Source organism: Bifidobacterium sp. W8114 (genome assembly GCF_016101165.1).
Classification (GTDB): Bacteria; Actinomycetota; Actinomycetes; order Actinomycetales; family Bifidobacteriaceae; genus Bombiscardovia; species Bombiscardovia asteroides.
The window spans coordinates 1-115,343 of record NZ_JACFRA010000001.1 but is presented as its reverse complement, the minus strand read 5'-3'; the positions used below and the strand labels follow the sequence as shown (position 1 = coordinate 115,343).

The following is a 115,343-nucleotide window of genomic DNA, read 5'->3' as shown; positions in this document are numbered from 1 at the left end:
GTAGAGAGAATAGATGAAGCAAACGATTGGCACCAGGGCGAAAGCCACCATGATGCCCATTTTGGCCGAACCGCTCTGCACCGAGGCATGCTGGTTGAATCCGCTCAAAGTGAGAATCCAACCGATCAAGGCGGAGCCCAAAGCGCCTGTGACCTTGCGGGTAAAGGTCTGAACAGCAGCGAAGGCTCCAGCCCGCAGCTTCCCGGACACCATGGTGTCCACGTCCGGCACCAAAGGAATCACGTTCCAAACGGTGTACTCAGCCGTCTGCCTGCCTATCTGCCAAATTGCGGAAAGCAGGAAGACAAGGACGAACATGAATGTTGGGTTGAGCCTTATTCCCGAGAAGTAGACGATCGCATACGTCGCCAGGACGAATAGCTGCAGGCCAAAGGCCGTCGTCCACAATGGCTTGGGGCCCTTCCTCTGCATGAAGAAGGTGGCCACGGGGACGACCAGCATGCCAAGAATGGACAGACTGGATGCTGCCTGTGCATTGGCCTGGCTCATGCCGATCAGGAAGATGGCATAGTAGAAGAAGGCGGTATTGAAGCAATCCTTGCCGAAGTAGGAGACAAAGTAAATAACCACAGTCCTGCGACAAGCCTTGGTTTTGAGTACCTGCAGGTAATCGTTGGCGACTTCGCCCAGGCCCTTGTGCTTGTCCTGCTTATGGTTTGCTTCAAACTCCTGAACATGTTCAGGGGAGAACTCCCAGGTGGAGAAATAGGTGACCAAGGTCCCGGCTGCCAAGGCTATGCCAAAGATAATACCGGAAATCGTATAGGCGCTGCCGCTGTTCTCGCCCAGCGCCTTGAGCAGGACGGCAGGCAGACCGGTCACGGCAAAGGTGCCGAAGGCCGAGATGAACATACGGACGGAGGAAAGCTTGACTCGCTCATCAGCATTGTCGGTCATTTCCGTAGCCAGGGTTTCATAGGCGATGTTATCGAAATCCTGCGCTGTTTCAAGAAGGAGAAGAACGACGAAATACCAGATGTAGGAACCCGGATGAATCGTGAAAAGCAGGGGGAAGCATATGGCCGTCAGGATTGCGCCGAACAGGAACAGCGTGTGTCGCCTTCCCAGCTTCCTGCCCACCCATGTAGAGAACAGGTGGTCACTGATGCCGCCCAGGATGCCGCAAATAGCCATATCCAAGAGCTTGAGGACGAGCAACATGGTGCCCACCAACCCGGCATTCAGGTTCGCGTAGGTGGTCAGAAACACCATCAGATAGGATCCGACAAGCGTCCCCCAGGCAGAGCCATTGAGATCATTTAAGCCATAACCCAGGCTGCGCAGGAAGGTGATCTTCTTCGGCGTGTATACCCAGCGCTTCGAAGACTTCGAAGCTGATTTTGTCTCGTTTGTCATCTGTTACCTTTGCTCTCCATTGATGTAAAGGTTGCGAACATTTATGGTTTTCAGCCCTCGATCTGCATCATGGAACAGGCCTTTGGTCGGTTCTGTATGCCAGGTCTCCATCAGCTCCTCCTCAGGGGCCAGATGCCATTCGAACTGATCGATGCTGACGTTTTCGATGGGACTCTCGGGGAGCCCTACGATGAAGGCGGCGGTTGAACGGACGTTGTCGGCCCGTACGTCTTCAATCCTGATATTGCGAATATGAGGGGTGGTCGCTTCCACCGGTTGCGCCGACTTGCTGAGGACGTAATCCTCCTCCTGGGGGAGAACCCCAGGTGCAAAATACATGCCCAGGACGATCGGGCACCAGCAGTGATCCATTTCAAGATGACGCAAGGTGATCCCCTCTATGGTGCCGCCGCGCCCCCGCCTGCTTTTCAGGCGTATGCCACGTTGAGTGCCTGAGAAGGTACATTTTTCAACATTCACGTCATTGATGCCTCCAGCGGTTTCGCTGCCAATGGCTATACCGCCGTGACTGGCCAGGATCGTGCAGTCTTTTACGTTGACATGTGCCGTCGGCTTGTTGACGCGCAGTCCGTCGGGGCCACTGCCCGATTTGAGGGTGATGGCATCATCACCCACATCGAACAAAGAGTTCGACACAGCAACGTTCGTTGAAGAATCAATATCCAAAGCATCCGTATTAATGGCGTTCGCCGGGTTCCTGACAGTCACGCCATCAATGGTCACCTGCGTGCAATAGACAAAATGAATAGTCCAGAATGGCGAATTTTGAACAGTGATCCCCTTTAGTTTGACCGCCGTGCACTTCCAGAACTGTATAAGCGGAGGTCTCAGGAATTGCGTCGAAGGACGCGCCCCGCCACCTGCGCGTTCCTTGTAATCAGGGTTGAGCCTGGCAAGTTCCAGCTCGTAGTCTTCCTGCGGCTGCGTTCTGTCGGTGCGTTCGATCTGCGCAAAGGTGCGCCACCACCATGCTCCATTACCATCGATAATCCCCTCTCCGTCGATGGTTATATTGTGGCAGTCAGCCGCATAGAGAAGAGGATGCATGGCATGGCATTCAATCCCCTCCCATCGTGTCCAAATGGGCTTATACAGGTGCGGATCATCCTTGAATTTCAGAACCGCACCTTTTTCGAGAATGATGGTGAGATCGGAAATGAGCTCGAGCGGCCCTGTTTCCGTGGTCCCCTTGGGTATGGTCAGTACCCTCGCCCCATCGCATTTCGCCAAGTGATCTATAGCCTCTTGAATGCTGGAGAAATCACCGGCACTCACCGTCGTGGTATCTTTATTCATATAGTCAAGGACTCCTTTGTTTCCTCGTTTAACAAAATGATATGTAGGGCGACGATGTCCCCGTTCCAGAACTCGTGTAACAAAACCACAGGTCTGTTAGCGTTCCATAGAGGATGGTGGTCAAAGAAGATGGATATCGACAAGATACTGTTCTCAATGAGCCAGGACGAGCTGAAAAACGTCCGAGAGCACAGGAAGATGACAGAAATCAAAAACAGTTCATTCACCCTGAAGAACGGCCGGGTCATTATCAGAGACTCATATTTTCTGAATGACAGAAAGGTCTATATCAGCAAGTGCTCCAGATTCGCCGACTATCCGGAACACGGTCACAGCTTTCTGGAGATGAACTACGTCTACTCCGGAAGCTCCAGTCAGACAGTGAACGGTCAGCAGCAACACCTCAATATGGGCGATCTGCTCCTCATGTCAAAAAACACCGTTCACGCAATTGCTGCGCCCAGCCGGGAGGACATCATAATCAACCTCATGTTTCCGGTCGAGAACTTTGATGCCAGCAGTCTGGGAAGCATCATGCACTACAATGCATATGTTTTTGACTTCCTCATGCACAATATGACCAGCCAGGACGAGAGCACATACATGATATTCAGGAGCTCAAAATACCCGACGATACAACAGCTGCTGAGGCAAATCATGGAAAAATACTATTCGGACAGCTATCTGACCGGCGAGATTATCCGACTGGAGGTCACAATCCTATTCATGGAACTGATCGAAAACGTACCCGTAGAGACATATCGAGAGGATCAGCAGCAGGTCATTCATGATCCGGTACTGAAAGTCCTGCAGATGCTTCGGGAGAATGCCGCCGATCTGACTCTGGAAGAAACCGCACGGGAGCTAGGTTATAACCGCAATTACCTGGGAAGCCTGATCAAGAAGCGCACAGGAAGAACGTTTAAGGAAATTCAGACTGACGAACGTCTCAACCGAGCGCATTTCCTGGCTGAGAATACACAGCTGCCGATGGACAAGATCATTGCCATGGTCGGCTGGAGCAATAAAACCTATTTTTACAAAAAATACCGAACCAGATACGGTTGTTTGCCACGCGGCAACAACGGAAGCCAATAGGACTTGCATCCGGGCCCCCAGAAATATCCTCACAACCACACACATATCCATAAAAGGCGAAGAGAACATTTTTCTACATGGACGGCTACCGGCCTGCACACGTTCATGAAACCTGCAGGATGCCGTGGGCGCCCTTCTCGGCCAGGCTCATGACGTGGTTGACTATGGAATAGTCGCCCGGCTGATCGACCCTGAGCTCGACAAAGCCGCCTTGGGCCGGCAACAAGGGCAGTACCTGCGCTCCGGCCGATGAGACAGAGGAATTCCCTCCTGAACCTCCACCTATCAGATAACGGCCCTCGGTCCAGACCGTATCGAACTGGGTTCCCACGATATGGAAGGACAGCGGCTGGTTGGGCCCGGCGTCCAGAACCCAGATGCGGACCCTTTGCCCCTTCCCCAGCTTGAGGGGATGGGCGTCGTATTGAAAGGCCCGTCCGTTGAAGGTCATGATATCCGGGCTCATGGCCGCCACCCTTCCAGCATCGGCAGCCCCTCCATTGGACCCCAGATAGATCTCGGACTGGACCAGAACATATTCAGCAGCCACTGGCGGAAGGGCGCCGCCATCCACGACCACAGCCCCATACATGCCGTTGGCTATATGGTTTGACATGGGGTCGCTGCTGCAGTGGTACATCCAAATGCCAGCCCGATCAGCGGTGAAGGTGTACAGGAGCTCCTTGCCTGGCTCGATGTTGCGCATCATGGTCTGGGGGACGGCCGGACCAGCATGAAAGTCAATGGAATGGCTCATGCTTCCCCTGTTTCTGATGGTGACTTCAAAGGTGTCTCCCACCCGGCCTCTGAGCACCGGACCCTGGGCCAAGGGCCTCGACCCCTCATCCCGCGGATCGCCCTCATCATCAAAGCTCCATACCGTGCGCGTAAGCCCTGCTGCCACCTGCTCCTTACGTTCCTTGACATCCAGGGTGTACTTTCTGGTACCAGCCCTCCCCTGGTCATCCAGGGGCGGAAGAGTGGCCTTGGCAGGGTCGCTCTTCTCGGCCTGCGACTTGAGCTTGGATGCCGAAGGGACCTGGCTCATGGTCATCTTCCGAGCGGAGGACTGGACTTGCTCGGTAGTTGTTCCACCCCTGGCCTTGACCTTGAGCTCCATGCCCATCTGACGGTGTCCTGCCAGCGAGCACCATCCCAATGTGTCGCCGCTCAGGACGCCCACGTCGACCGAGACGCTCTGGCCTACAGGAACGGACCCCGTGCTCTTGCCATTGGCGAAAACCAAGTCGTGCCGCTGATCTCCGGTGTTCTCAAATTCTACAACCAACCGGTCGCCTGCATTGATGGTGATGGTATCCGGCACAAAGGCCATCCCCTTTACCCTGATTGATGCTCTGCTGGTGTGACCAGTCGGCTGGACGCTCTTTGACGATGCCTCCTGGACGCCTCCAGTATTGGGCGCAGCCCCGACCGAGACAGCCAGAGTCGGCCGGAAGGCCATCAAGACCACGGCGGCCACCAGGACCAGCACGGTAACCGATGTGGCAACCAGATCCGTCCTCAGGGCCAGGGTCCCGACATGTTCGGCTTGCGAGTCCTCGGGCTGGCGCCGACGGTAGCGTTTGGATGCCAGAACCTGCTTGCCGCGAGCAGCCAGGTAAACCACGGTCATCATCATGGAGAGGATTCCCAGGACGTTCAGCAGGTTTCCCGCCTTCCATAAGGGCGTGTAGAGCCGGATGGCTCCAAGAAGCCTGATCAGCAAGCCAACCTGCATAAGCGCCCAGGCACCCCAGAGGAGGGGATGAAAAGGCAGGGGCCTGCGAATGACCGAGGGGACGATCATGCAGACATGGGCGATGACCATGGTCATGATGAATCCCACAGCCAAGGCATGCAGCGCCATATCGCCCCAGTAGGCGCTGGAATCCAAGGGCGCCACCATCCAGATGAGCGCAGCCAGAAGCCCCCAGGCGTAGGCCGACAGCATGCAGGTGCCCATGAATCCTGGCAGACCGCCATGCCGGAAGGTGCCTTTGGCCACATCGTGACTGGCCATGACCAGGAGAAGCAGGGCCAAAGCCAATCCCAGAAGCGGATAACCGACCGAAGGCACCATGGCTTGAACAGGCAGCATCAGGACAGTCAGGAGGCCCAAAACCAGAATTCCCGATTCAAGTCGGATATCCGAGAAGACCGCCCTGGCCAGCTCCACCCGCTCCCCGACGATGGTCAGAATCAGAAAGAAGAGCCAGGTTGGAGCCAGAACCGAGGCGTCCAATCCTGCAACCCATCCAAAAGCTCCGACCAGACCCACCAGGGATCCGAGAACCTGTATGAGAACCTCTGCAGAAGGCTGACGATGCCAGATGGCCAGATACATGGCCGTCAGGACTAACATGGACAAAGTCCACGGAATGCCGCCAAAAAGCTCCACCCTGACCCATGATGGGGCGGCAGCGCGGCTCGAAACTATGAGCGAGATCAGGCAAAGCAGGGACCCTAGCAAGCCCAAGGCAGGAGCAAGAAAGCCCCAGGAGGGTTTCTTGGATCCGCCGCTGCGATAAGCCACCGCCCTCTCCAGACCAATGGCGGCGCCCAAAAACCCATAGACCATGAGCCCGCCGTGCAGGTCAGCCAGGGGAACCCTGTCTGAAGGGTGAATCAGGTCCGCACGAATCAGCGCCGCTACAAGGCCAAGCAGCGCAGCCAGACCTGCGCCTACGAGAAGGGCCATCCTGGATCTGGGCAAAGCGGTTCTGCCGCCGGACTTGCGCATCTTCTGGTCGTTCTGCATGGGTCTGTCCGCCTTGTCCTGGGTTGATAATTGATTTGATAGCTATACAATTTAATCGATGAGTCAGGAAATTCAAGCCCGCGAGCAATGGGTTCAAGCCCCCGGCAGGCGCAGAAGCGGAGAAGAGATCCGCTCCGCAATCTTGGATTACCTGCATACGGCAGTCGAACAGACCGGCACAGGTCTTACCACACAGCAAATCGGGGCAACCTTCGGCATCCATCCGACGACCGCCCGTTTCCATCTTGAACGTCTGGTCGAACAAGGTGAGGCAGTCCGCCAGAGAAAGGACAGTGATGGTCAATCAGCCGGTCGAGGCAGACCGGCTGTCATCTACTCCCCCACATCCATGAACCGAGCCCGGGAGGATATGATCTCCTCGCTCTGCATGGCTCTGGAAACCGCCTGCCCCGATACCCGAAGCAGAAACAGAGCCGCGCTGAAAGCGGGTATGGCCTGGGGCCGAACCCTGGCCAGGCAGAGCAGGGAAAATACAGAGAAGGACCTTCCATCGAGCGTCACTCAGACATTGTTGAATGCTCTGACCACCCTGGGTTTTGCACCGGTGAGATCGCAGCCGAATACAGCAAGCCTGTATCTGACCTCATGCCCCTTCTTGGACAGCGTCAGCAGCCATCCCATTATCTGCACAATCCATCTGGGCATGATCCAAGGGCTCGTGGATGGCAGAAACAAGAAGGCCGGCGACAAACAAGCCAGCGTATCCTTGAAACCCTTGTCCTCACCAAAAGGCTGCTTTCTGAAAGTAGTGAAAGCGGATAGTCGATCAAAAGGGAGAGTAAAGCAATGACCTACGTGATTGCCCAGCCCTGCGTGGACGTCAAAGACAAGGCCTGCGTGGATGAATGCCCGGTGGATTGCATCTACGAGGGCCCCAGAAATCTGTACATCAACCCCAACGAATGCATCGACTGCGGTGCCTGCGAGCCTGTCTGCCCTGTGGAGGCAATCTTCTACGAGGAGGACCTGCCAGAGGAATGGACCTGGTTCAAGGATGCCTCCGAGGACTTCTTCGCCCAGGTCGGTGATGCCGGCGGCGCCCAGGCCCAGGGACCCTACGATCACGACCATCCACAGGTCGCCGCCCTGCCCCACCAGGATAATTTCGTCTGCATTCAGCCGGAATCACGCGGCCAGCGCGCGGTCTGGGTCCGTAAGGACCAGACGGAATGAAGACCGTTTCAAGCCAGGACAATCACCTGGTCTTCCCTGACTTTCTGGATCGCCCTGTGGATCAGGCAGCTCGGATGCTTCTGGGCTGCCTGATCATCCGGGACTATGAGTCGGAGGGGGAACAGGCCTGGGTTCGGATCGTGGAAACCGAGGCCTACGATCAGAATGATCCGGCCAGCCATGCCTACCATGGACGATCGGCGCGCAACGCTGCCCTCTTCGGCCCCAGCGGACACATGTATGTCTACTTCACTTATGGAATGCACTACTGCATGAACATCTCCTGCCAGGAGGACGGATTCGGTGTCGGCGTGCTGATTCGAGCCTGCCAGCCGGTGCAGGGTCTGGACCTTCTGCGCAGCCACAGGCACGGCCATCACCCGGACCGTGAACTGACCAACGGTCCCGCCAAGCTCTGTCAGGCCTTGGACATCGACAAGCGCAACTACGGCCATGACCTCAGAAAACCGCCCATCCGCCTGGCAGCCGCCAGTCTGGACCAGGAAGAGACCATCACGGCAACCCCCCGAATTGGCATATCCCACGCCAAGGAGACCCTACGGAGGTTCATCATCACCGGCAACCCCTACCTGTCGCGATGATTAGGCGAAAAACCGGCGCTCCTGGCTTGTACAGCTTAAGGGGTGACTTATTGCTCAATGAAGCGGGATTCGACACAGCTCTGGAAGCGAACAAGCGAGAGAATGACAGCGGCCAGCAGAGCAATGATCAGCATGCCTATGAAACTGCCGGTTACCGGATTCAGTCCAAACGCTGTTGAAAAAGCCTTGAAAGCCCAGGTGGATGCCGTAAAACCAAGGCTGGTGGTGGCCGAGAAGACCCCCATGACCAAGGGATAGCGTCTGTGCGGGGTCAGGTTGGATAGGAGGAAGGGGCAGGTGGCCATGTTGATGGCACTGCCCGAACCAACCAAGAAGGCCGATAGGCAGACCAGCGGGAAGGAGCGGGTGGTCAGGAAGAGCAGGGCGCCCAAGGCCATCAAAAGGAAAGCGACCGGAATCGTCCATTGCCGGCAGACCCGCTTGATGCCGTTGATACTAAGCCCGATCACGACCGAGGAACCCGTGTTGAACATCAAGGCCACCCCTGCTGCACTGGTGCCGCCCAAACCGTACTTGGCTATGTAGACTGCGAGCTTGTTGTACAGAACCGCGACCAGGAAAATGCTCAGAAAACCGATGAGAATGCAAGAAATGGTAGCCCACCAGCATTGTCTGCCCTTCTGCGAGGGGGAGACTTGAGACTCTGTGGCCTTTTCCGACTCCTCCTCGACGGCACCGACTCCGGGGACCATGAAGATGACCAAGACCAGGGCAGGCAAGGCCAGGAAATAGAGCCAATAGTTGTGCAGCCACCCTCCCTTGGCCAGGACACCGCCCAGGGCAAGGACCAGCATGGAAGAGCCATCCTGAACAGCCAGGACCAGCCCCATCAGCGCCGCCAACTGCTTCCCGCGGAAGAACCTTGCCGACAGGCTGGGGAGAACTGTGGTGGCGATGCCCACGCCGAATCCGACAACCAAGGCAAACAAGAGCAGCTGGCTTACACTGCTATGCACCAAAAGGGGCATCAAGCCGCCCAGTGCGACACACAGACAGCTGATGCAGGCAGCTGTTTTGAACCTCATCCTGGTCAGGAGTTGACCAAATAAAAGAGCTGAAACTATAGCTGCCGAAGAACCGATGGAAACCACCGATTCAACGGTGGAGGGATCAGCATGAGGAAAGGATGCCTGGATGGCGGCAACGGAGGGAGAGATGATGGAGTCAAACCGCGACATGATGGCCAAGGCCATGATTCCGACCAGAACCCCAAGGTTCTGTCTGGTCAATATCCCTGTGTCCTTGGGCTTAGACGCGCACGGGTCCGGTTCCACCGTTGCTGCCTCCCTCTCAATGTCAGCGGCACCATTCCTGGTTGATGGTGGGTAGTCTACTCCAGCAGCAGGGCCATGCCAACCAACACGACGAGGAAGAGCAGATTAAAAGCAGTATAGATTTTCAGATACTCACCTTTCTTGCTCGGATACTGCTTGACTACAGCCTTGTAGGAGATCAGCGAGGCCATTGAAGCGACCAATGTTCCGAGCCCGCCCAGGTTGGTGCCCAGAATGATTGAGCGCCAGGCTGTCGAAAAACCTGAGACCAGGAGTGCTGTGGGCACATTGCTGATGACCTGGCTGCACAGGACCGAGGTAATCAAAGGATGGATGTTGACCAGGCCGCTGACCAGGTTATAAAACTGGGGAATCCTCCTGGCATTGCCTATGAAAATGAAGAAGGCCACGAAGGTCAGCAGCAGACCCCAGTCGACATGCAGAAAGACCCGCCTGTCGCATATCAGAAAGGTCACAACCACCACCAGGACCATGGTCCACTGGGGAATCAGCTTGGCCACACCAAGCAGGCAGACAAGAAAAAGAAGAAGGTAGATGGCGATGCGCCATCCGCTGGACCGTTGCATCTCCTTGACCTGAGGCTGTATCCCCTCCTCCCTGGGCGCTAGAATGCTGTGACGAATCTCTTGTGCATACATGCCCTCGAACTTGTCCAAATGCTGATCCCTGAAAGCGAACCAGCAGCACACGAAGAGCATCAGGGCCGCCACCAGAGCGTAGGGCGCCATAAGGAGGAGAAACTCCCCAGTAGGCATCTCGGAGCGGGCCTTGAGGTATAAGTTGTGAGCATTGCCAATCGGGGTCAGCATGCTGCCCACATTGGCGCCCAGGGTCATCAGGGTGACGATCAGCAGGGCATGGCTTTCCAGACCGGCCATGATGAGCACAGCAACGGCGAAGGGCACGAAAGTAACCAGGGCTACATCGTTCGTGATGAACATACTGGAGAAGAAAGGCAGGGAAACCAGGACCAAGGCCAGGCCCCGCACCGAGCGGACGCGACTCAGCAGGCCGGCACCAATGGCATGGAAGACCCCAATCCGCTGAAATCCGCAGACCACCATCATCAGGGAACCCAGCTGGGTAAGGGTATTGACGTGGATGTAGCCCAGATACTGTCGGTCGGGAGGAATGAGAATGCAGGATACGAGAGCGATGACTGCCGCGACGACCAGGACGGTCTCGTTTTTCAGCAGTCCGATCACCCGATGTTGCATGGTCACCTCCGGCGAACGAATTCCTCACTTAGTTTACGCGCCCGCCCATGGCTTACAGGGCCTCTGTTGACGCTATTTTCCGCTCCTGAACCCGGGGTCGGAACACTCGGCGCTACTGACGGCTAGTCTGTCTGGCCCCGACTTTTGACCCTTGTCGGACAGTCACAGAGTCGGATGCCCATTAAACATGAATAGGGGTCCTGCGGATAGGTTGCATTCGCAGGACCCCCGTCAGATGGCAATATTACTTGTCATCCATTCGTTCCGGATCGGGAATCAGGTAGGACAGGACCAGGGCAATCAGCACCAGCACTCCGCCTCCGATCATGGCGGCAACATATCCAGCGCGGGCTCCCCTGGACGCCGCCAGGCCGCTCATGAATGCGTAGAGGACCGCATAGCTCAGGCCTGAGCCCAGGTTGAAGGCTCCGGCGTTGAGTCCCGGCAGGTACCCGGTATTGTCCGCAGGAGACAGGACCACGCCCAGCCCGTTGAGCATGATGTTGGCCGTCCCCGCGTAGGAGACACCCAGGATCAGGGAGAGGAGCACCAGACTCCAGATGCTGGGAACCAGGCAGACGTAGATGCCGAAGACCAATCCCAGCACGCTGACCAGCTGACCCACCCTCAGAACCTTGAGGTAGCCGAAACGCGAGGCCAGCATCCCGGCAACCGGGCCAAAGACCAGACCGACCAGGGCATAGGGCGTCAGCGTGGCAAAGGAGACGATGCTGGCCTTCAAGCCGACACCGACCTCGCCATCCTGGGCAAGGGCCGGAACGATTCCGTTCATGATGGCGAAGACACCGACCATGGTGGTGAGAGTCGTCAGCAGAAGTCCCCAGGTGCGCCGCTGTCTGAGATAGGTGGTGGTGACCATGGGTGCCGACGTGGTGCTCTCGACTTTCCAGAAGATCATGAAGAAGACCGCAGCCACCAGGATCTCGACAACCACCAGTAGCCAGCGCGCCTGGGCAAGCTTCTCGACCTCATTGATAGCCAGGTATGCGGCCAGGAAGGCGATGCAGAGGAAGACCACACCGGCCCAGTCCATGCGGGGGCGATCGTCTGCATAGCTCTCGCGGGCGAAGAGGGCCACCAGGAGTACGGCAATCACAGCAATGGCCACCATGAACCAGAAGACCGAGCGGAAACCGAAAGTGCCAGCCAGCCACCCGCCTAGGATGGCATCCACGCCGCCGATGCCGCCGTTGACCGCCGTCAAAACGGCCATGAGCCTGGCGTATCGGGCCTCATCGGTCACCTCGGCATGCAGCATGATCAGGGTCATGGGCACGACCGGACCAGCCACCCCCTGGATGACGCGACCAATCATGAGCACCGTCACATTGGGAGCCAGGGCGGAAACCACACATCCCAGGGCCGTCAGGCTCAACATGCCCAGCAACACCTTCTTCCGGCCAGCCAGATCGCCCAGCCGAGGCAGGAATAGGGAGAAGACCGCACAGGAGGTGAAGAACACCGTCTGGGTCAGTCCGATGCTGGAGCTGCTGGCATTAAGCTCGGTCCCCATGGTCGTCAGAGCCGGCGAGAGCATGGATGCGTTGAGCTGGAAGGCGAAGACGGCGGCCATAAGGGCTGTCATCAGAGCCACGATTGAAGAGCCTGAGCCGCCAGCGGTTGTGTTGATAGACTTGCCAGTCTTGGGTGCGGCTGTGTTCGAAGTCTTCATTAATCTCATCCAATCGCGGTGATGGCCTTGACCACCAGGTCCCAGAATCCCTGGAAGTCCAGTTTGACGGCCACCTGGGTGTGGCAGTCCTCGGCAGAGGGCTCAGGGCCGCGCAGATCGGCCACGGTCATCCCGCAGGTCAGATCCCCGCGCAGTTCCACATCCACCGGGCAACGACGGGTGCTCACAATGGAGGGGTCAATCAGATAGGCCACAGTGCAGGGATCATGCACGGGCGGGTCCACGAAGTCCTGGTTGTCCTGGTAGGACTTGCGGAAGAAGTCCATCAGCCCGCTGACGAAGTGGGCCAGATCGGTGCCGATGCCCTCGATTCGCTGCTGAACCTCTGGTGTGCACAGGGCCTGATGAGTCAGGTCCAGCCCCACCATGGTGACCGGCCAAGACTCATTGAAGACGATATGAGCAGCCTCGGGATCCACCTTGATGTTGAATTCAGCGACAGCACTCCAATTGCCTACATGGTAGCCACCACCCATGAGCACAACCTCACGGACGCGGTCGACAATGCGGGGTTCCTTACGAACGGCCATGGCGATGTTGGTCAGGGGTCCGGTGGGGACCAGGGTCACTGTGCCCGGCTCCTCGCGCATAATGGTCTCGATGATCCAATCGACGGCGTGGCCGGGATCCAGGGGCCGGGTAGGTTCAGGCAGCTCGACACCGTCCAGGCCGGTCTGGCCATGAATTGAAGCAGCTACCTCCTGAGGACGCACCAATGGCCTATCGCATCCGGCATGGACCGGCACCTGGCGCGCATGTGCCTTTTCCAGCACAGCCCTCGCATTGTAGGTAACCTTGTCCAGACTCTGGTTGCCGCCAACCGTAGTCACTCCGATCAGGTCGATCCGCGGATCGCCTACTGCCAGAAGGATAGCCACCGCATCGTCATGACCTGGATCGCAGTCCAGGATGATCTTGCGCGTCGTCATATACTCGCCTACACCTTTCTCATGAACATGTCCTGGGCCATGGACCATGGCCCAGGACATGATACCCCTGATTGGCATTCAATCGATGTAGGCGCGTTAGGCCGGTCAGTCCCGAACTTGGGCGAACCCACCCACAGCCCAGGCCAGTCGACTCCGAAGCTCAGGGTCCACCGCAAATAGCCCCAATCCGTGTACCCCTCGTTTGAGCAGCACATTAAACTCGTGCCGAAGATTGTCTACGGGATCCATCTCCGGCTCAGACCGCTGGTTGGTCGCCAATGTGTTGCAACTGAGCTTCGGTTCGAATTCGATCTTCCCATTCCTGTAGGTGACCGAGGGCCCGATGATGACTCCCGCGTAGTTGAGGTCAAAACCTTGGATGGTGAAGATGGAGCCCACTTCATCAATGGTGAAAGGCAGCTCGGCCCAGGCGATCCGGTGATTTGCAGCAGAGTTTCCCTGGGCTTCATATAGTTCGTAATTCCAGGGCATGGCAAATTCACCTTCGCCGTCCTGACCCTCTTCGGCCCACACCCACTGGCCTGAATCCTCTTGGTGCAGTACAACCTGCCAATGTCGGGAGGGATCATGTGAATCCGGATGATTCTTGCTGCTGTAAGGCCAGTCATAGGTGGCCAGGAGTCGGCAAAGGCCCAAGGACCCCTTGCTTTTTTGCTCCTGATCCTTTTGCCGAATGAACTTCCTTAAATACTTAGGTGAGTCAAAAACTCTTATCTCATATGGATGCTCCCAGGGATCCGGATGCAGTTGGCCGATGACGCCATCCTTGGCTGTCATCCGATCCAGCCAGGCGCATGTCGCAGGATCAGCCTGAATGCGCATCTGTTGATCCAAACGAACATGACTGACCTGGAAAGTATCCTCGCGTATATGCTGACCGTCCCGCGACTTTTCGCGGATGAGCATGGATTGCGAGAAAGTCTTGTCATGTTCAGAACCCGTCAATCCCAGGAGCCGACTTTCCTGGGCATCCACGAACTGGGATCCACGCAGGACCTGTTCCGGGTCGAAAACCACGATCGCCACTTTTGCCCGCCGCAATATGTCATAGAGCTGATTGCTTCCGGAGTAGCTCTGCGACCCTTGTGTCAGAAGCAGATGCGCCTCGTCAATCAGCACAACATCCGCCTGAGCGTCGACGCTATTCATAGGATCCGCTGCCCTGCCTGTGGACCGGCCATTTCGATTGGTCTGCTTGCTGAAACGATTGATGAACTGGACAGCGCCAACCACGCACTGTCCGCGTTTCTTTTGCAATCCCAGCTTCAGAGCCATCTGGTTGTATACATTAGCCTGCTCGGTCTGGTTGACAATGATGTAGGAACGCTGCCTGACCTTCGCCGAACGGTTATCGTCCTTGCCGTTCAAGTTTCCATAGATGCCGTACCTGGCACATATCTGATAGAAGAGATGGCTGAGCAAAACGGTCTTGCCAGTCCCCGACATGCCCTGAACGACAATGACCTGGGTATGCGCTTTATCCTTGATCCGAACCGGGCCTATCGGTTCCGTCATCGAGTGGAAACCCTCGCCTGGGTTTTGAATAATGACCGACTCCAGCACATGCAGAACAGTTTCTTCGGCTCGCCGTTGTTCGTCGGTGAGTTTGCGGAAGGGCGAGGCCTTGAACAGGGCGGAGTCCAGAATCGCCTTCTCCTCCGGGAACAGATCGGGCTCCATTTTGTGCAGGGTCTGCCAAGCCATGGAAAAGATGCCGTCGAATTCATCACTGGTGTAATACATGTCCTGAGCATTGGTTCTACGGTTCATAACCAGCTTGACTGCATCGACGCTCTGCATATACCCCATCAACCGATTTTCCATATCCAGGGTCAGGGACTTGTTGAAGTGGCGATCACCGATGATGTACTGGCAGACCCTGTCTCGGTGATTGCGCATGAATCGCACCAGGCGTTCCCAATCCGTGCGGGTTCGTGGATCCAGCTCGATGTGCTGCCTGGTCCGAGAACGAATGTCATTGGTTTCCCCGACGTAAACCACGTAAGGGGACCCACCGCCGTGTTCTTTGCCGCTGTCCCCTACGTCGGCAGAAACAATATATACAGTGGGATAGCGCAGGAACAGCTCCTCCAGCAGTCTCTCCTCGAAATTGCTGTCCGGGCTGCCAACAGCTTCCTCCTGCTTGTACTCGGCAATTGCCTTGGAGAAATCCTCATCTCTGAAGCTGCCATAGGGCAGAGTCATCACCACAGGCTGCGGTGCGCTTGATGAATCCATGATTTTCACTATGCCACAAACCCATACCAATCTGATACAAGGAGGGCCGGCTGATAGGCTCGAAATCATGATCAGCAAGGAAACGGAAACAGCGGTGATGGATTTTGTGCACGAGCGCGACTGGGACCAATTCCACACGCCCGCCAACCTGGCCAAATCAATCTGCATCGAAGCGGCCGAACTCCTGGAATGCTATCAGTGGGGAGACGATCCCAGGGACGGAGACGAAGGCCATGTAACCGACGAACTGGCTGACGTGCTCACCTATTGCATCCAGCTGGCGGATCGGCTGGATCTGGACATGGATCGAATCATCATGGACAAACTGCAAAGGACGGCCGACAGGTACCCGGTGGCTACTTCGCGCGGCTCCAGCCGAAAATACCGGCCGCTACAGTAGTCCTAACGATTCAGCAAGTCTGCGCAGCCGGCGACCCCAATCGTCCAAGTCGCCTGGCAACCAGTGCAGAAAAATCATCCAAGTTGACTCCAACATAGCTATTTATGGAAGCGAACTGAGGGCCTGATGAGGTGTCGACCGGGTTGGTGCCGGTATAGGCAACTGTGGTGGCTCCCGAGGCTACAGCCGAAGTGATGCCGGTCAAAGTATCCTCGAAAGCCAAACAGGATGCCATCAAATCAGGGCTGTTGATGCCCACCAGACTGGCCGCATGCAGATATGGGGCAGGATCGGGTTTCTGCGCCAGCCCATCGTCCCCGCAAACATAGTCGGCAAAAGCCCCCTCGGGTGCCTTGGCGACCACTGCCTGAGCCATGCGGCGTGGCGAAGTAGTGACCAGAATCGAGGGAATGCCAGCCTCAACAAGGTCCGCCAGGATGTCACGGACCCCTTCAATCCAGGGCATGTGACGCTCCTCCATGGCAATCACTCCATCGATCAACAGGTCAGGAATCTGATTCTCAGGAACGTTAAGACCCCGCTCACGCATCACCTTTGCCACTCTGGTCAAAGGTTTGCCGGAGACCTGCCAACCCATGTCGGCATTCCAGTCTCCTCCATGCTCGCGTGCTAAATCGACCTCCGCCTGATGCCAGTAGGGCTCTGAGTCGATCAGGGTTCCGTCCATGTCCCAGAAGACTGCAAGCGGTTGGCGACCCACAGCAGACCGGACTTTGTCAGTCGACCCGGCACGACTTTCTTTCTTTTGATGCTCCATGTTCATGCATTCACCCTATCGGCAGGGCTTGTCTTGAAAATGGCGTCACCCACACTACTTTGCGTGAAGGTCCGGCCAGGGCGCAGGCAGCAACTCATCCAGGCCCACATCGAGCACTTGAGCAACTGCCATTACGTTAATCAAACTGGGGTTGGCCGGACTCCCGGGTCGTGACTGCCCATGCTCCAACTGTTGATATGCGAATCGGGAAAGATTCGCATTATAGGCGACGAACTCTTGGCTGTAATGCAAAGCCGTCCTTCGGCGTTGTATGTTCATGCCTAATACCAGGGCGTACTCCGCTCATCCGTTCGGTACTTGAGAATGTGCCACAGTGCCAAGGTAAATACAAGAAACAAGTTGTCATGCCTTACCAGTAATACTATATCCGTAAGGCATTACAAGTTCACAAGCGAGGAACGATTCCCTAGCTCTGCCTTGCATCAACAATGGATTTGTCGCAGTTCAAGCTACAGCACCGACTACAGCACTGGCTGGATATGGATATTCCTTCGTCACTGGAGTCAACGGTCTTTTTGAGAGCAACACGCAGATACCCGACTGGAAGCTGACACCCTTAACCCGCTGGCCATCAGGCCTCTCGTGATTCGTACAATCTACACTCACACCAGAAATCCCTATCTGGGTGGCATCATTACCGCGGTCATTGTCACTGTGATGACCTGCATCAACTCCCGGATCTCCTTCCCCGCCTAGCGGGAAACCAGACCCAGCACAAGCCCCAGTCCACCCCCTCCTTGTCTGGAAGCAAGCGTCGAGAAGGACAGGAATAGCCAACTTATCTGACCACCAGTTCATTCGGCGTTGCCGAAGACCTGGTTGCGCAACTCATTGCGTTGGGTCTCGTATTGGGTGATCTGGCCAAGAAGACCGAACTTCTCCTGCCCGTCTGGCAACTGGTTCATCCGGTGTTTGGCCGAGGCGATCAGTCGCATGTAAGTGGCATCCAGCAGCCTTGCCAGCAGTTCGGAGGCGTACTGACGCTCCTCCGGGCTAGGCTGCTTCAGCTGAACATCCGCTTCATCGGAGCCTGCGCCCTGATCGCCCTCCTCATTGCCTTTCTTGGAGCCCGGTCCTGAGCCCCTCTGCCTATCCTCCTGCTTATCCAAATTCAGCGGCAAGGGCATAACAGCCAGCTCGTTGATGGCCGACTCCAGCATGGGCCCGCCCGCCTTGGTCAAATTATGCATCCACAGTCCCTGGGGCGTCTTCCTGTCAGGCAGCCCTCCGGCAGCCTGCACAGCCCGATAGAGCGAGCGGAAAATCGGAACTTCGAAACTGTCCGGACTCAGCTGGCCGAAGGCATCCGAACCGACCGCTCTGGGAATCTGAATCAGTACACCCATGAACTGCTGCTCGCAGATGAAGACGGAATCATCGATGTGATGATAGCCCTGTCGGAGGGCATCCTCACGCTGTATCCTGCGGCGTTGCATGGCATCGTCACTGCCATGGCCCGCGCGACCCTCCGATTCACCCGCACCGCGGTGAGGAGTGCGGACCGCATAGGCATCCTGGTCCTTCACATGCAGCTTGCGGCGGGCCCTGTTGACCTCCTGGCGCAGCAGATCCAGATCCACACCGATTTTTCTGGCGGTCTTGCGGGTATAGGCCCCGACCAGGGAGCGATCCCTGATCTGGGCCAGGATGGGCGCCACAGCCTTGACAGCCCCCATCTGTCCGGTGGTGTACTGGGTGTCGAACATGGCCACGGCGGTGTCGATGACGAAGTCGTACAGCGGCCGGGCATGCTCCACCAGGGATCGAACGGCCTCATCGCCATAGCGGATGCGCAGATCGCATGGATCCAGATTCTCCCGGGCCACCGCCACGAAGGTCTGCGTCAGAAAACTCCCGTCAAGGCCGAAGGCATGCAGGGCGGCCTTCTGCCCGGCAGCATCACCGTCGAAGGTGAAGACCACCCGGGAGCCCTGGACCGGCCCCACCAGCTGGATGGCCCCTAATGCGTCGTCGGAGATGAGCCGGCGAACGATCTTGGCATGGTCCTCGCCGAATGCAGTGCCACAGGTGGCTACAGCGGTATCGACGCCGGCAAGGTGGCAGGCCATGACGTCGGTATAGCCCTCCACGATGACCACCTGCCGCTTTTTGACGATGGCATCCTTGGCCAGGTCGATGCCGTAGAGCACCTGGTTCTTGCGGTAGAGCTGGGTGTCGGGCGTGTTGATGTACTTGGCGTTGATGCCGTCGTCCTCGTAGAGCTTGCGAGCGCCGAAGCCCAGGGTGCGGCCCGTGGAATCCCTGATAGGCCAGGTGACCCTGCCCCGGAAGTAGTCGTAGACTCCCCGCTGCCCCTGCCTGGCCAGTCCGGCATCCAGCATCTCCTGCTGGGTGAAACCCTTGGTGGACAGGTGGCGAACCAGGTTGTCCCATCCGCGTGGGGCGTATCCGCAGCCGAAATGCGCGCTGTCAGCCTGGGAGAAGGTCCTGCCCGCCAAGAGCTTGCGCGCCGCCAGCGCCTCCTTGCTCATGATCTGCGAAACGAAGAAACGCTGTGCCTCCTCGTTGGCCTCCAGCAGTCGGGAACGTTTGGACCCGCGACGCTTGTCCTGGCGGGAGTTCTCGTAATGCAGCTCGATCTGGTATTTGTCTGCCAGAATCTCGACGGCATCGCCGAACTCGACGTTCTCCTCCTGCTCCACGTAGGTGAAGACGTCGCCACCCAGTCCGCAGCCGAAGCAGTGCCAGACCCCCATGGAGGGACGCACTGAAAAAGAAGGAGACTTCTCGTCGTGGAAGGGGCACAGACCCATGTAAGTGCCGGAACCTGAAGGCTTCAGAGTCACGCTTTCAGAGACGATCTCATACAGATCGGCCTTGGCTCTGACCTTCTCGATGTCTTCCTTCTTGATCATTCCGGACATGACACCCAGCCTACCGGCCCAGGGGGATGTGTTGCGCCCGGCATAAATACGGCAGGCCTATGGGCAGACCAAGGAATGCAGGGCCAGCGCCGAACCGTCGGTCAGGGAGGCCACCTGGTCGATAGCCACCCGTAGGCGCTCCCCATCCGAACCCGCCTGGTGCCAATCCTCCAGGAAGACGTCCTCCAAGGCATCAGAGGGGGCTGGCGAGTCGGCCATCATGACCTCAACCAGGTCGGTCACGATTTTCAGCTGCTCTGCATGGAAGGGCTCCTTCTCACGGGGAGCCATGACGAAGTAGACCGCAATCCCCTTCAAGGCCACAATCTCATAGGAGGTCCGAGGAGGAATGACCAACCCAGCCGAGTACCTGGTCAGCGGACCTTGGCCGTGGCGGCTTCGGGTGGCCGCCTCCACGGAGTCGGCAAAGCGGCCGATCAGGTAACTGGTGGTGTTCTTCAAAGTAGCCAAGGCCCGGCGTGAACCATCAAAGCCCGTCGGCAACATGCCACGGACGGTCTCCAAGGCTCGGATCAGCTGGTCAGCATCCCAGCGGTCCCCATACCAGGATCGGGCGGCCCGAACCACGCCATCGATGATCCGGGGCTCGGCCAGTCGCTCAGGCACGAAAGAACCGACCACGATGGCGTCCTCCACGTCGTGGACGCTGTAGGCGATGTCATCAGCCAGGTCCATGACCTGGCACTCCATAGGCGTGCTGGCCTGCGGCGCTCCCTGCTTAAGCCAGTGGAAGACCTCCTGGTCATCGGGATAGACGCAGAACTTGGCGGTCCTCTCCCCCTTGGGATGAGCCGAGGCCTCGGCCAGGGTCCAGGGATATTTGACCGCAGCGTCCAAGGCGGCCCTGGTCAGGTTGACCCCTGCTGAACGTCCGTCCGGCTGGAAGACCTTGGGCTCAAGCCTGGTCAGCAGTCGAAGGGTTTGTGCATTGCCCTCGAATCCCCCTATGTCGGAGGCCAGCGAGGACAAGGCACGTTCGCCGTTGTGGCCAAAGGGCGGATGGCCCAGGTCGTGGGCCAGACAGGCACAGTCCACCACGTCTGGGTCGCAACCCAGCATGGTGCCGATCTGCCGTCCGATCTGGGCCACTTCCAGAGTGTGGGTCAGCCGCGTACGCGCGAAGTCGTCGGTGCCGGCGACCAGAATCTGCGTCTTGGCCCCCAACCGACGCAGCGCCGAAGAATGGACCAGGCGCGCCCGATCACGCTCAAAGGCGGTCCTGCTGCTGGTCTTCGGGGGCTCCGGTGCCCACCGTTCCTGATCCTGGGCGGAGTAGCCCTCAGCCAGCAGGCGAGATCCGCCTTCCTCGTCAGTGCCCATCAGGCGCGCGCTCCGTTCAGTCCAGACTGTCTACAACCACCACTTCAGTGGGGACGTTGCCCGCCGTAGCCTTGGAATAGGGGCAAAGCTCCTGGGTGCGCTCCACCAGGCGGGTGGCCAAATCACGATCGACACCGGGCAGACAGACTTCAATCAGAGCCTTGATGCCGAAGGACTCGCCCTGGTCACCAAGGGAGATATGAGTGCGCACCTTGCTCTGGGCCAGCTTGGTGGCCGGCACGCGCAGCTCCTTGCCGGCCAGTCCCATGGCTCCCTGGAAGCAGGCGCCCCAGCCGATGGCGAAGAGTTGCTCGGGGTTGGTTCCCTGACCCTTGCCCCCCATGGCCTTGGGTGTATCCAGGTCCAGGGAGAGATCGGGCTCATGGCTGTCAGCATGGCCCTCGCGGCCTCCGGTGATGTCAGCTACAGCTGTGTATGAGATATTGCTTGGTTCATTTCCTGTATATGTAGTCATAACCTCATCTCACCACTTATATTGCCCCTTGACAAGGCCCCAAGCCCAGGTTCTACCTGTGATAGTGGTCTCAAAGAATGGATCCAGGGGCAATCAGGTGCAGGTCGGAAGGGTCGACCACCTCATGCACGCCCAGGTAGAGCCGTGGAATCCTGCCACGCAGGCAGGTGAAGATCTCATAGCTGATGGTGTCGGCGGCCCGGGCCCAGTCATCAGCGGTTGGCTCAGCCTGAGCCTCCCCCCTGCCCGGCCCGAAGAGCACAACGGTATCGCCCTCGCTCACCCCTAAGTCAGATGCCATGCCCGCTAGATCCAGTACGCACTGGTCCATGCAGACCCTTCCAGCGACGCGAACCAACTTGGGCCCTTGGCGAGTCATCAGACGGACGGGACCTCCCAGGTGCTCCCGACCCATAGCGCCCTGGCGGTCGAAGCCCGAGGCCGACCGATGGATCCCATCGGCGTAACCCAGGGGCAAGATGGCTGTGCTCGTCGGCTTCTCCGTCAGATAGGTTCGGCCATAGGAAATGCCGTGACCGGCCGGCATATCCTTGACCGTGCCCAGCTGGGCCTGAAGGGTCATGGCCGGGCGCAGACCATAATCGGCCGAAACCCCCATTGAAGGATCAGGCTCGTATCCGTACAGGCCGATGCCGGGACGGGTCAGATCATAACGTATCCCAGGACGGCTGAGCGTGGCGGCTGTGTTAGCCAGATGCCGGATTGCGGGCTTCATGCCGGCGGCCGTCATCCTGTCAGAGAACTCCTCGAAGAGGGCGATTTGCTCGTCAGTGGACGACACGAACTCGTCTACACCGGGCATGTCGGCTACCGCCAGGTGGCTGAAGAGCCCCACAGGCTCCAACAGGCCGCGGGCGGCCAGGCTGGAGAGCTCACGCAGGGCATCCCCGAAGGTTCCAGGGGTGAAGCCGTTGCGTCCAAAGCCGGTGTCCACCTTGATGTGGACGCGGGCAGGCCTGCCGACCCGATCTGCCGCCTGGGCCGCCATGTTCATGGCCTTCAGAGAACCGACACCCAGGTCGATGTCAGCCTGAATCAGCTGGTCAAAGGGGGCGCGGTCCCCATTGAACATCCAGGACAGGATCCGGCAACGGTCGGGGCCGATGCCTGCCCGGCGCAGACGCAGGGCTTCGCTGGACTGGGCCGTGCCCAGCCAAGTTGCTCCGCCCGCCAGCGCCGCCAGAGAGGCAGGAATGAGCCCATGTCCGTAAGCATCGGCCTTGACCACACCCATGACCGCAGCACCAGGATTCGTGGAATGAACCAGATTCACCAGGGTGGCCATATTGGCCTTCAAGGTCCGCAAGTCCACGATAATCTGCCCAGGATAGGCCCGAAGAGCCTGCTCGTAATGCCGCTGGCCCTCGGGCCCGGAGAACCGCCATGCCGGTGCTGCGCTCAATGTCATGGCTCCATTGTGCGACGGCGCTGCGACGGTCGGTCCCGCTCTCAGACGGCGACCAAGCGCTTGGCCTCCCTTTCGCGCTCAGCCAGGTCAAGGGGACGATTGTGCAGCTGATAAGCCACCCGCACGTTCTCGATCTCCTTGTTTTCAGGCATGATGATGTTGCCGCAGCGGGTGAAGCCATGGGTCTCCAGGATGTGCTGCATGGCGTAGTTCTTCAGTCCCGTATCGGCGCGGATGTTCTCGTACCGGCGCATGCTCCAATCGAGCAGGTCCCCGGCCGCGTGACGCCCCAGTCCCGAGGCGGCCACCCGATGGATGGTGGTATAGGGCTGATCGTCCAGCCAGCTGCCATCAATGACCCTATAATCCGGTTCCGGGTCATGGAAGAGGGCGAAAACGCCGATGATGCGCTCATGGCTGCCCTTGTGCTCGTCCAACTCCGGTTCAGGGTAGACGGGATCCTCAGGAATTTGATCCATACCGGCCGCATCGTCAACCAATAGCATGGTGTGGCCACCGGCGATGTCCTCGCGGATGCGTTCGGGCAGGGGGTACTTGTCCCCCCACTGACGTGGGTTGCCGGTCTGCGCCATCCGCTTTCTGGCGTAGGCGTAGACAGGCATGATCGCCTCAAAGTCGTCCATGGTGGCATGACGGATCCAACGTGCTGTTTCCATCGCGTACCTGCTCACTGTGGCTACCTCTTTCTCGACCGGTGCGGCAGGGACGAAACCCGCCCCTGCGATTGCCGAAGTACGAGTGTATCCATCAGCAGGCAGTCACGCGGTGAGTACGCATTGAGCGAATCAGGGAATAGTGTGGGCTATTCTGCAGCCTCACGAACCAGGTTTTCCGAGAGGAAATGACGAGCACAGGTCAGGTTGACCACGCTTGGTCAGCTGACCAGACGGTTTGGCATGACCACATGCCGCAGGAACTCCTGGCCCAAAGGAATACCAAGGATCAGGCACGAGTGGCCAATTCGTACCAAATGCTTTAGGCGGGGACACTTCAAAAAGAAAAACTGGGCAGGGTTCTGCCCTTGCCCAGTTTCCACGTTTGTGAAACTCAGACCAGCTTGCGCTCGTAAGGATCGGAGCTGATGCCGGCAGCGACAATATCACGGCTCCACTGCTTCGCCGAGAAGAGCGAATGATCGCGGTAGTTGCCGCAGGAGGTGATCTCGGTGCCCGGCACGTCGTCCCAGGTGGCCTTTTCGGCGATGAACTCCAGGGACTCCTTCAGGGCCTTGGCCACGTCCTCGGTCGAATGACGACCCCAGGCAAGCAGGTGGAAACCCGTCCGGCAGCCAAAAGGCGAGCAGTCGATATAGCCAGGGATGCGCTCGCGCAGGAGCACGGCAATCGTGTGCTCTATGGTGTGCAGCCCGGCAGTTGGAATGGCGTTCTGATTGGGCTGAACCAGGCGTAGATCATAGTTGGAGATGATGTCTCCCTGAGGGCCCTTCTCCTCGTCGATCAGACGAACGTAGGGCGCCTTGACCTTAGTGTGATCCAGCTGGAAGCTCTCCACGATTGGTTTGTCAGCCATTGCTCTTTCCTTTCTTGTCGGGTGCCCAATATGAAAGGCAGCCGCGATGAAGTCATGTATATCCAATGGTAGGCCGACCCGCCTATCAGGCTCTGCCGCGCCCGCCGGCTACCTTCGCTTCTCTACCGGACGAGAACTCGGAGATGACCCCCATGAACTGGGGTCCATATTGCTCCAGCTTGTGCTGTCCCACCCCGTTGACGGCCAGGAAGGTTGCATCATCGACGGGCCGTAGGCGACACATATCGCGCAGGGCCTTGTCCGAGAAGACGATATAGGGAGGCTTGCCGATTTTGTGGGCTATGCTGGTCCGCAGATCGCGCAGCTTCTGGAAAAGCTTCTCATCCTCTGGAATGACATCACTTGCACCGGCCGAGTCGAGACCGCCATCGTCGAGCGTCGAAGAAGATCCACCGCCGAAGACCTTGCCTGAAGCACTCGGGCGTTCCGTCCGCTTGATTTCGTAGTGAAAGTCCGGACTGACCGTCTGCGCGGCCTTGGGTCCGAAATGGACCATGGGCAGCCGCCCTTCGGTGATATACAGATACCCGTCCGAGGCCATCTGGTTGAGCACGTCGCGAATTCGCGCCTCTGGTACCTGGGCCAGAGCGCCATAGCTGGGACACCGATCCAGCCCTCGCCGAAGAAGATCCTGCGAGCGCGAACCCCGGAGGATCTGGGCGATTTTCCCTGAACCGAACCCCTGGTTCACATCATGCACGCATCTGCTGATGGCACGGGCCACATCGCTGACATCGATGGTCTTGAAGGTGCTCAGACAGTTGGAACAGTTCCGGCAGCCGCCGCTGTCCGTGTCGGTATGTTCTACCGGGGCGAATTTGCCCTTGTCGGCCTCGGCGGGCGAAAGACCTGCGGCAGCCTGATCCACCTCCTCACCGAAGTACCGCAGCATGTACTGGTGAAGGCAACCGGTGGTCCGACAGTAGCCAATCATGACGTTGAGCAGACGCCGGTGTTCGGCCCTGACCGCTTCAGCCTGCTCACCGGTCAGTCTGTCGTTGCCGTTGTCCATGTCCAGCAAACGTCTGCGGGTGACGATGTCGCTCTCGTTCCACAGCAGCGAGCATCGGGCGGGCTCACCGTCACGTCCCGCCCTGCCGGCCTCCTGGTAGTAGGCCTCGATGCTCTCAGGCATGTTGTGATGGATGACATATCGCACATTGGACTTATCGATGCCCATGCCGAAGGCATTGGTGGCCACGACCACCTGCACCTTGTCGTTGACGAAGTCCCGCTGCGCCTGTTCCCTGTCCTGGGTATCCATGCCGGCGTGGTAGCTGACAGCGCTGACACCTGCCTTGCTCAGATCATCTGCCAGGGCTTCGGTCTCCTTACGGGTGGCGCAGTAGACAATGCCTGAGTCATTTCCATGCTTCAGGGCGTACTGGACCACCCAGCGATTCTTGTATTTGCTCTCCAGTTTGATCACGTCAAAGAAGAGGTTGGGTCTGTCGAATCCAGTCACCGCCACATAGGGGTCGTCCAAGCCCAACATGTATACGATGTCGCGCCGAACCTTCTCGGTCGCCGTAGCGGTGAAGGCTGCCACCGTGGGCCGATTGGGCAGGGATCTGATGAAATCGCCGATGCCCAGGTAGGCAGGGCGGAAGTCCTGACCCCACTGCGATACGCAGTGGGCTTCGTCCACAGCCAGCAGGGAGATCCTCGTATGCTGGGCGAATTCCCTGAATCTGGGGGCATCCAGCCGCTCGGGAGCCACGTAGAGGATCTTGCTGCGCCCTTGTGCAGCCTGAGCCAGGGCCAGGGACTGCTCATCCATATCCTGGGTGGAATTGACGAACGAAGCCGGGATTCCCGCATCCTCCAGCCCGTCAACCTGGTCCTTCATCAGGGAAACCAAGGGAGAGATGACGATGGTCAGACCGTCCAGAAGGGTGGCAGGAATCTGATAGCAGATTGACTTGCCAGCTCCGGTCGGCATAACACCCAGGCAGTCTCGCCCATTCAGGATGGTCCTGACCAGATCCTCCTGACCCGGGCGAAAGGACTCATATCCGAAATACCGCTTCAGCGCCTGCCCTGCATCCTGGATGTCCACCATGATTCCCCAGTCTATTGCCCCGGCAGGAGTCAAGCAGCGGGCGAACGACCATGTGGTCAATCGTCGCCGAGATGCATAGCTATTTGCCACTAACCCAGAATGCTCAACCCTTGGATGGCTGGTAGCTGCCGACGGCTGGTGAGCCAGTAGCTGAACATGATGCATATGGCCGAGAAGACAAGGGTGAAGACCACCTGGGGCCAAAGCAAATACACAGTGAAGTATCCCCATAGGTCAGAATTCATGAAGGGACTCAAGGTCTTGTACATCCAATGGCCGCGCGTCAGATTGAGCATCCGAACCGCCGTTTGCGGCCAACCCCAGAAATTCCAGCCGGAAATCGAATGCCAGAAACCAACACAGATCAACAACCCTACCAGCAGCAGGCATCCGCCTTTTCGATCAAGACGGGCGGCGAGGTCACCCAGCACCTGCCCAAGCAGAACGACGGCCACCTGCACCATGAAGACATGCAAGGCCAGAGCCAGCCAACGGGACGGCTGCTGGTCATACGACCGGTTAAAGCATGATGCACTCCAGGGATCAAGAGTGAGTCTCCAAGGTGAGCAGCCCTGCACGAGAAACCTTTGGTAACTTTCCGTAAAGGGCATCCATCCAATTTGGCCCAGGTTGCTGATAATGGCGATCCCAATCATGAAAGTAGCTGTCGCTAGGGCCATGACCACATTGGAGATGATCTGGGTCCAAGCGATTGTGGACCGGGTCACGGCGTTGGAGATTAGGGGCCGGAAAGTCGTCAGTGAGCAGGCAAGGGCGGTGGCCATGAACACCATCTCGGTGAACAGACCAGTGAAGCCAGAGCTTAGGGGAATAAACCCCACAACTCCCAGAGCGAGGACGAGAGCCCAAATCAAAAAGACGATCAGCCTCGGCATCACCTGTACACGCAGGGCCATCCGGGTCTGCACCGCAGGCGACAGGAAGCGTTTGATTTGGGCCCATCCTTCAGCCGGTCCCGCACCGACGTCGGGCCTGTCTGACCCTGGCTTGGTCTTCGTCCGCACTGCCTCTGCAACTTGCATGTTATTCATTGTGTCGCACCTTCCGTAATCTGGACGAAGTAGGTCTGCAGATCCATGGGGGCGACAATAAGACCCTTGGGCTGCTCGTCAGGCACCGGCCCCTCGAAGCTGACGCGCAGCAGGTCGCCGATGCGCTGCCTGCTCAGCAGCTGCGGGTCGCCCTGGGCAAGGTAGCCCTCTACATCACGCGGACGTCCAGTGACAGTGGTCCCCAGGACTGACAGATCATCCACGCTGAAAGATCGCAGGACCCGCCCCTGGTCGATGATCGTAGCGCGGGAGATGAGCTGGCTGACCTCGTTGATGATATGGGTAGCGATGATCATGGTCGGTCCGCGTCGCTGATAGGACTCCAGAACGAAGGCGTAGATTCTCTCCCTGGCCGCCGCATCCAATCCTGTCGTCGGTTCATCCAGAATGAGGTATTCCACAGGCAGACAGAGTCCGATGGTGTCCTTGACCACCTGACGCTGCCCCATGGAAAGGGAGGCAAAAGTGTCAGTCAGCCTCAATGCGAAGCTCTTAAGAATGCTCTCGGCCAAGTGCCAGTCGAAATCACCGTAAAACCCCTCGGCCATGGCAAATGCCTGCCTAATGTGCCGTCGGGATGGATAGGGCCAGGTTTCGTTGACCAAGGCCACGCGGCGAATGATTCTCGAATCGTTGACCAGCCCGCTTCCGTCCAAGTGGACCAGCCCATGGTCAGGAAGTATCCTGCCCGTCATCAGATTGCACAGGGTGGACTTGCCGGCCCCGTTCCGCCCGAAGAGTCCGTATATATTACCGGGCTCAAAGCAGAGCGAGATCTCATCCAGGGCCTTCAGCTTTCCGTACGATTTGTCCACCTTGGAAACTGTCAGACTCATTGGTAGACCCTTTCTATGATGGCGTCCAGGTCCTCACGGGATACGTCCAGAGACTTGGCTTCCTCGACCAGATCCTGGAACCTTCCGTTCAGGAGTTCACTCCTGCGACGCTCACGAACGCTTCGGCCCGCACCGGCAGTGACAAACATGCCCAGCCCCCGCCGTTTCTCCAGAAGACCCCGGTCGACCAGCAGGTTCATCCCCTTGAGGACGGTTGCCGGGTTGATCTGGTAAGCGGTCGAGATTTCCGTGGTGCTGGGAATCCTTTCACCATCGGCGACCAAACCATCGGCTATGGCTTCGGCCAACCTGTCCGCCACCTTCACGAAAACTGGCCGGCCATCCGGTATTTCGATCGCCATCGTTTGACCGCCTTGTCTGCCTTGATTCAGGGCGTCGAGTCAGGACCCTTACTACTGTTTATTACTTAGTTACTTGAGTAACTAACCAATAGTCTACAATTTACTTTCCCAACCGTCAATTCAGGTGCTGTTTTAATCTGCCCGCTTGCTCCGCACATATGCCCCCGCCGCCCTCTCTTATCCGGCAGGGACGGGCATGCCCTCATGTAATTCTGCTTGCCCGGATGCCGGACAAGTCCCGGTACCTATAGGGTTGCAGCTGCCAGTAGCTGACGAGTATATGACTGACTGGGGTGATTGAGGATGGTCCTCACAGGCCCCTCCTCCACCACCTTCCCCTGGCTAAGCACCATGACCCTGTCCGCGATGTGCTGGACCACCCCCAAATCATGGGAAATGATGATCAAGGACATGCCCTTGGACGGATCGCTCTGCTGCCTGGACTGGGCCATGATGGATTGAAGGGTATGGAGAATTCCGACGCGTGCCGAGACGTCGATGGCGCTCATTGGCTCATCGGCCAAGAGTATCCGGGGCTTGACGATCAGGGCCCGGGCTATGGCCGCCCGCTGGGCCTGGCCGCCAGACAGATCTGAAGGATAAGCCGTCATGATTCTGCCTGGGTCAAGCTGAACCTCTGACAAGACCTTGGCCACCCGATCAGCGAGCTCTCGCTCCCTCTGATATCGATGCCAGCCGTATCTGCTCGCCTTGAGCCTGGCAGCCAGAAGAGGTTCGGCGACCGATCGGCCGATTGTCCATCGCGGATCGAGAGAGGCAAAGGGGTTCTGAAAGACCAGAGCAGAGTCCCGCACAAGTGCCTTGGCGGCCTGGGAACCATGCAGAACGGGTCCACCCTCATATGCCACCTGCCCGGCATCAGGCCTCAACTGGCCCAGGAGCAGACGTGAAAGCGTGGTTTTTCCTGAACCAGACTCCCCTATGATCGCCAGGCACTCCCCTGGCAGAAGGGAGACATCGATGCCGTCAACCGCAGCCTTTCGAGCCGTTCCACTTCCTGTGGAGGCATAGACCTTGGTCAGGCCCCTCCCTGTCAGGATCGGATCGGTATGTGCACCGTCAGTCGGCCTCATGCTTGCCTCCATCTGCACTCAGCGTCAACTCTCTTGCCGCCCTCACCAAGGTCCTGCCCTGTGGACTGCAGGGACTGTGCAGAATGCTCTGAGTCTGCCCGCTTTCCACCACTCGACCAGCGTCAAGGATGTAGCAGTAATCAGCAACCCGAGCCAGTACGGAGAAGTCGTGGGTGATGAACAGGAGGGAGGCCCCGCTCTGATCGACCAGGGAAACCAGCAGATCCACAATCTGCCGCTGGGTGATGGCATCCAGGGCCGTGGTCGGCTCGTCTGCCAGTATCAGTCTGGGCTTGGTGACCAAGGCCGTGGCTATGGCCGCCCGCTGCTGCTGGCCCCCGGACAGCTCATGCGGATAAGAGCCGGCCAGATCCGCATCCAACCCGACCTGGTCCAATATTTCCATGACCCGTCTGTGCCGTTCCTGGACGCTCAGCCGATAGTGGCGACGAAGAGGAAGCTCGACCTGGTTGTATATCTTCTTTACCGGGTTCAGGGCAGTGGAGGGATTCTGAAAGATCATGCCGATCCGGGAGCCGCGCAAATCCGCCAGGGACCGGTCATCGGAACCGAGAATCTGAAGCCCATCCACGAGAATGGATCCCGATAGAGAGGCCGTCAGTGGTGCGGTGCCCAAAACGCTGCGGGCGATCATCGACTTTCCGGAGCCGGAGGACCCGATCAGGCCGACCCGTTGGCCGTCTGCAACTCTGAGGTCCACCTGGTCAAGAATGGTGCGGCCATTGATGGACAGGTTCAGGCCGTCAATACTCAGCGACATCATTGTCTCCCTCGCCTGCATGGATCGTATTTTCGACATGACGACCGGAGTCATCCAATTGTGCAGAAGTCTCCCGGTGCACGAAGTGAAGAGCGGACCGCCCGGCGACAGCCACGGCGGCCCTGAGCCTTGGATTGGTAACCGGATCGATGGCATCACGCAGGGCATCACCGAACAGGTTCAAAGCCACCACCACCATGGTGACCACCAGACCGGGCCAGAGCACGTTCAGTGGGAAGACGTTGATGAACTTGACCGAGGTGGTCAGCGAGTGCCCCCAGGAGGGCAGACCGGAGGGAACGCCCACCCCCAAGTAAGTCAACCCAGCTTCAGCCAGGACGGAAGTCCCCGCCGACATGGAGAGCTGCACGGACAGAACCGGAATGACATTGGGCACCAGGTGGGTGCAGAAGATTCTGAAGGACCCGACCCCACTGTGCCGTGCGGATCGCACATAGTCCGACTCCGCCGCCAGGAGCGCCTGGGGCCGTACAATCCGGGCCAGGTTGAGTCCGTAGCCGAATCCGCAAGCCACGACGACCACGGCGATACTGGGCCCCAGAGGGACAGCCAGGATCAGGGCCAACAGAACTGTGGGCAGGGAAATCAGGGCGTCGACCAGGACCACGACCGTCTGCGATACTCCTGAACGGCGCGAGACCATGGCCATGACCAGGAGGAGTCCCAATACGCCTGACAGGATGACAGCCAGAAGGCTGATGGCCAGGTTGGTGGCCGACCCCGCCATCAGCCAGGAAAGGATGTCCGCTCCGGTACCGTCCGTTCCCAGAAGGTGGGCGCGGCTGGGGGCCTGCCAGATCCGATAACCGTCGGTATTCCAAATAGGGACCGGGGTCCAGAACCTGGAGACCAGGGAGACCAGAATCCAAATGGCCAGAACGATCAGGGAGTATCGCCCCGAGGCCTTGCGCCACATGCTGGCCAGCACCACCCGCACCCGCACGAAGAATCCTAGTTGCCCGGGGAATGCAACCCTCGATCCCAAGCGCGATCTGCCTGTATGCTCCCAACTCATCAGTCAGCCACCTCCTGCCTGACCGCACCTCGGAAACGCGGATCGATCAGTCTATGGATAACGTCCACCAGCAGTCCCAGAAAGAGGAAGAAGGCCGCCAGAAGAAGCAGCTCGGACTGAACAGCCGGAAGATCCCGGTTGCCCACATCGGTGATCAGCATGGAGCCCAGTCCCGGTAGGGCGAACAGGTTCTCGCTGACCATGACCCCGGTGATCATCTCAGCCATGGTCAACCCGACCACCGAGACCAACTGGGGGGAGGACAGCCGCAGACCGATGTGCAGGGCGGCCTGGGTTCGGGTCATCCCGCAGGCCATGCCCATGTCCACATACCCCGATGAAAGCATGTCGCCCAACAAAGAGCGGGTGTATCGCATGATTCCGGCGCCTACAATGATACCGGTGGACAGAGCAGGCAGGATCAAGGACGCCAGGGCCTGCCCAGGCCGAGCCCAGCCGAGAGCAGGAAAGCCCTGGGATGGCAGCAGGCCAACCAGACCACTCCCCTTGGCGAAGAGCATGATCAGAAGCAGTCCTGACCAGAGGGCCGGCACGGATCCACCCACGATGGCTGCCATATGGCTGAAGGACTGCATTCTTGGCGAGCGTGCCAGAGCTGCCGCACAGCCCAGGGGAATACCAAGCAGCAGAGCCACAGCCAGTCCCAAAAGAATGAGTGGGAAGGTGATCTGGGCCCGGATGCCCACCTGGGAGGCGATGGAACGGTTGGTCAGAATGGACCTACCCAGGTCTCCTTCCAGAAAGTCGCTGATCCAATCCAGATACTGTCTTGGGTAGGAGCGATCCAGACCCATCTGCCGACGCAGCCGGTCGACGCGTTCGGGCGGGGCATCCAGTCCGGCCATGACGGCGGCCACATCACCGGGCAGTATGCGCAGTGCCAGGAAGATCAGCAGGGAGATGCCTATCAACGCCAAAAGGAAGAGCACCAAGCGCCGCATCAGGAATCTGGCCATGGTCATCCCCGCCTATAAATCACGTCGGACAGAGGCATGAGGGACTGGTTCAGATCGACCGGGAAGCCCTCCAACCCCGTCCGCCAGGCCGTGGTCACCCGATAGTTGAAGAGCCAATCCGCCGCCGCATCGCTGCTGACAATTTGGGCGGCCCAGGCCAGGAGCCTGTCGGAGTCATCGGCGGAGGTCGTGGCCATGGCCTTCTGATAGAGCTCCTGGACCTGACGATTGTCATAGTTGTAGTAGTAGCCCGGGTTGGCCCACTGATGGAAGTCGTGGCTCTCGCCATGATCCACCAGAGACAGGTCATAGTCCTTGTTGGCATGTACGTCCTGCAGCCATACCGAAAACTCCACCACCCTCACATCCAGGTCAATGCCCACCTGGCGCAGCTGCGAGCGCAGCTGATCACCCAACTCGCTGCCGTAGGTGTTGGCGTAGGTCAACCGCAGCCTGAGACGGTGGTCGGGACCATACCCAGCCTGGGCCAGGAGCCTCCGTGCCTGCTCCGGATCGTGGGGGTAGAGCCCGGTCAGATCCTGATAGCCGGGATCCAGAGAGGGTATGGGTCCGCCCAGGGCCCTGTCCGATCCGCCTCGGGAAGCGATCAGCTGCCGATGATCGATGGCATGGCGGATGGCCTGTCGCACCCGCGGATCGGATGTGGCGGCACCCTTGCCGTTCATGGCCAGGACGTACTTGTCGGTGTCGTCGCCCGCCTTGACCTGGAAGTCGGGGCTGTTGCGGAAGGGACCGGCCAGGTTCTCGGTAACAGGTGCCAGCACCTGCACATCCCCGCTACGCAGGGCATTGACGGCGGCATTGTCGTCATTGAGGTAGCGGATGACGATGGTCGGCGTCTTAGGCTTATCACTGCCCCAGTAGTGCGGGTCGGCCTTGAGTGTGACCGAGTCGTTTGGACGGAAGCTTTCCAGCAGGTATGGGCCGGATCCCACGGCCTGGGTCTTCATGTCGTAATGAGCCCGCCGGTCAAAAACCAGGCCAGCCCGGCCGCTCAGCTGCCAGAGCAGATCCTGGTAGGGTCTGGACAGCGTTAGGCGCACCGTCAGTGGATCCGAGGCCTGAACGTCCTGGAAGCCCTCCAGCATCTCGCTGCCCTGATAGTGGCCAGCCATAAGCCCGCGAATGGAGTCGACCACGTCCTGGGCCCGAAGAGCATGACCGTTGGAGAAGCGGATGCCCTCATGCAGGTGGAAGGTGTAGACCAGGCCGTCCTCTGAGACATTCCAGGTTTTTGCCAGGCCCGGGCGCACCCGGTTCCGGGAATCCCGCGATACCAGGCCCTGATAGACGTTGCCTATCAGAAGCTGATCCAGCGCCGTGCCTGACTGGTTGCGGATGTCCAGATTGGTGGGAGCCAGCTTGAGCCCCACCGTGACCGTATCCGCCACGGTTCCGCTCTCGGCCTGACCAGCGACTCCACGATGGCCGGTCCACAGGGAGAGGGCCAAGGCCAAGGCCAGCAGGAGACTGAGGAGCTTCCAAGGCAGGGTGCTGCCACCTGACCTCATGGGCCTAATCCTGGCATTAAGTTCGGGGTCAGTGCTGGGGCCTGGCTCCTGGGCCGTATCCGTATCTGTGGCGGTCACGCTGCCATGGGCATGCGTGCCGTGTCGATCTGCATTCATTGACGAATCCTTATGCTGCGGTTGACCGCCATTCTGGTCGATCACCGCCCACCAGCATACTCCCCGAAGCCATCACTCAGGCTTATGCGCTTAGGATGGATTCGGAAAGCGCCACGCGCCCGGACGACGGCAGGGAGGAAGAGACATGCTGCTGGCCATCGACATCGGCAACACCAACATCGAGGTCGGATTCATGGAGGGCGACCGGGTCGCCGCCTCCTACAGGCTGACCACAAGAATCGACCACACGGCCGATGAGTTCGGACTTCTGCTGGGGCAGCTCATGGCCCTGGCCGGCTACAAGACTGTGGACGTGCAGGACGCCATCATCTCTTCAGTGGCTCCCGCGGTCATGCACGCCGTCAGGGCTTGCCTTGTCCGTTTCTTTTCCATCGACCCCATTATGGTGGGCCCCGGCGTGAAGACAGGTATGAACATACGTTTGGACGACCCGCGTTCCCTAGGCGCCGACTGCTTGGCCGACTGCGTGGGCGCATTCAACCGCTACGGAGGACCGGTCCTGGTCATCGATTTCGGCACAGCCACAACATTCAACTATGTGGATGACAAGGGCGCCATTCGCTCAGGCCTGATCGTGCCTGGCATCCGCTCGGGGGCCCAGGCCCTTGCCGGTCAGACCGCCCAGCTGCCCCAGGTGGAGATCACCCGCCCTCAGACCATCATGGCGACGGGCACCAGGACCGCCATGCAGGCCGGACTCTACTACAACTTCCTCGGCGGCTTGGAGCGAATCATCCGCCAATACCGTAGCGAGATAGAGCGGGACTTTCACGTGGTGGCCACGGGCGGCATGGGCCGTACATTCTCACAGGACACTGACCTGATCGAGGTCTACGATCCCGAGCTGATATTCGCCGGCATGTACAGGATTCACCAGCTCAATGCCGATGGCCGACCACACGCTGCACCAGGGCGCCATTGACCTGCAGACTGGCCTGCTGGCCATCCCCGTCGATGCTGGCCAGTGAGCCCACCAGAACCTGGCCCTCCAGCTGAACCTGCACCGGATGCCTGGTCCGGTTGAACAGAAAGACGAAGCGCGTCCGATCATCCTGGCTGACTCGCTCGACTCTCAACAGATCGGAATCGCCCTGGGCCGACCTCATTTCGGCGACATCCAGGGCCTCCAGCAGGGCAGGAATAACCTTGGCCAGACCTTGGGCATCCATACGGCAACCCAGGTAGGCGGCCTTGCCATGACCCCAGTCATGAACGGTCATGGCCGGCATGCCATCCATCCCCGTCCAGGGATCCGCCCGGTAGCTTGCCAGGACCTTGGCGCCCTTGTCCAGGTGCCCGATGACATCGGCCCAGTCGTGGGCCGTGACCCCGTTGGTCAGGTCCAGATGGTCCAGCAGACCGGGCGTGCCGGGAGCCATGGGTGCGAACTCCTCGACCGACAACCCCAACAGGTCCCGAAGCGGCCCCGGATACCCGCCGGTCCAGACCCGGTCCTGCTCGTCGGCGATACCGCTGCCCCAGGTGACGATCAGCCGCCCTCCACTATGTACATACTTGTGCAGTCGCTTGGAGAGATCGGCGTCAATCAGGTATAGGGCCGGCAGAACCACCAGCGGGTACTCCTCCCAGGTAGCCCTGACCGGCAGGACATCAGGCCGGATGGCGTTGTCCAGAAAGGCCCGGTACCAGACCGGCGGCTCCTGGCCATGTTCGACCCGGTCGCTGGGCGAGGACGCGTGGGAGCTGGCCCACTGGCTTGCGTAGTCGAAGACCAGGGCCAGCGGGGCCTTGGCCAGCGTACTACCCGCCAGACCGGCCTGCGAGAGCCCCTGCAAGTCCACTCCCAGCTGGCAGACGTCACGGAAGACGGCCGTGTCCTCGCCGGCATGAGGGAGCATGGCCGAGTGGAACTTTTCCGCGCCAGCCCGGGACTGCCTCCACTGGAAGTAGCAGATGGCATCAGCACCCAGGGCCAGATGAGCCAGGGAATCGCGCTCCAGCTGTCCGGGCTCCTTGCGGGGGTTGACCGGCCGCCAGTTGACCGCCGACGTGGACTGCTCCATGAGCCACCAGGGGCGCCTACGGGCGATGGCATCCACCAGGCTGGAGGAATAGGCCAGCTCCTCCAGATGATTCCTGCCCGGCGTCGCATAGTGGTCATTGGCCACAAAGTCCACCTGGTCGCCCCAGTCGTCGTAGTCCAGGGCGAATCCGCCGGCGCTGACCATGAAGTTGGTGGTCAAAGGTATATCCGGGGTGATCTCAGCCAAGGTGTCACGCTCGGCCATATAGAAATCCTTGAGGGCATCGGAGCTGAACCGCTCGAAGTCCAGCATGCGGCCCGGATTCTGGAAATTCCCCTGGCCGATAAAACGCGGCGGCAGAATCTGCGAGAAGTCGCTCAGCCTCTGCGACCAAAAATTCGTGCCCCAGGCGCGGTTGACGGCCTCGATGTCCTTATAGCGGCGGCGGCACCAGCGCTGGAAGGCCCTCATCGCATCGTCGGAATAGTCGAAGCGATTGTGACAGCCATACTCGTTGCCCACATGCCAGGCCACCAGATAGGGGTTGTCCCGGTAGTGCTCGGCCATGGCCCGGCACAGCTTCAAGGCGTAGGAGCGGAAGACCGGCGAGGTGGGTCGCCAGTGCTGACGAGCCCCGGGCCAGACCGTGTCGCCACGCTCGTCCCTGAGCAGAACCTCAGGATGGGCCTGGGTCAGCCACAGCGGCGGCGAGGCTGTGGCCGAGGCCAGATTGACCCCGATGCCGGCCCGACCAAGCTTGTCAATGACCCGGTCCAGCCAGTCGAAGTCGAAAACACCCTGGCTGGGCTCGATGCGCGACCAGGAGAAGACCGCCAGGGCCACCACGTTGACTCTGGCCTGGTTCATAAGACGGATGTCCTCGTCCCAGACCTCCTCCGGCCACTGATCCGGGTTGTAGTCACAGCCGTACCAGAGTTGGGATGTCTGCTTCTTCAAGTGACTAGGCCAACGGTAGGGACGAAGTTCAGATTTTCTCATGAAACGAATCCTCCCGGATGCTATTCAGTACTGTTTTGCATAGGCCTCTGGCAGCCAACCCACCACCCCATCTTCGAGGCCCAGCTTGGTCACTACCCAGTATCGGATACAATCACTCCATTATGGCCTTAGTTGATGACAGAGTCGAAGGATGTTCGGGAGGAGAATTCCCGTTCCCCTCCCGAATAGGAGTCGCTAAAGGTCAAGGAACGAGCGACCAGGCAAAAAACGGAACTGATCTTCAAACGCACAGCCCTTATCCACAACTTTAATGCCGATGGCTACCTTGGCATTAGTTCATCCTATTCAAAAAAGCCCGCCTGCCCCTGGGAAATAACAGCATTGATAGCCTCAGACCAAAAATAGTAGACTACATATGGTGACCGAGCACTTGCATCTTGTTCTGAGCTGTTTGCCGTCAATTCCCTGAAGGACAGCCGAGCTTACTTAACCGAGATTGAAGTCACTTCACTTTGAAGCCTTGCCGGTCTGCATAGGTTGTCAAATCCTTTTGATAATTAGCCATCTCCTTACTAAAAGGTGAACCATTGGAATATACCTTACTGATGTAATCCTTGAACTTCCCACGCGCGTATTCCTCAAACGGGAGGAATTGCCAATCTGTTGAAACGTTCTTGGCGCTTTCCGCAAACACCTTGTTTATTTGTTGACCACCAAAGTAGTCAACTTCTTCACCCTTGGAATTCTTTATTTTGGTGGATTCCAGGAACTTTTGGGACTCCAATGTAGCCTCATCCGATGGGAAAGCACCGCCGTCCACCCTGGACTTGATTCCTTCCTTATCGTGATTTATGAACTCGATGTACTTGTATGCAGCATCGACCTTCTTGCTTGAAGAAAGTATCGCCAAAGACGAACCACCATATTCGGAACTTCTCTTCGACCCATCAGGTGTGGGTAGTGTTGCCACACGCCACTTTCCAGCTCCAGCCGGGGCTGAATTGACCATATTGGTCGGCATCCAGGCACCGATCAGCAAAGACGCAATCGAATCATCCGTCATGCTCCTGAACCACTCATCGCTCCAGTTCGGAGTCTTGGTGTCAACCAAGTCCTCGCTGACCATCTTTTGCCAGAAATCAACATAGGTCTTCACTCCAGGATCAGCCGTCAGATTGACCTTGATCTCGGAGCCATCCTGTGAGGTCTTATAGGGCTTGCCGCCTGCAGCCCACGACATAGCTTCAAAGAAACCGCCATCACCCTCTTCGCTTGTAATGTACGATCCAGTCGCCCTAATCTTCTTGGCTGCCTGGTAGTAATCGTCCCACGTCTTGATTGACGTAGGGTCCACACCACTCTTGTCGAATACATCCTTATTGTAGAAGAAGGCCATAGGCCCTGAATCCATGGGCAAGCCGTAGGTCTTGCCACCCCATTGCACCGCATTCCAAGTACCTGGTGTGTAGAATTTATCGAATCCGCTTGTCCGGTCTGTAATGTCTACCAAGTGTTTGTTGATGGCATACTGGGCCAATGCAAGATACTCCATCTGTGTAACATCGGGCGCCCCGGATCCAGCCTGAATTGCATTGTCCAGAGCAATATAGTGCTTATTGCCCGAACCGACATTACGCAACTTCACTTTGATATTCGGATACTTGGCTTCAAACTTCTTCGTTGCATCAGTCAATGTGGCTTCCCAAGCCCAAACATTCAATTCAACATTGCCTTGGCTGTCGGTTTCTCCCTTGGAGTCACCTGACGAGCCGCACGCCGCGAAGCCAACCATGGAAGGAATAACACAGACGGCCGCTATTGCTTTCATCAATCTACTATTACTTTTCATTACTGCTCCATATCCAGGCCGGCAATCGAGTCGACCTTTCGATTGATTGACGTCATCATCGCCAACGCCGTTATTTAGGGATTTTGGGTATCATCCCCCTTTCGCTTTTCGCCTTTGACAACATCAGTTCTTTGTGAAACATATAAAAACTGACGATAAGCACGCTAAGTACCGATGTCATTCTTCATGATCCTTGTCGGAGGTAGGGATCGTTATTGGGTAAATTACCGTCTCAGCGGTGACAGCACATGCCAACTGGTTGATAACGATAACATTCCCATATAAACGAGGCGCCTTCAAAGTCACTTTTTCTACCCTTTTTCAGATTCAAACAACTGAATCACAATCATTAAAGCTTCGTCACTGCAACACCATTGGGATGAAGAAGGATGTCACCATCCGTCCCCTGAGCTACTGCACAAGAAAGTACAACAGGTTTGCCCTCACACCGGATGGTGACATCCTGGTTTTCCCTATTGAAATAGAAAATGAATCGAACTCCGTCCTTCGACCCTGAGCGTTCAAGGCGGAGAACCTTGCCACTGCAATCTTGATTGGTTCGATTAATTCCCATAAGGTTCAATAATTCCGGCAAAGTGAGAGCAAGCCCCTCCCTACCCAAATGACAACCTATATATGCAGACTGTCCCTTGCCGTAAGTATTCAATGTCACCGCAGGCACACCATTCATTCCAGTATGATCCTCTGCCCTATATGAACTGATTACCCTAGTGGTATCCGCAATGGAAGTGATGCAATCAGCAATATCATGCGCAATCGCGCCATTGTCCAGTTGCAGCTCTCTGATGTTGGTATCACCTTCTTCAATCATGGGTACAAGTTCTTCCGAACGAACTCCCACAACGTCACCTATAAGCCCCGGATAGCCATCAAGCCAAGCTCTATTCTCTTCATCACAAATACCCGTATAGTAAGTAACAAAAAGTCGGCCACCCTTTTTGACATAACCACGGATCCTGTCAGCGTTCTTCTCACTCAGCAGGAAAACACCTGGCAGCACAATGGCTTTGTAGGTTTCCCATTGCTTGCTCAGGGGGACTACATCCGCAGCCAGACCTTCATCTTCTAAGGCTTGGAACCAATCCAATGCCTCGGCCCAATGGTGAATCTTTTGAGACGGCATGGCAATATACTGGTCAGCCCATTCGCTCTGATAGTCAAATACAATGGCAATCTGTGACTGCACTGGCCTGGTTCCAAGCATCCCTTCGTCAGTTAGACAAGACAAGTGAGACCCAAGTTCACAGACCTCATGGAAAATTCGGCTATTCTTACCGGCGTGAGGCAACATGGCCGAGTGAAACATCTCCGCTCCTGCTCTTGACTGCCTCCACTGGAAAAAGCAGATACCGTCGGCCCCTTGGGCAAGATGCGCAAGGGCGTCGCGCGATATCTGACCAGGCTCTTTCCGTTCATTCACCGGTCTCCAATTGACTGCGCCAGTGGAATGTTCCATCAACAACCAAGGATTCTTGCTTGCAATATTGTTCACCAATGAAGAGGAATATGCCAGCTCGTCAAGATGCTGTTTCCCTGGCGTGAAGTAATGATCATTTGAGACAAAGTCCACTTCGGAGCCCCAATCATCATTGTCAAGAATGGAGTTGCTCGCGGTCACCATGAAGTTCGTGGTCAAGGGTATATATGGGGTAATCTTAGAAAGGACATCACGTTCTGCAATAAAGAACTGCTTGAGAGCATCGGAACTGAACCGCCTGAAGTCCAAAACCTTCCCCGGATTCATGAAGTTGCCTTTACCAACAAAACGAGGCGGTAGAATCTGAGAAAAGTCAGTGATGGTCTGAGACCAGAAGGCAGTTCCCCACGCATCATTGACAGCTTCGACACTGCCATATTTCTTTTTGCACCACCGCTGGAATGCCGTCATGGCATCATCAGAATAATCGAATCGATTATGGCATCCGTATTCATTGCTCACATGCCATGCCACCACGTATGGATTATCCTTGAAATGCTTCGCCATCTGTTCGCATAGGCGTAAAGCATACTTACGAAAAACGGGACTGGTAGGTCTCCAATGCTGACGGGCACCAGGCCAACATACGTCTCCCCGCTCATCCCTCCAGAGCACTTCAGGGTGCGCCTGGGTGAGCCACAGGGGTGGTGATGCTGTTGCGGATGCGAGGTCTACGGCAATCCCGGCCTTGCCGAGCATCTCAATAACCTCATCCAACCAGGAAAAATCATATACCCCATCCCGCGGCTCTATCTTCGACCATGCGAATACACCGACAGACAGGATGTTCACCCCTGCTTCCTTCATTAAATCGATGTCTTCACACCATACTTTTTTTGGCCACTGTTCAGGATTGTAATCACCGCCATACCAAATCCGGTTGTCTTGCCCTCTCAAAGGAGATGGCCAACGAAAATTGCTCTTGTTGCTCATTACCGAGTTCACTCCTGTTCATATGCATAGATGGTTTCAAGGCTTTGACCTAAATAGGTTGTCTCAAACTTCGTTGGGATAGCCCGCTGAGGGGAAACTGAACCTCTCACTCTTTGACCGCGCCTGCAGCCAGCCCGGATTGCCAATATTTTTGGAGAGTAAGAAAAGCTATGACAAGTGGGATGATGGTGATCATACTTCCGGTAATGACTAGGTTCTGAATTGCCTGGCCTCCTGTCGTGCTTGCCTGATCCTTCCACTGATTCAAGCCGATGGTCAAGGGATACCAATCCGAATCCTTGAGCATAATCAGGGGCAGAAAATAGTTGTTCCAAGTAGCCACAATGGCGAACAAGGATGTTGTGACGATTCCAGGTGCCAGCAAGGGCAGACTTACACTCCAGAACGTTCTGAACTCGCCGGCACCGTCAACACGGGCCGCCTCTAGCAATTCAGTGGGAACCGCCTGTTCGGTGAATATCCACATCAGATACAGGCCAAATGGACTGATAAGGCTGGGAATGATCATGGCCCAAGGAGTATCGGTCAGCCCCAATTTCGCAAAGAGCAGGAATTGGGGTACAGCAAGAGCTATTCCGGGAACGCTGATTGAACCTATAATGACCGCGAAAACCGCTTTGCGGCCGGGGAACCTAAACTTAGCCAAGGCATATCCTCCCATGATTGCCAGCAAGGTGGCACCCCCAGCCCCGACTACTACGTAAATCAGAGTATTTACAAACCAACGGAGGAAGATACCGTTCTGATAAATACCAAGTAGTTTCAGATTTTCACCAAGTGCAAAGGTATGCCCAAACCCCAAACCAAACGTACTGGTGAAGTCTTCTTGTGTCTTTGTGGAATTTATCACCAGATAGACAAACGGGAAGAGGCAATATATCGCAAAGACCCCCGTAATGAACGTCAAAGACCAACTGCGACGTGGATTTGTTGGATTCGAGAATCCGCTTGCAGCCGACCTCTTACGTTCAGCAGCTTCTTCTTTCGCCAATCTTTTCTTCCTATTCCTCCTTTCCTGGGTAGAAGAAAGGCGGGAAACGGAATCTGTTTTTACATGTTCGGCAGACATACTCATTTCATCTGCTCCTTCATCGTATTAAGCTGAACCGCATATGCGATGGACATAGTTATTACGGCCATTACAATCGCCAGCGCTGCCGCGTAATTGGACTGGTTCCCAGAGAAGCTTAGATTGTAGGCATACATGTTGGGTGTGTAGAAAGTGGTAATCGCATTCCTGGGCACCATATTCTGCATGATGCTGGGTTCGTTGAACAGCTGGAAACTGCCAATGATGCTGAATATGACGGTAATCGCCAAAGATCCCCTCAACTCCGGCATCTTGATCCTTCGGACAATCTGCCACTCCGAAGCACCATCAATTGCGGCTGCCTCATACAGGGAATGAGGAATAGTTGATAAGGACGAATAGAAAATCAGCATATTGTAACCGGTGAACTCCCAAGTAACAATGTTGCCAATTGAAGCCAACAGGACATTCGGGGACAGAACATCAAGATGAATTCCCAGCCATGTATTCAGAGAACCGACCAACCCATATTTCGCTCCATACATAAATGCCCAAATCAAAGTGGATACGACAGCCGGAACCGCATAGGGAAGAAAAGTCGATATACGGAAAAACTTCGTTCCATGAAGTTTCATAGAGTCAATCGCCAAGGCCAACAAAGCCGCAATACAGAGCATGACGGGAACCTGAATGATCGTGAAGAGAGAAACCCTCCCGACTGCACTCCAGAACAGGCCGTCGGCAAACAGGCGCTTATAATTATCAAACCCTACGAATACGGTTCCACCGACCATCCGACTTTCAAAGAACGAAATATAAATCGCATAGAGGATGGGAATGATGAACACAAAAAGGAAAACCAAAACAAACGGTCCCATGAACTTCCATCCGCGCCAATCTAATCGATGCTTGTGGGCGTATTTGGAAGTTAAACCCTCAGATTGCCCCGGCGACTGATCCGCCTGACCAGATACGGTCGAACCTTCTTTGATAGCCATTGCGACCTTCTCCTTTGATAGTCAACATCCGATATTAAGAACAACTGCAGCGCTGCATTACTACATCAAATGTTTACGTTACCATAATAACTCTCCTTCTTGAATACTGCAAACATAGATTGGGAATTCCTACTAAGGTCTATGATTTAGACATAGCGGAACATGTCAAGGCAGGACTTATGAAACATACTCAATCACCGTCAATGCATGACGTTGCCAAGGCAGCTGGCGTGTCTACTCAGACAGTCTCACGTGTGGCGAATGACAGCACCTCGGTTCGTCCCGAAACACGACAACGGGTCTTATTCGCCATGAATAAGCTGGGCTACAGACCAAACTATGCAGCACGTGCGTTGAAACGCGGACGTTTCAGGGACATCGGCGTGGTCGTATCCAACATAGAAACCTACGGCAATACAAAAATTCTCAAAAGTATTGCGAGAACAGCAAATGATGCGGGTTATGCAGTTACGCTTTTAACCATGCGACGAGGCACAAATCGCGATATTCAGGCATCAATGGAAAGGATGAAACAACTCCCAGTCGATGGGGTTATCTTTATCCTCGATGAGAAAATCAGCGATTTCGCTCCGCTGCTTCCCTCCCCTGATCTACCTCTTGTTCTTTATTCCGAGATTCCCTCCGAGTCTTGCCCGACTATTGATACCGACCAATATGGAACAGCAGGAGCGATAGTCGACTACTTCATTACTCGCGGTCACAGGACCGTCTACCACATTGCTGGCCCGTCAACATCCATGGCTGCCATCAGCAGGACCAAGGGATGGAAGGATTCACTCCTCAAAGCAGGAAGAGAAGTTCCGCCGGTCTATCTCGGGGATTGGGAGTCCGACAGTGGATACCAGGCCGGTCTATCGCTAGCATCCAAGATGGATTGCACCGCGATTTTTGCCGCTAATGACCAGATGGCCTATGGAGCCATGCAAGGACTGGCGGCAGGAGGGAAAACTGTTCCTGACGATGTCAGTATCATCGGGTTCGATGACTCGCTGGTCGGTATCGTACCCCGTCTCAACTTGACGACTATGCGACCGCGCTTTGAAGATATCGGGCAAGAGGCATTCGCTATGATCAAGCGCCAATGCGAGGGTGAACAGCTGACACCAGGCGAAAAAATCGTCATTCCGTCAGAGCTCATCGAACGACAGTCCGTAAGAACTCTATGAAGCTCGCTCTCTTGTGACCAATGAGTGGGAACACAGCAAATCTCATGCTCATGTCAAGCTAAGAGGAATTCGAGAAATGAAATGTTGTTCTTTCTTACTCACCGGATCTATAAAGGAGAGCGATCGGGCAACCAAGGCCAGTGGCTTTCCAAAATCATCCTTTGCATCATCTCTCAGCGATGGGTACAAGTTATCATACTTTATAGGAATACCCATAGAGTTCATGTGTACTCTGAGCTGATGGGTTTTGCCCGTAAGCGGACGCAAAGAATACTTCCGATATCCACCTTGCGTTTGTTCAAGGGGCTGCTCTGTCGCCAAGTCCACAATCGTCTTGGCATTCACTGACCCACGCTCTTCACATGCTTGTAGAATGCCTCTATGCTTGAGAATTCTGGAACTACGCAACAAGGGGAATACACTTGGTGGGTTCAGTGGTTTTACAGTACCGAATCGGGGTTGCTTCAAGGGCTTCGCCGGTGAAAGGCACTCATATTCCTTATGCACCTGCCGGTTTTGGAACAACATCTGGTACTTCCCCCTGCACCGGCGATCGCGGACGAAGACCAGGACTCCAGCGGTGGCCCGGTCGAGACGATGGGCAGGAATGATGTCAGGCTCACCAGTCATCTCACGAAGCCGGATTAGGGCTGTACTTCGGTACCACATCCCCCGCGGTGTGGTGGGCAGGAAGTGGGGTTTGTCGACCACGATGATCCTGGAATCCTCATAGAGGATGGGCATATCGAAGGGAATATCAGGCTCGTCCAGAACCCAACGATGGGGCCGCTGCACCCGCCGATCGGACACCACCACGCTGCTACTCTACGGTGACGGACTTGGCTAGGTTGCGCGGCTTGTCCACATCCAGCCCCCTGAGGCGGGCCATGTCCAGAGCGAAGAGCTGGAGGGGAACCACGTCAACCAGAGGGCTCATCAAGGTCGGGCACTGGGGCCTGCGGAAGACGACATCCGCGTACCTGGAAGCGTCCTCGTCCTCCTCTTCGGCCACGGCTATGGTGAAGGCGCCACGGGCCTTGACCTCCTCAATGGATGAGATCACCTTGTTGTGGAGGACATCCCTCCCGCGGGGGCTGGGGACGATCACCACGACCGGCTCCCCCGGCTCAACCAAGGCAATGGGACCATGCTTCAGCTCACCGGCCGCAAAACCCTCGGTGAAGGTGTAGGCGATTTCCTTGAGCTTCAGGGCACCCTCCAGGGCGACCGGATACCCTACATGGCGGCCCAGAAAGAGGAAGGAATGGGCATCGATCATCCGCTCGGCGGTCTCTTGGACCTTCTGCGACTGGGTGTCCAGAACCCACTGGATCTTGGAGGGCATGGCCTTGAGGCCGTCTATGGTCTGATGAATCTCGTCGCGATACATGGTCCCCTTGACCTGGGCCAGGTAGAGCCCCAGGAGATATGCGGCTACGATCTGGGCTAAAAAGGCCTTTGTGGAGGCGACGGCCACCTCCGGCCCGGCATGGGTGTAAAGGACGGCATCGGATTCGCGGGGAATCGTGGACCCCTGGGTATTGCAGATGGCCAGGACCCGGGAACCCTGCTCCCGAGCGTGCCGCAGGGCCATCAGGGTATCCATAGTCTCCCCTGATTGGGAGATAGCCACTACCAGAGTCCGTGAGGTAAGAATCGGATCCCGGTACCGGAACTCATGGGCCAGCTCCACCTCCACTGGAATGCGGACCCAGTGCTCGATGGCGTACTTGGCCACCAGGCCCGCATAGGAGGCCGTCCCGCATGCCACAACGATGATCTTGTCAATCTGACGGAAGACATCCTCATCGATGTGGACCTCGTCCAGATCCAGGTCGCCCGACTCGTCGTACCTACCCAGCAGGGTGTTGGAGACGGCCGCAGGATCCTCGTGGATCTCCTTGTCCATGAAGGAGTCCCATCCGCCCTTTTCTGCGGCTGAGGCATCCCAGTCGATGGTGTAGCGGCGCGGATGCTCCACCGGATGTCCCTGGAAATCGGTGACCAGGACCCGGTCCGCGCTGATGCAGACGGCCTGGTCCTGCCCCAGCTCCATGGCCTGACGGGTATAAGCCACGAAGGCCGCTACATCAGAGCCCAGGTAGTTCTCTCCGTCCCCCAGGCCGACCACCAGAGGCGAATCGTGTCGTATGCCCACCACCAGATCGGGCTGCCGTGAATCCACGGCCAGGATGGTGAAAGCTCCTTTGAGCATGCGTGCCAGCCGCCTGACGGCCTCGAAGATGTCTGGCCGGCCGGTGGCATCGATAATCTCCTGGGCAATCTTGCCCAGAAGCTTGGCAGCCACCTCGGTGTCCGTGGAGGAGACGAAGGTGTACCCCTCGGTCTCCAGATCCAGCCGCAGCCTGGATGCGTTCTCGATGATCCCGTTGTGAATCAGCGCGACCTTGCCGTCACGGCTGATGTGGGGATGGGCGTTGACATCAGTGGGTTCGCCATTGGTGGCCCAACGAGTGTGGCCGATGCCCACAGTGGCCTCGGGCATGGGCTTGGCCTTCAGATCAGCAACCAGATTGCCCAGACGCCCGGCCTTCTTACGCACGGCCACCCGCGCCATCCCAGGGGCAGCCAGGGCCACTCCGGCCGAGTCATAGCCCCGGTACTCCAAACGTTCCAGACCCTTGAGGCAGACCTCCAAGGGCCTGCCGCAGGCCGTCCTTACTGATCCCGCATAACCGACGATTCCGCACATGGGCCCCAGTCTAACCACGGCAGTTCCGCCGCCGCCCGTCCTGAAGGCTTCTTGCCGGAATTTCTACAACCAGGCAGAGCCTGAGCCTAGAGCACGGTATGCAGGAACTCGGCGAACCGCTCCGTGCGAGGATGGTCGATGATGTCAGGTCCTCCCTGCTCCACCACGACACCCTGGTCCATGAAGACGATCTGCTCGGCCACCTCGCGGGCGAAGCCCATTTCGTGGGTGACCACCACCATGGTCATGCCCTGCTGAGCCACCTGTCGCATGACCCCCAGGACCTCGCCCACCAGCTCCGGATCCAGGGCCGAGGTGGGCTCGTCGAAGAGCATGATGTCAGGGTGCATGGCCAGGGCTCGCGCGATGGCCACACGTTGCTGCTGACCGCCGGAGAGCTGGGCGGGATAGTAGTCCATCCTGTCCTCGAGCCCTACACGCTCCAGCTGGGCCTGAGCCTCCTTGCGGGCATCGGTCTTGGGAACCCGGCCCACATGGACCGGTGCCTCCATGACGTTCTCCAAGGCGGTCATGTGGGGGAAGAGGTTGAAACGTTGAAAGACCATGCCGATTTTGGATCGCTGCCTGGCAATGGCCCTGTCGTCCAGGGTCTGCAGCACAGGGCCCTTGCCGGTATTGATCCTCTGGTATCCGGTCAGCTCGCCGTCCACGTAGATTTCGCCTGCTGTACGGGTCTCCAGCTGGTTGATCAGCCGCAGCAGCGTTGACTTGCCTGAGCCGGAAGGCCCTAGGACGGCCGTCACCGTGCCTGGCATGACCTCCAGGTTGATTCCCCGCAGCACATGCTGATCACCGAATACCTTGTGCACATTCCTGATGACGATGGCCGGATCCTTACCGCCTTGACCATCTTTCCTGGTCTGCCTGTGCTCGTCCATGATTCTCCTCCTGCGCTCAGGCGTTCAGCCCGGCCATCATGACCTTGTTGACCTTGTCAGTGTCCTGACGGGTCTGTGGATCCTCGCCATCCTTGCCGTCCTTGGCTCCCGACCCGGCCAGGGGCCGCGAGTCGAAGCCCTTGCCGTAGTGCTTCTCCAGCTGGGCCTGGAGGACCATCAGAATGGAGGTGATGACCAGGTACCAGATGCAGGCCACAATCAGCAGCGGGATGGTCTTGTAGATGCGGTTGGCGATGGCGTTGGTGGCGAACTGGAGCTCCAGTGTGAAGGGCACGGCAAGAGCCAGGGATGTGGTCTTGAGCATGCCGATGGTCTCATTGCCGGTAGGCGGCACAATGATGCGCATGGCCTGAGGCAGGACGATCCGCCGCATGATCATGGACGGGGGCATGCCCAGGGCCTTGGCTGCCTCCTCCTGGCCGGGATCCACAGCCTCGATGCCGGCACGGACGATTTCGGAAAGATAGGCGGCCTCGTTCAGTCCTAGGCCCAGAACCGTGGCCACGGTGGCGTTCAGCACGGTCTTGGTGTCGATGCTCCAGAACTCGGGCCCGAAGGGGATGCCGATGGCCAGCTTGGGAATCAATACGGAGAGGAGGCCCCAGAAGACCAGCTGGGTATACACAGGAGTGCCTCGGAAGAACCAGATGAAGAACCAGCTGACCCACCGTAGAACCGGATTGGACGACTTGCGCATGACCGCCAGGATGATGGCCAGAATCGTGGCCAGGACCATGGCGTAGACGGTCAGCAGAAGGGTCCACTTGATGCCGTCCAGGACATGCTCATTGAAGAGGTACTTCCAGACCGTGGGCCAATCAAAATTGGGGTTGGTCACCATGCCGTGGATCAGCATGGCCACGAAGATGGCCACGATGATCGCAGCTACGAACGGCCCTGGTTTGCGCACAGGCCTGGCATGTATTCTGCCGGGGATCTGAATCTGGTCCGTCCCCTTCTTGGTTTGCATCTCCTGCTTCCTTCCGCACCGCTGTACTTATTCAGGCCTGGCCTATTGGCCGAACCACCTGTTTAAGGCGCGGGTCACCCGATGCGACGACCCGCGCCTGGCCCTGCCTCAGTCAGAGACCGCAGGGTTGATCTCAGCCTTCTCGACCGCGCCGCTCTGAACGCCCCAATTCTTGAGGATCTTGGCGTAGACGCCGTCGTCGATCAGCTTCTGCAGAGCCGCCTGAGTGGCCTCGGCCATGCCGCTGCCCTTCTTCAGAGCGGCACCTTGCAGGACGATGTCGGTATCCTTGCCCAGCTTCTCCAGCTGTCCATCGGTCTGCTTGATGGCGTAACCGGTCACCTGGGAGTCAGCATAGAAAACGTCGATCTTGCCGTTGACCACTGCAGTGGCAGCATCGGTCTGCTGCTTGTAGGACTGGACGTCCACCGGCTTCTTGCCCTTGGCCTTGCACTCGGCCGAAATCTTGTCGGCGGCCTGCTGCTCTTCTATGGTTCCGGTCTGCACGCCGACCTTGACGCCGCAGATGTCGTCAGGATTGATCTTGGAGGGGTTGCCTTTCTTCACGGCAAAAGCGGTGCCCGCCTTGAAAGTGGTTACGAAGTCGACCGATTGCATCCGCTCCTTGGTGATGGTGAAGCTGGAGATACCCGCGTCATATTTGCTGCCGATGGCTGGGATGATGGTATCGAAGGAAGCGCTGACCATCTCCCCCTCGAGCCCCATGACCTTGGCAATGGCGTTCGACAGGTCCACGTCATAGCCGATGGGGGTCTTTCCGTCCTCATTCATGAACTCGCCAGGGGCATATGAGGTCTCCATGCCCACGGTCAGCTTCCCGTCCTTGGCAACCGACTCGGGCACCTTGGCCGCAATGGCCGGATCCTTCTTGATGCCGCTGACGTCAAAAGCCGCTGGATGGGAGCTGGTGGTGGCCTTGCCCGACGCACTGCTGGTGTCCGCCTCGTCGGTGGTTCCGCAGGCTCCGATGGAGGCCAGCAGGGTGACACTCAGAGCCGCCGCCAACACCGCCTTGATCTTGCCCATGTCTTCTCCTCTTCCGGACCGCCCCGAAGCGACCCCTCATTGCTCTTGATTGACATGCACTATTATGCACACTTTTGTATTTTTATGCATACGGATGAAGATCAGCTCTATCTCGCGGACTGCTTATACTGACATTTTTGGCTCTATAACGGGCCAAAGACGCTATTCATCACCGTCTATTGACATCAGCTCCGGGCGTGTCGAATCTGTATAGAGCAGGAAGCCGTCAACGGGCAACTGCGGTTTTCAGGAGATTCAAGGGAACATATCAGGGAACTCAGCCCCGCCTGTTCCGGTAGCGCATGGCCCTTTGCGCCTCGCGACGATCCTGCTCCTCCCGCAGGGACTGGCGCTTGTCATATTCGCGCTTGCCTCGAGCCACTGCAATCTCCACCTTGACCCTGCCGTCCTTGAAATACAGACTCAGGGGAATGATGGTGTAGCCCTTGGCCTGAATCTGCCGCTCCAAACGGACGATCTGCTTGGCGTGGAGGAGCAGCTTGCGCTTGCGCTTGGGGGCATGGTTGTTCCAGGTGCCATTGAGATATTCAGGGATATTGGCGTTTTCCAGCCAGACCTCGTGCCGCCGGTCGATGCTGACGAATGACTCGGCCAGGGAGGCCCGCCCCTCACGCAGGGACTTGACCTCGGTCCCGGTCAACGCGATGCCGGCCTCGTACCGATCCTCGATCTGGTAGTCATGACGGGCCCTGCGATTCTGGGCGATCATGGATGTGCCGGTTTCCTTAGCCATAATATCCTCCTCAGGATCGCGCCAAGGAGGCTACCTGGCACTCCGGACGGCGATAGTGACGTTCCAAGCGGCGGACCGGGCCCGCAACGGCATCAGTAATGAATGTATTGGTAGTTGCCGACCCCATAGACCGTCTCATAAGCGGGGAAGGATGCGAAGCCGGTGCCCCCTTGGGAGATGAGCACCGATCCATCTGCATTGACCCGCTCGACCACAGCCACATGGCCATAGGTCCAGTCCGCATTCCAGGAACCGACCCGCTGGCCACGGGCGAAGACCATGGCGGCGCCCACATGCGGAGTGTTGTTGACCAGGTAGCCCAGACTACGTGCCGTATTGGCCCAATCAGCCCCGTTGCCCATATAGGATCCCACAGGCAGGGACAGCTGCGAGCGACGGATGTAGGCCCAGAGCGTGCACTGACGAGCGGGATAGGCGCTGCCGCCCACCGAGTTGCCGGTGGGATGGCCATAGCAGAACCCTGAGCCCGCAGGGCAGTTGCCAGGTACTCCATAATTCATACCGGAGGCACCTGTACCACCCCCGTTGCTCGGCGGAGAAGGCCGCGGAGCCGGCGATGATGCCGAGCCGCCACCGCCGATCTGCTGGGCACCACCGGCATGAGGATCAGCACCGCCTCCGACATTGCCTGTGTTCAAAGAATCGATCATAGACTCGGTGGCCACAATATCAGCGGCCTCACGGGCCGACTGCGTGGTCAGGGCGGCCTTCTGATCCTCCAGCTGCTTGCGTGCTGCAGTTCCTTGCTCGCGCAAGGCCTGCAGACTGTCCTGCTTGGCCTGCGCCTCGGCTGCCGCCTGCTGAGCCGCAGCCTGCTGTTGGTCGGCCTTGGCCTTCAAATTGCTGATCTGCTCCTCAATGGCTTCCAGGCGCTGCTTGCGGTTCATAGACGAATTGAGTGTATTGGCGGCGTCATTGGCTGTGTTGGCCTCGGACCGGGTCACGGCTGCATCGGCCTGCATCTTGTTCACAAAGTCCTTGGTGCTGGAGGACTTGGTCACCACGTCCATGACCTGGGAGGCCTCAGAGCCACGGAAGCTCTTTCTTGCCATCTGTGCCACACCGGCCTTGGCGTCGTCATAGTCGATGCCGGTCTGACGTATCTTGTCCTCCAAGTCGGCACGATCCTTCCGGGCCGCCTGCAGACGGTCGTTGGTGGCCTGAACCAGACTGTCAGCTTGCTCGGCCTGCTGCTGGGCTTCAACGGCCCTCTGCTGCGCCGCCGGAATCTGGTTGGCAGTCAGATCATTGAGGCTCAAAATCTGGTTGGCCAGTTCGTTGCTGACGCCCGCCAGCTTGCTCTTCAGGGCCTCATGGCTCTGTACCTTCTGTTGATAGCTGCTCCAATCAGCCCGCGCCGGCGCGGGGGCCACCGTCAATCCCAGTATTCCTCCCCCAAACATCAAGGCCAACGACCCCACCAGGCCGCAGATGGCTTCCAAATGTTTCGTACGATTCATGGTCAAGTCCTCACAATCACTCATCCATGCTAGTCATCATTATGGCAGAGCTCGTACCCATAAGGTCGATCGGCCCGTCGCCCGAATCAGGTTCTCAGGTACCTCCGTAAGGAGATGGAAGAGGCCAATGCGGACAAGAGCATGGCCCCCAGGATCAGCGCCGGGGCCATGAGCAGGACCGTGGACTGGTCCACGTAGGGCATCCACTGGACCGTCTGGGCCAGCCAATCCGTGATGAAAAGTTTGACGATGGCGCTCAAAGCACCCACAGCCAGAAGCGAACCCAGCAAGGATGCCACAACCCCCTCCAGAATGAAGGGCAACCTGATGGTCCAGTTGGACGCTCCCACCAGTCTCATGATCTCCGTCTCGTTTCGACGGGAGGCCGCACTCATCCTGATGGTGGTGCCGGTCAGCAGAATAGCCACAATCACCATAACCACGGCAAGGACCAAAGTGACCGCTGTGGCTCTATTGAGGATTTTGAAGACCGGGTCGAATATCTGACGCTGATCAGAGACCTCCTCCACCCCATCTCGTCCGGACAGCACCTCGGAGACCACCTGGTACTTGGTCGGATCCTTGAGCTTTAGACGCAGGGAGGCCTGCATATCTGCCGCGGTCATGGTCCTTCCCTCATAAGTGCCTTCAGGATACTGCTTGAGGAAGGTGTTCTTGAAGAAGTCCTCACGGCTCTGGTAGGTGATCTTGGCTACGGAGTCGCGCAACTCGGTATTGATGGTGTTCTCCAGCTTGACAATCTCGTCGTTGGTGGGTGCCTTGCCCGTCGCGCAAGAAGCTGCCTGGCTGGCGCCATCCGGACAGAGCCAGACCACCACCTCCACCTGGTCGTACCAGTCTCCCTTGGCCTTGCTGATCTGAGCCTGCATGAGGCCTGAGGCGCCGATGAACAGGAAGGAGATGAAGGTGACCAGCGTGACCGAGAGAATCATGGATCCGTTGCGACGCAGGTTGTCCCAGGTGCTGGAAAGGATGAACCGCAGTCTCATCGTGCCGCCTTCTTCTCGTCATCACGCTCATCCCGAGCCGATGCATCATTCTCTCCTTGGGACTTCCTTGATCCCTTGGGGACCTCGGGCGGAGCAGGAGGTGCCGGCGGGGCCCCCATGGACTCGACGTCATGACGATTTTCGCTCGTTGAGACCTTTTTATTGGCCCTGCTCTTATTGGAGGTCCGTTTTGAGGAATCCGCCACGTCATGCTTCATTTGTCCGCTGTCCTGACCGGATTTGCCGGTCGGTTCGGCTGGGCTGGAGTCATCATAACGCGATGGTTGATCGGGCCTCTTGAATCCTTGTTCAGGATCGGAAGTCCTGGCGGAAGAGCCCTTCATCGGTTGGCGATCTTTGGCATTGACATCCTTCTTGGGCGCTCTTTCACCACGATCACGATTGCGATCATCGTCTTGTTTCCTGTTCTGATCCCGACTGCTCGATTCTTCGGTCTGCCGATCCTGGGACCTGCTTTCAGTTGTCGCCTTGGGCTGAGCAGCGTCCGAACCACTGGCGGGCTTGGAAGATTTTCCGGGGGCTGTGCGCTCTGCCCGAGCACGATTGGCTGACTCATCATGATCGGTTTCCGCCTCGTCGTGGCCTCCATCACCGGAACCGTCACTCGATTGACCTGATCGATCCTGTGCGACCTGGGTTGCTGGCCTGCGGAATCGCTCGTCCGAGTCAGAGTCGGCCCTACGACCGGACTGCCCTGCAGCCGCGTCTTCGCGCTGGCTGGAATCTTCCTGCGCAGACTCAAGACTGCCCAGACCCTTACCCCAGGTCAGAGTGTCCTCCACAGAGGTGAAGACCTTCCCATAACGTCCGGTTCTCCCCGAATGCATGGACTTGGCCAACCGCGCGATTCCCTCGTCACCGTATTGACCCTGGTTGACGGCCTCTGCCGCCGCTTGGACCACCTGCCTGGCCCCCTTGGCTCCATCCGCAATGGGCTCGGTGGCCGAGCTATTCCCCTCCTGCACGACGACTTGAACCGGGCGGCGCCCTCCAACTCCAGCCTCACGTACACGGTCCAGGGCATCGCCGTCGTCGGGATCCCCGATGGCGTGATGAGAGCGCGCAGCAACCTCGGCGTCTGGGAAGAATCGCGAAGAATCATAGGAGCCATGGACTTCGTCGCGCACAATCCGACCGGTATGCAACTCCACCACCCGCTTGCGCATGGAGTTTACGATCTCCTCGTTGTGGGTGGCCATGACCACAGTGGTGCCGGTCCTGTTGATGGCATCCAGGACCTCCATAATGCCCAGGGAGGTAGTGGGATCAAGGTTGCCGGTGGGCTCATCCGCCAGCAGAATCTCCGGGTTGTTGACGTAGGCCCGGGCCAGTGCCACACGCTGGGCCTCGCCGCCGGAAAGCTCGTGGGGGTAGTTGTGCTCCTTGCCGGTCAGCCCCACAGTCTTGAGCACCTGAGGCACCAGGGTCTTAATGGTGGACCGACGGGCGCCGATGACCTCCAGTGTGAAAGCCACGTTCTGCCATACGGTCTTGTTGTTCAGCAACTTGTAATCCTGGAATACGAAGCCGATGGAACGCCGATACCCGGGAATCTCGCGGTTGCGCAGACGTCGCAGGTCGTTGCCGGCCACGCGGATCTCCCCCTCGGTGGCCTCCTCCTCGCGCAGGAGCAGACGCAGCAGAGTGGTCTTGCCCGACCCGCTGGCGCCCACCAGAAAAACGAAATCCCCGCGATTGACATCCAGGCTGATGTTATCCAAGGCTGGACGGGACCCCCTGGGGTAAATCTTGGTCACGCCCTTGAGCGAAATCAACGCCATTTACACTCCGTTCCTCGGTATTCCCATACAGAGGCTATCAAGAAGACCGACACTACTCACTCATGAAACACCGACCAGACTTGAGCCGGACGAAGCTCTACCTGCCGGCTTCCTCCTCGCGAGCCTGGACCCGCTGCTGATGCCGCCAGCGAATGCCAGCCTCGATGAAGGCGTCAATGTCACCGTCGAAGACCCCCTGGGTATCCGAGGTCTCGTAACCGGTGCGAAGATCCTTGACCATCTGGTAGGGATGCAGCACGTAGGAGCGCATCTGATCCCCCCAGCTGGCCTTGATGTCGCCAGCCAGCTCCTTCTTCTTCTTGGCTTCCTCCTCGTGCCGCAGAACCAACAGCCGGGACTGCAGAACAGCCATGGCAGCCGCACGGTTCTGGATCTGGCTGCGCTCATCCTGCATGGTGACCACGATGTTTGTCGGCAGGTGAGTGATGCGCACGGCTGAATAGGTGGTGTTGACACCCTGGCCGCCGGGACCGGAGGAGCAATAGGTATCCACTCGAATGTCCGAGTCGGGGATGTCGATGTGGTCGGTAGGCTCCACCAGGGGGATGACCTCGACAGCAGCGAAAGAGGTCTGCCGCCGTCCCTGATTGTCAAAGGGCGAGATCCGCACCAGACGATGGGTGCCGCCCTCCACCGACAGCCGACCATATGCGTAAGGGGCGTCCACCTGGAAGGTGGCCGACTTGATGCCGGCCTCCTCCGCGTAGGAGGTGTCCATGACCTTGGTGGAGAAGCCGTGCCGCTCAGCCCAGCGCATATACATACGCAGGAGCATCTGGGCCCAGTCGGCTGCATCCACGCCGCCGGCACCCGAGCGGATGGTGACGACGGCGGCGCGCTCGTCGTACTCCCCATCCAGCAGGGTCTGAATCTCCATGTCGGCCAGGTCGGACCTCAAAGAGTCGATCTCCTTGCGTGCCTCCACCAGTGTGTCCTGATCATGCTCCTCCCGGCCCAGCTCCTCCAAGGCCTGCACATCATCCAGCCGTGAGGAAGCGGACTCCAGGTGCTTGAGCTGGGATTGCAGGGCCGAGAGCCTGCTGGTCACCTTCTGGGCGTTCTCCTGATCATCCCAAAGTCCGGGCGCGCTCGCCTGACGCTCCAAATCCGCAATCCGCGAGCGCAGACCCTCCGGATCCAGCGCCTTGGAAATCATCTCGTACTTGGCCTTGGCCTGCTCCAACGCTTGGGCGAAATCCATCTCTGCCATACCGTCTCACCGCTTTCCAGACCGGCTGCATATGAGCCGGCCACCGTCTTCGTTCCTATCCGCTTGGCCTGTGACGGCCGGATTCCCGCCGACCGGACGGGCCAGGTCAAAGGCCGCTGAAGATTGCAGGGATGACAAGACTGGCCAGCAACGCCACAGCGATGACCAGGCAGACCGCCCTGGCCGTATTGCGGCGCCTACGCTCCCGGCGCTCCCGCTCATGACTGTAGGCACTCATAATTGTTGATTTTACCTATCGGCTGGGACCTGGCCGGCGACAGCCCAGACCCGACTGTCGGACGGACCGCCTGTGTTTGAGCGTCGACCGGTTTATCCTGTAAGACAACCTGATGTCAACATAAGTGCACCGCCTGAAGGAGGAACGATGAGCACAGCACGCACCGCATGGGGCTGGGGTCTGTCCAGCCAGGACGAGCAGGGCCGAACCCTGGACGTCTGGTACCCCAAGGCCGAAATCTCCGCACCGCCGACCCCAGCCAACCGTCCCAACCACGACTTCGGAGACCAGGTTCACACCCAGCCCGACGCACGAGGCATCCGAAGGCTGCCGGTCTTCACCGTGGCCGATTTGGATGGCCCGATAGCCGATGCCGCCGACGCCTATCTGCGGCTTCATCTGCTCAGCATGCGCCTGACCCCGCCCAACAGCATGAACCTGGACGGGATTTTCGAACAGCTGACCACTGTGGTCTGGACCAATTACGGACCCTTTGCCGTGGAGGACTTCGCCCTGCGCAGGTCAGAGGTCATGGCAGCAGCCAGCCGCTCCATGCCGGGCATCCCGGTGACGCAGGTAACAGTGCTGAGTGTGGACAAGTTCCCCCGTATGGTGGATTACGTGGTTCCCGAGGGGGTACGCATCGGCAACGCCGACCGGATTCGGCTCGGCGCCCATCTGGCTCCAGGAACGACCGTCATGCACGAGGGCTTCGTCAACTTCAACGCCGGAACTCTGGGCCACTCCATGGTCGAAGGCAGAATCTCCCAGGGGGTCGTGGTCGGCGACGGTTCGGACATCGGCGGCGGAGCCTCAATCATGGGCACCCTGTCCGGAGGAGGTCGCCATCGGGTCTCCATCGGTCAGCACTCCTTGCTGGGAGCCAACGCCGGCATTGGCATCTCCCTGGGCGATGACTGCGTGGTCGAAGCCGGCCTCTATGTCACCGCCGGCACCAAGATCGGTCTGGGCGACCAGGTGGTCAAGGGCGCGGAACTCAGCGGACGGGATCATCTGCTCTTTATCCGCGACTCCCGCACCGGCCAGGTCAAAGCCCTGCCCCGCAAGAAAGGGATAGAGCTGAACGAGCGGTTGCACGCCAACTGAGCCCAGGCGTTCGTGGGGCTCAGCGCTTCTCCATGGGCAGGTAGTCGCGTGGACCTTGACCGGTATAGACCTGCCTGGGACGACCGATTTTCGTATCAGGATCGTCCAGCATCTCCCTGTACTGGGCGATCCATCCGGGGATGCGCCCCAACGCGAAGAGCGTGGTGAACATCTCCGGGTCGAAGCCTATGTCGCGGTAGATGAGCCCGGTGTAAAAGTCCACATTGGGATAGAGGTGGCGCTCGACGAAGTAGTCGTCATGCAGGGCCAGATCCTCCAGCTCCAAGGCCACGTCGAAGAGCTCCGCATCCTCGGCATTTTTATCATGGTCGGGTTCGTCCATGAGTTTGTAGAGCCATTGCTTGGCTATGGCCGCGCGCGGGTCATAGGACTTATAGACCCGGTGGCCCAGACCCGCAATTTTCCGACCCTCCTTCTTGGCCTGGTCCACATAGCCTCGCACACCCAGACCGGAATCCCGTATGCTCTTCAGCTGGCGCAACACGGCCTCGTTGGCGCCGCCGTGCAGGGGTCCTGACAGAGTATTGATGCCGGCAGCCACTGCCGAATACAGATTGGCCCGGGCTGATCCAGCAATCCGCACTACTGAAGTGGAGCAGTTCTGTTCATGGTCGGCATGGATGATCAGGAGCTTGTCCAGGGCCTGTACCTTGAGAGGGTCAGCCTGATAGGGCTGGTAGGGCATGGCGAAGCTCATCCGCAGGAAGTCCTCCACATAGCCCCAGGTCCTGTCCGGGTAGAGCAGAGGCTGATCACGGCGACGCCGGTGGATCAATGAGACGATGGTGCGCACCTTGGCCATGATGATGGAGCTGGCCTCATCCAGCTGATCGGGATCGTCTACGTCACAGGTGTCCGGGTGGAAGCCAGCAAGCGCGTTGACCGCAGCGGCCAGCACACTCATGGGATGAGCCTGGCGGGGGAAAGACGAGAGCAGGTGACGGAAGTCCTCCCCTACGAGCGTGTGACCCAGGACATGGCTGCGGAACCGCTGGTACTGCTCAGCATCAGGCAGCTCGCCATGGGACAGCAGCCAGGCTACTTCGAGAAAATTGGACTGGGCGCACAGATCCTCTATGGCATAGCCCCTGTAGCGCAGTATGGACCGCTTGCCGTCAATAAAGGTGATTCCCGATACGCACTGGGCCGTGGTCTGGAAGCCGGGATCCAGCGTAACCCAGCCGTCGTTGCGCAGGGAGGAGACCAGAATGCCGTCGGGCCCTTCGGTGGCACGAACCAGGGGAAGATCAACCTGTTCGGAATCGATGGACAACCGTGCTGTAGACACCACGCACCTCCTGTTAATCAACCAGTGAGGTGCCGGTGGGAGTCGATGGCCATGCCGAATCAGGCTACCGGCACCTGTACCGGCGTGGAATTGCCGACATGCTAGCAGAAACAACCACGACTTCGATTACCGGCTTGTAACCGTCAGCAGGAATCCGTCGCCCCCAGCAACGACGCGCTGATCCAGGGCGGGGCTGTCTTCCTTCCCGCGCCAGCCTGCGGGTAACAACGCCAGGAAAGAAAGGGACGGCATCAAACAGGGACCCATGAGCATCCACATTGTGGACATTCCTGGATCCCCTATAGTCCTATTTCGCCCTCGGACAGCCTCTACTCATTCCCTGGTCGTCAGGATGACAGGCCCCTGCTCGGTGATGGCGATGGTGTGCTCGCTGTGGGCGCCGCGCGACCCGTCTGCAGAACGCAGGGTCCAACCGTCCTTGGGATCCTGGTAAATCTGATCGGTCGTCGCCAGGAACCAAGGCTCAATGGCGATGACCAGACCCGGGCGCAGCTTGTAGCCGTGATGAGGAGTGCCGTCGTTGGGCACATGGGGATCACCATGCATAATCCGCCCTACACCGTGTCCACCGAACTCCAGGTTGACGCTGTACCCGTTTTCATGGGCAACCTCACCGACCGCAGCGGAGATGTCACCCAGACGGTTGCCGGGCTGAGCCTGGGCAATACCCGCCTTCAGGGCCTCTTCTGTAGTCCGAATCAGTCGCAGATCCTCTGGATCGGCATGCTCGCCCACCACGAAGCTGATAGCCGAGTCGCCTACCCAACCGTCCACATTGATGGCCAGATCCAGGGAGAGCAGGTCGCCGTCCTTGAGGTTGTAGTCATACGGAACCCCGTGCAGAACGGCATCGTTGACAGACAGGCAGATGTAGTGGGCGAAGGGGCCTGTGCCGAAATCAGGCGCGTAGTCCACGTAGCAGGAGGTTGCCCCCTTACGGGAGTTGATCCTGTCCTTGACGTAGTCGTCCAGCTCCAGCAGGTTGACCCCGGGTTTGCTCATGGCCTTGAGCTCCTTGAGGATGCTGCCGACAAACCTGCCCGCCGGCTTCATCTGTTCGATCTCCTGCTTGGTTTTGAGCTCGATCATCCTCTGCGTCCTTTCATGATTGGTGCCCGCGGGTGCCGTCCCTCAGGGTCCTGCCCAAGTACTACCTCCCAGTATTATCGGGTCAGTCGGACGAGTCCGGCTCTCAGTTCCGGCCAAAGGTGAAGGCCCTGATGATGGAGACGACTCCCAGCACCAGAAGAGCGCACCCGCTGAAGATGACCAGGAAGATGACGGAGCTCAGCGGATAGATCATGACGATGATTCCGGCGATGATGGAGACGATGCCTGAGAAGATGGCCCAGCCTGAATGTGGAAGCCCCCAGGAGGCGGCCAGACTCATCACGCCCTCCATGATCCAGCTGATGCCCACGATGATGGTGACCAGCAGGGTCAGCGCAGAAGCGGACAGGGCCGTGTTCCTGACGATGACGATGCCTCCGACGGCGATCAGAGCGCCAAAGAGGACACCCAACACCCGCCATCCGCCTGGAAGTCCCTTGGTTACGATGGCGGTGGCCAGACGGACCACGCCGGAGATGATGAAGTAGATGCCCAGCACCACGGTCACGGCGATCAGGGTCTTGTCCGGCCTGAGCAGAAGGGCCAGGCCCAGAATGACTCCAATCACACCCATGACGCCCATGATGATGCGGATGGCCCGCAGGGTTCTGAATCCCAGATCCTCAGCGATCATGGAGAATGGATCCATGCGTGGCGGGCGCCCCTGATAGCCGGGGTATTGCCCAAACTGACCATAATTATCCTGGTATTGGCCGCCATTCCGCCCAGAATCCTGACCACCGTACTGATTGGGCTGACCGCCCTGCATGGGATCCGTCATACCGTCCTCTTTCACTCGCTCAGGGCGGCCAATGGGCCGCCCCGTTACCGTCTTCCAAGTGTAAATCACCAACGGAGGCAATCGCGGCTTTTCCCTTCGGCGGATGATTCGCCAGCCAGTCGATTGCCGGTGACCACAGGGTATGGCATGTCACCAAAGATGGCTAGGCTTGTACCATGGCACAATCTACAGCATCCACGACCTCCTCCGGACTTGATCCGGCCTCCTTCTCTTCGGTGATCCGGCCCCAGGACGACCTTTTTCGCTTCGTCAACGGCCCTTGGATCGACACCTACAGTCTGCCCGAGGACCGCTCCCGGTTCGGCTCCTTCGACAAGCTTGCCGAAGATGCCGAAGCACAGATCCATGAAATCCTCGAGGATCCGGAATCCCCGGCAGTCAAGTCAGCCCTGCTCTATCGCAGCTTCCTGGACACCGATGCCATCGAAGCTGCAGGAATGGCACCGATCCGCCCCGACCTGCAGGCCATTGATGCCGTGTCCGACAAGAAGGCGCTGACCAGTCTGCTCGGTCAGCTCAACCCTACGGGCGGACCCGATCTGTTTGGCATCGCCATTTATGGCGATCCAGGCAACGCCGGCGTCAATGTGGCTCATATGGAACAGGCCGGGATTGGACTTCCCGACGAGGCCTACTACCGGGAGAAGAGCTACGCCCCGGTCCGCCAGGCCTACACCGACATGGTGGCCTCCCTGCTCAGGCTCTCCGGCTACGCCAACGACCAGGAGGATGCACAAAGGCAGGCGGAGTCCTTCCTTGAGGTCGAGACTCGTATAGCGGCACGCCACTGGGACAACGTATCCACCCGAGATGAGGATCGTACCTACAATCCCACGACCTTGGCCGACCTGGAGTCAACGCTCGCCGATTTCGATCTGCACACCTGGATCGAGTCCTGGCAGAATGCATATGCAGCCAGCCCTGTCGCCAATCTGCAACCGGTTGATCTGAGCTCAGCCCTGTCCAGGACCATTGTGCACGAACCTTCCTTCCTGCAGGGTTTGAACGAGCTCTGGAAGACCAGCGACCTTGAGGATCTCAAACTCTGGGCCCGCGTACACACCCTGATCGAGTGGGCAGGCCTACTCAGCAGCGACTTCGATCAGACCAGGTTCGACTTCTATGGCAAGGTCCTTTCAGGTACGACCAAGATGCGGGACCGCTGGAAGCGAGCCGTCTCCCTGGTCAACGGCATTTGCGGCGAGGAGGTCGGACGCGAATATGTGCGTCGGCACTTCCCTGCCTCCAGCAAGGCCCGCATGGAGGCCCTGGTCTCAGACCTGATCGATGCCTACCGGGTCTCCATCACCTCCAGCGACTGGCTGGGCGAACAGACCAAGGTCAAGGCCCTGGCCAAGCTGGACAAATTCTCGCCCAAAATCGGCTACACCGAACACTGGCGCGACTATACGGCGCTGGCTGTGGACGAAAAGCTGGGCCTGGTCGACAACGTGCGACGGGCCAACCTCTACGAGTCCGGCTACCAGTTCGGCAAGGCCGGCCAGCAAGTGGACAAGGAAGAGTGGCTGATGAACCCTCAGACGGTCAACGCCTACTACGAGCCCACTCTGAACGTCATCGTCTTCCCCGCAGCCATCCTGCAGCCGCCCTTCTTCGACCCAGAAGCCGACGACGCCGTCAACTACGGAGGCATCGGGTCGGTCATCGGCCACGAAATCGGCCACGGATTCGACGACCAGGGCTCCAAGTACGACGGTGACGGACGTCTGCAGGACTGGTGGACCCCGCAGGACCGTGAAAACTTCGAACAGCGGACCAAGGCACTCATCGAGCAGTACAACGGATTTGTCCCCCAGCAACTTGCCGAGAAGTACGCCGACAAGCCCGAGCAAGCACCTCATGTCAATGGCGCGCTGACCATTGGCGAGAACATCGGGGACCTGGGAGGCGTCAATATCGCCATCAAGGCCTATGCCCTCTCCTTGCAGAAGAAGGAGGGCGGCACAGCAGGGACAGACGATGCGACTATGGACCAGGCGCTGGCCTCGGCTCCGGTCATGGACGGCTATACCGGCCTGCAACGGTTCTTCCTGTCCTATGCCTCCATCTGGAGGACCAAGAACAGGGATCAGCTAGCCGAACAGTATCTGCAGATCGATCCCCACTCCCCTGCTGAATTCCGCACCAACGGCATCGTCAGAAACGTGGACCGCTTCTATCAGGCCTTTGGGGTCACCCCCGAGGACGGTATGTGGCTGGAACCCAAAGCACGGGTCAAGATCTGGTAGATCGGTTCGATTGCATTCGTTGGTTGGTTGACGGTTTCAATAAGCCTGCTGATCATGGCGGGAGGCCGACGGGAATCGGTCGGCCTCCCGCCTTCGTCTTGCTCGACCGAAACAACCTTACTCATCCGGCATCGGAAACCTCTACCGATGTCCGCTCGGCCGCAGACGGCGCGGAGGCAGTTTCGGACGGCGAAGATGTAAGCGGCGTGGTCCAAGGATCCGGACCGACGGCCCCCTCATCAATAGGCGCTGTACCCGATCGGATCCTGGTGAAGGTGTCCTGTCCCCGGGCCAGGTCGTGACCGATGCCATCCGCCACCAAGACCAGACTGCTGTGCTGCTGGCCATCGCTGATCCACTCCTCCGTCACTAAAGATCCCGTCACCATGACCGGATCGCCCTTGTGCAGACAGGCCAGGGCATTGACCGCCAGGGTCCTGAAGGCTTTGACCGTCAGCCAGGTGGTGGATTTTCGTTTCCACACCCCAGCCGCAGCATCGTAATAGGCCGGCGTAGAGCCCAACCTGAAGGAGCAGACAGGTGTAGACCCCGGCTGTCCCAGACGAGTTGGTTGGGTCCCCATAAAACCGAAGACAGTCGTTTTTATTTCGTTGATGGACATACCCGAACCTCTCTGTTGATGTTATGAATCCGACGCTGTAAATCTGCCAGTCGATTCCTGATCTTGCAGCGGTGAGGCCATCCGACGGAGGATCCCCGACCAGAGCGCGGATAATCGGAGCGGGGGAAGGGACAGGCCCCGGCCAGGAACCCTCCGTCGAACGGTGAATCCATCCTGCCTCCGCCCACGTCCCCATACCCGACCTGCAGACCATTGTGGTCGAACTAACACGGCCAAACTCACATTGTGGACAGACCAACTTTTCTTCCATAAAATCCGAAATAAGTCTATTGCCAGGAAGATCTATTTCGTCAGGTAAAGCAATGTGGATATACCCCATTAATTATGAAAACTTGCTAACGAAAAATGGACGGCTCGGATGCAGGTAAACGTCAATGGTGATAATGCCTTGACGACTCATAATTGGTGATTATTCAAGGAGAGAGGTGGACACAATATGATTGCAGAAGCAATTGCGGGCGTATAGCGATAGTGGGATGCATAGCAGGGATGGTGGCAGCTGCCATACTCGTTACATTGTTGATTCGGTACTTCAGGAAGAACAGAACACAGCATACATAAATCCAGGCAATAGCCTATGGGCGGCCCTGGCCTTTAATTCCCGTGACTTCATCACCGATAATGGGTGGCGGCCTGCGTTAGTTATAAGACAAACCGCCACCCATTATCTTGTTCTCGGCCGCTTTCAGCGATGCTGGTCCGATTACCTCATGAACACTCCAGATGGACAGTCGTAACCAGTCACTATCCGTCAGGAAACACACGGCTGTACAAAAGAATGAGAGACTCAGGCAACTCCATTCCGAACCAGAGAAGGTCGCAGCCTATCATTCTGCTCGAGGCTGACGTGCAGACGTGGAAACAAGCCGCAAGATCGACGCAAGAAACCAGGGGAGCAGCGTTCGAAGACGGCATTCACTCGGCTTATCCCAGTGAAGGCATGATTACCGATGCTTTCACTGCCCAAGACCATCGGGCATTGGTCCTGGGCTAAACTGTGAGAGCAGATACATCGGCACGGTTTGGAAGGACCCGCAGTCATGGTTCACACGCTGGTCAGTTGGAACATCGATTCGCTCAACGCCGCCTTGCTGGGCAAAAGCAGCCGTAGCGCCCTCTCCCTGAGGGTGGTGGAGACCATACGGGATCTGGACCCTGATGTCGTAGCCATCCAGGAAACCAAACTCAACGGCGATCAGAAGAAATCCGCAGGCATTCTTAAGGCGCTCATGCGCTATTTCCCCGATTACCAGGAGGTGGACCGCCGCTCCGAGGCCCCGGCCCGCACAGGTTACGCAGGCACGCTCATGCTCTACCGCAAGAGCCTGCCGGAGCCTACCGTGACCCGCCCCCGCATCGGCGCCCCGGATACGATGGATGACGAGGGCCGCATGCTCACCCTGGAGTTCCCGGACTGCTTCGTGACCACGGTATACACCCCCAATTCAGGATCGGGACTGGTCAGGCTCAAGCCACGCGGCGTCTGGGACGATTGCTACCGTCGCTACCTGCAGGAACTGGATACCCGCAAGCCGGTCCTGGCATGTGGCGACTTCAACGTGGCCCACGAAGAGATCGACATCGCCAACCCTGCCTCAAATCACCACTCCGCTGGCTTTACCGATCAGGAGCGCGAGAAGTTCGGCCTTCTGCTGGACGCAGGCTTCACCGACACCTTCCGAAAGATCCATGGCGATGCCGCAGGCTTCTACGATGACCACCGCAGCGTCTACACCTGGTTCGCCCAGCGGGCCCCAAAGAGCAAGATCAACAACTCCGGCTGGCGCATCGACTATTGGCTGACCTCCAACCGAATCTCAGGTCAGGTCAGCACCAGCGAACCTGTGGACACCGGCGAGCGCCAGGACCACCTGCCCATTCTGCTGCGCATCTGACCGGATAGATATCTGAACCCAAACCGATACAACCAAAAGGGTGGGGCCTTGGTCGCGTGCATCATGACACGGCCTAAGCCCCACCCTCTATATTGGTTGCGATAAACAACTATGAGCGTGGCATAGCCTACTGCAGGGCAGCGATCCGATCCACAATCACCTGAGCGGTCTGATCGGCAGGAACAGCTTGCACATCAGAACCGTCGCGGTTGCGAATCTCGATGGTGCCCTTGGCGATGGTGTCGCGACCGGCAATAGCGACCAGGGGGACCCCGATCAGCTCTGCATCCTTGAACTTGACCCCGGGGGATACCTTGGGACGGTCGTCATAGACGACCTCCACACCACGGTCCTCCAGGTCGGCGACCAGCTTCTCTGCGGCATCGAAGGCCTCCTGCTTTTTGCCGGTGGCTATCACATGGACCGCGGCAGGAGCGACAGCCTTGGGCCAGGCCAGACCCTTGTCATCGTGATGCATCTCGGCAATGCAGGCCAGCACGCGGGAGATGCCGATGCCGTAGCAGCCCATCCAGACCGGTACCGCCTTGCCGTTATTGTCCAGGACCTTCAGACCCAGTGCGTCAGAGTATTTCAGTCCGAGCTGGAAGACCTGGCCAATCTCCACGCCACGCTCAAAGCTGAGCGGCCCTGATCCGTCAGGACTCATGTCCCCGTGACGGACCTCGGCGGCCTCCACCACTCCGTCGGCTTGGAAGTCACGCCCATAGACCGCATTGGCCAAGTGCACGCCTTGGGCATCAGCACCGGTCACCCAGGCCGAGCCAGGGGCCACATGGGCGTCAAGGAAGTAGTGGATATGGGCCGCAGACTCGATGTCCGAACGCTGGGGGCCCAGCACGCGAGGACCGATGTATCCCTTGACCAGCTCGGGGTGGGTGGCAAGGTCAGCCTCATTGGCCTCCTCGAGCTCGGCCGGGGCGAACTGGGCCTCCAACCGCTTCATGTCCACCTGGCGGTCACCCGGCAGGCCGACGGCCACCAGTTCCCGCCAGCCCTCGGGATGGTCATCATCCGCAGGGTGCTTGACGGCGACGATCAGGTTCTTCAGAGTATCGGCAGCGGTCCAGTCCCGGCCGTCCTCGCGCGGGTGCAGCTGGTTGAACCGCTCTACCAGGGTGTCGATGGTGGTCGAGTCGGGGGTATCCAGCTCTTGCATGGCGGGAATCTCAGCGTAGTCGATCGGATCGGGACGCGGGGTGGTCAACGCCTCCACGTTCCATGCCTTCCCCGAGGGAGCCAGGGCAAAGGTGTCCTCGCCTATGGGCAGCGGAGCCAGGAATTCCTCGGACTCGGATCCCCCCATGGGTCCGGAGACCGCATGGACGATTACGTACTTGACACCCAGACGCTTGAAGATTCGTTCATAGGCGCCGCGCTCATCCTGGTAGGCCTTCTTCAGCCCATCCTCATCCACAGTGAAGGAGTAGGCGTCCTTCATAATGAACTCGCGACCCCTGATCAGCCCGGCGCGGGGTCGGAACTCGTCGCGGTACTTGGTCTGAATCTGGTAGAGGACAACCGGCAGGTCCTTGTAGGAGGAGTACATATCCTTGACCAAAAGGGTGAACATCTCCTCATGGGTGGGAGCCAACAGGTAATCAGCGCCGTGCCTGTCCTGGAGTCGGAAGAGATTCTCACCGTACTCCTCCCAGCGGTGGGTGGCCTCGTAGGGCTCACGAGGCAGCAGGGCCGGGAAGTGGACCTCCTGGGCGCCAATGCCGTTAATTTCCTCCCGGACCACAGCCTGGACCTTATCAAGGACTTTCAGACCCAGCGGTAGCCAGGTGAAGATGCCAGGGGCCACCTTGCGAACGTAACCGGCCCGCTGCAGGAGTTTGGCCGAGTCCACATCGGCGTCGGCCGGATCCTCCCTGAGGGTCCGCAGAAAGAGGGTTGACATGCGCATGGCTTTGGTTCTCATACCTCCCAAAGATATGCGCGCAAAGGGACAAGCAGCCATAGAAGGTGACCTGTGACAATTTGCCGAAGGGGAGCCAGAAATCTGGGAATTATTGATCGCGCTGATCATACATTTACATTGTCCTGGTGGTCACGCCTTGGAGAAGCACCGGAGGCCGGCCATGATGCCGCGGAATACGGAGACCGCATCTTCCCGGATACCGTTCATTTGCCCTGCCAAGCAGGCCGATTTGACTCAAGCAGTTATCTCGTATAGAATTAAATATATTTTGAAATAAAATTAGTTCAAGTTTTTATTAGTTGGTTCAATGGTGAATTATAAAGTAGACGTTTCCCTCTCGCACGTGTCTTTCTCCTACGGCCGCAAACAGGCGCTGTCGGATGTGTCCTTGAGCTTCGGCAACGGCGTATTCGGGCTCTTGGGTCCCAATGGTGCCGGCAAGACGACGCTGATGAATATCGTGACCACCTTGTCGCGCCCTTCCTCGGGCGGTGTGAGGATTGCCGGAGCGAATGTGCTGACAAGCGCTGGACGACGTCGGGCCAGGAGCCGAATCGGATATTTGCCGCAATCGTTCGAGCTGATGAATGCCTCCAGCCTGACGCGCAATGTTCGGTACGCCGCATGGGCGCGCGGTCTGCCATGGAAGGCGTCCTGTGATTCAGCGGTGTGGGCATTGGAACAGGTGGGATTGTCCGTGGAAGCTCGCCGCCCGGTGCGCAGCCTGTCCGGTGGCATGCGTCAACGGGCGGGCATCGCGTGTGCAATTGTCGCCCGTCCCGACGTGCTTGTCTTGGACGAACCGACCGTTGGCCTTGATCCGGTGCAGCGCATTGAGGTGCGTAAATTCCTCGACGCATATGCGGACAGCCACACAGTGCTGGTGAGCACGCATTTGGTCGAGGATCTAGCCGCAATCGCCGACCGCGTGCTGGTACTCGACCACGGGCATCTGCTCCTGGACGGACGCATGGATGATCTCGCCGCCTTGGCCGATCCTGAGGACTCAATGGCATCGCCTTGGGAATCCGGTTATCGACGGCTGCTGACGGGATCCGGACACCTGCCATTCGACCAGGGTGAGGTCTCATGATGGCCCGTCTGCTCAATCCCTTGTCACCGGTGAGCTCGCTGGTGTTCTTTCTGTCAATGATGGCATATCCGGCCGCATTATCGGTGCGCAACTACGGAGTCGGCCAATCAGATGCGTCCCCGTGGGCACTGACGGATGCGGCCTTGCAGTTCGACCTGACCTGGATGCATCTGGTGACGGATGTAATCGCCTGCATGTTCGGCGCATGGAGCGCCTGGAAAGCGTGTTCCCCGCGATCCATGGTCGCGCCGCCCTGGATCGGGGGCCCGTCTGTCCGCAGATATGGCGTGCCTGTCCTCAAGGGTGCCGCATTGAGTTCCCTGGCCTATGCGGCAGGTTGTCTTCCCGCCATCGTCCAGACACTGCGGTTCACAGGCGGGTCGGTTCCCGTGGGAGCCTTGCTCATGGGTATGGCAGTGCCGGCGGCCATGTTCGCCCTCGGCTATGCGCTCGGGACCATCATGGGCAGCCGCTGGTCCCTGGTGCCGGCCACGCTTTTGCCTGCTGCCCTGTGTTGGGGCAGCTTAGTGCTGCTGATGCCGCGCATACCCAAGGGTGACGTGTTTCCCCGAGCCTGGGGGCCGCCGCTGGCCGTGGTGATGCCGATGATGGACACGGGCATCGGTGCCGAGCCGGGACTCAGTATTAACCTTTCAGCGGTGACAGTGCGCTGGATCTTGGTCGCAGTAGTGCTGGCCGCATCCACAGCGGCATGCATGCTGACCGCACACCAGTGGCAGCCCGGCCTGTCATGGATAGTCGCCCCATTGGCTGTGCTTCTTTTAGTTCCGACTGCTGCCGGGGGCCTGGTAGCCATGTCCGGCCCGGCGGAATGGCGACGATCCGCTCCGTTCACCCCGGTGTGCAAAAGCATAGACGGCGTGCCGCTGTCAGTGTGCTCCCACCCGGATGATGGCGCCCACCTGAGACGCTACATGCGATATATGCGGTCGGTCGCCTCATGGTTTCCCAAAGACAGTGTGGAAGGCAGCTCGGGTCTTGTGCTTTTGCTGGGCAACGCCTTTACGCCTACGTCCCACGGCCAGACGTGGAATCTCACCGGCCAAGGCCTGGCCGAACTGGAACACTTGGGCGGCAAGAAGATACAGATAATGACCGACACAGTCACCGAACGCACTGGACGATACAGCGACCTAGCTGATGTCACACAGGCCATCGTGAAGGAATTCGTCCATGCTGACTGCGCGGCTACGGCACTTAAAAACGTGTATAAACAACGGACATTGGATGACGGCGCCAGCGTGTCCGCCTTCGTGCTGGAGCAGTTGCCCCAGCGCATGAGAGAGACCGTCTACGAGTCGCTGGGCGGAGGAAGCGGATCCTCCGGGATGGGAAGCGCCCGAGGCCCTGCCGCCGATCTGCTTAACAACGCTACTAACGAAGAGTTCCATACCTACGTGCGTCGCAACCTCTCTGGGATCGAACGCTGCGCCGTCACACCGTCCGATGTCATCAATGATCTGGGGAAGAACCACTGATGGGCGGCCGGCATCGACGTGGTTCCATGAAAGGCGGAATCTCGGTCGGATGGTTGGCTGGGCGCCGCCCATGGGCGGCCTTGGCATTCGTCGTGCTGACTGCGACCGTGCCCTTCCTGCTCGCCTCCGCCTCCGCTGGCGCTACCGGCGGGGAGATCTATGCCCGGCCGGCCTATTACGGGTATGTCTGCGTTCCCGATCCACATGCAGCGGTATTCAACGGCGCCGTGCACACCCAATGCCCACAAGGCAAAAGCGCCGTGCCCAGTATCGTGCCCATGGCCGAACTGGCCTACGCAGCGTTCAGTGCGTGCGCCTTGGTCATGCTTGCCCCGCTTATGCCCACCTGGGAGCGCCTGAACCTGGCGCGCGTCCGTTGGCGAGCCCTGGCCGCCGGGACAGGCATGCTGATGCTGCCGTTTCTTCTCGGCCTCCTCCTTACCATACCGAGCTCCCACGGCGCACAGTCGCTGCTCAGGCTGGCTGCCTGCAACGGCCTGGTCGACGCATCCTTGATCATGCTCGGCATCGCATTACTGGGCCGTTTCTATGGGCTTGGGCTGGGCGTGGGGCTGGCAGTGATCAATATCGCCAGCCAAGGTGCGCAGGTAGGCATGGGCATGACGCTCCGTCTATACCCCAAGGACATCAGACCACCCGTTCCTGGACAGGGGGCCTGGCCGACGATTGCCGCGGTCCTGACAGTCTTCGCCGTCCTGCTCTGGACGGTCACAGGAGGCCGGGGAATAATCATGGACAGGAAATAAAGAGCCGGCACAGCTGCCTGTGGGAGGTGTGAGACGCTGTCGGCCTTAACAGCGCATGAGTTTGTCCGAGTGAGCCTGGCCGTCAAACGAACCCGTAATCAAAACGCGCATTGAGGAAAAAGTCGGTAAAACCGCAACCTGACAACCAGCATCTGACCAGCGCTACCCTCCCCCATGAAGACAGCCAAGATATGATGGTTACATATCGAACAGGTTTTCTGATTTACAAGGACAAGGCGGGCACCTATGTCATCAGAGCCGGGTGTGACCATCCAGACCTTTACCAACCTCGACACAGAGCACATGAGGCTCCTCCTGGAGGCCGATCCTTCAGAAGGAATGATCCATGACGTTTTCGCCCATTCCTGCGCCTACGAAATACGAGTCGGACAATCTCTGGCCGGCGCCATGCTGCTTATCAGACCGGGTGCGGACGCCTTGGAAATCGCCAACATCAGCGTGGACCGCGCTTACCGCAGACAAGGATTCGGAAGTAGATTAATAGACCGAGCCAAGATGGAGACCGTCAGGTTGGGTCTGAGCAGACTGGAAGTCGGCACCGGATCCACCAGTTTTGGGTCCCTTTGCTTCTACCAGACCTGTGGGTTTCGCATGGACCGCATAGAGCGGAACTATTTTGTAAACCGCTACCAGAGACCCATTGTCGAGAACGGAATCACCCTTAAAGACATGGTCCGCCTGTCATGGTGCCTCTAGCGACCCGGATGACTACACCGGATCAAGACCGGTAAGGGCGACCAATCAGAAAAGTTCGTCCTGGCTGAATTCGTCTTCTGGTTCCTGACCGACGGCGCGCTTGGTGAAGGACCCAAGACCTTCATCCTTCAGACGGGCGCAGGCCGCCTTGGATTCGGCCCTCAAACCCGCATCCAGAACGACTGCATCGGGAGAAACCAGGAAGGCGTGCTCATTGATGCCCGTCAGGTAGAGCCCATCCAGGCTTTCCACACGGGAGAGGGCCACGTAGCCCATCCCCGGCGCGAAGGTCCGTTTCAGATCTATGACCGCCCTGTCCAGGGTCATCCCCTGGGACTTATGAATGGTGATTCCCCAGGCACAGCGAAGAGGCACCTGGTTGACGGCGGCCAAGACCGTGTCCCCATCCATGGTCTCCCAGGCGACAGGCTTCATGGTGACCACGTTGCCGTTCTGGAAGGAGACAATCGGCCATCCCCCCTTGGCCGAGCTGGTGAATCCGCTGACTGTACCTATAGAACCGTTGACATATTGATGGTCCTGGTCGTTGCGCAGGGCCATGACTGCGGCTCCGGTCTTCAGGGCCAAATCCTCGGGGGCCAGCATGTTCTTCTTCAGCCGCTCCACCAGTCTGGCCTCGCCGCGGGATGTGGCCTGGTAATGGTGGGCCTCTTCGTCGATGGCGGCCAGGCGCTGGTCGTTGAGCGTGTCGGCCTGCTTGTTGACCGGGAAGAGGTGGACTGCCACCTGACCGGGTGCGGGCACTGCGCCGACTCGGGAGGCCAGGACCTCATGGTCCTCCTGGGTGACGCCGCCCTCCCTGATGTCAGTCAGGACGGTCAACAGCTGGCCATCGTCCTGGCGATGCTGCTCGGTCAAGTAACAGATAATCGGGTCCAGGTCCTGCCAGACCAGTGATTCGGTGACGAACCCGTCCGGGTCCTTGCCGGCCTGGGCATAGCGTTCCCGGGCAGCCTGGAATTCAGGGCTGGGCAGTATTCCTGCAGCTCGGTTGGATCGAGTCACCGGTGGCAGCTGGAAGAAGTCCCCGGAAAGAACCACTTGGATCCCTCCGAATGGTTCGGGGCTGTGACGAACCGCCCGGCAGGCCTGGTCGACCATGTCGAAGAGCCAGGCATGCATCATGGAGACCTCATCGATGACCAGGATGTCGGTGCCTTCGATCTGTCTACGACGGCGGGTCTTGATCCGCTTCAGGAGCGATTCGGTCATGCAAGTGGCGATGCCCACACCGCTCCAGGAATGGATGGTCTGGCCGTTGATGTGCGTGGCGGCGATGCCGGTTGAGGCGGTCACCGCCACAACCGCCCCGGCCTGACGAGCCTGGGCGACGAACTCGTTGAGCACAAAGGTCTTGCCCGACCCGGGGGCACCTGTGATGAAGGCATTGGCCCCCGCATTCAATATGGTCAAGGCTTCGGATTGCTGCATGCCTCCATGGTGCCACGTCAGAGGTACATGGCCACGCCCTTCAGTAGTCGGTCTTCTCAGGCTTATTGGCATCCTCGACCGGATTGCCGGACTCTTCGTAATCGCGCAGAAGACTGGTCTGCTCGATCTGTTCCGCCCCGGCCTTGGACTGGGCCTGGTCGGGTCCTGGAGCCGGAAGGAAGAACATGGAGCGGTAGTAGCGCAGTTCGTCCATGGACTCGATGATGTCGGCCAGGGCCCTGTGGCCGCCATGCTTGGCCGGCTTGTTCTTGTAGACGTCCGGGTACCAGCGGCGGGACAGCTCCTTGAGGGTGCTCACGTCGATGACCCTGTAGTGCAGAAGGGCCATAAGGTCGGGCATGTACCTGTCAAGGAACTTCTTGTCGGAGCCCACAGAGTTGCCGGCCAGATGGGCCTTGCCGTTCTTGGGCAGGAAGGGCTTGATGTACTCGATCACCTGACGCTGCGCCTGTTCCAGATCCAGGCCGGTCTTCATCTCCTCGATCAGGCCGGAGGAAGTATGCATCCTCCTGACGAAATCCCCCATATGGTCCAGGGCAGCCTGGGAGGGCTTGATGACCAGGTCGATGCCCTTGTCCAGAACCTTCATGTTGAAGTCGGTAGGAACCACGGAGACCTCGCACAGCTCGTCATGGAAGATATCCAGACCGGTCATCTCGCAGTCTATCCAGATCATGCGGGATTCCTCCGCCGAGAAAGTCAGATCATTCTTATCGCTCATCTGTACGCCTTTCAGATCCGGGTTGCCTCCCGGGTCGCTCCTTCCGTCGCCTTGGACGGAACATTACAAGATACCGCCAGCACGTGACCGGCGAAAGGTTCGCCAGCCCAGACGACCGGACCATGACTGACATGAAATATGCAATCGGCGCAGGCCCTGACGAAATCCTGCGCCGATCACCTGCCTATGTAGGCTCAGTTGTGGAATCCTGAGTAGTTCGGAGCCTCCTTGGTCATGACGATGTCATGGGGATGCGATTCACGCAGACCGGCATCGGTGATCCGAATGAACCGGCCCTTGCGCTGCAGTTCGGGAATGGTGCGGGCACCGGTGTAGAACATGGTCTGGTGCAGGCCGCCGACCAGCTCGTAGAGCACGTAGTTGAGCGGACCGCGGTAGGGCACCTCTCCTTCGACGCCCTCGGGCACCACTTTGTCGGAGCTGGTGACATCGGCTTGGAAGTAGCGGTCCTTGGAGTAGCTCTTCTTGCCACGCGGGGCCATGGCGCCCAGGGAGCCCATGCCCCGATAGACCTTGTACTGCTTGCCATGCAGGAGGACCTTCTCGCCAGGGGCCTCCTCAGTACCTGCCAGCAGACCGCCCAGCATGACCGAATCGGCCCCGGCCACGATGGCCTTGGCAATGTCTCCCGAGTAATGGATTCCGCCGTCGGCCACCAGAGGGATACCGGCAGGGCGGCAGGCCAGGGCGGCATCGTAGACGGCGGTCAGCTGGGGCACGCCCACGCCAGCCACCACGCGGGTGGTGCAGATGGAGCCAGGGCCCACACCGACCTTGACCGCGTCAACGCCGGCATCGATCAGCGCCTGGGCACCCTCGCGGGTGGCCACGTTGCCGCCGATCACATCCACATGGTCGAAGGCATGATCAGCCTTGATCCTGCGAATCATATCCAGCATGAGCTTGGCATGACCATGGGCGGTGTCCACGACCAGAATATCGACCCCGGCATCGGCCAGGGCGGTGATGCGCTGCCAGGCATCGCCGAAGAATCCGACAGCCGCAGCCACGCGCAGACGGCCGCGCTCATCCTTGGTGGCCTCGGGGTACTGCTCGGTCTTGACGAAATCCTTGACGGTGATCAGCCCGGTCAGCTTGCCCTCGCTATCGACCAGTGGGAGCTTCTCCACCTTGTACTTGGCCAGAAGCTGATGGGCGTCCTCCTTGGTGATGTTGGACGGACCGGTGATCAGATGGTCCTTGGTCATGATGTCGCTGACCTTGAGCCGGTCGAAGTCAGCGGGATTGACGAAGCGCATGTCGCGGTTGGTGATGATGCCCACCAGCCGCTGCCGACGGTCCACCACGGGCAGACCGGAGACCTTGTAGGTGGAGCAGAGCTTGTCCAGGTCGGTCAGCGTGGCATCCGGGGTGACGGTCAGGGGGTCGGAGATCATGCCGGACTCGGACCGCTTGACTATATCGACCTGATTGGCCTGATCTTCGATGCTGAGATTGCGGTGGAGGACGCCGATGCCGCCGTTACGGGCCATGGCCACAGCCATGGTGGCCTCGGTGACGGTGTCCATGGCAGCCGACAATACAGGGGACTTCATGGTGATGTTCCGAGTCAGCCGGGTGGTGGTATCTACCTCGGAGGGGATGACATCAGATTCATTGGGCAGCAGGAGGACGTCGTCATAGGCCAGACCGATTTTCTGGAAGGCGTCAGGGAGTTGAGTGTAGGAGGAAGGTTCGCTTTGTGGGTTTTCCATAGCCATAGCACCATGCTACAAGTGCTTCTTGACCGTTCGTGGTACCGTGTCCGTACTATTTCATCCAGCGAATCAGTTGTCCTCATCTTTATCATGGCGGCTCTTGCGATGCCAGGGCGGTCTGGCTGCGTGCTGAGAGCCTTGGGCGGCAAGAAGGGCGTTCTCGCGCCTGATTTCGGGAAGACGCCGGCGGTAGTAGGGGTAGAGGGTGGCGAAGGTCAGCAGTATGGCGGCCAGGGCCAGACCAATCAGGACATATCGCAGACGGAAGAAAAGAATAAAGAGCGAGCCGAAGGCGATCAGGGCGGCCCAGCCCCAGAGAATAAGGACAGCGGAACGAACCGTGTGACCGATGCGCAGCATACGATGGTGCAGGTGCATGCGGTCGGGGTGCATGGGTGATTGCCCATGGCTGAGTCTTCGGATGATGGCCAGGCACATGTCCAGAACAGGCAGGAAAAGCACCAGGATGGGCAGAAGAATGGGCATGAAGGCCGGCAGATAGATGCTGGCATGAATGGTGGCCGGATCCAGTCGGCCGGTGACCACGATGGATGCGCAGGTGATCAGGTAGCCCAGCAGCATGGATCCTGAATCGCCCATGAAAAGCTTTGCCGGATGCCAGTTGTGCAGTAGGAATCCCACGCAAATGCCCACCATGGCCACGTCGATCAGCGTGGCCAGAGAGGCGTAATCGGGCGAGATGCGGGCAATGATATAGGAGTAGATGGCGAAGGCAATGCCTCCGATGGCCACGATGCCTGCAGCCAGGCCATCCAGTCCGTCCACGAAGTTGACCGCATTGATGGAGGCCACGATCAGGAATGCCGTTATGGCCATGGACAGGCTGGGCGATGCCGCCACCAGGGATCCCAAAGGCAGGGAGATGATCTGGATTCCGCCCCAGGAGACGAAGACCGAAATCAGCAGCTGGCCGGCCAGCTTGAGCATCCAGTCCAGGTCCCAGAGGTCGTCGGCTATACCCAGCAGGCAGATGGCTACGGCCCCTGCAAGGATGACCCAGGCCTGATGTCCGGACTGGAAGAGGCCCGTTATGAAGGGGATACGGGAGGCGAAACACATGGCCACGGCAAAGCCGATCAACATGCCCAAACCGCCCATCCGAGGGGTGGGCACCTTATGTACGTCGCGAGCGCGGACCACACCTACGGCGCCGACCCGGATGGCGAGATGGCGAACCATGGGCATGACCAGCCAGGTGGCCCCGCCAGCGATGGCAGCAATGAACAGATATACCCTCACTGGCCCTCCCCTCCGCTGGAGCGGCCCGACAGAAGGGCCCGGACCCGGGCCTCACCGATTACGCCCTGCCGCAGCACATGTATCCCGTCAGGATCAGCCTTGTCCGCTGCCACCACCGTGCTGGCCACTGATCCAGGGGTCGGCCCCCCGTCCAGGTAAAGGTCGACGCTATCACCCAGCTCGGCTCTGGCCTGCTGGACGGTCTCCACGCTGGGATTGCCCGATCTATTGGCACTGGAAGCGGCCAAAGGTCCGGTCACCTGCAAAAGTGCCCGACAGATGGGCGAGTCAGGCACTCTGACGGCCTGGGTGGGACCATCGGGCTCCATCCGAGGGGTGCGCAGAGGGCAGGACTGCCCTACAAGGGCAATAGGTGAAAAAGGGCCCGGCAACAGGGCGTCGGCCAGACGATCAAGAGGAGCAGACAGGCTAAGATCCAGTCGCTTCATGATCTCAACCCCATCCAACAGCACCTGGATGGACTTGGTCCTGGGACGGTGCTTGGCCCGGAAGAGCCGATCAATGGCCGCATCGTTGCATGGATCGCAGACGATGCCATAGACAGTGTCGGTAGGAATGACCGCCAGTCCACCGGCGGCCACCACCTGGGCCAGCAACTGCGGCGACCGACTGTCATAGGTCATCACCTGGCTCATACCCTGCATCACGACCTTTCGGCTCGACATGTTCATGTGACCAGCTACTAATCTATCCCAGGACCACGGCAGGCCGCTAGGACGCGGAGACTGGCCGCCGGGCTGTCAGATAGCGGTCTCGACCAGCCAGATCCTGATAGGTGCGTGCCTCAAGATACCCCCGCTTCAATGCGGCAGCGACCATGGCCGGTCCCTGGGAGGCGTCATGCTCCATGACCAGCAGACCGCCGGGAGCAAGCAAAATCATGGCCCTGTCCAGAATGCGGCAGGGCAACAGGCAGCCGTCGGGCGAACCGCCATAGAGGGCCAGATCTGGATCCCAATCACGCACCTCGGGCTGGCTGGGAACCACATCCTTTGGGACGTAGGGCGGGTTACTGATGACCAGATCCACCTGGGCATCCAGATCAGACAGGGTGGCGGGATCCGTGGCATCGGCCAACAGCAGCTGATAGTCGGATCCAGCCTCTCGGATGGCAGACTCCTGAGCGACGGCGTTCAGCACGCCCCACCGATATGCCTGCTCGTCAACCTCCACGGCCCGGACCCGCGCTCCTGGAACCTCGGTGGCCAAGGACAGACCGATGGCTCCGCTACCGGAACACAGGTCCACTGCCAGTGGATGATCCACTCCGGCCAAGGCATCTACTCCCGCCTGGACCACCGTTTCAGTCTCAGGACGTGGAATAAAGACCCCCGGTCCCAGGCGTAGATCCAAATAACGGAAGTAAGCGTGGCCAAGGATGTACTGCAGGGGTTCGCGGCCGGCTCGCCTTTGCAGATAGGACCGATAACGTTCCAGGGCAGCCGACCGAAAACCATCAGTCTGTCTGCAACCACCTTCATTCGTAAGCAGTTCCTGAGCAGTCCGGTCCAAAAGCAGAGCCTGATCCAGCTGGTGCAGATCACACCCCAAAGCATCGGCCAGGAGCAGCCTGGCATCATTGAGGGGAGTGGACACACCGGCCTGGGCCAGCAGGCGATGGCCCCCATCGACCAGTCCAGCCAAACTGGTCCCACGCTTCTGTCGGCTCACCCCTGTGATGCCATTCTGCGGGCCTCGTCGGCCTGAATATCGGAATCGATGACGGCCTGCAGGTCGCCATCCAGCACCTGTTCCAGGTTGTAGGCCTTGTAGCCGGTTCGGTGGTCCACAATCCGGCTCTCGGGGAAGTTGTAGGTCCTGATACGCTCGGACCGATCCAGGGAACGGACCTGGGAATGGCGCATGTCGGCTGCCTGGGCAGCCTCCTCCTCGTGCTTCATGGCCAGCAGACGTGACTTGAGCACCCGCAGGGCAGCCTGACGATTCTGTATCTGGGATTTCTCATCCTGCATGGAGACCACAATGCCCGTGGGAATGTGGGTCATGCGCACAGCGGAGTAGGTGGTGTTGACTGACTGTCCTCCCGGGCCGGAGCTCATGAAGATGTCAACCTTGAGGTCCTTGGGGTCGATCTCGATCTCGTCGTCGTCCTCGTCGGCCTCCGGGAAGACGATGACACCAGCGGCTGAAGTCTGAATGCGGCCCTGGGACTCGGTGACGGGAATGCGCTGAACCCGATGGACACCACCCTCATACTTGAGCGAGGCCCAGACACCGTCGGCCGGAGCCACCTGGCCGCGAGCGCGAATGGCCAGCTGGGCATCCTTGACCCCTCCCAGCTGAGTGCGGTTCTCGCTCATGATCTCGGTGGTCCAGCCTCGTTTTTCGGCATAACGCACATACATACGCATCAGATCGCCAGCGAAGAGGGCCGCCTCCTCGCCGCCGCTGCCGGCCTTGATCTCCATGATCGTGTCACGGCCGTCATCGGGATCACGCGGAATAAGAGCGGTACGCAGATTCTGTTCCAGATCAGGTATACGGTCAGCCATGGCCTTGGCCTCTTGCGCGAAGTCAGGATCCTCCCGTGCCATCTGTTCGGCCGCCTGGCTGTCTTCCAGGGCGCTTTGATAGGCCTGATAGGCTTCGACAATGGGAGCGAGCTCAGCATGTCTGCGGCCCAACTTGCGAATCTGCGCCGGATCTGAAGCCGTTTCGGGCTGACTCATCTGCTTTTCCAGGCGACCGTACTCCTCGACGGCAGCCACCGCCGCCGGAAACTGCTCCTCACTCATCTACACCCTTCCCGTCCGCTCATCCGCATGGTTCAAGTCATAAAAAACGCCAGTCCCCACCGGGCATAGCAGAGCGACCCGGAAGGGACTGGCGTTGGAAGTGCTACTTGGTCCTCTTGCCGTAACGGGCTTCGAACCGAGCCACGCGACCACCGGTATCCAGAATCTTCTGCTTGCCGGTGTAGAAGGGGTGGCAGTGCGAGCAGACATCAACCGTCATATGATCGCCGGGAGCGGTCGAACGGGTGATGAAGGTATTGCCGCACGAGCACGTGACCTCAACGGGATGATAATCGGGATGAATTCCCTGCTTCATGGTTACTCCTAGATCCAAGGGCCCCGGGTCGACCGCCCCTGTGGCGGACGTGAACCGGCAACCGCGTAATAGTCTAGCGCAACCCGAGGAGAATACGACCCCTTGCGCCACACGCCGAATCCACCAACCGGTGTGGCGAGCCGAGCTCCCTTTAGAATCAAACAGTCGGACTGATCGGCCCGGCATGGCAACAAAGGAGGGCAGCAATGCAGCAGGAAGTAGCGTTCGTTACAGGGGCAGCCCAGGGAATCGGCGAGGCCATTGCCCGCCGTCTGGCCAAGGATGGGTTCGCCGTGGCCGTGGCTGACATGAATACAGACAGGGCCCAGGCAGTGGCCGACTCCATCAATCAATCAGAGGGACGGGCCATTGCCGTCATCCTGGACGTGACCGACCGTGTCCAGGTGCGCTCGGCCGTCGAGAAGACCGCTACCACGTTGGGCGACTTCAACGTGATCGTCAACAACGCCGGCCTGGGGCCGACCACCCCCATCGAGTCCATCACCCCCGAGCTGTTCGACAAGGTCTACCACGTCAACGTGGCAGGAACCATCTGGGGCATGCAGGCCGCCGTTCAGGCCTTCCGCGACCGGGGCCACGGGGGGAAGATCATCAACGCCACCAGCCAGGCAGGCGTGGTGGGCAACCCCAACCTGATGCTCTATTCCTCCACCAAGTTCGCCATCCGAGGCCTGACCCAGGTGGCTGCGCGCGATCTGGCCAAGGAGGGGATCACCGCCAACGCCTACGCCCCCGGCATTGTCAAGACACCCATGATGATGGACATCGCTCATCAGGTGGGGGTCAACGCCGGCAAGGATGACGAGTGGGGCATGTCCACCTTCTCGGACGGCATCGCCCTGGGGCGGCTTTCCGAGCCGGAGGACGTAGCCAATGCCGTAGCCTTCCTGGCCGGGCATGACTCTGACTACATCACCGGCCAGACCCTGATCGTGGACGGCGGCATGCAATTCCAGTGAGTCTCCCGCCAGACTTGGCTCACATATAATGGGCCCTCGCCGGTCGGCTCTGTCCGACAGCGCGGGCCCATGATCATTTAGAGATCATTCAGGCGTTGAAAACGTACTTGTCCAGACGATCCATGGCCTCCTTGACACGGCTCAAAGGCAGGGCCAGGTTCATGCGGATGGCGCAGGGAGCCTTGAACTGCCGCCCGTCCTGGACGGCCACACCCACATCCCAGGCACGCTTCAGCAGCTGATCCAGGCTCAGATCGTGGTCCTCGCACCATTGCGTGCAATCAAGGAAGAGCATGTAGGTGCCCTGGGGCTTGGAAAGCTCGACTCCCTGAAAATGCCGCCGGATGTAATCGTAGGCGTAGTCCACGTTCCCGGTCAGGACCTTCCGGAGTTCGTCCACCCACTCCTGGCCCTGAGGCTTGTATGCCCCTATCAGGGCATGCATGGACAGCACGTTCATGTCGTTGTAGTGGGCCTTGGACCCCTTGGCCACTATCCTGTCGCGCAGATACTTGTTGTAGATGATGTGGTAGGAGCCGACCAGCCCGGCCAGGTTGAAGGTCTTGCTGGGCGCGTAGAAGGCAGCCGTCCTGTTACGGGCATCCTCGCTGACCGACTGGGTGGGGATGTGCTTGTGGCCCGACAGGATCAGGTCTGACCAGATCTCGTCGGAGATGACCACGCAGTCGTTCTCCTTATATACCTCCATGGCCTTCTCGATCTCCCACTTCTCCCAGACACGGCCGCAGGGGTTGTGCGGGCTGCAGAAGACCGCCACATGGATGTTGTTCTCCTTGAGCTTGCGGTCCATGTCCTCGAAGTCCATGCGCCAGACACCCTGCTCGTCCCTCTTCAAAGGACTGTGCACGATGTGGTAGCCGTTGTTCTCGATACAGGACGTGAAGCCGACATAGGTCGGACTGTGGAGCAATACTGCATCACCCGGCGCGGCAAAGGCGGTCAAAGTCGAGACGACACCACCCAGGACCCCGTTCTCATAGCCGATATCCTCGGCCGTCAGTCCCTCCACACCATTGCGGGTGCGCTGCCAGTTGATGATGGCATCGTAGTACTCGTCAGTAGGATTGAAATAGCCGAAGGCTGGATGCTTGGCACGCTCGATGATGGCTTCGGGTATGGTCGGCACCGTGGGGAAATTCATATCGGCCACCCACATGGGGATGACATCGAAGCCCTCCTTGGGAGGATCGGGGGCGAATCCGGGCTCGGCACCCAGACCGTCAACCGCAATGGCATCCTTGCCATGCCTATTCATGATGCTGGTGAAATCGTATGTCATAGTCAACCTCTCATCCCGTGCAGATGCGCTCGCAGCGACCTTCCGCCAGTCTACAGCCGTGGGCTCCATCCGAGTGTCTGCGTCCAATACCAGAGCAGCGATGGTACTATCTGGCTTTAGTCAGTGGATGGGGTGACCAGAATGAGTGCATCAAAACCTGTTTCATCTTCTCTACAGCTTTTCGTCCCGCTGGTGGATTTTCTAGGTAAAATTCTTGGCCCCAAGACGGAAGTAGTACTTGAGAACGTCAAGGATTTCTCGCATTCAGTGGTCGCCATCGCCAATGGCAATTTGAGCGGACGCGCTATAGGCAGCCCCGCCACCGACCTTGTCCTGCACATCTGGCAGAACCGCGAATACGACCGGCACGACTATTTGACCCATTACGCTGGCTACACCATCCAAGGGCATCCAGTGGTCTCCTCTACTCTTTTCGTGCGGAATTCCAGGGGACGGGTGATAGGCTTTCTCTGCATCAATTTCGACAATTCCACCTTCCGACAGGCCAGCCAAGAGCTCAGGCGGGCAAGCTCTTATCTTGACGCTCTAGGACTGACCGGACCAGGTGCGGAACTGAAAGACGATGGGACCCCGCCAGAAGAACCGGCAGCCGAAACCGAGAGCGAACAATCGACCCGTGAAGTGCTCTCAGTCAACACAGACGAAGTGGTTACACATAATATTGCCGAGTTTGCCGCAGAGCTTGGTATTCCTCCGGCAAGGATGAACCGGCAGGAGCGGCTGCGGCTAATCACGCGCCTGGATGGGTCAGGGGTCTTCCTGGTCAAGGGCTCAGTGGACACGGTTGCCCGTGCTCTAGGGATCTCCTCCCCCAGCGTATACCGCTATTTGCATACGATTCGCAATGCGGCTTGAGGCCCTGATCAGAGCACCTCGGCTCGCCCTGCTCAGCTTTGACACACCCCCTCCAGGGTGTATCATTGACAACAGATATACGGGGGACGTATACACGATGGACCTATAGGGGCTGAATTATTTTCAGTTCCAGAGGAGATGTACATGCGTATAGTTTCCCGGCATATGCCGACGGCTCCGACTCGAGCCCGTCCCGTATTCTTTTCCCTGATAAATTCTCATACTTAGCGGTTCTTCGGAAACGCTTCCGGATTATCGTGACATGCGTAGATCTTATGGCTGTCTACGGATGCACGCTTGGGGCACCGAGAAGTGGATATACACCGAGGGTGTTCTATGATCCGAGATAAAAAACGCGCCTAGCTCTTTTCCCCCGGCTTACATGTGAAGCCATACATATTGCATCGGTGAATCATGGATGCTAGAGCTAGGCGGCGAGAGGATGGCCTCGACAATAGTCGGGGCTGTCCTTCTAATAAGACTATCAAGAAAGTTCGGGGCACAAAACCCTGACCTGCCCACTGCAGTCGTTGAAGACACGGGTCAGTTTTGAGACAAAAACCTCGAACTCTTAATTCGTTCCATTAATAAAGCCCCGGAACCTAGCAGGTTCCGGGGCTTGCTTATGTGGGGCCTCAGGGGCTTGAACCCTGGACCGAACGATTATGAGTCGTTTGCTCTAACCGACTGAGCTAAGGCCCCGCGCCGATCGTACCGGCCAGAGTCATGGTATCAAAACGGCTCGTCATCAGCCAGGTCCGGGCTGTCGGGCCTACTTGGTGATCTGGTTGTAGACAGGCAGACCCATGTATCCGAAAGGAGCCTGGCGAACCTGCTTGCCCGCCACCGCCGAGACCTTCCTGTACCAGAGCGGCAGCACCGGAAGATCCTTGAAGAGAACGGCCTCGGCCTGGCGGTAATCCTGCATGGCTTCGTCCTGGTCGGTCTTGGAGGCGGCACGGGAAAGGATGGCATCGTATTCCGCGCTCTTGTAGTCCCCATTGTTCAGACCCTTGCCATCGGCCTGGCTGGAGGCATATCCCTGAACCAAGTAGCCTTCGGGGTGGGGATAGTCCGAGGTGATGCCCGAATTGAAAATACTGTTGACCTGACGGTTATGAACTGCCGTATTGAATTCCTTGCCCGTCGGGAAGATATTCGGTTCCGTCTTGATGCCCAAAACCTGGGCGTACTCATGCAGAACAGCATCAACCCAGTCCTTGTCGGTCCCGTCAGCACTGTATGCGATGCGAAGCGTGCCCTCCCAGGGAGAGATGGCGTCAGCCGCCTTCCAAAGTCTGCGGGCCTGATCAAGGTCGTGGTTGAGTACTTCTTTGCCTTTGATGTCGGAGGCATTCCCCTTGATGGTTGGGGCAAGGAAATCAGTGGCCGGCGTAACTGAACCGGCAAAGACCTTGTCGGCTATTTTCGCGCGATCCAGGGCATATGACAGAGCCTTCCGGCGAAGGGCGCCTTCCTGACCCTGGAAATGCTTCAGACCCTGCGGGATGGTCAGGGAACGGAAGGCCGGCCCCGGCTTGATCAAGGGCTGCAAGCCCGTATCGGTACGGAAGGTTTTCAGACGGGAGACAGGAACCGTATCGAGCACATCCAGGTGGCCGGCTTGGACATCGGCATAGGCGGCATCAAGACTTTGGTAGTCCCTGAATTCCAGGCTTCCGTTCCGAGCCTTACGAGGCCCCTTGTATGCGGGATTCCTCTCCAGCTTGATTCCCTGATTAGGCACCCATGATTTGAAGCGGTAGGGCCCGTTCCCGATCGGTTTCCTGCCGAAGGCCCTGATGTCCTTGTAGGCGGATGCCGGCAGGGGAAGGAAAGCCACATCTCCCACCTTGTAGGGGAAGGAGGAATCAGGCTTGCTCATGGCCACCTCCAGGGTCAGGTCGTCAACCACCCGAAGACCGGATAGAGGGGCTTTGGGGTCGCCATGCTCATCCTGTACCTGATCATACCCGGCGATGGTCGAAAAAGCCGAGGCCCCCAGCTGTCCATTGGCCGCATTCGCCGCGAAGGACCAGGAATCCGCATAGGTCTTGGCGGTGATCTTCTCCCCATCGCTGAAGGTGAGTCCTGGTTTGAGGACAATCGTGTACCGGCTGGCATCCTCATTGGGAGTAATCGATTTGGCCTCCACCAGCGTCTCTCCGCCTTTGGCATCGAAGGTGACCAACCCGTCAAAGAGCTGGGTGACCACCTTCCAGCCTGCAGTGTCGTTGGTGCTGGAGGGAATCAGGGGAGCCGTAGGTTCGACATTGTTGACGCTGATTGCGGCATGAGGGTCGATCCGGTCTTCTTGGGAAGCCTGGGAGGAGCTGCAGGCGCCCGCTGCCAGGATGAGCGGCAGAACCGCTGCCGCAATGTAGGAACGAAGCTTGGTCATGGTAGGACCCTTCCTGCCCGGTATGGGCCTTGTCACAGCTGCACAGCAAACACTTGGTCAATTAACATATGTTCAATACAGTCGGTTTGGCGAGGATGCCGATATTCAGACCTGCCTGACATCCCCCCCGGACGCAAGCCGATCCAGCGCACCGGTGCTGCCGATGGCCCGGAAGAGGAACCAACTGGTCAGTCCAGCCAGGACCACTCCGCTGATCAGTTCGCAGATGGTGCCGATGATCCCCCTCGGGCTGAGGAATGAGACCCCCTGATAGTAAAAGGCCAGGAGAAAAGCGTTATAGACCAGGGCTATCAGGATCCCCCCTAGGACGGTCGTTCCCAAGGTCCACCGACGGTAGCGGAATATTCCGAAGGCCAGTTCCGCGCAGAGAGCCTCTACGATGGCCTCCACCAAAATCATCGGCACGTTATAGGCATTGCCAGGCAGAATTTCGACCAGGACGCTGATGACGCCCACGTAGACGGCTGCGCCTGGCTTGCGCAGTATCAACAGGGACAGGGTACAGGGAAAGTAGAAGACCCCATGCAAAAGGGCCGCCGCCCCGGGAAGTAGGGCGGTCATGAGCGGGAATATCCACGAGGCGAGCAGGCTGGCCAACCAGTAGATCAACCCTGACACCGCACCCAGACCGGCTCCGACCGCAATGTCAAGCGGCCTCCAGCGCAACCGATGAGCTGTGGAAATCTGACCCTGCTGCTGTTTCACCGTCATTGATACTCCCTTACGACCGTCATAGAACGGACGGCCCGTTCCTCATGCGCACAGCGATAGTCCGGAGCCTGCCCATACCGGCAAAGGCCCGTCCGGCGTTCCTTGACCTGCGCATGCCGGGCGGGAACGTCGACTCAAGGCTACCCCGACCAAGGCGGCAGGACCAGGGTCTGGTCATAGGTGTTCTTTATAGGCGGCCATCCGCCTGCCTGACCCTGCTAATCAGCCCGGCGCATAAGTCAGAAGTTGCCACTACCATGAATGCAGTTTGCACTGTCTTTCTAAGGTTCTGTGAGGTAGCTTCTTGGCCGAATTCATTTATCAGATGATCAAGGCGCGCAAGTCCTTCGGCGACCGCGTCATCCTGGACGATGTGACCCTGAGTTTCCTGCCCGGCGCCAAAATTGGCGTGGTGGGCCCCAACGGCATGGGCAAGTCCACCCTGCTGCGGATCATGGCCGGCCTGGACACGGTCAGCAATGGCGAGGCACAGCTCACCCCCGGCTACACGGTAGGCATCCTTCAGCAGGAGCCGCCGCTGGACGAGGACAAGACCGTGGGCGAGAACATTCGCATGGCCTTCGGCGATATCATGAGCAAGGTGGATCGCTTCAACCAGATCGGCGAGCAGATGGCCGACCCCAATGCCGATTACGATGCCCTGATGACCGAGATGGGCCAGCTTCAGGAGCAGATCGACGCCGCCAATGGCTGGGATCTTGACTCCCAGCTGGACCAGGCCATGGATGCCCTGCAGTGCCCCGACCCGGACACTCCGGTCTCGGTCATCTCTGGAGGCGAGCGCCGCCGGGTGGCTCTATGCCGGCTTTTGCTTGAGGCACCCGACCTGCTCCTGCTGGACGAGCCCACCAACCACTTGGACGCCGAGTCCATCCTCTGGTTGGAGCAGTACCTGCACACCTACAAGGGCGCCGTCCTGGCCGTGACCCACGACCGGTACTTCCTTGACAACGTGGCCGAGTGGATCTGCGAGGTGGACCGTGGCCACCTCTACCCCTACCAGGGCAACTACTCCACTTATCTGGAGACCAAGGCCAAGCGTCTGGAGGTCCAGGGGCAGAAGGATGCCAAGCTGGCCAAGCGGCTCAACACCGAACTGGAATGGGTCCGCTCCTCCCCCAAGGCCCGTCAGGCCAAGAACAAGGCCCGCCTGGAGCGCTATGAGCAAATGGAGAACGAGGCCCGGAACAACAAAAAGCTGGATTTCTCCGAGATCCAGATTCCGCCGGGGCCCCGCCTGGGCTCCAAGGTGCTGGAGGCCGAGCACATCCACAAGGCCTTTGGCGACCGCGTCCTGATCGACGATCTGAGCTTCACCCTGCCTCGAAACGGCATTGTGGGCGTCATCGGCCCCAATGGCGTGGGCAAATCCACGCTCTTCAAGACCATCGTGGGCCTGGAGCCACTGACATCGGGCTCCTTGGAAGTCGGCGACACGGTCAAGATCTCCTACGTGGATCAGAACCGCGAGGGCATCGACCCCAACAAGAACCTCTGGGAGGTAGTCTCCGGAGGGCTGGACTTCATCGAGGTAGGCGGCGTCGAAGTGCCCACCCGCGCCTATGTGGCCTCCTTCGGCTTCAAGGGCTCAGATCAGCAGAAACCGGCCGGTGTCCTGTCGGGCGGCGAGCGCAACAGACTGAACCTGGCACTCACCCTCAAGCAGGGCGGCAACCTACTCTTGCTGGACGAGCCCACCAACGATCTGGATGTGGAAACCTTGGAGAGCCTGGAGAACGCCCTGTTGGCCTTCCCCGGATGCGCTGTGGTCATCTCCCACGACCGCTGGTTCCTGGACCGGATCGCCACCCATATCCTGGCCTGGGAGGGCACGGATGAGAACCCGGCCTCCTGGTATTGGTTCGAGGGCAACTTCCAGGCCTACCAGGAAAACAAGGTCAAGCGTCTGGGCGAGGAGGCCTCCAGGCCCCACCGCATCCACCGCAAGCTGACCCGCTGAACGAATACACCACAAGGGATGGAGGGCCGAGGAGAAGCATGAGCACCGAGGATGGAGCACTGGCCCAGGCCATCGCTGGGCTGAACCTGCAGGAGCAGCAGCCCGACGATGGCCGTTCCCGTTTTCTGGGCAAATCGCTGGACTTCCCCACTGGCCGCCTCTATGGAGGCCAGCTGCTGGGCCAGGCCATCATGGCCGGCGGTCGGACCGTGCCCGAGGGTCGTCTGCCCCACTCGATGCACGCCTATTACCTGCGTACCGGGCTCCTGGAGCAGGACGTTCAAGCAGAAGTCGAGACCATCCGTGATGGACGTTCTTTCTCCTCCCGACGAGTTGATCTGCATCAGGGGGAACGGATCATCCTGAATGCCATGCTCTCCTACCAACAGGTCGGCCAGGAGGGCATCCGCTATGCCGACCCCATGCCGACGGGGCTGCCTGACCCGGAGGACCTGCCTGGCTCCCGGGAACTGATGGAGCCCTATGCTGATCAGTCCTCTTTTGCGGACTACTATGCCCATCAGAGCCCCTTCGATATGCGTCACGTCGGCGGCACGGTCCTGCTGGATGATGCAGAGGAGGCAGGGAACAGGGATTCCGATGATGACAGCAGGAGTCGCCAGGCCGTTTGGAGCCGCACCCAGGGAAGAGCCGACCTGGACCCACTGATGCGCCGAGCCCTGCTTGCCATGGAATGCGATCAGATCATGATGGAGCCTGCCCTGCGCTGTGCCGGGCTGAGCATGACCACCCCGGGGATCTCCTTCGCCTCCATCGACCATGCCATGTGGTGGTATCAGGATCTGGACCCCTGCGACTGGCACTGCTTTATTCAGGAGTCCCCCGTGGCCGACCACGGACGCAGCCTGTGCATGGCTAAGGTCTACAACCGCCAGGGTGACCTAGCTGCCTACATGGTTCAGGAAGCCATGATCAGAGTACCCAAAGACTGAGCGCTCACTAGGTCATCGTGTATTGTACCCAAGCAGGGGATCACCAGTGAGGTCGACAGCGGGCCGACTTGCTTCAGAAATTTCTCAGCAATGGCCTTGAAGGCTGGTCAGTGACGCTTTTCACTGGAATCGGCCTTTACCTCCGCTCTTTCAGCGGTATCGGCCGCATCGGCCATGGGTCTGCGTGAGGACTTGCGTCGATCCGGGTTCTCAGGACCGTCATCTGGGGGCAGTTGACAGAGCCACTCCCCAACAGCCCCCGCCACCACATCGAGCAGACAGACCAGGGAGGCGACCAGGCACTCCTGCATGACCCGCGTGTAATAGGGCGCGGTTGCATGGCCCATGCTGATCAGGGCCTGACTGCCGTACCAACCCAAGAGGGCGGCGCAGGCAATGCCCATAGCCTTGCTCATGATCAGCACGTTGACCGCGAAGCGCAGATCCATCTGCTTGCGGTCTCCCTTGGCGTAGCGGTGCACCTGGAAGGCCATGATCAGAATGGCTACCCCCAGCAGGAAGAGCAACACGCTGACTAGCCAGGGAACTCCCATGAGGTCCGTCCTGGTGGACATGCCCAGTTCCGAGATGCCGGCGCCTCCCATCAGCCCAAGGACAAGGGCGACCAGATAGTGCACAAGCGGCGTGCGGCGGGCCCTCATGACAGCCCGTCCAGAATCCAGTCTTCCGAAACCAGGCTGATGCGGTCACGGTCAGGAGCACGGTTGGCCAGGCTGGCCAGGCAGGATCCGCCAGCACCAGGCAGGCAGTGTTCAGGCTCCAAATACGCCCAGGGAGTCACAATGCGCGAGGGAGCATCGGCGGTCAGCAGAGGCGGACGGTCCTGGGAAGACAGCAGCGAGCCGTCCGAGGTTTCCACCTCCACCACATCGGCATCCAGCCCGCCCATCTGTCTGATAGGAGCTGCCACCATGTCTAGAGCCGACCGCAGCTCCTCCAGATTCAGCGGCGTTTGCAGAATAACCACGGCCGATAGACGCTGATCCCCCTGATCATCCCGGTAGGCGTACAGGGGCGAGATGCCGACCAGCTGACTGCCGGGTATCCCGTCCAGAGCCGCCAGAGCACGGAGCATAGTCAACCGGTCGGTTCCCGATGCTCCCTCCAACGCAATAACATCACGCATCAGAAGACCCTGTGGCTTGGCACCCTCAACAGGCGACTGACTGGGCGCTTCGCTATCGTTCTCCGGATCCGAGGGCAAGCCGTTCTGCGTGGAGAAGGTCACAGGGTGACGCAGCCGGGCCCGCGCCGCATGGCCGGCATCAGCCTGACCAGACAGGAGGAAGGAGGGATGCCCTAAAGCAGCATTCCCGCTGCCGATGACTCGTCCAGATTCCATGCTGGCCGGGTTGCCTTCCACCTGATCGTCGGCCGCACGCTCAAGGGTGACGCCCACCTGAAAATCGACCCCTGTTCCCTGGTCGGCACCCAGACGGGTGACCGTGACCCGGGTGCGGCGGATCTGGTGGGAGAGCAGGATGGCATCAGCCACCTTGGCTGTCATGGATTCCAGAATCTCATCAGCCGGCTCGTTTTGGATCAGGTTGACGATCCGACGGACAATCTGCACATAGTCCACGGTCTGAGTGCCGTCGTTGAGCCTGCCTGCCTCACTCAAATCCAGGTAGAGGACGGCATCGACCTGGTAGCTGAACCCTGGCTTCTGCTGGCCGTGCAGGGGTGCGACCTTGATGGAACTCAAACGGATGGAATCCATGATGTACGCTCCTCCCTCGCCTTGGAACATTCGATGCCGCACAGCCCGGAATCATATACTTCACCGGGCCGATTCGGAATTCAGTGCTGGTCCTCTGTGGACGACCCGTTCACGCTGCGCCTGAGCTCCTCAGGGATCTCCACAGGGGGCTGCTCGGAGTCCGGCCGATCCGGCGCAGACAGCCAGAGCTGGCGCTCGGGAGCCTTGCGCAAGCCAGCGAAGACCGCAGCCAGCTCGTCCTTGTTCAGGGTCTCCTTGACCAAGAGCTGCCGGACAAGCTCGTCCAGCACGTCACGGTTCTCAGTGATGATCCGCCAAGCCTCTTCGTGAGCCGTCTCGATAAGATTGTGGACTTCCTCATCGATGGCCTCGGCCGTCTTCTCGGAGTAGTTGTGGGGCTTCAGGGCATCGAGTCCGGCATCCTGGTCATTCTCATCAGCCCACTTGATGGCACCCAACTTGGAGGAGAATCCGTATTGCAGGACCATCTGCCGGGCTATGCTGGTGGCCTTCTCGATGTCATTGGAGGCGCCAGTGGTCGGGTCATGGAAGACCACCTCCTCCGCCACACGGCCGCCCATGGCATAGGCCATCTGGTCCAGCAGTTCGTTGCGGGACTGCGAGTAACGGTCTGTGGTGGGCATGACCGCGGTGTAGCCCAGGGCCCGCCCGCGAGGCAGAATGGTCACCTTGGTGACCGGGTCGGTGTGGCGCAGGGCCGCAGCCACCATGGCGTGGCCGCCCTCATGGTAGGCGGTATTGCGCATCTCGGCCAGAGCCATGCCCTTGGTCCGCCGCCGAGGTCCGCTCAGCACACGGTCGATGGCCTCGTCGATGGCCCGGTTGTCGATCAGCTGGGCATCTGAACGTGCTGTCAGCAGGGCAGCCTCGTTGAGCACGTTGGCCAAGTCGGCACCGGTGAAGCCGGGCGTCCGCACGGCCACAGTGTGCAGATCCACGTCAGGCACGAAAGGCTTGCCCTTGGCATGGACCTTGAGGATGGCTTCACGGCCCTCAAGGTCGGGGGCTTCCACAGCCACCTGACGGTCGAACCGGCCAGGCCTGAGCAGGGCCGGATCCAGAATGTCGGGACGGTTGGTGGCTGCAATGATGATCAGGTTGGTGTCATTGTCGAAGCCGTCCATCTCGACCAGGAGCTGGTTCAGGGTCTGCTCGCGCTCATCATGGCCACCGCTCATGCCGGAGCCGCGCTTACCACCCACTGCGTCGATCTCATCGATGAAGATGATGGCCGGCGCATTTTTCTTGGCCTCGTCGAACAGGTCACGCACACGGGAGGCACCCAGACCGACAAACATCTCGACGAAGTCGGAGCCTGCCATGGAGTAGAAGGGCACACTGGCCTCGCCGGCGATGGCCCTTGCCAGCAGGGTCTTGCCGGTTCCAGGGGGACCATAGAGCAGGACGCCACGTGGTATGCGGGCGCCCAGAGCCTTGTACTTGGAAGGATCCTTGAGGAACTCCTTGATCTCCTCCACCTCCTGGACAGCGGCCTCTTCGCCGGCCACGTCCGAGAACTTGGTCTTGGGGGTCTGCCCGTCATTGAGCCGGGCGGAGTTCTTCTTGCCGCCCATCCCGAACATGCCGCCGCCGGCCGCCGAGGACATGCGCGAGAGCAGGAACCAGAAGACCCCCAGAATGATCAGCATGGGCAGGATGGAGGAGATCAGGTAGCTCATCATGCTGGTCTGCGGCACCACCGAGTTGTACCCCTCGGAGGGCTTGGCCTTCTCGACGGCCTTGACAACCTGCTCCCCTTGGGCCTCCACGTAGTAGAACTGCACGTCCTTGCCGAAGTTCTTGGAGGTGCGGTTGCCACGGAAGCCAGGTACATCCTTGACGAAGTCGCTATTGAGCTTGAGCTCGACCACCTGCATCTTTTCGGTGATCTCTGCCTTCTTGACCATGCTGCTGCGGTCGTTCAGCAGCTCCAGGCCATCCTGCGTGTCGATGGTCTGCGCGCCGTTCTGGCTGCTGAAGAAGCCGAAGATGGCCAGGATGATGACCACGGCCAGAATCCCCCAGAGCCAGGGGGAACGCCAGAAGGAGCGGTTGCCCCCGTTGGGCCCAGAACCGTTGTTGCCCAGGTTGAAGTTGAAGGGGTTGTTGCCCTTGTCCCCGTTGTCCCTGCTTCCATTGGGCGGACCCTGCTGCGGTCCCTGCGAGTAGCTCATGACTGCTCCCCCTGATCCTGATGATCCTGTTCCTGGGTCGGGTCCATGTATTCTTCGGACCTGAGTACGGCTATCGAGTCAAGATTACGGTACTGCTCGTCGTAATCCAGCCCGAAGCCCACAACAAATTCGTCGGGTATGGCGAACCCTGGATACTTGACATCCACCTCGACCTCGTGTCTGGAGGTCTTGTCCAGCAGAGTGAAGATCTCCACCGATGCGGCCCCTCGCTCCTTGAGATGCTCTACCAACCAGTGCAAGGTGTAACCGGAATCGATAATATCCTCAACAATCAGAATATGCCGTCCGCGCACATCGCAGTCCAAATCCATCCTGATGTCCAGGTCCCCCTTGGAAACGCTGGTCTTGCCTGCCGGATAGCTGGAAATGCTCATGAACTCTATCTGAACCGGAATGGTGACGGCCTGTGAGAGGGCGGCAAGTGTGTTGAAAGCCCCCTTGAGCACGGCCAGCATAATCGGGTTCTTGTCCCTGTAATCCCGACTGATCCGCTCAGCCGTCCGATTGATCAGCTCCTCTATCCGTTCCTTGGACACCAGTTCATGGTCGATATGGGATTGAATATCAGCGATGCGCATGGTCTCCATCATTGCATATGAGAATGACTTGACCCTTACGGATTGCTGTATGTGAGCTGGGAAAGCGGGGGCCCTTCTGGCCGTGCCACCGGCAGATCAAATCATCCAAGGCACGGACCTGCACGGCCGTGAACCGAATGCCCAGCTTGGTCAGCACCTGGGCCAACAGGCGGGTGCGCAGAGCCGGGTGACAGTCGGCCAATCCGCGGGCATCCAAGCAGGCCAGAACCCCCTTGGCCCTCTGGTCCGGGTCAGGGCGGGCGACCAGCCGTTGGAACAACCCATCCACCTGGGTGTCCAGATAATCCTGATCCATACGGGCCATATCCGCACCTAGCGCCAGACGACGGACCATGTCCCGGCCAGCGAAGCGATTCAAGGCAGGCAACAGGTCATGGCGGATCCGCGAGCGCAGCGGCAGCGTCTCGGGAAGCGCGGTATCAGTCGGCCGGTCATCACCGTTGGTGGGGTCGTCCCACCAGTCGATCCCCTGCTGGCGGCAAATGGCCGTGGTGTCCTTTCGGTCCAGGTCAAGGAATGGCCGCAGGTAACGCATCCCTCCGCGCTCCACACGTCGAGCCATGCCGGTTATGGCCTCCAGCCCCTGAGAGCGAATCAGTCCGATCAGCACCGTCTCGGCCTGATCATCACGGGTGTGCGCCAGGAGGACGGCCCTGGCGCCCAACTCGTTCGCCTGCTGGGAGAGGGCCTGATAACGGGCTGCACGGGCATCGGCCTCAGGACCAGCGGAGGTGACGGGTACATCCACTCTGGTGACGCGGACCGGATCCAATCCCAGCCTCCGGCAGGTTCCAGCTGCGCGTTCGCTGATACGATCCGAATCAGGCGCCAGACCATGATCGATCAACAAGGCCCCGCACCGCAGCCCGGTCATATCGGCCACCAGGTGGGCCACACAGGCCAGGGCCAGGGAATCCCGGCCTCCCGAGCAGGCCACCAGAATCAATGGGGCATCCGGATCGGGCCGATGCATCCCATGATGAGCGAACCGCTGATCCTGCAGTCCCAGATCCTCCCGGTCCAGGGTCGAACGCAGGAGCCCAACCGCCTTTTTCATTGCCGCTGAATAGACCATGGTCCAGGCTTCTTCCCGTTCAAATCCGATCCAGGGATCCGACCAGAGTGTCCACAGCCTGCCTTGCAACAGCCACATCCTCGGGATCGTTGACGACCACAGCAAAGACCAGAACACCGCCTGAGCTTCGAATCACATTGCCTGCCAGTGAAGTCACGTTATCCAAGGTGCCGGTCTTGACCCGAATCAGCCCATCGGCCTGATTGTCTATTTTCCGTCCGGCTGCTGTGCCGGTCAGCCCCACCACCGACAGACCCTTGACCAGGGGGGTCAGCCCTTTCTCGGACAGGGCCAGCTGCTGAACGTCAGCCAAGGTTCCCACCTTTAGAGAGGAGCCAGGGGTCAGCCCCGAGCAGTCGGCCATCTTGAGGCCGGCAGTGTCTACACCCAGCTTGTTCAGCGTACTGGTCACGGCTTTCACAGCCCCGGCTGGGCTGTTGGGCATGCCCAGGGCCAAGGCGGTCAGGCGGCCGAAAAGCTCGGCCAGGCTGTTGTCGGAATTGCGCAGCATCAACGACATGATCTCGCTGAGCCGTGCCGAGTGGATACGTGCCAGAACCCTGCCCTGGGCATGGTCGGTCTGTTCTGGCTCCAGGGCATTGTCCACCTGGATTCCGGACTCCATCAGGCGGCTGGCAAAGACTGCTGCAGCAGCCCCTGCCGGGTTTTGGACCCTGGTCAGGTAGACCTCGCCTGCGTCCGGATATGCGACGGGCTCAGCCCGTCCCTGCCTGGCCTCATCTACAGCCATGGCTACAGGCTCCTGGAAGTAGATTCCATCGGCATTGTTTGCTTCGATTCCTTTCGGCGCCCGATCGTCGCCGAAGAGCGTGTCCTGGTAGGCCAGGGCCACTCGGCCGATCCCCTGCTGGTGCAGGGCCTGTGCCGTCTCTTCGGCCAGGGTCCCCAGTCCGGCCCGGCCATTGACGTGCAGGGGATCGTCCTTTCCGACCCCTAGAAGCATATCGCCGTGGCCGCGCAGAATCAGTGTCGCCTGCGAGGGGGAGGAGGAATTCAGAACCGCCTCAGTGTCCAGCTGGGAGGACATGTCCAGGACTGAGGCGGCTGCGGCTGCGGTCAATGTCTTCATGGTGGAGGCCGGCTGGCGTGCCTGGTCTGCGTTCTTTTGAGCCAGCACCCGCCCATCAGCCTGTCGCACGACCAGCGAGTAAGCGTTGCCCAAGCCCGGTGTGCCGGCGAAATCACTGACCAGCTGTTGGACCCGGCCGGCATCCACCGCGGACCCAGGCTTGTCGGCGGCGAGAGTCGGTGGCTCGCCCATTATGACCACAGGGGGGACCGATGAATGACTGGTCTTGGCCAAAGTTAGCGGTCCGGGCACCAGGTCCGCCAGATCCATGCATGCACAGCCGACGACCAGCGCGGCAGCCACAAGCGCTGCCAGAGCCACACGCCAGCGTCGCTTGATCTGACGACGGCGTGTCGTGCGCAGCTGATGTCTGTCACCCAATTGCTCTCTCCCGGACTTGCACTCGCCAACCGAGTTCGGCTCGGTCGGCATCATCCAACCAGCCTAGTACTGGTCCTGCCACTGTCTCAGGACTGCAGAGAGGCATAGCGATCCAGAGTCAGCAGAATGGCCGATTGTCGACGATCGAAGATCCGGGACCCCAGAGCGACACCTACGGCAAGCACAATCAGCCCGTTCGCCAGTGCGACCGGTACAGGCAGCCAGAGGGGAAGAATCCCGCCTGTGATCATGGTCGGCAATGCCACCAAAAGGGTGGGCAGCATGATCACCAGGCTAGCCAGCAACTGCAGCATCGGCAGGAAGCCTTGGGCCACGGCACGCCCCTGCGGCGAGGTGAAGGGCTGGTCCATGGAGGGTACCGGGTAAATCAGCAGGGCCGAGAAGACCTGGGCAACTCCCAGCCCAGACAGGAGCAATCCTATGGTCGCGGCCAACATATCCAAGGAGATGACCAGATCTGGTCCGCCCTTCATTGCCCCGGAGAATACCAAAGTCACCAGCCCAAGCAGGAGTATGCAGGGCAGAGCCACACTCAGATGGCTGCGGACACGGGAGAGCCGGTCCTCACGACCTTTCACTCCCGACGCTATCTCCATGTGCAATGCAAGCCCATCGTAGGCCAGGGCGTTGCCCTCGGGAACCTCCAGCACCCAGGCGCCCACAATCGGTCCCAGCCATAGCATCATGGGCATCTGGCGGAAGATTATCGCGTACAGAATCACCACAACAAGCAGAAGCGGATAGCTGACAAGCTTGCGGGGGTCCTGACGAAGATAGATCAGCAATCGCGCGGCCATGGCATCCACAGTGTCCCGGGACCGGCCCAGCATCCCCAGCCCCTTGGGGGCAGCCGAACGTTCAGCACTGGCCCCCGCGTATAAACGGTCATGACGCAGACACAGCATGCCGATCATGAAACAGAGAGCCAGGGTGGCCAGCTCCATACACAGACGTCCGAACAGAACCCACCATGATCCCGAAAGGAAATCCTCAGGCAGGCGGACAGCGGCACCCAATGGCGTCCAGGCCAGTATGTCGGCCGCGGACTTGAGGGAGTCAGTGTCGAATGCCATGCCATCCATAATCCCGCTGTCCAGCAGAGAGGGCAGCAGACACAAAAGCATGATCACCACGGTGACCAGCAGATAGAGCCCGGATCGGGAGCGCTGAGAAACCATCAAGGTACCGACCAGGTCCAAAACAGCCCGGGATAGGGCCAGCATCACCATGACAGCCAGGAGGGCCGCGACCAAAGCCACGATCGCGGCTCCGACACCCATGCGGGCATAGACGGCCGTCAGGGCCAGGAAGCAGACCAGGCCGGTCAATCCCGTAGGCCCAATCAGCCCTGCCAGGTAGAGCCCCACTTGCAGCTGGCTGTCAGGAATCCCGTACAGGACGAATCGCGAAGGGCTCAGGTTCGACCCCTGGCCCAGAAAGGCCAGTTGAATCAGGATCACTCCCAGAGTCAGTCCGGCCAGGAACAGGACCAATATGGATCCCATACGCTGCCGGTCGCCCGGACCGGCACTGGGCAGCCAGATCCCCAGCGTCAGCGCAACCTGCCACGAGGCCAGGCAGATGGCTATGGCCATGAGCAGGCTGATGATGGCCCCGACCATCTGCCAGGAGGAGTGCTTGATTGTGCCCCAGGTCATGGACCAACGCATGGCGATGATCGTGGATGCCGTGCTCATTGCGTCTCCTGATCTTCCTCGGACCCGGAGCCGTTCAGCCAGGCGATTCGCTTAGCCTGATGACGGCCACCGACAAGCTCCAGGAAGCGATCCTCCAGATCCTCGCCGGCAGCGACCTGTGCCACCGTGCCATCAGCCCGAACCAGACCATGGTCGATGATGGCCACATGGGTGCACATCCGCTCCACCAGGGCCATGACATGGGAGGAAATGACCACCGTCCCTCCGGTATCGACATACTCGGCCAGAATGTCCTTGAGATTGGCGCTGGAGACTGGGTCGACCGATTCAAAGGGCTCGTCCAGCACCAGAAGCCTGGGGGAATGAATCATGGCCGTAGCCAGGCAGATCTTCTTGATCATGCCCGATGAATAATCACAGACCCGCTTGCCGCCGGCATCAGTCAAATCGAAGGCCTCCAGTAGGTCCTTGGCCCGGCCCAGGGCCTCACTACGCGGCATCCGTCGAAGCATGCCCGAGTAGACCAGCAGTTGCAGACCCGTCAGCCTGTCGAAGATCTGATCGCCCTGGGGCATGACACCGATGATCCGCTTGGCCGTATCCACATCCGACCACACGTCCCTGCCCAGGATCATGACATTGCCGGAGTCGGGCACCAGGAGACCGGTCATCATGTTCAGCGTGGTGGTCTTCCCTGCGCCATTGGGGCCGACTATCCCGTAGAAGGATCCCCTGGGAATGTCCAAAGAGAGGGCGTTGACAGCAGGCCGGCCCTGATAGCACTTGACCAAGGCACGGATAGAGACAGCTGCCTTCGTATCCGGCGGAGGGACCATTGCCGTCCGGACGGTCATACTGGTTGGTTGCGCTTCATCGGACATGGCCTTAAGTCTATCGTATCCCCATATCGCTGCGAATCGAGCGATGACCGACCTTAATGCCCCGAGTGCTCGATGGGCTTCCATCCAGGATTGGCGAAAATGGCCTGGAAGGAGATGGGCACGTAGCTGAGCATGAAGATGGGGAAGCTCAGGCAGTAGGCGAAAAGCTCCTTGTTGGATGCGCCGATCTTGTCGCGCTCGGCCAGCACGGTAAGGGCAGCCAGGCCCATCATGGCCAGGAGGCCCAGAATCCCAGCTGCAATGCCATCGATCAGGGTGGTTATCTGACTGGTCCACGTCACGAAACCCAGAGCCGGGAAGAGCAGACCGAAGAAGCAGCGGACCAGACCCAGAACCGTCAGAGGGCAGATCAGGATGGTCAGGTCAACTGCCGAGAAGTCGCGTTCACGGAAAGCCCGGGAGATCAGAGCAGGCCCATAGTAGCGAAAGACCTGAAGGAAGCCCTTGCTCCAGCGCAGCCGCTGCCGCCAGCTCTGCTTGAAAGTGACCGGCTGCTCGTCATAGAGGATGGCGGTGCCGCAATAGCCGATGCGCTCGCCGTGCAGAACCGAGTCCATGGTGAACTCCAGGTCCTCGGTCAGCAGGTGGAACTTCCAGCCATTGTTGCGCTCCATAACCTCCCTGGAGAACATGAACCCGGTGCCGCCCACGTGGCAGCTGGAGCCAATGACCATCCTTGAGGTATTGAGGAACCGGGATTCGCGGATGAACCATAGGGCCGAGCCTGAGGAGACCCAGTTGTCCGAGAAGTTGACCGAGTTCCGGTAGCTGGTCAGTATGCGGAAGCCGGACTGGAAGGCCTTGTTCATCTCCTCGATATAGTGGCGGTCCAGGATGTTGTCCGCGTCAAAGACGAAGTAGGCATCGTAGCGGGAATCAAGACCCCGATCCAGTATCTGCTCCAGCAGGAAGGTCAGGGCGTAGCCCTTGCCCACCCGGCCCGGGTCCTGCCGCTCGACCACGTGGCAGCCAAGGGATCTGGCCAGATCTGCGGTGTTGTCGGTGCAGTTGTCGGCCACCAGCCATATGTCGACCATGGAGAATGGATAGGTCTGCTCCTTGATGGAGTTGATCAGATGACCGACAACTTGCTCCTCGTTGCGGGCGGAAATAAGGACGGCGAACCGCTTGTCGAAGGGGGCATCGGGAAAGACCACAGGATTGGAGACAAAGGAGATGACAATGCAGATGGCCTGGTAGACGATGCCCACTCCACCCAGCAGCAGCATCAGAACGTCCAGCACTTTGAGCAGGGCCATCAGCGCCACTCCTTGCGGGGATTATCCTCCCCTTCGGAGGCCTCGTCCCCGGTCTCGGCACCCCTGAGCGGCCTGTGCTTTACCGGGGCCGAGGCGGACTTTGGTATGGGCACCGTGGCCGACTCATCCAGGTCCTTGGCAGTCGGAGATGCTGCCGGGTAGAGCTGGCTGGCAATGGTCATGACAGGGTCTTCCACTCGGACCCTGGCGCTGGACCCTTTGGCGGACCGGCTGCCCACGTGGCTGGCCATCGGCTGGACCACGTGCTCGTTGAAGGCCTCGACGCCCTCGACCACCTTGGACTTGCCGACCGGCTTGGGATCCTGCATGAGCGGAGAATCAATCAGCTCGTAATGCTTGACCGAAGCCGAGAAGATGGCCTGGAAGCTGGCCGCCAGAGGCAGGGCCAGGAAGGCGCCCAGGGCACCGAAGACCGCGCCCAGTGCCAGTACGGACAGGAAGGCGATGGCAGGGTTGAGGTCCATGGTCCGCTGGGAGATCTTGGGGGCCAGAATCATGTTTTCGATCTGCTGGTAGATGATGATGTAAACCAGCACAATCACAGCCACCAGTAGTCCACGGCTCCCCCAGGCCACCACTATGGGGACGGCCCCGCCTATGTAGGTGCCGATGGTAGGCACGAACTGGGATACCAGCCCGCAGAAGAGGGCCAGCGGCAACCAGTAGGGCACCTTGAGGATGACCAGGAAGACCGACATGCAGGCTGCGGAGATGAGCGCCAGAATGGTCCTGCTGAACAGGAAGCTGGAGATCTGGTCCTGGGCGATGGTCCAGACGAAGAGGAAACGACGCTGGCTCCTGGGTGCCAGCCACTGACAGAGGCTGCGGCGCAGCTTGGGGCCTGCTGCGGAGATGTAGTAGATGACCAGCAGGACGGTCATGATATTGATGAAGGACCCTGCCAGCCCCACGGTGGTGGTCAAAGCCTGCCCCGCGAAGTCCGTCACCCAGGATGTCTGGATATTCTTGACGATCTCCCCGCCCAAATCCTGCATGGCCGGCAGGTGCCAAGGGGTGCGGCTGGCGATGAATTCCGCCACCTGCTCATAGAGGGCCGGCAGCCCGTTGGCCATGCCGATGACCTGCTGGACCAGCAGATTGCCGAACATGCCCAAGAGGACGATCACAATAATAATCAGACCTATCAGGGTGACCGCCGAGGCCGCTCCTCGCCGCCAGCCATGCTTGACCAGCCTGAGCACCAGGGGCTCCATGGCCAGGGAGACGAAGATGGCGATCACCACGTCCAAGACCAGGAATTCGATCTTCCACCAGGAGGAGTAGGCGAACCAGGCCAGGAAGACGGCTATGACCACGTAGAGTAGGGCGCGGCCGAACCATTCCGGAGGTCGGCGTGAATCCCCCTTGGGCGGGAAGACCGTCGCGAAATCGAAGCGCTGCTTTTGCTCGTTGGCCATATGTTCCATTATCCCAAGATGGCTGACATGGCGGGCTATTGAGCGCAGGTTGAGCCGACGGTGTATCCGGGCACACGTATCCTGAGGGGTATGTTGACCGTTTCCATAGTCATACCCGCCTGGAATGAGGAAGAACGCATTGAAGACTGCCTACTGAACGCCACCAGGCAGAGCCAGGCACCCAAGGAGGTGCTGGTAGTCGACAACCACTCTACGGACGCAACGGCCTCCATCGTCCAGCAATTCATCGACCAGCACCCTGACCAGCATGTCAAGCTTCTCCATCAGGACAGCGAGCAAGGGTTGATTCCCACCCGCAATTACGGACTTGACCGGGCAACCGGCGACGTACTGGGCCGAATCGATGCGGACTGCATGCTGCGACCCAACTGGGTCGAGGTGGTCTCCGGCATCTTCACCCGGGACCCCAAAGCCATGGGCGCCACCGGTCCAGTGGCCTACTACGACATGCCGGGCAAGCGGATCGGGCTCAAGGGAGACAACACCATCCGCCGGGCCATCTACCGGGCCGATGACGGGCAGTACCTGCTCTATGGCTCCAATATGGCCCTGCGCGCCACGGCCTGGCGGGCCATACGCAACCAGGTCTGCAGGGACAAGGAGGACATCATGCACGAGGATGTCGATATCTCCCTGCACCTGATTGACCAGGGGTTCAAGACGGTCTACTGCAAGGACATGAACGTGGGCATCAGCGCCCGCCGGATGGACACCTCCTTCACATCCTTCCGCCACTACATGCAGCGCTTCAAGAACACCTTCGACGCCCACCCCCAGCACACCAGGGAGCAGAAACCCGAGCACACCCTCTACGCCATCTACCCCATACTCAGAGCCTTCTACCCCGTCTACCAGAAGTACCTGGAATCCGCCGACATCAACCCTGCGGAACGTGTCTGGATCCGCGAACAGATGGAACTCTTCCACCGTCGTGACCAGGAGCTGGGTTCGGACGATGACCGGTGAAGCCAGCCCTTATATCCTTTGAGCAGACTAAGATTTGCAGTGATCGAATCCTCTTTGGGCCGATACTTCCCCCTGTAGTAAAAATAAAGAGGAATTACTGAGGAGTTTAGATAATGCCGATTCTGACCGCTGACGATTCACGGATAGACGCATATGAGGATTATGTAAGGAAGGCACCTTTCACCTCCATAACACAGTCCGTTGAATGGGGCAGGATCAAGAACAACTGGGGCAGTTTTTACGTTTATCTGGGCCCCCTTGAGCACCCGAGAGCAGCCATGTCGGTTCTGACCATCGACGGCTTCGCATACGCTACCAAGGGTCCGGTAGGCGACCGCTTCGACGTAGATACCCTCAATGCCTTGGTTGAGGAGGCCATGCCGGAGCTGGAGGCCCGGAACTGCTTCCTCCTCCGTCTGGATCCAGAAGTCCCCTTCGACGACGACCTCAACGCCAGGCTCAAGGCTGACGGTTACGTGATGCGCAACAGAAACCTCCCCAAGGAGGAGGCCCATGCCACCACCCAGCCCCGCTTCAATGTGGTCCTCGACATTGACGGCGTGGATCCGGATGACCTGATCATGACCTTCCATTCCAAGACCCGCTACAACATCCGCCTGGCTGGACGCAAGGGGGTTAAGGTGGAGCGCAGCGAGACTCAGGAGGCCATGGACGAGTTCTACCACACCTATGAGGTGATGAGCCAACGCCATGGCATCGCCTACCGTCCCAAGGCCTACTTCGACAGAATGGTCCAGAACTGCGCCGGCAAGGGAATTCTGGGCATTTACCTGGCCCGCGTGGACTCCCAGGCGATCGCCGGCGCCCTCAACTTCGAGTTCGGCGACAAGTCATGGTACATGTATGGCGGCAGCCTTAACATCATGCGCAACTACATGGCACCCTACCTGGTCCAGTGGGCGCAGATCGAACACGCTATCGCCAGCGGCAAGAAGCGCTATGACTTCGGCGGCATATTCGGCTTTGATGACAGTGACGGCCTCTACAAGTTCAAGAGAGGGTTCACCCATAACAACGAGTGGGTCGAGTACATAGGCGAAATCGACAAGGTTCTCGACCCGGAACGATACCAGGCCTTTATCAAGAAGTAGGCCAGGTTCCGGCAACACACTGACCGGAACCTCACTCGAGCCGACCTGCGACAGGTCGGCATTTGCCATGGTCCAGGGGTATCGAGTACCATGGCTTCGTTCGCCCCCGTCGTCTAACGGTTAGGACACCAGACTTTCAATCTGACAGCGAGAGTTCGACTCTCTCCGGGGGTACAAGGCAAAAGTCGGGGGTAGCGGCAGCGGTTTGTTACATCACAGACAATTATCGTAAAAGTCCAAGGTCTGCTTTGCCAAAGAGGAAACGCACATCATTCAACCTTGCCGGCCACAGCAAAACATAAGCAAGGCGTCTAGGCAGTACATGCCTGTAATCATCTCTACAGCCGGGATGTGTCATCACTGTGAGTATTGATACCGCCAGACTGACTTGCTGAACTCACCCTGACCATGGTCTGCAAGCTTCAACATTCGTTACTCACAAAAAGTGATATATATGGAAAATACTGTAATAATTTCGGTAAATTTCATTCTATTTCAGCATCCCTTGTTAAGCTATGAATTGTCCATGATTCTCGGGATACAGGCACAACGGAGGCAGTATGCCCATCTCAATATCGTCGAGCACGTCCATACTTCAGCAAGACCGCCAGAGCAAAAGCACCCCTGTAGGTTTCGCTGTCGCCAGCATCCGCCGGGATCTGGCCATGGCCCTCCTGCCAGGGACGACAACAGGGGCACCGATAAAGCTGATTCAAGCCGACTTACCTCCAGAAAGCTACAGACTGCGTGTAAACAATGGCTCCCTTTGTATCGAAGCCAATGACGATTTCGGCTTTATATATGGTCTTTACGCATTCAGTCGCAATGTGCTGGGCATTCAAGACCTCTGGTTCTGGAACGATCAACACCCGAAACCAGTGGACTCCATTTCATTGCCCGATGACTTCGCTCTGGAGTCCAAGCCGTCGGCCGTACGCTATCGCGGCCTCTTCATCAACGACGAGGTACTGCTGGAACACTGGAAAGTTGACAATGATCCCGAACTCCCCTGGCAGCTGGCTTTTGAGACCATCTACCGACTAGGGGGCAACATGGTGATTCCTGGATCCGGGCAACGCGGCGAACCGCACCTGGACCTGGCCCAACAGATGGGTCTGTACATCAACCAGCATCACGTCTGCCCTCTGGGTGCCCGCATGTTTTCATCGGCATACCCGGACACGCCACCCCGTTGGCCAGAAGAGCGCGAGCGCTTTGAACATCTGTGGCGACAGGCCATTCATGACCAGGCCGGCCATCGCACCATTTGGACCTTGGGCTTCCGCGGCCAAGGAGACACACCTTTCTGGCAGTCTGATCCGCGACACACTTCCGACACTGATCGAGGGAAGGTCCTTAGCGATGTAATAGACATCCAATACAGGATGGTCCAAAAAGCTGTGCCAGGCGCACCCTGTGTGGTCTACCTCTATGGCGAGATGATGGACCTCTACCGTAAAGGCGTGCTCACCCTGCCCCCGCAGGTGACCAAGATATGGTCCGACAATGGCTATGGACGCATGGTCTCTCGCAGACAATGGAACTTAGACCCTCGCATTCCTTCCATGCCTGACGGCCACGGCAACAACGGAATCTACTTCCATACCAGTTTCTATGATCTCCAGGCAGCCAATCACATTACAGCCAGCACCAACCAGCCCTCAGCAGTCATTGCCGAACTGGAGCACGTTCTGCAAGCCGGCGGTGATCAAGTCTGGATCATCAATGCTTCCAACATCAAACCCCATGTCTACATGATTGCCCTGATAGCGGCAATGTGGCGACGGGGCAGCATCAATCCCATGGTTGAAACTCAACGCTATCTGACTACCTACTACCACTGCAGAGAGACCGGATTCCTGGAAGACCTGCTGAACGGCTACTGGCAATCAGCCATACGCTTCGGCCCCTGCTGGGATCAGCATGCCGGCGAGCAATACTATAATTACCAGTCCCGGATTCTGATTACCGGATTCCTGCATGACCGTCATGCGCCCTGCCCGCAATTGCATTGGCTGACCGAAGCCGACAATCTGGGCGATCAAATCGACCTGATCCGCTCCCAGGTAGGCCCTGCAGCCAGTGCCTATCAGCGTCTCGATCTGCAAGCCCAACAGGCCGCCCTGGCTATGCAACGGTCAGGCAACAGTGATGGGGCACGGCTTCTGAAGGATAGCATCGGTCTTGCCATCAGCATTCACTATCATTGCAGCACGGCCTGTCTTACAGTCTGCAAGTCTTTGCAGGCGGCCATAAGGAGAGACTACGTCCAAGCTTTCTACCTGGCAGGGCTGGCACGAGACGAGTTTTGGCTAGCTGACCACGCTATGCATGAATGCGAGCATGGAACCTGGCAAGGATTCTGGTCCAACGACTGCCTGACCGACGTCAGCGAGTCGGCTCAGGTCTGTTCCCAATTGATGGGCTACTTGCGCTGCATGGGCGATGGTCCATACTTCAATGACTGGAAGCGTGAATTCACCTACCCACGCAAAGAGCGCCAGGTCACAGTCATAACCAATATGGAGAAGCATGAGGACGACGATCAGATCTTCGCCGCCATGAAAGCATTGCATTTCGAATAAACACACGATAGGGCCTCGACCTATCCGAGACAGGCCGAGGCCCAGGAAAATAAATACGCCGTCGATGGATATGCCCTTCGACGGCGTTCACCGCTTTATCAGCGAGCTAGAGAGGCGTTGGCCTCGTCGACAAACTGCTTGGCTGCGTCAGCAGCCTTGATTTTCTTGTAAAGAAGAGACTCCTCCACTTGTGGCAGAGTTTGGGTATTGACCGTGGCGGCAGCAGCGGGGCTTGGCGGATTGATCGTGGATGATTCCGGGATCACCGTGTCGTTCATGAAGGCCACGACCTTCTTTTCCTCCGGGCTCAACAAGGTGGTTATGGCCTCCAGCGAAGCCTTGGCCACCGGTAGGCCTCGGTCGGTCAGCATGGCCTTGACTGCCTGCTCGTTATTGGTATAAAAATCAATGTACTTGGCTGCCAGTTCAGGATGTTTGCAGGTCTTTGCAATGACAAAGAACATGCCTGGCTTGACGTAGTTGGCCTTCTTAAGATTGGCTGAAGGCCATGGCGCCAGCTCCAGGTCCGCATCCTTGTCCGCCTTTTGCAACGCCGTCAGTTGGGAAGTGAATTTCATCGAAACCCAGGAGCGCCGGGAAGGTTCATTGCCGTAGACCAGAGGATCCTGTTCAACCGAACCGGTCTGGATCTCAGTGAAGACATCAGGACCAAGATGCCACCCCTGATCTATGCCGTCTTGGTAGACTTGGAAGTAGGGCTTGATTTCCGCTGCATTCGCCCCCAGCTTCTTGTCCTCGAAAAGCGTCTTGCCCTGCCCTCTCAGGACATATTCCAACAGTTCCGAAGCTTCATAATACCTGAAGTTGGTCTTATAGCCCGTCTTGTCATGGATGGTTTTGGACATGGTTTCGAATTCATCCAAGGTCAAGGACTTAGGCATGGTCAGCCCTGCCTGATCCAACACTTTCTTGTTATAAATGAGTGCAGGCGAGGAGGAACCCAGCGAAAGGGCGTAGTACTTGCCATCCATCTTTCCGGAGTCGAGCACATTCTTGTCGATTCCCTTGGTTCTGATGGTTCCATCCTTCATGTACGGACCCAAGTCCAGGAGCTGCCCGTTCTCCACATATTGCTTCAGATAGGAGTAATCCATAGCGACCACATCAGGCATCTGCTTACCGGCAACCTGCGTGGACAGCTTCTTCCAGTAGTCGTTCCATTCGAAGAAGGAACCCTTGACCTTGACGCCTTTATTGGCCGCCTCGAAAGCTTTGTTGACCTTGGCTTGACGTGCATTGCGATCCTGGTTGCCCCACCAGGCCACCGTAAGCTCGCCACCCCCGGCGCTGGAATCGTCCTTCTTGGTTCCACTGCCGCAGGCTGCCAACGACACCAGCGTCGCACCAATGGTGACAACGGCAAGCAACCGTTTCATGTTCTTCATTGAACTACCTTTCTCTTTACCAGTGGAGCATCAATACCAGCTTTCCACCTATGAAAATGGTAGCAAATGTGACGCTAGTTACATTAAAATTGCCATTTATTTCAGAAAATAACCACAATTACTATGAAAATCCTATCAGCGAGACTTAGCTGAGGGCACTGCCGTGGAATCACGGGTTATCAGCATTTCCGGGATGACCAGCCCTTGGCTTTGGTCGCCACGCAGAGCATCGTCCTCTGCCTGGCCTTCATGAAGCATATCCAGCAGAATACGCATTGCAGAGCTGCCCAATCGTTCCTGTCGAACATCCACAGTCGTGAGTCTGGGACGAACCACTCGAGAGAGCACACTGTTGTCGAAACCAATCAGACTCAGGTCCTCAGGAACTCGAACCCCGCGCTCCAAAAGACCACCCAACAGACCGGTGGCCATCAAATCGTTGAAAACCACGATTCCGGTCAAGTCATGCTCCAGCATGACGGCGTCGCAGGCATTGATCCCTCCCCCGTAGGACGGCTCAAAAGGCCCCAGAATCGTACTCTCCAATCCGAACTGTTCAGCACAACCAAGAAAAGCCTCTCTGCGCTTCGCATTGGTCCATGACCCTTCGGATCCACCCACGTAGGCCACCCTGCGGTGCCCCAATGAAGCCATATGCCGCATAGCCTGCACCATACCCTCCCGATCATCGGCACAGGCGGTTGCATACCCCTCCAGCTGACGGGAGACCAGTACAGTCTTGGCGGGATCGAACCGGGCACGCAGCATGTCAGCCTCGAGCCGAGGGGCTATGACAATCTGCCCGGCAGTGGCGGCAGTCGCACGGTCAACAACCTCGTCCGCATTCTCCACATTCAAATCGTCGACAATGAGCTGGCAGGAATGCTGATGAGCCACGGTGAGAAGCCCCTTGAAGAGGTCAGCGAAATAAAAGTTGCCTATATCGGTGACCAGAATACCGATGCTCTCCGCTCGAGCTGTAGAGGATCGCCTCGGCGAGCTGCCCGATCGGTAGCCCAAGGTCTGCGCAACAGCCCTGACGCGTTCCCGGGTCTGACTCTTGACCAATCCGCCGTTAAGGGCACGCGATACCGTGGCAGCCGATACACCCGCTTGCGCCGCAACATCATGAATGGTTGGCTCGCCCATTTCCATCACCTCGTCTATCCGATCATCCATGGCGAAAGCTTATCAGCAGGAAACCCCGTGGACGGCTACCGATCTACTCGTTCTTTACCAGTACATAGCGCTTCATCGCAGCCCAGCCAGCCATGTTGCCGACCAATCCCATGAGGACAAAACCGATAACCGGCATGACCGGAACGGTATAGGGTAGACCCAAATAGCACACTGCAAGAATCCCGGCATCAACAGCCAGCACCAGGGCGGTCGTGGGCAGACAGAGAAAGACCAGCCTCACTGCATTGGCCAATAGTGCGCCCACGCCCAGATCAGTAAAGGCGATCATGGGGAACAGATAGATGGAAGCGGATAAAAGAAGCAAAGCAATCACCAAGCAAAGAGCACCCGGAATCGGAGCCATGGGCAACTCGGACCGTGGATAGAACCATACCCCAAGGATTGCAGCAGCCAAGCCTGCCAGCAGGGACCATCCTGCAGGCAGGGATCTCCTCCACTGACCTGCAAATGCCTTGCGGAAATGATACAGGGGATAGCAGATACGCCGCTCCAGCATGAGTCCCAGCACCTTGCTCATTGCAGTCAGGGCACAGGGTATGGTGACCACAGGAAGGCAGGAAACCACAAAAAGCAAATTGATGCCCACCAGACGACCGGCATGCCACCGGAGAACACTCAGCAGCAGCATGGGCCCGTGAGGATTGTTGTCCGAACGTACGCCGTGTTTATGATCGCCGTAGAAGAAACCATAGAGATTCATAGAGAGCCCATACCCCTTTCGCTCATCCCTTAAGGCCCGAAGTGCTGACCCCCTCCACCAGATAACGCTGGAAGAAGAGGAAAATGAGGATACTGGGCAGGATGGATACGGAGGCCATGGCAAACATGGCTCCGTAATCGGAGCTCGAACTTGGATCTGCGAATAGCTTCAGCGCCAGGGAGACCGGGTAGCGTTCGGTATCCGATACGTATAGCAAGGCCGAAAGAAAGTCATCCCAACGCCACATGAAGGAGAATATGCAGCCAGTGACGACCGCAGGGGTGATCAGCGGGCAAACCACACGGAAGAAGATTCCATAGTAAGAACATCCATCCAATTTGGCAGCCTCGTCCAAGGAACGTGGAATACCATCAATGAAGTTCATGATCAGATAGATGAAGAAGCCCTGAATGGCAAAGCAGTAAGGCACTATCAGCGGTAGGTAGCTGTCGGTCCAGCCCAATTTCTGATACCAGAGGTATTGGGGCACCATAAGCACCTGGGCAGGAAGCATCATCGACAGGAGCATGGCCACAAATAAGACCCTCCGTCCGGGGAACCGCAACCGGCTAAGCGCATATGCGACAATGGCCGAAGAGGCTATAGTGCCGACGGTGGCCACAATCGAAATGAACAGAGAGTTGCCGATGTATCGCAGGAAGGATGTCCCGGCAAAACCCTTGAAACCGTTGATATAGTTTTCCAGCGTCCAATGAGACGGGATCAGTTGCCCCGAAGTGGCGAGAACAGAGGCAGTCGGCTTGAAGGAACTCAGCACCATCCAGACGATTGGATAGATCATGAGCAAAGCACAAAGCATAACCACGATGTGATAGAAGACTCTGCGCAGAGGAAACCCCCTACGCACCCGGGCCGCAGAATCGTGCCGACTGTTGGCATCAGCTGTAATGATGGTCATGATCAATCAGGCCTCCTCGTTGTAGACCCAGAACCGTTTTGTCAGGAAAAGCACACCGGTATACAGCCCGATCAGCAAGAGCATGACCCAGGCCATGGCCGCGCCATACCCGGCATGGTAACGGGTGAAGGACTCATCGTACATGTAGACCATGTAGAAAAGGGTCGTGTTCCTGGGCTTGCCCTGAGTGATGATGTAGCACTGGGTGAAAGCCAGGAATCCATTGATGGACTGCATAACCAGATTGAAAAATATGGTCGGCGTCAATAATGGCAGCGTGATCCGCCAGAACTGATACCACTTGTTGGCGCCGTCAACGCTGGCCGCCTCGTAGAGCTCACCGGGGATTTGCTTGAGGGATGCCAAAAAGATGAGCATGGACGACCCGAATTGCCAGACCGAAAGGATAATCAAGGTCCAAATAGCCGTGGACTCGTTCCCAAGCCAGGCGAAATGGCTGTGTATGCCGAACAAACCGAGGGCCTTGTTGATGACGCCGTCGGCCGCGAACATCTGCTTCCAAAGGATGGCCACCGCCACGGATCCCCCCAGGATGGAGGGCAGATAGAAAGCGGCCCTGTAGAAGCCGGAGATGCGCGAATTGCGCAAAAGCAGCATGGCCACCAGCAGGGCAAAAACCAGCCTGAGCGGGGTGGAAATCAGAGCAAAGAAGAGCGTTACGCCCAGGGATTGCCAGAAAAGCGGGTCCGCAGTGAACATGCGCACGTAATTGTCCAGTCCAATGAATTTCGGCTCGCCAATGATGTTGTAGTCGGTAAAAGTGTAATAAAGGGAGAGAGCCAGCGGCACTATCAAGAACATCAGAAAGCCGAAAATGAAAGGGGCGGAGCATACAAGTCCGGCCACTTTCTCACGCTCCAGGAAATTGACAAGCCGACCATGAGGACGAAACCTCAGACCCGGCCCTTCCGTGGACCCATCGGCAGGAATCTTCCTGCCGACCGCTTCTATGGCCATAGCGCAACCTCCTTGTATTCGACGCGACATCAGTCGGAAGCCCGTGCGGCACAGCCGGATCGGCAAACCTCAAAACAGGGATCGTCAGCGATCATTCACCCTTGAATTTTTTGGTTATCGGCTAGAACATCATGGAACTACCCGTTATCACATCCGGATCAACCGCAACACTGACGACTCTACAACAAAATGAAAACAATGTCATATTCATTCCTATTTTTCATGAAAATTTCATTTATTACATCATATTGGTGGGCTTCTATGCCCAACATATGCATAAATCCTCCACCCGGTTCTATTCGAACACACATCCTGTGCCATGAACACAGGGGGCCGAATCCTGTGAGTTCTCGAATTCGGCCCCAGGATCATATCCCATGCCGACCATCATCGCGTCCCTACACAAGGCACAAGGTACGAGGCGCCTCTGACCCTAGGCGATAACACAGAGACCGATGGGGTTGTAGTCGCGCATAGGGGATTCAGTCAGAATCAACCACTGCCAGTTTCCACCGAGTCGTTCGCGACCATACATCCGGCGAAGATCCTTCTGGATCCTTCCCACTTGGCTGGCCCTATGACCCACATCCGGATCTGCCGCAACCACGGAACCCGGCACACATGGCAACTGGTTCCTCTTACAGGCCGAAGCTTTATGACCTCTGGATCCTGTTCGAGCCGTGATTCCCGGCCCGTACAGCGTCAGCGGGGACAGGCTCCAGCACCGACCCAGCATGTCCGACTCCATACCCGGGACCTGACGGGGAAGGTCCTTTTCAATCCGGATACAGCCGCAGGCGAAGACCACCCGTCTCGAAATCCTCCATCGATCATCCTGCCTCAACCACCTGGTAGGTCAAATCGTGGATGGTCCTGCCAGCCCGAATGCCCTTGCGCTCGAAATTGGTTACGATGCGGCCCTCAAATCGATTCGACTCGGCAAAGTCCCCGTGAGGCATCTCTTCCGCCAGAGCCGCAGTCCCTTTGCCTACATGGCCCAAAGGCAGCCGAACCGTCCTATCGCCTAAATTGCGCAGGCCCGGATGGTCATCCAGCACCTCGTGCACATGCAGGGCATAGTCCTCGATATCTGTGGCTATCCGCCAAAGTCCTCCCGTGCGCAGGCATAGCACCACCGCATCGGCCAGGGCAGGCTGGATCAGCCGACGCTTATGATGCTTGGTCTTGGGCCAGGGATCAGGAAAGAAGGTCCAGAGCTCGTCAATCAGGTTCGTGTCCATGTGCTCCAGCAAATCCGGGGCATTGACCTGGGCCAGCCTCAGGTTGGCCAGCCCCTCCTTTCCGGCCATAAGCATAGTGTGGGCCAAACCGGGACGGTAGACCTCCAAGGCCAGGTAGTTACGTTCAGGATGGCTGCGGGCAGCAGCCACGATGTTCCCGCCCTGGCCAGAGCCGATTTCGATGGTCAACGGCGCTCGCCGCCCCCAGATTCGATCAACCGCATCCTGATCCATCTGTAGATTCTGAGCCACCGACAGTGGGGACCCCTGCCCACGCAGATTCAGCATGTAGAGTCCGGAATAGCGCTCCCAGGCAGCTTCCAGACGGGGACTGAGTCTGCCGGAACGCAGGACGTATGAGACGATTGTCCTTTGACCGGATTTCTGTGGTTGCTCAGTGTTTTTCACCCTTCATGTATATCCTAAATATAGTGACTGCATGGCCTGTGGCGCGTTTGTTTCCGTGATATACTCAAATTGAAACAAAACAGAACATTTATACTCAAAATTGAACATGATCGCATCTGCGGTATTCAAAGAAAGGCGAGGAAAATGGCCATTCTGGTGACAGGAGGGTGCGGATATATTGGCGCCCACGTGGTCCACGCCCTGCAGGAGGCAGGCAGGAAGGTCGTCGTGGTTGACGACCTCAGCTATGGCAAGCCCAATCGGATCGGCAATGCTCGTCTTTACGGCGCTGACGTGGCCGCCCCAGGCGCCGATCAACGCCTGGCTGAGATCATCCAGGAGAACAAGGTCGACTCGATCATTCACTTCGCGGCCCGCAAGCAGGTGGGCGAGTCAGTGGAGAAGCCCATCTGGTACTACCGGCAGAACCTGAACGGCATGATCAACGTTTTGTCTGCCATGGCAAAGACCGAAGCCAAGAAGCTGGTCTTCTCCAGCTCGGCTGCAACATACGGCGAGCCTCCGGTCGACGTGGTCCCTGAGGACGTGCAGCCCATGGTCCCCATCAACCCTTATGGCCAGACCAAGCTGGTCGGCGAGTGGATGGCGCGGGCCTGCGAGCAGCCTTACGGCATCCGCTTCTGCGCCCTGCGCTACTTCAACGTGGCCGGCTGCGGACCCGTCAGCCTGGAGGATCCGGCGGTCCTCAATCTGATCCCCATGCTCTTCGACAGGCTGCGTCAGGGCAAGGCACCCGCCATCTTCGGCGATGACTACCCCACCCCCGACGGCACCTGTGTGCGAGACTACATCCATGTCTCCGACCTGGCAGACGCCCACATCGCAGCCCTGGATTACCTGGACCGTGACCAGCGCCGCTACGATGCCTTCAATGTGGGCACCGGCCAGGGCACATCCGTTCGACAGATTGTGGACGAAGTCAAGAAGGTGACGGGTCTGCCCTTCACCGAGGCCATCAAGCCCCGTCGCGCTGGAGACCCGCCGCATCTTATCGGCGACCCCACCCGGATCAACACCGAGATGGGCTGGCATGCCAAGTACGGCGTCGAAGAAATCGTCGAATCAGCCTGGAAGGCCTGGCAGGCCAATCCTGCCCACCACATTGACACCGATGGCTGGCAGCAGCAGGACTAGGCAGCGACGCGCCGGGGCTTGCATTCCCCCGGCGCTCATGTAAACTTTCCTCTTGGCTGTTCAAGCAGCCTCGGCTCCGTAGCTCAGTTGGTTAGAGCGCCGCCCTGTCACGGCGGAGGTCACCGGTTCAAGTCCGGCCGGAGTCGCTGGGAACGGTCTGACCCGGTTTTTCCGGGTCTTTTCGACTGTTCATGGCTCTGTAGCTCAGTTGGTAGAGCGAGCGACTGAAAATCGCTAGGTCAACGGTTCGATCCCGCTCGGAGCCACCAGCCATTAAGCCCCTGAGATTCTTAAGGAATCTAGGGGCTTAATTGATATTTCATGGGCTATAGGAACTAAACGCGTTGTTTATGTTGGGGGTTTGGCCTTGTGGCTGTAAGCGTGTTGGGTGGTTGTTAATAGGTCGGG

At 58.6% G+C, this 115,343-nt stretch carries 93 protein-coding genes, 4 tRNA genes and 1 pseudogene (1 of these 98 running past the window's edge); 25 read left to right on the top strand and 73 right to left on the bottom strand.

The window, feature by feature from the left end:
- Positions 1–1,377, bottom strand: the 5' portion of a protein-coding gene (locus H3T89_RS00490) for an MFS transporter (RefSeq protein ID WP_198215894.1). It extends 168 nt beyond the left edge of the window; the window shows 1,377 of its 1,545 coding nt (coding positions 1–1,377); the start codon lies at positions 1,375–1,377; the stop codon falls past the left edge of the window.
- Positions 1,378–1,380: 3 nt separating this feature from the next.
- Complete coding sequence (locus tag H3T89_RS00485) at positions 1,381–2,694, bottom strand: glycoside hydrolase family 28 protein (RefSeq protein ID WP_198203404.1); 1,314 nt, start codon at positions 2,692–2,694, stop codon at positions 1,381–1,383.
- Positions 2,695–2,823: 129 nt separating this feature from the next.
- On the opposite strand from H3T89_RS00485, the gene H3T89_RS00480 reads away from it, so the two are divergent.
- The gene (locus H3T89_RS00480) at positions 2,824–3,792 is read left to right on the top strand and encodes an AraC family transcriptional regulator (RefSeq protein WP_181415629.1); all 969 of its coding nucleotides are present in this window, start codon (positions 2,824–2,826) and stop codon (positions 3,790–3,792) included.
- Between the two features lie 103 nt (positions 3,793–3,895).
- Here H3T89_RS00480 and H3T89_RS00475 read toward each other — a convergent pair whose 3' ends face one another.
- Positions 3,896–6,550 carry a multicopper oxidase domain-containing protein gene (locus H3T89_RS00475; RefSeq protein WP_198215893.1) on the bottom strand — a complete coding sequence of 885 codons (2,655 nt, stop codon included), beginning with the start codon at positions 6,548–6,550 and terminating at the stop codon, positions 3,896–3,898.
- Between the two features lie 58 nt (positions 6,551–6,608).
- Between H3T89_RS00475 and H3T89_RS00470 the strand changes: the two genes are divergently transcribed.
- From H3T89_RS00470 to H3T89_RS00460, 3 genes are read left to right on the top strand one after another with little or no spacing between them, the layout of a single operon-like run.
- Complete coding sequence (locus H3T89_RS00470; protein ID WP_198215892.1) at positions 6,609–7,361, top strand: helix-turn-helix transcriptional regulator; 753 nt, start codon at positions 6,609–6,611, stop codon at positions 7,359–7,361.
- On the top strand, positions 7,358–7,744 hold the full coding sequence (gene fdxA, locus H3T89_RS00465) for a ferredoxin (protein ID WP_029678651.1): 387 nt from the start codon (positions 7,358–7,360) through the stop codon (positions 7,742–7,744). Before H3T89_RS00470 ends, fdxA begins: the two co-directional genes overlap by 4 nt.
- Complete coding sequence (locus H3T89_RS00460) at positions 7,741–8,346, top strand: DNA-3-methyladenine glycosylase (RefSeq protein ID WP_198215891.1); 606 nt, start codon at positions 7,741–7,743, stop codon at positions 8,344–8,346. Before fdxA ends, H3T89_RS00460 begins: the two co-directional genes overlap by 4 nt.
- 47 nt (positions 8,347–8,393) lie before the next feature.
- Here H3T89_RS00460 and H3T89_RS00455 read toward each other — a convergent pair whose 3' ends face one another.
- The 5 genes from H3T89_RS00455 to H3T89_RS00435 form a co-directional block, all read right to left on the bottom strand.
- Positions 8,394–9,596: an MFS transporter gene (locus H3T89_RS00455; RefSeq protein ID WP_198215890.1), complete on the bottom strand. Its 1,203-nt coding sequence runs from the start codon at positions 9,594–9,596 to the stop codon at positions 8,394–8,396.
- A 101-nt stretch (positions 9,597–9,697) separates the two neighbouring features.
- Positions 9,698–10,879 carry an SLC13 family permease gene (locus tag H3T89_RS00450; RefSeq protein WP_198216173.1) on the bottom strand — a complete coding sequence of 394 codons (1,182 nt, stop codon included), beginning with the start codon at positions 10,877–10,879 and terminating at the stop codon, positions 9,698–9,700.
- Positions 10,880–11,123: 244 nt separating this feature from the next.
- Positions 11,124–12,572 carry a uridine transporter UriT gene (gene uriT / locus H3T89_RS00445; protein WP_442859980.1) on the bottom strand — a complete coding sequence of 483 codons (1,449 nt, stop codon included), beginning with the start codon at positions 12,570–12,572 and terminating at the stop codon, positions 11,124–11,126.
- 5 nt (positions 12,573–12,577) lie between these two features.
- Entirely contained in the window at positions 12,578–13,522 is a 945-nt protein-coding gene (gene uriH / locus H3T89_RS00440; RefSeq protein WP_015022193.1) for a uridine-preferring nucleoside hydrolase UriH, read from the bottom strand.
- A gap of 105 nt (positions 13,523–13,627) precedes the next feature.
- Positions 13,628–15,781: a DUF2075 domain-containing protein gene (locus H3T89_RS00435; protein ID WP_198215889.1), complete on the bottom strand. Its 2,154-nt coding sequence runs from the start codon at positions 15,779–15,781 to the stop codon at positions 13,628–13,630.
- 67 nt (positions 15,782–15,848) lie between these two features.
- On the opposite strand from H3T89_RS00435, the gene H3T89_RS00430 reads away from it, so the two are divergent.
- On the top strand, positions 15,849–16,181 hold the full coding sequence (locus H3T89_RS00430; RefSeq protein ID WP_198215887.1) for a nucleotide pyrophosphohydrolase: 333 nt from the start codon (positions 15,849–15,851) through the stop codon (positions 16,179–16,181).
- A 10-nt stretch (positions 16,182–16,191) separates the two neighbouring features.
- Here H3T89_RS00430 and H3T89_RS00425 read toward each other — a convergent pair whose 3' ends face one another.
- The 16 genes from H3T89_RS00425 to H3T89_RS00345 form a co-directional block, all read right to left on the bottom strand.
- Entirely contained in the window at positions 16,192–16,965 is a 774-nt protein-coding gene (locus H3T89_RS00425; protein WP_198203396.1) for an HAD family hydrolase, read from the bottom strand.
- 809 nt (positions 16,966–17,774) lie between these two features.
- Entirely contained in the window at positions 17,775–19,865 is a 2,091-nt protein-coding gene (dnaG, locus tag H3T89_RS00415) for a DNA primase (protein ID WP_198215885.1), read from the bottom strand.
- Between the two features lie 57 nt (positions 19,866–19,922).
- Positions 19,923–21,206: a deoxyguanosinetriphosphate triphosphohydrolase gene (locus H3T89_RS00410; RefSeq protein ID WP_015022198.1), complete on the bottom strand. Its 1,284-nt coding sequence runs from the start codon at positions 21,204–21,206 to the stop codon at positions 19,923–19,925.
- A gap of 16 nt (positions 21,207–21,222) precedes the next feature.
- Positions 21,223–21,681, bottom strand: coding sequence for an Ohr family peroxiredoxin (locus tag H3T89_RS00405; RefSeq protein WP_015022199.1), 459 nt, complete (start codon positions 21,679–21,681; stop codon positions 21,223–21,225).
- A gap of 70 nt (positions 21,682–21,751) precedes the next feature.
- Positions 21,752–23,110, bottom strand: a complete 1,359-nt coding sequence (alr, locus tag H3T89_RS00400; protein ID WP_198215884.1) for an alanine racemase — start codon at positions 23,108–23,110, stop codon at positions 21,752–21,754.
- 41 nt (positions 23,111–23,151) lie between these two features.
- A complete protein-coding gene (locus H3T89_RS00395; protein ID WP_198215882.1) occupies positions 23,152–23,787 on the bottom strand; it encodes an N-acetyltransferase in 636 nt (211 codons plus the stop codon).
- A 391-nt stretch (positions 23,788–24,178) separates the two neighbouring features.
- The gene (locus H3T89_RS00390; protein ID WP_029678668.1) at positions 24,179–24,661 is read right to left on the bottom strand and encodes an S-ribosylhomocysteine lyase; all 483 of its coding nucleotides are present in this window, start codon (positions 24,659–24,661) and stop codon (positions 24,179–24,181) included.
- An 85-nt stretch (positions 24,662–24,746) separates the two neighbouring features.
- On the bottom strand, positions 24,747–26,744 hold the full coding sequence (locus H3T89_RS00385; RefSeq protein WP_198215880.1) for a RecQ family ATP-dependent DNA helicase: 1,998 nt from the start codon (positions 26,742–26,744) through the stop codon (positions 24,747–24,749).
- Positions 26,745–26,833: 89 nt separating this feature from the next.
- Entirely contained in the window at positions 26,834–27,796 is a 963-nt protein-coding gene (locus H3T89_RS00380; protein ID WP_198215878.1) for a hypothetical protein, read from the bottom strand.
- Positions 27,793–28,653, bottom strand: a complete 861-nt coding sequence (locus H3T89_RS00375) for an ATP-binding cassette domain-containing protein (RefSeq protein ID WP_198203390.1) — start codon at positions 28,651–28,653, stop codon at positions 27,793–27,795. The genes H3T89_RS00380 and H3T89_RS00375 overlap by 4 nt, the downstream gene beginning before the upstream one ends.
- Entirely contained in the window at positions 28,650–29,015 is a 366-nt protein-coding gene (locus H3T89_RS00370) for a GntR family transcriptional regulator (RefSeq protein ID WP_198215877.1), read from the bottom strand. The genes H3T89_RS00375 and H3T89_RS00370 overlap by 4 nt, the downstream gene beginning before the upstream one ends.
- Positions 29,016–29,260: 245 nt before the next feature.
- The gene (locus H3T89_RS00365; protein WP_198215876.1) at positions 29,261–30,109 is read right to left on the bottom strand and encodes an ABC transporter ATP-binding protein; all 849 of its coding nucleotides are present in this window, start codon (positions 30,107–30,109) and stop codon (positions 29,261–29,263) included.
- Complete coding sequence (locus H3T89_RS00360) at positions 30,096–30,890, bottom strand: ABC transporter ATP-binding protein (protein WP_198216171.1); 795 nt, start codon at positions 30,888–30,890, stop codon at positions 30,096–30,098. Before H3T89_RS00360 ends, H3T89_RS00365 begins: the two co-directional genes overlap by 14 nt.
- Positions 30,874–31,827, bottom strand: a complete 954-nt coding sequence (locus tag H3T89_RS00355; protein ID WP_232348393.1) for an ABC transporter permease — start codon at positions 31,825–31,827, stop codon at positions 30,874–30,876. The genes H3T89_RS00360 and H3T89_RS00355 overlap by 17 nt, the downstream gene beginning before the upstream one ends.
- Before the next feature lie 98 nt (positions 31,828–31,925).
- Positions 31,926–32,903 (bottom strand): ABC transporter permease, encoded by a 978-nt coding sequence (locus tag H3T89_RS00350; RefSeq protein ID WP_198215872.1) that lies wholly within the window; start codon positions 32,901–32,903, stop codon positions 31,926–31,928.
- Positions 32,904–32,905: 2 nt separating this feature from the next.
- The gene (locus H3T89_RS00345) at positions 32,906–34,552 is read right to left on the bottom strand and encodes an ABC transporter substrate-binding protein (protein ID WP_232348363.1); all 1,647 of its coding nucleotides are present in this window, start codon (positions 34,550–34,552) and stop codon (positions 32,906–32,908) included.
- A 145-nt stretch (positions 34,553–34,697) separates the two neighbouring features.
- Here H3T89_RS00345 and H3T89_RS00340 point away from each other — a divergent pair, with 145 nt between their 5' ends.
- Positions 34,698–35,495: a type III pantothenate kinase gene (locus tag H3T89_RS00340; RefSeq protein ID WP_198215870.1), complete on the top strand. Its 798-nt coding sequence runs from the start codon at positions 34,698–34,700 to the stop codon at positions 35,493–35,495.
- Here the strand turns inward: H3T89_RS00340 and H3T89_RS00335 are convergent.
- The 5 genes from H3T89_RS00335 to H3T89_RS00315 all read right to left on the bottom strand — a co-directional run bounded on the left by H3T89_RS00335 (position 35,452) and on the right by H3T89_RS00315 (position 43,727).
- A complete protein-coding gene (locus H3T89_RS00335; RefSeq protein ID WP_198215867.1) occupies positions 35,452–37,557 on the bottom strand; it encodes a beta-galactosidase in 2,106 nt (701 codons plus the stop codon). The two genes, H3T89_RS00340 and H3T89_RS00335, sit on opposite strands and share 44 nt — an antisense overlap.
- 463 nt (positions 37,558–38,020) lie before the next feature.
- Positions 38,021–39,367 (bottom strand): ABC transporter substrate-binding protein, encoded by a 1,347-nt coding sequence (locus H3T89_RS00330; RefSeq protein WP_198215865.1) that lies wholly within the window; start codon positions 39,365–39,367, stop codon positions 38,021–38,023.
- Positions 39,368–39,716: 349 nt separating this feature from the next.
- On the bottom strand, positions 39,717–41,798 hold the full coding sequence (locus H3T89_RS00325) for a beta-galactosidase (protein ID WP_198215863.1): 2,082 nt from the start codon (positions 41,796–41,798) through the stop codon (positions 39,717–39,719).
- A 106-nt stretch (positions 41,799–41,904) separates the two neighbouring features.
- Positions 41,905–42,888: a carbohydrate ABC transporter permease gene (locus H3T89_RS00320; protein WP_232348392.1), complete on the bottom strand. Its 984-nt coding sequence runs from the start codon at positions 42,886–42,888 to the stop codon at positions 41,905–41,907.
- A gap of 2 nt (positions 42,889–42,890) precedes the next feature.
- Positions 42,891–43,727, bottom strand: coding sequence for a carbohydrate ABC transporter permease (locus H3T89_RS00315; protein ID WP_232348391.1), 837 nt, complete (start codon positions 43,725–43,727; stop codon positions 42,891–42,893).
- 323 nt (positions 43,728–44,050) lie between these two features.
- On the opposite strand from H3T89_RS00315, the gene H3T89_RS00310 reads away from it, so the two are divergent.
- Positions 44,051–45,034: a LacI family DNA-binding transcriptional regulator gene (locus H3T89_RS00310; RefSeq protein WP_198216169.1), complete on the top strand. Its 984-nt coding sequence runs from the start codon at positions 44,051–44,053 to the stop codon at positions 45,032–45,034.
- A 48-nt stretch (positions 45,035–45,082) separates the two neighbouring features.
- Here H3T89_RS00310 and H3T89_RS00305 read toward each other — a convergent pair whose 3' ends face one another.
- From H3T89_RS00305 to H3T89_RS09065, 11 genes and pseudogenes are all read right to left on the bottom strand, one after another.
- Positions 45,083–45,778: a pseudouridine synthase gene (locus tag H3T89_RS00305; protein WP_198216168.1), complete on the bottom strand. Its 696-nt coding sequence runs from the start codon at positions 45,776–45,778 to the stop codon at positions 45,083–45,085.
- A 76-nt stretch (positions 45,779–45,854) separates the two neighbouring features.
- Positions 45,855–47,747: a glutamine--fructose-6-phosphate transaminase (isomerizing) gene (gene glmS / locus H3T89_RS00300; protein ID WP_198216167.1), complete on the bottom strand. Its 1,893-nt coding sequence runs from the start codon at positions 47,745–47,747 to the stop codon at positions 45,855–45,857.
- A gap of 86 nt (positions 47,748–47,833) precedes the next feature.
- Entirely contained in the window at positions 47,834–48,646 is an 813-nt protein-coding gene (locus H3T89_RS00295) for an amino acid ABC transporter ATP-binding protein (protein ID WP_198203382.1), read from the bottom strand.
- Positions 48,647–48,662: 16 nt separating this feature from the next.
- Positions 48,663–49,637, bottom strand: coding sequence for an amino acid ABC transporter permease (locus H3T89_RS00290; protein ID WP_015022217.1), 975 nt, complete (start codon positions 49,635–49,637; stop codon positions 48,663–48,665).
- A 108-nt stretch (positions 49,638–49,745) separates the two neighbouring features.
- Positions 49,746–50,684, bottom strand: a complete 939-nt coding sequence (locus tag H3T89_RS00285) for an ABC transporter substrate-binding protein (protein WP_015022218.1) — start codon at positions 50,682–50,684, stop codon at positions 49,746–49,748.
- A gap of 277 nt (positions 50,685–50,961) precedes the next feature.
- A complete protein-coding gene (smpB, locus tag H3T89_RS00280; protein WP_015022219.1) occupies positions 50,962–51,438 on the bottom strand; it encodes an SsrA-binding protein SmpB in 477 nt (158 codons plus the stop codon).
- Between the two features lie 92 nt (positions 51,439–51,530).
- Entirely contained in the window at positions 51,531–52,919 is a 1,389-nt protein-coding gene (locus tag H3T89_RS00275; protein WP_198215859.1) for a CHAP domain-containing protein, read from the bottom strand.
- A gap of 86 nt (positions 52,920–53,005) precedes the next feature.
- On the bottom strand, positions 53,006–53,929 hold the full coding sequence (gene ftsX, locus H3T89_RS00270) for a permease-like cell division protein FtsX (protein WP_198215858.1): 924 nt from the start codon (positions 53,927–53,929) through the stop codon (positions 53,006–53,008).
- Between the two features lie 770 nt (positions 53,930–54,699).
- A pseudogene (gene ftsE, locus H3T89_RS08830) lies at positions 54,700–55,731 on the bottom strand (cell division ATP-binding protein FtsE); the annotation flags it as partial.
- A 97-nt stretch (positions 55,732–55,828) separates the two neighbouring features.
- Positions 55,829–56,962 carry a peptide chain release factor 2 gene (prfB, locus tag H3T89_RS00260; protein WP_015022223.1) on the bottom strand — a complete coding sequence of 378 codons (1,134 nt, stop codon included), beginning with the start codon at positions 56,960–56,962 and terminating at the stop codon, positions 55,829–55,831.
- A gap of 106 nt (positions 56,963–57,068) precedes the next feature.
- Positions 57,069–57,200, bottom strand: a complete 132-nt coding sequence (locus H3T89_RS09065; protein ID WP_255297770.1) for a hypothetical protein — start codon at positions 57,198–57,200, stop codon at positions 57,069–57,071.
- 147 nt (positions 57,201–57,347) lie between these two features.
- Between H3T89_RS09065 and dapD the strand changes: the two genes are divergently transcribed.
- Positions 57,348–58,307 (top strand): 2,3,4,5-tetrahydropyridine-2,6-dicarboxylate N-succinyltransferase, encoded by a 960-nt coding sequence (gene dapD, locus H3T89_RS00255; protein WP_198215856.1) that lies wholly within the window; start codon positions 57,348–57,350, stop codon positions 58,305–58,307.
- Between the two features lie 19 nt (positions 58,308–58,326).
- Here the strand turns inward: dapD and H3T89_RS00250 are convergent, their stop codons facing one another.
- From H3T89_RS00250 to H3T89_RS00240, 3 genes are all read right to left on the bottom strand, one after another.
- On the bottom strand, positions 58,327–59,616 hold the full coding sequence (locus H3T89_RS00250; RefSeq protein WP_198216166.1) for a citrate synthase: 1,290 nt from the start codon (positions 59,614–59,616) through the stop codon (positions 58,327–58,329).
- A 333-nt stretch (positions 59,617–59,949) separates the two neighbouring features.
- Positions 59,950–60,726, bottom strand: a complete 777-nt coding sequence (map, locus tag H3T89_RS00245) for a type I methionyl aminopeptidase (RefSeq protein ID WP_015022227.1) — start codon at positions 60,724–60,726, stop codon at positions 59,950–59,952.
- A 103-nt stretch (positions 60,727–60,829) separates the two neighbouring features.
- On the bottom strand, positions 60,830–61,528 hold the full coding sequence (locus H3T89_RS00240) for an HdeD family acid-resistance protein (protein WP_015022228.1): 699 nt from the start codon (positions 61,526–61,528) through the stop codon (positions 60,830–60,832).
- 176 nt (positions 61,529–61,704) lie between these two features.
- On the opposite strand from H3T89_RS00240, the gene H3T89_RS00235 reads away from it, so the two are divergent.
- Positions 61,705–63,798 carry a M13 family metallopeptidase gene (locus tag H3T89_RS00235; protein WP_198215855.1) on the top strand — a complete coding sequence of 698 codons (2,094 nt, stop codon included), beginning with the start codon at positions 61,705–61,707 and terminating at the stop codon, positions 63,796–63,798.
- A gap of 121 nt (positions 63,799–63,919) precedes the next feature.
- On the opposite strand, the gene H3T89_RS00230 is transcribed toward H3T89_RS00235, so the two are convergent.
- Positions 63,920–64,420, bottom strand: a complete 501-nt coding sequence (locus H3T89_RS00230; RefSeq protein WP_198215854.1) for a single-stranded DNA-binding protein — start codon at positions 64,418–64,420, stop codon at positions 63,920–63,922.
- A 1,061-nt stretch (positions 64,421–65,481) separates the two neighbouring features.
- Between H3T89_RS00230 and H3T89_RS00225 the strand changes: the two genes are divergently transcribed.
- Positions 65,482–66,336 carry an exodeoxyribonuclease III gene (locus tag H3T89_RS00225; RefSeq protein WP_198215853.1) on the top strand — a complete coding sequence of 285 codons (855 nt, stop codon included), beginning with the start codon at positions 65,482–65,484 and terminating at the stop codon, positions 66,334–66,336.
- 127 nt (positions 66,337–66,463) lie between these two features.
- Here the strand turns inward: H3T89_RS00225 and H3T89_RS00220 are convergent, their stop codons facing one another.
- Positions 66,464–68,278: a proline--tRNA ligase gene (locus H3T89_RS00220; protein ID WP_198215852.1), complete on the bottom strand. Its 1,815-nt coding sequence runs from the start codon at positions 68,276–68,278 to the stop codon at positions 66,464–66,466.
- Between the two features lie 307 nt (positions 68,279–68,585).
- Between H3T89_RS00220 and H3T89_RS00215 the strand changes: the two genes are divergently transcribed.
- The 4 genes from H3T89_RS00215 to H3T89_RS00200 all read left to right on the top strand — a co-directional run bounded on the left by H3T89_RS00215 (position 68,586) and on the right by H3T89_RS00200 (position 72,354).
- Positions 68,586–69,371, top strand: a complete 786-nt coding sequence (locus tag H3T89_RS00215; RefSeq protein ID WP_198215851.1) for an ABC transporter ATP-binding protein — start codon at positions 68,586–68,588, stop codon at positions 69,369–69,371.
- A complete protein-coding gene (locus H3T89_RS00210) occupies positions 69,368–70,870 on the top strand; it encodes a hypothetical protein (RefSeq protein ID WP_198215850.1) in 1,503 nt (500 codons plus the stop codon). The genes H3T89_RS00215 and H3T89_RS00210 overlap by 4 nt, the downstream gene beginning before the upstream one ends.
- Complete coding sequence (locus H3T89_RS00205) at positions 70,870–71,637, top strand: hypothetical protein (protein ID WP_198215849.1); 768 nt, start codon at positions 70,870–70,872, stop codon at positions 71,635–71,637. The genes H3T89_RS00210 and H3T89_RS00205 overlap by 1 nt, the downstream gene beginning before the upstream one ends.
- Before the next feature lie 246 nt (positions 71,638–71,883).
- The gene (locus tag H3T89_RS00200) at positions 71,884–72,354 is read left to right on the top strand and encodes a GNAT family N-acetyltransferase (protein ID WP_198215848.1); all 471 of its coding nucleotides are present in this window, start codon (positions 71,884–71,886) and stop codon (positions 72,352–72,354) included.
- Positions 72,355–72,399: 45 nt separating this feature from the next.
- Here H3T89_RS00200 and H3T89_RS00195 read toward each other — a convergent pair whose 3' ends face one another.
- From H3T89_RS00195 to rpmE, 8 genes are all read right to left on the bottom strand, one after another.
- Positions 72,400–73,806, bottom strand: a complete 1,407-nt coding sequence (locus tag H3T89_RS00195; protein WP_198215847.1) for a PIF1 family DEAD/DEAH box helicase — start codon at positions 73,804–73,806, stop codon at positions 72,400–72,402.
- Positions 73,807–73,846: 40 nt separating this feature from the next.
- Entirely contained in the window at positions 73,847–74,548 is a 702-nt protein-coding gene (orn, locus tag H3T89_RS00190; RefSeq protein WP_198215846.1) for an oligoribonuclease, read from the bottom strand.
- Positions 74,549–74,742: 194 nt separating this feature from the next.
- Complete coding sequence (gene guaB, locus H3T89_RS00185) at positions 74,743–76,290, bottom strand: IMP dehydrogenase (RefSeq protein WP_024626690.1); 1,548 nt, start codon at positions 76,288–76,290, stop codon at positions 74,743–74,745.
- A gap of 66 nt (positions 76,291–76,356) precedes the next feature.
- Positions 76,357–77,547 carry an MraY family glycosyltransferase gene (locus tag H3T89_RS00180; protein ID WP_198215845.1) on the bottom strand — a complete coding sequence of 397 codons (1,191 nt, stop codon included), beginning with the start codon at positions 77,545–77,547 and terminating at the stop codon, positions 76,357–76,359.
- Positions 77,544–78,203, bottom strand: coding sequence for an L-threonylcarbamoyladenylate synthase (locus H3T89_RS00175; RefSeq protein WP_198215844.1), 660 nt, complete (start codon positions 78,201–78,203; stop codon positions 77,544–77,546). Before H3T89_RS00175 ends, H3T89_RS00180 begins: the two co-directional genes overlap by 4 nt.
- A 76-nt stretch (positions 78,204–78,279) precedes the next feature.
- Complete coding sequence (prmC, locus tag H3T89_RS00170; protein WP_198215843.1) at positions 78,280–79,239, bottom strand: peptide chain release factor N(5)-glutamine methyltransferase; 960 nt, start codon at positions 79,237–79,239, stop codon at positions 78,280–78,282.
- A complete protein-coding gene (gene prfA / locus H3T89_RS00165) occupies positions 79,236–80,324 on the bottom strand; it encodes a peptide chain release factor 1 (RefSeq protein WP_198215842.1) in 1,089 nt (362 codons plus the stop codon). The genes prmC and prfA overlap by 4 nt, the downstream gene beginning before the upstream one ends.
- A gap of 103 nt (positions 80,325–80,427) precedes the next feature.
- Complete coding sequence (gene rpmE / locus H3T89_RS00160; RefSeq protein ID WP_015022244.1) at positions 80,428–80,640, bottom strand: 50S ribosomal protein L31; 213 nt, start codon at positions 80,638–80,640, stop codon at positions 80,428–80,430.
- 206 nt (positions 80,641–80,846) lie between these two features.
- Here rpmE and H3T89_RS00155 point away from each other — a divergent pair, with 206 nt between their 5' ends.
- On the top strand, positions 80,847–81,620 hold the full coding sequence (locus H3T89_RS00155) for a (S)-acetoin forming diacetyl reductase (protein ID WP_198215841.1): 774 nt from the start codon (positions 80,847–80,849) through the stop codon (positions 81,618–81,620).
- Between the two features lie 88 nt (positions 81,621–81,708).
- Here the strand turns inward: H3T89_RS00155 and H3T89_RS00150 are convergent, their stop codons facing one another.
- Positions 81,709–82,920 carry a MalY/PatB family protein gene (locus H3T89_RS00150; protein WP_198215840.1) on the bottom strand — a complete coding sequence of 404 codons (1,212 nt, stop codon included), beginning with the start codon at positions 82,918–82,920 and terminating at the stop codon, positions 81,709–81,711.
- A 141-nt stretch (positions 82,921–83,061) separates the two neighbouring features.
- Here H3T89_RS00150 and H3T89_RS00145 point away from each other — a divergent pair, with 141 nt between their 5' ends.
- Complete coding sequence (locus H3T89_RS00145) at positions 83,062–83,796, top strand: helix-turn-helix transcriptional regulator (RefSeq protein ID WP_198215839.1); 735 nt, start codon at positions 83,062–83,064, stop codon at positions 83,794–83,796.
- 628 nt (positions 83,797–84,424) lie between these two features.
- Here H3T89_RS00145 and H3T89_RS00140 read toward each other — a convergent pair.
- The 3 genes from H3T89_RS00140 to H3T89_RS00130 form a co-directional block, all read right to left on the bottom strand.
- Positions 84,425–84,498, bottom strand: a tRNA-Ile gene (locus H3T89_RS00140).
- Positions 84,499–84,568: 70 nt separating this feature from the next.
- The gene (locus tag H3T89_RS00135) at positions 84,569–86,197 is read right to left on the bottom strand and encodes a peptide ABC transporter substrate-binding protein (RefSeq protein ID WP_198215838.1); all 1,629 of its coding nucleotides are present in this window, start codon (positions 86,195–86,197) and stop codon (positions 84,569–84,571) included.
- 105 nt (positions 86,198–86,302) lie between these two features.
- On the bottom strand, positions 86,303–86,929 hold the full coding sequence (locus H3T89_RS00130) for an ECF transporter S component (RefSeq protein WP_015022249.1): 627 nt from the start codon (positions 86,927–86,929) through the stop codon (positions 86,303–86,305).
- A gap of 304 nt (positions 86,930–87,233) precedes the next feature.
- On the opposite strand from H3T89_RS00130, the gene ettA reads away from it, so the two are divergent.
- Both ettA and H3T89_RS00120 read left to right on the top strand, forming a co-directional pair.
- Positions 87,234–88,910 (top strand): energy-dependent translational throttle protein EttA, encoded by a 1,677-nt coding sequence (gene ettA, locus H3T89_RS00125; RefSeq protein ID WP_101432710.1) that lies wholly within the window; start codon positions 87,234–87,236, stop codon positions 88,908–88,910.
- A gap of 38 nt (positions 88,911–88,948) precedes the next feature.
- Positions 88,949–89,863, top strand: coding sequence for an acyl-CoA thioesterase (locus tag H3T89_RS00120; RefSeq protein WP_198203358.1), 915 nt, complete (start codon positions 88,949–88,951; stop codon positions 89,861–89,863).
- Between the two features lie 107 nt (positions 89,864–89,970).
- Here H3T89_RS00120 and H3T89_RS00115 read toward each other — a convergent pair whose 3' ends face one another.
- From H3T89_RS00115 to H3T89_RS00070, 10 genes are all read right to left on the bottom strand, one after another.
- On the bottom strand, positions 89,971–90,525 hold the full coding sequence (locus tag H3T89_RS00115; protein WP_198215837.1) for a DUF3180 domain-containing protein: 555 nt from the start codon (positions 90,523–90,525) through the stop codon (positions 89,971–89,973).
- Positions 90,522–91,604: a dihydroneopterin aldolase gene (locus H3T89_RS00110; RefSeq protein WP_198215836.1), complete on the bottom strand. Its 1,083-nt coding sequence runs from the start codon at positions 91,602–91,604 to the stop codon at positions 90,522–90,524. Before H3T89_RS00110 ends, H3T89_RS00115 begins: the two co-directional genes overlap by 4 nt.
- 80 nt (positions 91,605–91,684) lie before the next feature.
- Positions 91,685–93,799, bottom strand: coding sequence for an ATP-dependent zinc metalloprotease FtsH (ftsH, locus tag H3T89_RS00105; protein ID WP_198215835.1), 2,115 nt, complete (start codon positions 93,797–93,799; stop codon positions 91,685–91,687).
- The gene (hpt, locus tag H3T89_RS00100) at positions 93,796–94,398 is read right to left on the bottom strand and encodes a hypoxanthine phosphoribosyltransferase (protein WP_198203355.1); all 603 of its coding nucleotides are present in this window, start codon (positions 94,396–94,398) and stop codon (positions 93,796–93,798) included. Before hpt ends, ftsH begins: the two co-directional genes overlap by 4 nt.
- Positions 94,385–95,476: a tRNA lysidine(34) synthetase TilS gene (tilS, locus tag H3T89_RS00095; RefSeq protein WP_232348362.1), complete on the bottom strand. Its 1,092-nt coding sequence runs from the start codon at positions 95,474–95,476 to the stop codon at positions 94,385–94,387. The genes hpt and tilS overlap by 14 nt, the downstream gene beginning before the upstream one ends.
- A 37-nt stretch (positions 95,477–95,513) precedes the next feature.
- A complete protein-coding gene (gene dacB / locus H3T89_RS00090; RefSeq protein ID WP_198215833.1) occupies positions 95,514–96,965 on the bottom strand; it encodes a D-alanyl-D-alanine carboxypeptidase/D-alanyl-D-alanine endopeptidase in 1,452 nt (483 codons plus the stop codon).
- 86 nt (positions 96,966–97,051) lie between these two features.
- The gene (locus tag H3T89_RS00085) at positions 97,052–98,683 is read right to left on the bottom strand and encodes a hypothetical protein (protein ID WP_198215832.1); all 1,632 of its coding nucleotides are present in this window, start codon (positions 98,681–98,683) and stop codon (positions 97,052–97,054) included.
- Positions 98,680–99,525, bottom strand: a complete 846-nt coding sequence (locus tag H3T89_RS00080) for an ABC transporter ATP-binding protein (RefSeq protein WP_198215831.1) — start codon at positions 99,523–99,525, stop codon at positions 98,680–98,682. The genes H3T89_RS00085 and H3T89_RS00080 overlap by 4 nt, the downstream gene beginning before the upstream one ends.
- Before the next feature lie 53 nt (positions 99,526–99,578).
- Positions 99,579–100,805 (bottom strand): glycosyltransferase family 2 protein, encoded by a 1,227-nt coding sequence (locus tag H3T89_RS00075; RefSeq protein WP_198215830.1) that lies wholly within the window; start codon positions 100,803–100,805, stop codon positions 99,579–99,581.
- The gene (locus tag H3T89_RS00070) at positions 100,805–102,244 is read right to left on the bottom strand and encodes an AI-2E family transporter (RefSeq protein WP_198203349.1); all 1,440 of its coding nucleotides are present in this window, start codon (positions 102,242–102,244) and stop codon (positions 100,805–100,807) included. The genes H3T89_RS00075 and H3T89_RS00070 overlap by 1 nt, the downstream gene beginning before the upstream one ends.
- 90 nt (positions 102,245–102,334) lie before the next feature.
- On the opposite strand from H3T89_RS00070, the gene H3T89_RS00065 reads away from it, so the two are divergent.
- The 4 genes from H3T89_RS00065 to H3T89_RS00050 all read left to right on the top strand — a co-directional run bounded on the left by H3T89_RS00065 (position 102,335) and on the right by H3T89_RS00050 (position 106,928).
- Entirely contained in the window at positions 102,335–103,231 is an 897-nt protein-coding gene (locus tag H3T89_RS00065; RefSeq protein ID WP_198215829.1) for a glycosyltransferase, read from the top strand.
- Between the two features lie 113 nt (positions 103,232–103,344).
- On the top strand, positions 103,345–104,343 hold the full coding sequence (locus H3T89_RS00060) for a lipid II:glycine glycyltransferase FemX (RefSeq protein ID WP_198215828.1): 999 nt from the start codon (positions 103,345–103,347) through the stop codon (positions 104,341–104,343).
- A gap of 102 nt (positions 104,344–104,445) precedes the next feature.
- Positions 104,446–104,517: transfer RNA gene (locus H3T89_RS00055), tRNA-Glu, on the top strand.
- Positions 104,518–105,236: 719 nt separating this feature from the next.
- Positions 105,237–106,928, top strand: coding sequence for a glycosyl hydrolase 115 family protein (locus tag H3T89_RS00050; RefSeq protein WP_160246206.1), 1,692 nt, complete (start codon positions 105,237–105,239; stop codon positions 106,926–106,928).
- A 98-nt stretch (positions 106,929–107,026) separates the two neighbouring features.
- On the opposite strand, the gene H3T89_RS00045 is transcribed toward H3T89_RS00050, so the two are convergent.
- From H3T89_RS00045 to trmB, 6 genes are all read right to left on the bottom strand, one after another.
- Complete coding sequence (locus H3T89_RS00045; RefSeq protein WP_015022265.1) at positions 107,027–108,334, bottom strand: ABC transporter substrate-binding protein; 1,308 nt, start codon at positions 108,332–108,334, stop codon at positions 107,027–107,029.
- Positions 108,335–108,469: 135 nt separating this feature from the next.
- Positions 108,470–109,483 (bottom strand): LacI family DNA-binding transcriptional regulator, encoded by a 1,014-nt coding sequence (locus H3T89_RS00040; protein WP_198215827.1) that lies wholly within the window; start codon positions 109,481–109,483, stop codon positions 108,470–108,472.
- A 73-nt stretch (positions 109,484–109,556) separates the two neighbouring features.
- Complete coding sequence (locus H3T89_RS00035; RefSeq protein WP_198215826.1) at positions 109,557–110,234, bottom strand: DUF624 domain-containing protein; 678 nt, start codon at positions 110,232–110,234, stop codon at positions 109,557–109,559.
- 22 nt (positions 110,235–110,256) lie between these two features.
- The gene (locus H3T89_RS00030; RefSeq protein ID WP_015022268.1) at positions 110,257–111,153 is read right to left on the bottom strand and encodes a carbohydrate ABC transporter permease; all 897 of its coding nucleotides are present in this window, start codon (positions 111,151–111,153) and stop codon (positions 110,257–110,259) included.
- A gap of 6 nt (positions 111,154–111,159) precedes the next feature.
- Positions 111,160–112,131, bottom strand: a complete 972-nt coding sequence (locus tag H3T89_RS00025) for a carbohydrate ABC transporter permease (RefSeq protein WP_015022269.1) — start codon at positions 112,129–112,131, stop codon at positions 111,160–111,162.
- Between the two features lie 830 nt (positions 112,132–112,961).
- The gene (gene trmB / locus H3T89_RS00020; protein WP_198215825.1) at positions 112,962–113,780 is read right to left on the bottom strand and encodes a tRNA (guanine(46)-N(7))-methyltransferase TrmB; all 819 of its coding nucleotides are present in this window, start codon (positions 113,778–113,780) and stop codon (positions 112,962–112,964) included.
- A gap of 144 nt (positions 113,781–113,924) precedes the next feature.
- On the opposite strand from trmB, the gene galE reads away from it, so the two are divergent.
- The 3 genes from galE (at position 113,925) to H3T89_RS00005 (ending at position 115,204) form a co-directional block, all read left to right on the top strand.
- On the top strand, positions 113,925–114,935 hold the full coding sequence (galE, locus tag H3T89_RS00015; protein WP_198215824.1) for a UDP-glucose 4-epimerase GalE: 1,011 nt from the start codon (positions 113,925–113,927) through the stop codon (positions 114,933–114,935).
- A gap of 72 nt (positions 114,936–115,007) precedes the next feature.
- A tRNA-Asp gene (locus tag H3T89_RS00010) sits at positions 115,008–115,081 on the top strand.
- A 47-nt stretch (positions 115,082–115,128) separates the two neighbouring features.
- Positions 115,129–115,204, top strand: a tRNA-Phe gene (locus H3T89_RS00005).
- The last annotated feature ends 139 nt before the right edge of the window (positions 115,205–115,343 follow it).

Coding starts and splice junctions, on each gene's coding strand:
- H3T89_RS00485 (WP_198203404.1), bottom strand. CDS start 2,694: ATGAATAAAGATACCACGACGGTGAGTGCCGGTGATTTCTCCAGCATT.
- H3T89_RS00480 (WP_181415629.1), top strand. CDS start 2,824: ATGGATATCGACAAGATACTGTTCTCAATGAGCCAGGACGAGCTGAAA.
- H3T89_RS00475 (WP_198215893.1), bottom strand. CDS start 6,550: ATGCAGAACGACCAGAAGATGCGCAAGTCCGGCGGCAGAACCGCTTTG.
- H3T89_RS00470 (WP_198215892.1), top strand. CDS start 6,609: ATGAGTCAGGAAATTCAAGCCCGCGAGCAATGGGTTCAAGCCCCCGGC.
- fdxA (WP_029678651.1), top strand. CDS start 7,358: ATGACCTACGTGATTGCCCAGCCCTGCGTGGACGTCAAAGACAAGGCC.
- H3T89_RS00460 (WP_198215891.1), top strand. CDS start 7,741: ATGAAGACCGTTTCAAGCCAGGACAATCACCTGGTCTTCCCTGACTTT.
- H3T89_RS00450 (WP_198216173.1), bottom strand. CDS start 10,879: ATGCAACATCGGGTGATCGGACTGCTGAAAAACGAGACCGTCCTGGTC.
- uriT (WP_442859980.1), bottom strand. CDS start 12,572: ATGAAGACTTCGAACACAGCCGCACCCAAGACTGGCAAGTCTATCAAC.
- uriH (WP_015022193.1), bottom strand. CDS start 13,522: ATGACGACGCGCAAGATCATCCTGGACTGCGATCCAGGTCATGACGAT.
- H3T89_RS00435 (WP_198215889.1), bottom strand. CDS start 15,781: ATGGATTCATCAAGCGCACCGCAGCCTGTGGTGATGACTCTGCCCTAT.
- H3T89_RS00430 (WP_198215887.1), top strand. CDS start 15,849: ATGATCAGCAAGGAAACGGAAACAGCGGTGATGGATTTTGTGCACGAG.
- H3T89_RS00425 (WP_198203396.1), bottom strand. CDS start 16,965: ATGAACATGGAGCATCAAAAGAAAGAAAGTCGTGCCGGGTCGACTGAC.
- dnaG (WP_198215885.1), bottom strand. CDS start 19,865: ATGTCCGGAATGATCAAGAAGGAAGACATCGAGAAGGTCAGAGCCAAG.
- H3T89_RS00410 (WP_015022198.1), bottom strand. CDS start 21,206: ATGGGCACTGACGAGGAAGGCGGATCTCGCCTGCTGGCTGAGGGCTAC.
- H3T89_RS00405 (WP_015022199.1), bottom strand. CDS start 21,681: ATGACTACATATACAGGAAATGAACCAAGCAATATCTCATACACAGCT.
- alr (WP_198215884.1), bottom strand. CDS start 23,110: ATGACATTGAGCGCAGCACCGGCATGGCGGTTCTCCGGGCCCGAGGGC.
- H3T89_RS00395 (WP_198215882.1), bottom strand. CDS start 23,787: ATGGAAACAGCACGTTGGATCCGTCATGCCACCATGGACGACTTTGAG.
- H3T89_RS00390 (WP_029678668.1), bottom strand. CDS start 24,661: ATGGCTGACAAACCAATCGTGGAGAGCTTCCAGCTGGATCACACTAAG.
- H3T89_RS00385 (WP_198215880.1), bottom strand. CDS start 26,744: ATGGTGGACATCCAGGATGCAGGGCAGGCGCTGAAGCGGTATTTCGGA.
- H3T89_RS00380 (WP_198215878.1), bottom strand. CDS start 27,796: ATGAATAACATGCAAGTTGCAGAGGCAGTGCGGACGAAGACCAAGCCA.
- H3T89_RS00375 (WP_198203390.1), bottom strand. CDS start 28,653: ATGAGTCTGACAGTTTCCAAGGTGGACAAATCGTACGGAAAGCTGAAG.
- H3T89_RS00370 (WP_198215877.1), bottom strand. CDS start 29,015: ATGGCGATCGAAATACCGGATGGCCGGCCAGTTTTCGTGAAGGTGGCG.
- H3T89_RS00365 (WP_198215876.1), bottom strand. CDS start 30,109: ATGAGGCCGACTGACGGTGCACATACCGATCCGATCCTGACAGGGAGG.
- H3T89_RS00360 (WP_198216171.1), bottom strand. CDS start 30,890: ATGTCGCTGAGTATTGACGGCCTGAACCTGTCCATCAATGGCCGCACC.
- H3T89_RS00355 (WP_232348393.1), bottom strand. CDS start 31,827: ATGTGGCGCAAGGCCTCGGGGCGATACTCCCTGATCGTTCTGGCCATT.
- H3T89_RS00350 (WP_198215872.1), bottom strand. CDS start 32,903: ATGGCCAGATTCCTGATGCGGCGCTTGGTGCTCTTCCTTTTGGCGTTG.
- H3T89_RS00345 (WP_232348363.1), bottom strand. CDS start 34,552: ATGAATGCAGATCGACACGGCACGCATGCCCATGGCAGCGTGACCGCC.
- H3T89_RS00340 (WP_198215870.1), top strand. CDS start 34,698: ATGCTGCTGGCCATCGACATCGGCAACACCAACATCGAGGTCGGATTC.
- H3T89_RS00335 (WP_198215867.1), bottom strand. CDS start 37,557: ATGAGAAAATCTGAACTTCGTCCCTACCGTTGGCCTAGTCACTTGAAG.
- H3T89_RS00330 (WP_198215865.1), bottom strand. CDS start 39,367: ATGAAAAGTAATAGTAGATTGATGAAAGCAATAGCGGCCGTCTGTGTT.
- H3T89_RS00325 (WP_198215863.1), bottom strand. CDS start 41,798: ATGAGCAACAAGAGCAATTTTCGTTGGCCATCTCCTTTGAGAGGGCAA.
- H3T89_RS00320 (WP_232348392.1), bottom strand. CDS start 42,888: ATGTCTGCCGAACATGTAAAAACAGATTCCGTTTCCCGCCTTTCTTCT.
- H3T89_RS00315 (WP_232348391.1), bottom strand. CDS start 43,727: ATGGGACCGTTTGTTTTGGTTTTCCTTTTTGTGTTCATCATTCCCATC.
- H3T89_RS00310 (WP_198216169.1), top strand. CDS start 44,051: ATGCATGACGTTGCCAAGGCAGCTGGCGTGTCTACTCAGACAGTCTCA.
- H3T89_RS00305 (WP_198216168.1), bottom strand. CDS start 45,778: ATGCCCATCCTCTATGAGGATTCCAGGATCATCGTGGTCGACAAACCC.
- glmS (WP_198216167.1), bottom strand. CDS start 47,747: ATGTGCGGAATCGTCGGTTATGCGGGATCAGTAAGGACGGCCTGCGGC.
- H3T89_RS00295 (WP_198203382.1), bottom strand. CDS start 48,646: ATGGACGAGCACAGGCAGACCAGGAAAGATGGTCAAGGCGGTAAGGAT.
- H3T89_RS00290 (WP_015022217.1), bottom strand. CDS start 49,637: ATGCAAACCAAGAAGGGGACGGACCAGATTCAGATCCCCGGCAGAATA.
- H3T89_RS00285 (WP_015022218.1), bottom strand. CDS start 50,684: ATGGGCAAGATCAAGGCGGTGTTGGCGGCGGCTCTGAGTGTCACCCTG.
- smpB (WP_015022219.1), bottom strand. CDS start 51,438: ATGGCTAAGGAAACCGGCACATCCATGATCGCCCAGAATCGCAGGGCC.
- H3T89_RS00275 (WP_198215859.1), bottom strand. CDS start 52,919: ATGAATCGTACGAAACATTTGGAAGCCATCTGCGGCCTGGTGGGGTCG.
- ftsX (WP_198215858.1), bottom strand. CDS start 53,929: ATGAGACTGCGGTTCATCCTTTCCAGCACCTGGGACAACCTGCGTCGC.
- prfB (WP_015022223.1), bottom strand. CDS start 56,962: ATGGCAGAGATGGATTTCGCCCAAGCGTTGGAGCAGGCCAAGGCCAAG.
- H3T89_RS09065 (WP_255297770.1), bottom strand. CDS start 57,200: ATGAGTGCCTACAGTCATGAGCGGGAGCGCCGGGAGCGTAGGCGCCGC.
- dapD (WP_198215856.1), top strand. CDS start 57,348: ATGAGCACAGCACGCACCGCATGGGGCTGGGGTCTGTCCAGCCAGGAC.
- map (WP_015022227.1), bottom strand. CDS start 60,726: ATGATCGAGCTCAAAACCAAGCAGGAGATCGAACAGATGAAGCCGGCG.
- H3T89_RS00240 (WP_015022228.1), bottom strand. CDS start 61,528: ATGACGGATCCCATGCAGGGCGGTCAGCCCAATCAGTACGGTGGTCAG.
- H3T89_RS00235 (WP_198215855.1), top strand. CDS start 61,705: ATGGCACAATCTACAGCATCCACGACCTCCTCCGGACTTGATCCGGCC.
- H3T89_RS00230 (WP_198215854.1), bottom strand. CDS start 64,420: ATGTCCATCAACGAAATAAAAACGACTGTCTTCGGTTTTATGGGGACC.
- H3T89_RS00225 (WP_198215853.1), top strand. CDS start 65,482: ATGGTTCACACGCTGGTCAGTTGGAACATCGATTCGCTCAACGCCGCC.
- H3T89_RS00220 (WP_198215852.1), bottom strand. CDS start 68,278: ATGAGAACCAAAGCCATGCGCATGTCAACCCTCTTTCTGCGGACCCTC.
- H3T89_RS00215 (WP_198215851.1), top strand. CDS start 68,586: ATGGTGAATTATAAAGTAGACGTTTCCCTCTCGCACGTGTCTTTCTCC.
- H3T89_RS00210 (WP_198215850.1), top strand. CDS start 69,368: ATGATGGCCCGTCTGCTCAATCCCTTGTCACCGGTGAGCTCGCTGGTG.
- H3T89_RS00205 (WP_198215849.1), top strand. CDS start 70,870: ATGGGCGGCCGGCATCGACGTGGTTCCATGAAAGGCGGAATCTCGGTC.
- H3T89_RS00200 (WP_198215848.1), top strand. CDS start 71,884: ATGTCATCAGAGCCGGGTGTGACCATCCAGACCTTTACCAACCTCGAC.
- H3T89_RS00195 (WP_198215847.1), bottom strand. CDS start 73,806: ATGCAGCAATCCGAAGCCTTGACCATATTGAATGCGGGGGCCAATGCC.
- orn (WP_198215846.1), bottom strand. CDS start 74,548: ATGAGCGATAAGAATGATCTGACTTTCTCGGCGGAGGAATCCCGCATG.
- guaB (WP_024626690.1), bottom strand. CDS start 76,290: ATGGCTATGGAAAACCCACAAAGCGAACCTTCCTCCTACACTCAACTC.
- H3T89_RS00175 (WP_198215844.1), bottom strand. CDS start 78,203: ATGAGCCAGGTGATGACCTATGACAGTCGGTCGCCGCAGTTGCTGGCC.
- prfA (WP_198215842.1), bottom strand. CDS start 80,324: ATGAGTGAGGAGCAGTTTCCGGCGGCGGTGGCTGCCGTCGAGGAGTAC.
- rpmE (WP_015022244.1), bottom strand. CDS start 80,640: ATGAAGCAGGGAATTCATCCCGATTATCATCCCGTTGAGGTCACGTGC.
- H3T89_RS00155 (WP_198215841.1), top strand. CDS start 80,847: ATGCAGCAGGAAGTAGCGTTCGTTACAGGGGCAGCCCAGGGAATCGGC.
- H3T89_RS00150 (WP_198215840.1), bottom strand. CDS start 82,920: ATGACATACGATTTCACCAGCATCATGAATAGGCATGGCAAGGATGCC.
- H3T89_RS00145 (WP_198215839.1), top strand. CDS start 83,062: ATGAGTGCATCAAAACCTGTTTCATCTTCTCTACAGCTTTTCGTCCCG.
- H3T89_RS00135 (WP_198215838.1), bottom strand. CDS start 86,197: ATGACCAAGCTTCGTTCCTACATTGCGGCAGCGGTTCTGCCGCTCATC.
- H3T89_RS00130 (WP_015022249.1), bottom strand. CDS start 86,929: ATGACGGTGAAACAGCAGCAGGGTCAGATTTCCACAGCTCATCGGTTG.
- H3T89_RS00120 (WP_198203358.1), top strand. CDS start 88,949: ATGAGCACCGAGGATGGAGCACTGGCCCAGGCCATCGCTGGGCTGAAC.
- H3T89_RS00115 (WP_198215837.1), bottom strand. CDS start 90,525: ATGAGGGCCCGCCGCACGCCGCTTGTGCACTATCTGGTCGCCCTTGTC.
- H3T89_RS00110 (WP_198215836.1), bottom strand. CDS start 91,604: ATGGATTCCATCCGTTTGAGTTCCATCAAGGTCGCACCCCTGCACGGC.
- ftsH (WP_198215835.1), bottom strand. CDS start 93,799: ATGAGCTACTCGCAGGGACCGCAGCAGGGTCCGCCCAATGGAAGCAGG.
- hpt (WP_198203355.1), bottom strand. CDS start 94,398: ATGCGCATCGCTGATATTCAATCCCATATCGACCATGAACTGGTGTCC.
- tilS (WP_232348362.1), bottom strand. CDS start 95,476: ATGAAAAAGGCGGTTGGGCTCCTGCGTTCGACCCTGGACCGGGAGGAT.
- H3T89_RS00085 (WP_198215832.1), bottom strand. CDS start 98,683: ATGAGCACGGCATCCACGATCATCGCCATGCGTTGGTCCATGACCTGG.
- H3T89_RS00080 (WP_198215831.1), bottom strand. CDS start 99,525: ATGTCCGATGAAGCGCAACCAACCAGTATGACCGTCCGGACGGCAATG.
- H3T89_RS00075 (WP_198215830.1), bottom strand. CDS start 100,805: ATGGCCCTGCTCAAAGTGCTGGACGTTCTGATGCTGCTGCTGGGTGGA.
- H3T89_RS00070 (WP_198203349.1), bottom strand. CDS start 102,244: ATGGCCAACGAGCAAAAGCAGCGCTTCGATTTCGCGACGGTCTTCCCG.
- H3T89_RS00065 (WP_198215829.1), top strand. CDS start 102,335: ATGTTGACCGTTTCCATAGTCATACCCGCCTGGAATGAGGAAGAACGC.
- H3T89_RS00060 (WP_198215828.1), top strand. CDS start 103,345: ATGCCGATTCTGACCGCTGACGATTCACGGATAGACGCATATGAGGAT.
- H3T89_RS00045 (WP_015022265.1), bottom strand. CDS start 108,334: ATGAAGAACATGAAACGGTTGCTTGCCGTTGTCACCATTGGTGCGACG.
- H3T89_RS00040 (WP_198215827.1), bottom strand. CDS start 109,483: ATGGGCGAGCCAACCATTCATGATGTTGCGGCGCAAGCGGGTGTATCG.
- H3T89_RS00035 (WP_198215826.1), bottom strand. CDS start 110,234: ATGAATCTCTATGGTTTCTTCTACGGCGATCATAAACACGGCGTACGT.
- H3T89_RS00030 (WP_015022268.1), bottom strand. CDS start 111,153: ATGACCATCATTACAGCTGATGCCAACAGTCGGCACGATTCTGCGGCC.
- H3T89_RS00025 (WP_015022269.1), bottom strand. CDS start 112,131: ATGGCCATAGAAGCGGTCGGCAGGAAGATTCCTGCCGATGGGTCCACG.
- galE (WP_198215824.1), top strand. CDS start 113,925: ATGGCCATTCTGGTGACAGGAGGGTGCGGATATATTGGCGCCCACGTG.